A 113,583-nucleotide genomic window follows, 5' to 3' on the forward strand; every position below is an offset into this window, starting at 1 on the left:
TGCTGGCGTTCCAGTTCGGTCAGTAGGGCGTCGGTGAACGCCGATTTGCTGCGGGCGAGGTAGTCGTCCAGCAGGTCGGTCCGCACCTGGGGCAGTTGCTCGAGGCGCTGGCTCAGGGTTGTGAAAAGACCTCCAGGCAAGTCAGGGTCAGATTCTCGGTTGAAGGATGCGCCTGGAAGGCGTGGGAAACGGTTGTGTCGAGCTGTTGGACGCGTTGGAGCAGGTCCATCTGGGCGTCGGACGCTTTTTGATGCAGGCGGCTGTCGAGGCCGTGGTAGGCGTCGCGCATGCCTTCGAGTTTGATGGCGCTGTCGATGGCGGCGCCGCGTTCGCCCAACGTCATGAGGTTGACGCCGACGCGGTGGACGGTGTCGATGGCCTGTTCCCGGGCGATGCGGGTGAAGTCGACGTCCAGGCCCTTGAGGGCTTTGCAGGCCCGCTGCATGGCGTAGGCGGCGAATGGGATCACTTCGCTGGGGCAGGCGCACACGTAGTCGGCCAGCAGGTGGTGCAGGCGCATCGCGGTGCGTTTGTGGGTGCCCCGGCTGCTGGCGTTGTGCAGCAGGATGCGCAGGGAGCTGTGGCCAGTCAGGTCGCGCTGTTCCCAGGCTTTGACGGCTTGCCAGAAGATGGCGTTGAGTTCGGCGTGGTCCATCACAGTTCCTCCGCGTCCATTTGTTCCAGCAGGCGGACGATGTTGACCATGCGGTGACGACCAATCTTGACGGTCGGGATGTAGGCGCGCTTTACCCAGCCTTCGACAGCACCCTGCTCTACGCGGACCCAGTCGGCGAACTCGCGCCACTCCATCATCGGGGGCCAGTTGAGGTCTTTGATGCGCTGGCTCAGCTCGTCGTCTATCATGGGCATAGGTCAAAAACGTCTAAAACCGGTCAAAAGGTACATTTTGGCAGTACAATATTTTAACTTAAGACCGCGATAGCAAACCTTTCGCCTTTGGTAAATAATTTACCCATCGCTCACATGCGTGTTTTTAGATCAATATGGAATCAATCGAAGATCGAGCTAAGCAGTTAATCTCTAAAGCAGGGTTTGACCGTCTTATCAGAGAGAGCGATATCGTCCACGCTAGATGGAAGAGCGTGCGCTACAGGAATATCCGGATAAGCACCAACGAGCTGGAGGTACTGGAAAGGGTGTTCCCTCAGTACGGCTACTGACTCATAAGCGGAAAGGTTGCACCAGAGATCGGGCAAACCAGCCCAGACTATGACGAAGTGAACTCAAAGTTAGACAGTCGCGCCGAGGGATAGCAGTAACCAGGAAAGTTTTGGAAAGGTGGCTCCAGAGAAGGCGGAAAAACTTTGAAGGTAAAAAAAGCTAAGGTGCACAGCACGACTATAAAGACGCAGAGAAAAGAAAGATTTATATAATGTTTGACACCTTTTGCAATGAGCTCCAAAAGAAAAGCTTAAAGAACGTTGCTCAGGAATGGGTTATTGATAGAACCCCTTACATTTTCGAAGAAAAACAAGCGAGCTACGTTCAATGGAAATCAGAATTATCCAACCTGATAAACGTAGACGGGAAAGCCATATCAATTATCGGAAGCTCATGCTTAGGTTTTAGCTTAAATCCATCAAAAGGTTTCCGCGTTTTCAACGAAGACTCAGACATAGATATAGCTATAATTTCACGACATCACTTTGAGCTAGCATGGCATACAATCAGGAACATAGGTACAGAAATGTACAGCCTGAACCAAAAGCAACGCCAATCTCTCGAAGACCATAGAAAGCGCCTAATTTATTGGGGAACATTTGACACGAAGAGTCTTCTAACAAAGCTACCATTCGGTAAACAGTGGTTCGAAGCGTTCTCCAAAATGTCAGAAATATTTCCTACTGAAGGTAGAGAAATTAATGCCCGCATCTATCGAGACTTTGAATCATTGACCGAGTATCAGACAGCAAATCTAGCAAAATTAAGAGATAAGATTTTGGAGGATAAGAATTGAGCAAATCATTCCTCAACACTACGACAAGAAACGTTCATTGGCTAAAAAAAGCACACGACGATGGAGAGCTGCATATGAAGCCTCCATTTCAAAGAAATCCCGTATGGGTTGATAGGCAGAAGAGCTTCCTAATAGATACAATACTATCAGGATTACCAATCCCTGAAGTTTACATGCAAGATACAGTAAATGACTTAGGATTAGCTTCCTATATAGTAGTTGACGGACAACAACGATTAAGAGCAGTCTTAGAATTTCTAGAAGGCAAGTTTACCCTGGATGCAAAAGACAGCCCAGATTGGGCCGACATGGGTTTCGAAGACCTTGCTCCTTCGGACAAAAAGAAAATCTATCAATACGACTTCATTGTTCGGCAACTTCCCGAAATGGACGAAAACCAACTCAGAAAGATATTCCAGAGGCTAAACCGGAACGTAGTGTCTCTTAACAAGCAGGAGTTAAGACAGGCTACATATTGGGGCCCATTCATTGAATTAATGAATTCCATTTCTAACTGGGACGAATGGACATCACTAACCATCTTCTCCCCGAACGATGTAAGAAGAATGCTTGACGTTGAGTTTATCAGCGAGCTCTCCATTGCTTATATCAACGGCCATCAAAACAAGAAGAACAAGCTAGATCATTACTACGAAATCTACGAAGAGTATTTCGAAGATGGAAATCTAATACAGAAAACCTTCCGGAGAGTTCTGGGAGAGATTGAAGAAATACTACCGAACATCTCAAAACTGAGATGGAGCAAGAAAACCGATTTTTACACCCTATTTCTCGTTTTTGCAAACAACATAAAGAAGGTACCTCTAGCCTCGGAAAAACGAGAACGTGCAAATGAGATATTAACTCAATTTGCAGAAAGTATTGACAGATATGTGAAGTCGGAAAAGCAGGATTCGCCTGAATTCTCCGTAAATGTAGTTAACTACGGAGCAGGAATCCGAGCCAGTACGGACCTCGGAAGCAGAAGAAAAAGATTCGAAGCCCTTGAAGCAGAACTATCTGAACTATTTGACGATCAAAGCTGATTACAAAATTCTCTTGAAAGGGACAGCCTCTTTGTCCCTTTAGAATAAATCAGGGAAAAATTCACTTATTCGCGAAAACCACAAAAACAGGAAATACTTTTCAAAAAGCAAAACTCAATTCATTATCATCAACAGCATCAAACGCACGCAGTATTTCCTGAGCAACATAAAGCCCAACAAAATACATAGCATCAATTCCTCCAATTGTAGAAGCAAGAAGAATCGGGACGCCATCGGATAATTCGCCAGTCTCCGGATGCTTCCTTAAGTCTTGAAAGTGTGACGCGTCAATCACCGCATTTGACATTCTTCTTATCAAGAACTCCACACTAAAGTTGCAACGTTCTTCATTTATGTAATAACTCAATATCGAGCTAGACATGAACTGACGAATATCCTTTAGCGGATTTACCGAAAGACGAACAGGACTGACATCACCTTCAACATTACCCAGAAAGTAACCACGAATACTAACAGACCCGTTATGCTTATCGAAACTAACACCTGATATTACAGAGAACTTCTCTTCTGCCCAAAGACTGCGCAAATAGTCGCTAAACCCAACTCTGCCCGATAATACCCGACAAGTCAGGGGTCGAGCCATTTTAATCAGAAGGAATCGCTTATTGCCCCTGGAAATAGCTCGAGAAACTCTTTTAGTAAGCTTGGTGGTTTTAAATTTTTTTATTTTTTTCAAATCCTGATAAGCAGTCTCGTCATTGGCTATTTCACACCACATTCTAAGGCAATGTATAAGGTCCACGAACTCTATCCAATCAATGCGGCTACTTGCTCCAACATACCGTCTCTTCAACCGCCCAAGCTGCAGCTTTACCTTTTCGTTCATCGCGGCCTCGATTGTCATTTAATTTAGAAAAACTTCGACCGTTAACAAAAATGGGACAGATGTATTTATGGCCCGGAGCTGAGAAACAAAATGGGAACAGATTTATTTATCGCCCCCGAAGACAGGTTGACGCATATTCCTGGCTCAGTTCACGTCTGTCAGCCCTCAACCGGTTTCCCTCGCTGACGGTGTAGCCTGACCTCAACCTGTCCTGAATATAGTCCAAACGCTGATTCAATTGCTCGCACCGGCGCTCCAGGGCTTCGGCTTCCCTCTTTTCCCTGGCGGCCTCTGCTCGACGTGCGATGAGAACTTCGCTTTGGTCGTTACGAGTTGTCGACGTAGAAGAGAAATTGATGACTGTCGTGCGTGATCGGCCGCTCAGGCGCTCATATCGACTGCAGGCCTGTTCGCGAAATTTCTTACTCTTGATGGTGCGGTCCGTGGCGTATTCCTTGTTCCAAAACCGGCACATCTGAGCCGAGCTGCGGATGGCTCCCGCATTTTCCTCAGAATCATTGCTTGGTTCCTGAGCCTGTCCGGGCGCTCGTATCTGATCAGCAGGTCGGCTGTATGACGGCTGAGCCGTACGGGTCGCGACATTGCTGCTCAGGTCTTCCGAAACAGTACCGACGGTAATATCGACAGCTGGTAGCTGGATGCCCAGGGCGGTCTCAATAGACCGGACAGCAGGCGTGAGAAAAGCGAGAGCCAGTCCAGTGGCGATAACGACCGTTAAGAGGTTGCCAAGAACAACGGCAAATAGAGTTTTCCAGAAACTCACAGTCAGCTCCTTTGACTGGATGCGGATAAGCGTCTCTGGATAGTAGACAAGGTGCGCCAGGGGCGGCTAGAGGGAAATGTAAAACCGAGTGAAGATTACCACTCCTGGCAACCTGCCTCGACAGTCACAATGAAAAGCAGGCTTCCGAATAGGATTATTCAAAAAGGTGCGCCACTGAACCCAATGGCGCACCAAACAGCTACCCTACTTACTCGTAGAATACATCCAATCGATAGATGTCAGGGTGGCCGTGATAGCAATCGCTAACAGCTATGTTTACTGTCTTTCTCGAAGCAGCCGCCGAAAGTGCTAATGCATACATCTCTCTGTTACTCGATGTGTCATCCTCAAAGTCGATAACCGCTCGCATATTCGAATCCACACAGTCAGCCTGAGAGTGGTTCGAAGCAGGTGTGTAGTAGATCGCTGCGAAGCTATCATAAGAGTTGATTCGCGTTATTGTCTTCTCTTTGAGGGTTTCAGATGCAGCATTCGCAACGGGTGCTGCGGATATCGCAAGGAACAACACGGAAACTAGAAGCCTATTCACGGTTGCAACCTATTTAATCCAAAAGAATGTAGTTGATGATTGGATTCATCGCCTCACCACCAGTGCTGTACTCACTTCTGGGCATGAAGTCAGCATACCCGTCAGCATCAGAGTCAAAATCTGCCGCAGCGGTGTATGAATGCGATGAGTCGCAGAACGATGAGTTATCCCAAACTGAACTCGGATCCGCTTCAACCACATAGCTGAGCGTGGTTCCTGGCTCGCGAATGTCTCCATCGAAGTCGAAATGCGCAGCTCGGCCAACTTCAACATACTTGTTGCCAGAGCCTTCAAGCATGTCTTGGATCTTCTTCACCCAGTCACTGGGCTTCGTAGACCATTCAACTTCACCGCGAATTCGCTGACCGTTGATTTTTGTCATCAGCTGTCGGTTGCCATCGACGACTCTGAAAAGCTTATAAGCGGGCTCGACAGTGTATTCGACCTTCTCATAGAAACCGTCATATGAGCAGTTATCCAGTCCGGTCTGCGGATCGGTGTCGCAGTCCATTTCGACCTTCCACTCATCGCAGTCGAGGTACTCGATTTTACGGTCCCAGGAAACTTCAGTTGTTAGGAATTCCGGCGAATACCGCAGGCTCACATTCAATGAGCCAGATTGACCCGAATCATACTCGGGCATGCTTGAAGCAATTTTATCGGTTACACCTTCGGCCTTTTCACTATCCGATTTGCTGTCGTCGTTAATCACATCTTCGATTTTTTCGACAGCTTTACTGGAAAGCCTATATAGAACCTTTTCCCTTTCATCCGGGTCCGTAATCTTAACGACGAGCTGTTCCCGGATTTGCTCTTCGGCCATCTCCAAAGCACGCTGTAGACCAGCGTCAATCAGAGCATCAAAGTAGTCTTCAACATCATAGTCGGCGTCGTACTTTTCGGACGCACTCACGCTCATTACCGGTAGCAATAGAGCAAATAATATAACAAGATAACGTATTAGATACCTCATAGGAACTTCCTTTGGCATTCAGCATGTAACGGACAAATAGCCAGCGATTATTTAATTCTCGCTGTCTGACCATCCGCATAGCATCTGCCACCTACGCCGTTTACTGTGTTATCAGTTACAACAGCAAACTCCTCTCCAGAGGCCTTTGCAGTCAAAGCCATTGCGAAACTAGCTTTAAACCGGAATTCACCAAGCTTCTCTTTGCTGTACCATACGCGCTGACCTTCACAATCAGCCAAAGAATCGCCTTCCAGCGAAACTAAAAAAATATCCTCAGAATTAACTAAGGTAATTGTGTCTACGTTACCTGAATAACTCTGATTAGCCGCTACTGCTTGGCCTACGATGGCGAGAGAGGAAAGGCATACGAGGAAGAATTTAGAAACAGATGACATTAAAATATTCCCTTGATCTTTTTAATTTATCTGAAAGGAAACAGACGAATACAGTAAAGCCGAGGGAAAAAAAGTGATTCCTGCGACGGATTTCCGTTCCGTTTCGCTGATATCCTTTCAGCTGCGCTAGGCCTGCAACTCAATCGATGCAGGACTGTAGAACTCTAACTTCAACCACGGGATATTCAACTCAGAACCGGGGGATTTAACATTTGTTTATATAGCTACATTTTTCGTAAAGCCACCCGTTGAAATATCGAAAATATGAGGGCTATGTTGGAGTTATCTGCGGAGGTAGCTCGTTGGTGTCCCTGGATACAACGCGGAACTCGTTATCGTAGAGCACGACGTAGACGCCGTTACTGAACAGGCAGCCGACCAGGGCTTCGTTGCGGTCGATCTGTCTCCAGCTGTGGCCAAGGCCCGATCCGGTCCCGCAGGCGCTGGCGCAGATCTTTACGGGTTTGGCGTCCGGGGTGCGCCGCACGATGTCGACGTCTATCCCACCCATCCAGTCGAATAGGCCGACGGAGCCGGAGCGGCGATATACGGGGACAATCCCTCCCGGTCGGTTGGTCCAAAGCGTCAGCGTCTCCCTGCCTACGCGACACATCATCATTCGCATGTACGTTACCCGGTACTGTTCAAACAGACAGTACCAGAGTAACCAATACGCCTCTATATCGGGTCGCCCCCTTGCCTACCGCGTCGTACTTTTTTGCCTGTTTTTGCCCTTTCCTGATTCGCCAAGTGGCCGTTTTGGCTGGATTTGTCGGTTATTGGCCCACGCCACATAGCACTCATAATGCCGGGGTCGGCGGTTCGACCGGAGCACGCGCAGCGTGCGGAGGAACGTCGGAGCGAACGCGACAACGGCCCGAAGGGTGAAGGTCAAAGCCCCGAATACGCCGCCTCATCTCGCCGACTCGAGTCATCCCTGCGCTCGGCCGAAACGAGCTGGAGCGGACCGGCATTATCGCGCCGAACTGCAAGCAGCCCGTCCACGCCTACAGCTCATAAACCACTTCGGCTTGATCCACCCAAGATCCATCCGGACCTGCGCTCTCAAACCCCGTCTCGAGCCGGCATCACGGATAGACCACAGCTACCAGCCCCCTCCCTCAATACAGGTACGGCCTGCACTGATCCATTCTCCGCGAAAATGTAACTGCTTGTAACAAAAACAAAGGATGATAAAGTCATCGGCTGAGAACTTCTAATTCATGGATTCGAATCATCACCCAAGGAGCCGTTGTAATGGGTAAGAAAAAGGCTTTCGTACTGACCGCCTCACTGCTTTGCGCATCTCCGGTATTTGCTGCCCCAGTACTCGATCAGTCGTTCGTCCCTCAGGATGGCCCGCAATACCTGAGCAGTTTTGGATACGATCCCGATTCCGGCGTAACAACAGAACACTTCCAGTCTTTCACTGCAGGTCAAACCGGCACACTTTCCAATATTGACCTCCTCTTTAGCTCATTCGGCCAACCAGGCGGTGACCTGACGCTTTCTATTTATGAAGGCGGTCACATGAACGGCGACTTCCTTGGAAGCACCACTGTCTCCGGAGGCTACACATCGCCCAATGACTTTGTCCGCTTTGATCTCAGCGCATCCAGTATTTTCGTGGAATCTGGTAAGCGGCTGGGATTCGTTATCGGAACGACCCAGGATCTGGCATTCCCCGATACCTACCTTCTTCAGGGTGATGCCAGCAGCGGCAGCTATGACGGCGGCTTCGGGGGTAGCCTTCGCAACGGCGCACTCACCCTGGACTATGAAAAAGACTTCTACTTCAGGTCATACGTTGATGTCGCCACTGTGCCCGAACCGGGCTCAATCACACTGGCCGGCCTGGGTCTCATAGGACTGGCTATCTCGCGAAGAGGACGCGCCAAAGCTTAGCGGCGCCCTCCGTCGGCAATAGATGCCCGCTCCATGCGGGCATCTATTGCCGCTTTCACGCATCAACCACACCGCCCGGTCTCAGTTCCCGGAATCTGGCCGACATTGATGAAACGACTGACCGCGCTATTCACCGCCCTACTTTCCGGCTGCGCCGACCTTTGCAGCAACGAGCCCATCGACGCCATGGCATCCCCGGACAACGCTCTGGAAGCTGTAGTCTTCGAGCGCCACTGCGGAGCCACAACGGGCTACGCTACCCAGGTTTCCATTATCCAGACGGGCGACAAGCTGCCGAACGAAGCCGGCAATGTGCTCTCAGTGGAAGGGCAGCCCTCACTGGAACTGGAATGGATAACGCCGAAACAGCTGCTCATCAGTGGCCTCACCACTACAAAGCCGGTTAACCTGCATAACAAAGTGGATGACGTTACGATCTCAGTCGACCGCTGAGTCGTTTTGCCCGAAAGTATTTAAGGAGCGTTCATTGGAAGAATTGGCGGATGGAGCCGCAAAGAGTGTTCTGCGTCTGGTCAGTTGGGTTGTCCGGTTTGTCATCTGGCTGATCTGGGAGCTGTTTTTCGAGGTGCTGGCCTGGTACGTCGGCTGGGGCGTCATCCGCGTCCTGACCCTGGGCACCTGCCCTCGCGTCTCGATAAACGACCATGATCAGGCCAGTGCCTTGTCGCAATTTCTGGTTTCATCGACAGGCCTGGTGTGCCTGATCGGTTTGGCGACGTTGCTGGCGAGACTGACGGGGTCCGGCTGACCCTTGACGGCTTACCACCGCCAAACTCGAACAGACCTTTCGTCCAGGAACTTCCGCCGTTCCCGGGGCTCGAGCAACGGCGCGCTTCTTTCCATTTGAAGAACCATCGGAAAACGCCATCACAGAAGGACGCCACCCGGTGAGCATTCACGACATCCCCAACGTTATCCCGGTTTCCACAGCACTGACCACCGCCGGCCAACCCTCCGAAGACCAACTGGGCGCCGCCGCCCGCGATGGCTTTGAGGTCGTCATCAACCTCGGCCTGCTCGATCCCCGCTATTGCCTGCCCGACGAAGCCGGGCTGGTCCGTCGGCTCGGCATGCGCTACGTCCATATCCCGGTGGATTTCCAGACGCCGGCAGCGGACGATCTCCAGCGTTTCTTCGACGCCATGGACGACGCCGGTGATCGCAAGGTGCTGGTTCACTGCGCCGCCAATAAGCGTGTGTCGAGCTTTGTCGCGCTCTACGGCGAAGCCCGCCTCGGCTGGTCGCGCCAGCAAGCGGACGATTTTCTGCGCCGTATCTGGGAGCCGAATCCCAACTGGTCGGCGTTTATCGAACGCGCGCGAAACGACCTATACCTATAACAGGCAACAAACCGGGCATTCCAGCCTCCCCCCACCATCCGCATAGCCCGGCAATAGCTATCCGTTGTTTTACAACAGAACGACCTGACCTTGGGCAATGGCCCTGAATATTCATCGTCTACACTGATAATGCCTACCAACCGGCAACCAGGGACGATAACCATGAAAGTGCTTTCAGCTGTACTCGCAATACTCTGTTTACTGTCCGGCACGACAGCCTCGGCCGCCACCGAAAAACCCAACCTGCTGATCATCTGGGGGGACGATGTCGGCATGTGGAACATCAGCGCCTATCACCGCGGAATGATGGGTAACGAAACCCCCAACATCGATCGCATCGCCGACGAAGGCATGCTGTTCATGGATCACTACGCCCAGGCCTCGTGCACCGCCGGGCGTGCGGCGTTCATTACCGGGCAGTACCCGATTCGCACGGGGCTTTCCACCGTTGGCCTGCCTGGCTCGCCCATCGGCCTGCAGAAGGAAGATCCCACGCTGGCCGAGTTCCTCAAGCCTCTGGGCTACGCCACCGGCCAGTTCGGCAAGAACCATCTGGGCGACCTGGATGAGCACTTGCCCACCAACCACGGCTTCGATGAGTTCTACGGTATCCTCTATCACCTCAACGCGGGTGAGTACGTGGAGCAGGACGACTACCCAGAGGACGCCATGGAGAAAGCCGGCTTCGCTCAGCGGGGCATCATTCATTCCAAGGCCACGGCCGACGGCGGGCAGACCATCGAGGATCTGGGCAACTTCGGCCGGGAACGTCAGCGCACGCTGGATCAGGAAGTGCTGGAGGAATCCAAGCGATTCATCCGCGATGCGGTGGCCGCCGACAAGCCGTTCTTCGTCTGGCACAACACCACACGCATGCATTACCGCACCAACCTGAGCGAGGAATACGACGGCGCTACGGGCCAGGGCCTCTACGCGGACGGCATGAAGGAAATGGATGACGACGTCGGCGAACTGCTGGACCTGCTCGACGAACTCGGGGTGGCGGACAACACCATCGTCATGTTCTCCACCGACAACGGCGCCGCCTCCAACAGTTGGCCGGACGGCGGGAATCAGCCCTTCCGCGGCGAGAAAGGCGTAGGCGGTTACGAAGGCGGCTTCAAGGTACCGATGATGGTCAAGTGGCCGGGCCTGATTCCGCAGGACACCACCACCGGCGAGCTGATGACCATGGAAGACTGGCTGCCGACCTTTATGGCGCAGTTGGGGCAGCCGGACCTGAAAGAAAAACTGCTGGACGGTCTCGACGTCGACGGCACGACCTACAACGTGCATCTCGACGGCTACGACCAGACACCGATACTGACGCAATCCGGCCCCAGCAATCGCAAGGAGTTTTTCTTCCTGACCGAGACCACTTTCCACGGCCTGCGCTTCGGCGAGTGGAAGTTCCTGTTTACCGAACAGGACAAGTGGTTCAACGGCGTTCAGAACCGCCTCGTCACACCGCTGATCACGCGCCTCGACATGGACCCGTTCGAACGCTTCCACGATGCCCGGGGTTTTGACGAATGGCAGGAAAATCGCTCCTGGGCTCTCGGTCCGGCCGTTGCGGTCACCCAGACCTTTTTCGATTCCTTCAAGGAGTACCCACCCCGCCAGACCAGTTTCGACCTGGACGTGGACAAGATTATGAGCTCAATGATGGAGGCCAATGCACGCTGAAGAACGCCGTCTTCAGCTTGCGACCGGGCGGGAAACCGATCCCCGCCCGGTCGCCAATTTAGGGCGTCTCCAAACCCTGCGTTTGTCGCTGCGGGAAGACATCGCGGTAAAACTACGCATTCACCTTTTGCCCGCAACCCTCTAAAAAGACACCTACCCAATCCCCTGAGGACGACCTCACCCTTCCCGGGAAGTGTACGCGGGACGACCCGCCTTTTCGGAGACGCATTATGCGAACCACCGGAGATCGTATCCGCCAAGCGATCAGTTTCGAGGCCATTGGGCTGGTGCTGATCATTCCCCTGATTGCCTACGCCTTCCACCTGCCGCTGGACGACACCGGCGTACTGGGCCTGATCGGCGCTACCATGGCGACGCTCTGGAACTATGTCTTCAACCTGGGCTTCGATCACACCCTCAAGCGCCTGACCGGCTCCACCCGCAAATCCCTGAAACTGCGCGTACTGCACGCCATCAGTTTTGAACTGGGACTGCTGCTGGCCTTCCTCCCGGTGGTGATGTGGTGGCTCGGAATCGGTCTGGTCGAGGCGCTGGTGATGGACCTGACTTTCGTCGTCTTCTACGTGGTCTACGCCTTCGTGTTCACCTGGGCCTACGACACGATCTTCCCGGACAGGGACAACGTACCGCCCGCCGCCAACGGGAACTGGCAGGCGGAATCCGGTCGCTGACGGGCCTCTGGCGGCCGGGCACTCCCCCGCTGCGGCCGCTTAACTCCGGTCAATCGGTTGATTTTCAACGCCTGTCACGCTAGTGGTCTAATGTGCCCAGTCACCTCTGGACGTATTTTCCCGACAGCGAAAGGATGGCGTGCCCATGCTCAGACTCTTCCGGATCGATAACGGCCTGATCAAGGAAATGGATGTCTCCCCGGATACCCTGGCGACCGACCTGGACCGGGCCGACTGGATTGACGCCCACGAGCCGGAGGAGGACGAGCGCCCCCTGCTGGAGAAGCTGCTGAGCACCGACGTGCCGGAGCTGGACGAGATGGAGGAAATCGAGGCCTCCGCCCGTTGCTTCGTGGACCAGGCGGGCATTCATGTGCACTCGCTGTTCCTGACCCAGTCCGAGGGCCGCCACGTCACCATTTCCGTGGCCTGCATCCTGCAGCGGGGCCGGCTGATCACCATCCGCGAGGACGACGTGGCGGACTTCCGGCTGATGCGCATGCGCGCCCGGCGCGGCCAGGTGGAAGCCGGTTCACCGTCGGATTTGCTGGTCACCCTGTTCGAACAGAAGATGGAGAATCACGCCGACACCCTGGAGGACCTGCACCGGGAGCTGGAGCAGGTCAGCCACCGGGTTCTGGAAGGCGATGACGGGGACGATCTGTACACCGCCATCGGTGACCTGGCGAATCTGGAGGACAGCAACGGCAAGATGCGCCTGTGCCTGATGGACTCCCAGCGGGACATTTCCTTCCTGCTGCGTCACATGCGCCCGACGCCGGAACAGTCCGACACCCTGCGCGAGATCATGCGGGATATCGAAACCCTGATGTCCCACACCACCTTCCTGTTCGACAAGGTGAACTTCCTGATGGATTCCACCCAGGGGTTCATCAACATCCGCCAGAACCAGATCATCAAGATCTTCTCGATTGCCGCCGTGGTGTTCCTGCCGCCGACACTGGTCGCCAGCATCTACGGCATGAACTTCAAGGTGATGCCGGAAATGGACTGGGCCCTGGGCTACCCCATGGCCATCGGGCTGATGATCATGGCGGGGCTGGCGCCCTATCTGTATTTCAAGAAGAAGGGCTGGCTGTAACAACGGCGCTGTTACTCAGGAAAGACCCGACGCCAGTCCTGCTTCATATCGATCACCACCCAGCCCCGCTCGGGCGCTTCATCCAGCGCCTGGTCGAGCTTGCCAATGGACGACTGGCGATCGTAGGCCCACTCCCGCTCGGCGTCGGTATGATGCAACAGCACGCCCATACGTGGTGTTGTATCCGTGTCGCTGCGGGGAATGGTGGTGTACTGCAGCATTTCCAGGTCGCCGTCAGAGTTGCCCACGGCCATGATCGGGCGACGGCCGATCTGACGATAGATGCCCACCGGCTTGCCCGCCTTATCGTCCACCAGGACGATGTCGCCGGTCTTGATGATCGTGGGAATGCCGTCGCGCATCTCGAATGTGGCGTCGCCGGTGGTGCCCATCACCTGTTCCGGCGGTATACCGTAGACGTCCTCGGCGAAGACACGGATAAAGTCGATCCCCCCACCGGACACGATAAAGGTCTTGAAACCATTGGCGCGCAGGTAGTCCATCAACTCCAGCATGGGCTGATAGATCAGGTCTGTGTAGGCTGTGCCCTTTGTCGGGTGTTTGCTGGTCGCCAGCCACTGCGCCACCGATTCGGTGAACGCCTCGCCCGTCACATCGGAATGGGCGGCGAGCAACACTTTCATGACGCCTTCCATGCCGCTGGCCATCAAGCCTTTCACATCGCCGTCGATCGCGCTCTTGAACGGCTCGGTGTCTTGCCACTCCGGATGCTCCGGCGCCAGGTCACGAACCCGGTCCAGGGCGTAGATGGCCTGGAAATACAGGGGCTGCTCAGCCCAGAGCGTGCCGTCGTTGTCGAAGGTGGCGATGCGCTCGGCGGGGGACACGTAATCGGCAGATTCCTCGTTGGTGACTTTCTGGACAAAGCCAATGATCGCCGATCGGGCCTGACCGTCGTTCCAGGACGGCAACGGGTCATCGCCCGCCGATTGCGCGACGGCCACCGCGCAGAACGGAAACAGGATGAGTGCATGAACGAGCCGGAGGCAAAGCCCCTGCAATGGCCGCCCATGTGCTGATAGGCCTGCTGATCGAGGTGTCATGGAAAGTCTCCCTGGGACGTTAGGCCGCCAACCTGCTGGACATTCGTCAGCGATGACTTCGCGCTATCGCCGCCGTCACTGGCAGCATCGACTTTTCAGTCTAGTCGGAAATCAACAAGGCAGGAGGCGTACCCGGGCAGGAAGGATGATTCGTTAACCCGCCAGCGCCATGCGCCGCCGCGCCCGGTGGGAGGCACCGTTCTGCAAGGCCCAGCGCAAGGTTCCGGCCAACGGTTTCATGCTCCGCTCCACCAGTTTCCTCTGCAGCGTGCTGCGCTGCAGCCCCGCCCGGGCGCGGGCCCAGTCCGGCAGCAGGTCGATTCCCGCCTGCACCATCAATCGGCCCACAGGACGGGTGGTCAGGTTGGGCGCCGGCGCGGTACGCAGCAACTGCAATACCTCGGCCGTGCGCTCGTCGAAAACGAGCTCAGGCGCCATGTTTTCCAGATAAGTTTCCACCGCCTGCCGGGACCGGGGCACATCGTGCGCCCCCAGAGCCTCGGCGATACGCGCCACCTCATCAAAATAGCGATCCTGGTCGGCCCGGCTCAGATCCGGATTGCGGTAACGCAGATAGGCTTCCAGGAAGCTGCGCATTTCCGCCACGTGCACCCAGACCAGCAGTTCAGGATCGCTGGCCGCGTAGGGGCGACCGTCCGGCGCGACGCCGGTGACGCCCGCGTGAATCCGGCGCACCCGCGCGATCAGGCGTTCGGCGTCGGCGGTCGCGGCGAACGTGGTGCCGGCAATGAACTGGCTGGTGCGGCGCAGGCGGCCCAACATGTCCTCACGGAAGTTGGAGTGGTCCCACACGCCGGCCAGGGCGAGCGGGTGCATCATCTGCAGCATCAGGGCGCCGATGCCGCCGCAGAGCATGGATGGGAAGTCCGCGTGCACTTGCCAGCAGACGCTGCCGGGGCCGAATAATCCCGGATCTCCCGGCGGCCGCTCGTAGTCGATGCCGCCCAGAGATAGCCCGGAAAGGGCCATGATCTGCTGTTCGACGCGCTGTCTCAATATGTCCATCGCCTTGTGTCCAGCCACTTCCCATCAACGTCAGGTAGCGGGCCCGATCCGCCCTACGGTTCTGTACGAGCGGCGAGCCGGATCGTCCCAGTGCGCCGGCGCCTTCAGAACAGGCGAACCCCGTTCTCCACCGGCTGATCCGGCGACACCAGCACCACGGCGCCGTCGCGATCCGGAACGCCGGTCACCAGACACTCGGAGCGCATCGGGCCAATCTGTTTGGGCGGGAAGTTGGTCACCGCCAGCACCTGTCGGCCCACCAGTTCCTCGCGGCTGTAGTGATCCGTGATCTGGGCGCTGGATTTACGCACGCCGATTTCCGGCCCGAAGTCCACCTGCAGCTTGTAGGCCGGGCGCCGGGCTTCAGGAAATTCCAGCACCTCGACGATGGTGCCGACGCGCAGTTCGACTCTCTCGAAATCATTCCAGCTGATGGTGTCTGCTTCCTGTTGCGACATGGCTTCACTCCCTAATGGCAAAATTCACAGGCTACCGGGTATCCCGTCAGGTTCATTCGCTGACCGACGGCTTGTCGTTGACGGCTCTGGCCAAGGCGTCACCCCGACTTGCTCTCATGGCGTTCATGGCGTTCATCGGACTCAATAGATCAGTGACTTAACCAGACGGGACACTAGCTTACACGCTGTCCGAGGATTCTGCCTGCGGAGGGCGTCATGATACAGCGCCGGACATCGCATCGATCAACAACGCAAATGCAAATCTTTCTCACTTTTATGTAGAATCACGCACGCGTTCGACATCATGGATGATGGGCGGTTTCCCTTTACCAGGCATCGACTGAAGGCATTGACCAAACCCGGCAGCCCAAGCGGCCCGGATTCCGCCCGCCCTCAAACCCCGGAAGCTTTCAGCACGTGCCGCGACGCGGCACCCATCACTGCATAAGGCTGTACCCATGCCCCCCAATCCGATCCAATTTTCACGCCGGTCGCTGGCCACCGCCATCGCCACCGCGTCTTTCCTTGCCCCCTTTGCCGCACAGGCGCAGGACGACAGCGAAGCCACCGCCCTCGACACCATCGTTGTCAGCGACGAACAGAAAGCCGAGGGCGACACCCCGGCCCCGGCCTTTGCCGGCGGTCAGGTCGCCGCCGGTGCCCGCGCCGGTCTGCTGGGCGAACAGGACGCCGCCGACCTGCCTTTCAACGTGGTGAGCTACACCGAAAAGCTGGTGGAAAACCAGCAGGCCGACACCCTGGCGGACGTGCTGGTAAACGACGCCTCCGTCCAGAGCGGCTTTGGCTACGGTAACTACGCGGAGAAATTCTACATTCGCGGCTTCGAGCTGAACGGCGAGGACATCGCCTACGGCGGCCTGTACGGCGTACTGCCGCGTCAGGTGATCGACATGAGCCTGGCCGGGCGCATTGAGATCTTCAAGGGCGCCAACGCCTTCACCAACGGTATCGCCCCGGGCTCCAGCGGCATCGGCGGCATCGTCAACATCGAGCCCAAGCGCGCCGGCGACGAGCCGCTGACCCGCGTGACCACCGGCTTCGAATCCGACGGTTACGGTGAAGTCGGACTGGACGTCGCCCGCCGCTTCGGCGACCAGAACCAGTGGGGGACCCGCGTCAGCGCCAAGGCCGGTGACGGCGACACGGCCATCGACGACGAATCCCGCAGCGTCAGTGCCGCGGCAGCCGGCCTGGACTATCGTGGCGACCGTTTCCGCGCTTCCCTGGATCTGGGCTACCAGAAACAGGAAATCGAAAGCGGCCGTTCCATCGTCTACATCGACGACAGCCTGACCGAAATTCCGGACGCTCCGGACGCCGATACCAACTACGCCCCCGACTGGGCCGGCAGCACCCTGGAAACCACCTTCGCCATGCTGCGCGGCGAGTACGACCTGAACAGCGCCTGGACGGCCTACGCCGCTGTCGGCGGAAACAACACCCACGAATCCGGTGACTACGCCTCGCCCACCGTCACCGACACCGACGGCAGCGCCACCGTATCCCGCCTGACCGTCCCCTACGACGCCAAGAGCATCGGCAGCCAGGCCGGACTGCGCGGGGAGCTGGCCACCGGGCCGGTCAGCCATCAGATCAACCTGGGGTACTCAGGGGTCTACCGCCGCACCAGTTCCGCCTACACCATGTCGCTGACCCCGGCCGATACCAACATCTACAATCCGGCCGATGTCGCCTACCCAGCCACGGAATGGTCCGACGGTGACATGAACGACCCCAACGTGCGCAGCCGGACCCGCACCAACGGCGTGGCCCTGGCCGACACCCTCGGCTTCATCGACGATCGCGTCCTGCTGACCCTGGGTACGCGCTACCAGGAAGTGGAGGTCAAGAACTACGACTACCAGGGCGCGTTCAGTGACCGCGCCGCCGACTACACCATGACCCCGGCCTACGGCCTGGTCGTGAAGCCGTTCGAAGGCGTGTCCCTGTACGCCAACCACATGGAATCGCTGCTGCCGGGCGAACAGGCGCCCTCAGGCACCTACGTCAACGGCAGCTATGTCGCCATCAGCAACGCCGGTCACGTCCTCGGCGTGGTTGAAGCCAAGCAGACCGAGGTCGGCGCCAAGTTTGACTACGGCACCATCGGTGGCTCGGTCAGCGCCTTCCAGATCGAGAAGCCGGTGGCCGCGGTCAGCAGCGACGACAGCACCTACGAGTACTACGGCGAGCAGCGCAACCGGGGCGTGGAAGTCAACGTCTACGGCCAGCCTCTCGACAACGTTCGCCTGCTGGCCAGCGCGGTCTGGCTGGATCCGGAAATCACCAACTCGGTCGATGAAAACCTGGAAGGCAAAGATGCCATCGGCGTGCCGGAATACCGCTACGTCCTGGGCGGCGAGTGGGATATGCCCTTCCTGCGCCACCTGACGGCACTGGGCAAGGTCGTGCATAACGGGCCGCAGTACGCCGACAGCGAGAACGAGCTGGAAGTCGACGCCTGGACCCGTGTCGATCTGGGCCTGCGCTACGAAATGCCGGTGAACAGCACCAATATTGTCTGGCGCTTCAATGTGGAGAACGTCGCCAACGAGAACTACTGGGCATCCGCATCCTCCAGCGGTTACCTGACCCAGGGCGATCCGCGCACCTACAAGGTCTCGGCGGAATTCAACTTCTAGGCCGGCCTCTGGCACCGCCCGGGCGGGCGGTGCCCTTCCGCTTTTATTGCCCTGCCCCTGACACAGTCCTACCCCATCGCGCCGCCGGCGCCCATTCCGCTTACAGCTTGCGCAAACGCCACAGGAAGAAGCCGCCGCCAATCAGCGCGGACACCAGACCCGCCGGCAGCTCCTCGGGAAACAACACCTGCCGCCCCAGCCAGTCGGCACCAACCATCAGCACCCCGCCCAGCAGAGCCGCACCGATCACCTGCTCGCGGGCGCGGGCAAACCCCAGCAGTCGCGCCAGATGCGGCGCCAACAGGCCGACGAAACTCAGCGGCCCGACGATCAGCGTGGCACAGGCGGTGAGGAAAGCGACGAGACCCAGCAGCGCGAGACGCGCCCGGTCCACGTTCACCCCCAGGGCCCGGGCCGAGGTGGCGCCCAGCGGCAACAACTCCAGCCAGCGCCGCAGGTGCGGCAGGATTAACGCCATCACAATCGCCAGGATCACCACCGGTATCGCCCCGGAGAGGGTGACGTAATAGGTGGAACCGGACATCCAGGCGGTCAGTTGCTGGCCGCGCGGGTCGCCGTTGGCCAGGATCAGGGTGCGCAGGGGTTCGAACAACGCGGTGATGGCGATGCCGGTCAGCAGCATGCGATCCGGCTGGAAGCCGCTGCGCCGGTTCAGGAACAGCAGCACCGCCAGGGTCGCCAGGGCGCTGAGAAAGCCGGCCACCACCAGCGTCGGCATGCCCACGCCGGGGACCGTCATAATCACCACGATCAAACCGATGGCGGTGCCGCCGCTGATGCCCAGGACTTCGGGACTGGCCATGGGATTGGCCGACACCCGCTGTACCAGCGTGCCGGCCAGCGCCAGCAGGGTGCCAGCCCCGGCGGCCGCCAACACCCGCGGCAGGCGCCACTGCTGAATGGCGTCCCACTGGGCCCAGGCCGCAAGCTGCCAGCCGTCCACGCCCCGGTTCAACACCAGCGCCATGATCGTGGCCAGCACCAGCAGGACGCCGACGTGCCACAGCCGAACGCGCCCGCCCAGACCGGCGCCGACGCTCTGTTTTTCCGTGCTCGGTACGCGACCGGTGCCATGGGTCAGACGACGAATCAGCCACAGCAGTATCGGCGCTCCCAGGGCACCGGTCATGGCGCCGGTGGGGATCAAGGTCGGCAGGGTCTCGGCCAGGTTGAGCAACAACAGGTCCGTGGCCAGGAGCAGCAACGCCCCCAGGACCGGCGCCCAGAACAGCCGCTGGCCCAGGGTGCGCGCGCCGAGCAGGCGCACGATGGCCGGCGCCGCCAGACCGACGAAGCCGATAATGCCGACCGTACCCACCACGCAACCGGTGATGAATACCGCCAGCCCCAGCCCGAAGAACCGCAGCTTGCGCAGGGACACACCCAGGCTCTGCGCCTGGGTCGCGCCCACATCCAGCACCGCCAGCGGACGCACCAGCATCGCGGCGAGGAGGCCGGACACCACCAGCTCCGGCAGCAGCCCGATCACGCCGTCCCAGTCATTCTGGGACAGGGAGCCGGCGGCCCACACCATCACCCCCTGCAGGGCATCCGGATGAAACAGGACCAGCGTGGTGGACAGCGCGCCCAGGTACAGGTTGATCACCAGTCCCGCCAGCACCACCACCAGCGGCGCCAGACCGCTGCGCCAGGACAGCGCAAACACCAGCAGCAGCGCCAGACCGCCGCCGGCCATGGCGACCCATTGCGAGCCCAGGGCCATCAGGCCCGGCGCGTAGAGCGTCGCCAGCAGCATCGCCAACTGCGCCCCACTGGCCACGCCGAGGGTGGTGGGCGACGCCAGCGGGTTGCGCAGGGTCTGTTGCATCAGGGTACCGGCCAGCCCCAGGGCCGCTCCGGCCAGCAACGCAATCGACAACCGCGGCAGCCAGCTGTAGTGAATCAGGGTCAGGCGGATGCTGTCGGCACTGTTGGAAAGCAGCGTGGCGGGCCAGGCCATGGGTGAAACTGACGGCAACTGGTGCGCCAGCGAGAAGCAGGCCAGCACCAGGCAGGCCAGCGCCAGCAGCCCACAGGCCCGCCCCGGCGTCCATCGCAACACAGCCGTCGTCATAGGTCTTCCTCCAGCAGGGCGTTCGCCAGCAGGTCGGCGAAACGAGCCGCGGACGACGGCCCGCCGAAACTCCACACCGCCGGCAGGGTCAGCACGCCGTGGGCCTGGACCGCTGGCAGGCGCCGCCAGACCGGGCTATCCGCCAGAGCTTCGGCGGCCCCCTGAGGTACGGGTTCGACCACCACCAGTTGGGCGTCGTTTACCGTCGCCAGGGCTTCGACGCCCACGTTGGCGAAGCCCCAGTGATTGGTCTGGCCGGGCCAGGCGTTGGCGATGCCCAGCCGCTGCAGCACCATGTCGAACAGGCTGTTGTCGCCATAGACCCGCACGTGACGATCGTCGATCAGTTGCACCACCAGCAGCGGCCGCTGTTGGGTTCGATCGAACGCGTTATGCAGTTTATCCAGACGATGATCGAGCCCCGCCAGCAACGTCCGCGCCTGCGTCCCTCGCCCGACGCGCCTGCCAAGCCGAAGGGTGATGTCCTGCATCCGCTGCCACAGGTCGCCGCCCGGGCCGTACATGGTCATGGATTCCACCGGGCCAATCTGCGACACCACCGGCTCCAGCGCGCCGTAGAGCGGCGAGATCAGGATGAAGTCCAGGTCCAGGCCGGCCAGCAGTTCCCGGTTGGGCTGGGAACGCAGACCGATGTCGATCACCTCCGGCGGCAGCGCGGGCGCCTCCACCCAGCGGCGATAGCCGTCGGTCTCAGCCACGCCAACAGGGGTGACGCCCAGAGCCAGCAGGGTTTCGGTGAGGGTCCAGTCCACGGTGGCAATACGCGGCGCATCGCTGGCATGGGCCGTCGCGGACAGCATCAGTACCAGAGCGGCGAAAAGTGGACGCAGGAAACATCGAAACATCGGGAAGCCTTGTCATCAGTGCCGGGACGTCGGCGGGCCGGGGTCGTCAGTCGGGATCGGGAGTCAACTCGCGCGGGCGCCTCACGCCGGCGCTCCAAGATACCGGAATCACCCGGGATTTCAATGATAGTGATTCTCAGTTGCGGACCTGGATCAAGTAGCGACAACCCGCCCGGTGCCGTTTTCAGTCTTTTCCATGTCGCGCCTGTCCATACTGGCTACGACAATACAGCCCACATTAGAGCCATCTGAAACCGCAACAGCTAGGAGGCGGCGATGGCGATCCAGTTCGAACAGGCACTGCAGGACTACCCTCACCAGCGCGCCGGTGCCGCGCGCCAGCCCGACGGTGTCGACCAGTCCGACCGGCGGGTTCCGATCAACCTGCGCCAGTCCGGGCCGACACCGGTGGAAATGCTGATTTCCACCCGGGTGCGCAAGTCCCCCTACTGGCATCTGTCCTACGAGGCCGGCTGCTGGCGTGCGACGGTGTACAACCGCATGTACCACCCGCGCGGCTACGTCCACCCGGAAGACGGCGGCGCCATGGTCGAATACGACTCGCTGGTGCACGACGTCACCCTCTGGAACGTGGCGGTGGAGCGCCAGATCCAGGTCAAGGGGCCGGACGCGGAAGCCTTCGTGAATTACGTGATCACGCGCGACGCCACCAGGATCAAGCCCATGCGCGGCAAGTACGTGATCCTCTGCAACGAGGACGGCGGCATCCTCAACGACCCGGTACTGCTGCGCATCGCCGAGGACGAGTTCTGGTTCTCCCTGTCCGACAGCGACCTGGAACTGTGGCTGCGCGGCGTGAACCTGGGCAAACGTTTCGACGTCAGCATCGCCGAGATCGACGTGGCGCCGGTGCAGATCCAGGGGCCCAAGTCGGAAGCTCTGATGGTGGACCTGTTCGGCGACGAGGTGCGCCAGCTCCCCTACTACGGCCTGATGGCGGGCCAGGTGGCCGGGCATGACGTGATCGTCTCCCAGACTGGCTTCACCGGTGAGAAGGGCTACGAGATCTACTTGCGTGACGCCACGCTCCACGCCGAGGATCTCTGGTACACGGTGCTGCGTGCCGGTGAACCGCACAACCTGCGGGTGATCGCGCCCGCGCATCATCGCCGGATCGCCGCGGGCATCCTCTCCTGGGGGCAGGACATCGACCAGGAAACCCTGCCCTTCCAGTGCAACCTGGCCTACCAAGTACCGCGCAACAAGGAAGCGGACTACATCGGCAAGGCGCATCTGGAAGCGGTACGCGCCCAGATCGAGGCGGGTCAGCCGCCGTTCCGGCAGATCATGGTGGGCCTGGCCTTCGGCGGCACACCGGTGACCGACTACGCCAACGATTTCTGGCTGATCAGCGAGTCACCCGGCGCCGACGCGGTGGGCTACGTGACCTCGCCCTGGTACTCGCCGGAGCTGCAAAGCAACATCGCGCTGGGCTACGTGCCTTACGAGTTGCGCCATCTGGGCACCGCGCTGACGGTGAAGCTGCCGCCGGAATACGCGGCCCCCGATGGCTCGCTGGAGGTGGCGGCGACGGTCGTGGAAGTGCCCTTCCGGCCCTCGGTGAACCCGAATGCCCGTGAGCGTGCCCGGTCCAAGGGCATCGACTTCGCCGACTGATGCGGTGCGACCGCAAGGGGGTGATTGCGTGATGGAACTGGTGCACGAACAGCAACCCGATCCGGCCACCGCCAGCGCCTGCGACCAGGTGCTGGCCAGTCTGGCGCGCGGCGCCTCCATCGAGCTGACGCCGCGCCAGATCCAGGCCACGGATGATCTGCAGGACTGGCTGTCGCCGGGCACGTCGGTCTACGTGCCCTTCCTGCCCAACGCCGACTACGGCGCCAGCATCGAGGCCTGCCAGCGACTGGTGAACCTGGGCCTGGTGCCGGTGCCCCACTTCCCGGCGCGGGCGATCGAAAGCCACCTGCAGGCGCAGGAATGGCTGGACCGCCTGGACCTGGCCGGCGTGCGCCACCTGATGGTGATCGCCGGCGACAGTCCCAGCCCGGCCGGCCCGTTCGCCGACTCGCTGGCGCTGCTGACCGCCGGGGTGCTGCGGGACAAACCCTTCGCCCTGGGCGTGGCCGGTCACCCGGACGGTCACCCGGTGGCGGGGCACCCGGAGCTGATGGAGGCGTTGCGCATCAAGCGGGATTACGCAGCCGCCACCGACACGCCCATGTGGGTGGTCACCCAGTTCACGTTCGAGGCGGACATCTGCATCGACTGGCTGGAGGCGGCGGAACAGTATCTCTCGCCCCTGCCGGTGTACGTTGGCCTGGCCGGGCCCACCAAGCTGCGCACGCTGATGGCCTATGCCGCCCAGTGCGGTGTCGGCGTGTCCGCGCGGGCGTTGCTGCGGCATCCGGAAACCGCCCGGCTGCTGCGCGCCTGGACACCCGACGGACTGGTCCATGCCCTGGCCCGCCACCAGGTGGAACAGCCCATGACACTGTTCCGGGGCATCCACATCTTCCCGTTTGGCGGCCTCAAGCGAGCTTCCGAGTGGCTGACCGGCCTGGAACAGGAAGCGTCACAGCGGCATCAGGCGGCGAACCGCAACAGTCTCTGAGGCGGTTTGCGCAACCGGACCCCTGAGTCCAGCTCAGGCCAGGAGGACACCACCGTGAGCCTTCAATACAACGAACAACCCAGCCTCGCGCCCCTGGCCCGGGAGCTGCCGCCGCCGGGTACACCGGACATAGAGATCGCCCGGGCGGTACAGCCCCAGTCGATCCTGCTGCTGGCCCAGCAGCGCTTTGGCCTGCCGGCGGACAGCCTGGTGCCGTTCGGCCACTACAAGGCCAAGATCAACATGAAGCACGTGGGTCTGCCGGACCCGGCCCACAACGGGAAGCTGGTACTGGTCACCGCCATGACGCCGACCCCGGCCGGCGAGGGCAAGACCACCACCAGCGTGGGTCTGAACGACGGCCTGAACCGCCTCGGCGCGCGCTCGTCGGTGTGTCTGCGTGAACCGTCGCTGGGCCCCTGTTTCGGTATGAAAGGCGGTGCCGCCGGCGGTGGCCGGGCGCAGGTGATCCCCATGGAGGACATCAACCTGCACTTCAACGGTGACTTCCACGCCATCACCGCCGCCCACAACCTGCTGGCCTCGCTGATCGACAACCACATCCACTGGGGGAACGAGGCGGACCTGGACATCCGCACCATCACCTGGCGCCGGGTCATGGACCTGAACGACCGCGCCCTGCGCAACCTGGTGGTGGGTCTGGGGGGCGGCGCGCACGGCGTACCCCGGGAAACCGGCTTCGATATCACGGTGGCCTCGGAGCTGATGGCCATCCTCTGCATGGCGGACAACACCGCCGACCTGCAGGCCCGGCTGGGGCGCATCATCGTCGGACGGCGCCGGGACCAGTCGCCGGTCACCGTGGCGCAACTGGGCGCCGACGGCGCCATGGCGATCCTGCTGCGCGACGCCCTGCAGCCCAACCTGGTGCAGAGCCTGGAGCACAATCCGGTGTTCATCCACGGCGGGCCGTTTGCCAACATCGCCCACGGCTGCAACTCGGTGATGGCCACCCGCTACGCCCTCAACCTGAACGACATCGTCGTGACCGAAGCGGGCTTCGGTGCCGATCTTGGGGCGGAGAAGTTCATCGACATCAAATGCCGCCAGAGCGGTCTGCGGCCGGACGCGGTGGTGCTGGTCAGCACCGTGCGCGCCCTGAAGATGCAGGGCGGCGTGGCCCGCAAACAACTCGACACGCCGGATGTAGCGGCCGTGTACGCCGGCGGCGCCAACCTGACACGGCATATCCGCAACCTGCTGAGTTTCGGGCTGACACCGGTGGTGGCGATCAACCACTTCCCCGGTGACACCGAAGCGGAGGTGGAGGCGGTACGCGACCTGTGCCGCGACTGGCAGGTCCCGGCGGTGGTGGCCAGTCACTGGGCGGAAGGCGGCGACGGCGCCACCGAACTGGCCCAGGCGGTGCTCGACCAGTTGGCCCAGGGCTCACCCGAGGTGCAGTTGCTCTACCCGGACAGCGCCTCCCTGCAAGACAAGATCGAAACCATCGCCACCCGGGTCTATGACGCGGCCGGGATCGACGTGTCCACGGCCGCGGCGCGGCAACTGGCGGATTTCGAACAGATGGGCTTCGGCCACCTGCCGGTGTGCATCGCCAAGACCCAATACAGCTTCTCCGCCGATCCCAACCGGCGCGGCGCACCGACGGGCCACGTGCTGCCTGTGCGCGAGGCGCGGCTGTGCGCCGGTGCGGGCTTCGTGGTGGCCATCTGCGGCGACATCATGACCATGCCGGGGCTGCCCCGGCACCCGGCCGCACTGAACATGGGGCTCAATGCCGATGGCGATATCTACGGCCTGGTTTGAGACCGCTGGCGTGATGCCAAGACGCGACTAGGCGGAATGGCCGCTGTTGTTACCGACGTCGTCGGGGCCCGGGATGTAGGTGAACACGCCGTAAGTGGGCTCCACCCGCGCCCGGTACAGGGACTCGGCGGCGGGCGAGCGCAGCTCGAAGCCATACAGGGGCGCGCTGCTGCCCGACTGCGGCAGCGGGCACAGGGTACCGCGCGCGGATTTGGGCGCCGTGCCCATATACTTGCGGTAACAGCGACTGAAGTGGGTGGCGGAGACGAAGCCGCACATGGAGGCGATCTCGACAATCGAGCAGGACGTCTGCTTGAGCAGGCGCCGCGCCCGGTCCAGCCGCAGCTTGAGATAGTATCGGGATGGCGTGCAGCCCAGGTGCTTGAAGAACAGCCGCTCCAGTTGGCGTCGCGAAATCCCCGCCAGCAGCGCCAGTTCCTGCAACTCGATGGGTTCCTCGATATTGGCCTCCATGAGCTGGGCCACTTCCGCCAGCTTGGGCTGGGCCACGGCAATCTGGTGGCGCAGGGGCAGCGGCTGCTGTTCGCTGTCCTCCCGAACCCGGTCGCAGATGAACATGTCGGACACCGCGTCGGCGAGGGCCTGACCATGGCGCCGCGCCAGCATGCCCAGCATCATGTGCAGCGGCACCTCGCCGCCGGTGCAGGTCATGCGGTCGCGATCGAGGGTGTAGAGCCGGTTGTTGCAATGAACCCGCGGGAACCCCTCCTGCAGCGCCGCCAGGCACTCCCAGTGCGCGCTGCAGTGGTAGCCATCCAGCAATCCCGCGCTGGCCAGCACATAGGCGCCGGTACACAGGGCGCCGAGGGTGGTCTGGCGACGCGCCTGGCGCCGCAGCCAGGTCACCTCGCGGCTGGTAAAGCTGTTGGTGACGTCGATACCGGCGGTGACAATCACCAGGTCGAAGGGGCCGGCATCGGGTAGGGCCGCATCGGGCATGATGGTGATACCGTCGCTGGCGCGGGCGGGGCGTCCGCCATCGGTGACCAGTTGCCAGCTGTAGAGCTCGGATCCGGCCAGCTGGTTGGCCATACGCAGCGGCTCAATGGCGCTGGCCAGAGCCATCAGCGTGTAGTTGTCGATCAGCAGGAAGCCGACCCGGTAGGTGGCCGGCCCCGACCCGGGTGTCGGATTGCGGTTGGGTTGGGTCACGCCATCACCCCCTCGGGACGCACCGGTCCCGGCTGGCTGCCCCGCCCTGCGGGACAGCGGTTCATTCCCTGACAATAATCCCCGACAACCCGGCTCGCAAGCCTTGCGGACAGACGCACGCAACAACGCACGAAGCCGGCGGTGTATCGGCTTCGTTGTCGCGCCCTTCAGGAACGCTGACGGGCGTTGTCCGGATCGTAGAGACCGCGATAGCCGACCGATTCGATGCGGATCGGATAGTGTTCGCTGAAGTATTCCAGCAGCAGCTCCCGGCCCTCCTGGGCGTATTCGTGGGGGATGTAGCCCAGCAGGATGGTCTGCCCCACCGAGGGCCCAAAGGCGACACTGCTGTTGTACGATCGGCGCCCTTCGCTGTCCACCAGCACCTCACCGGAGTCGGGATCGAGAATCGGCCACTGCCCCACCGGGTAGCGCGCCACACCGTTGGCGTCCCGGTTCTCCAGCAGGGTCAGCGTGCACAGGTAGGCCGGCTGGTGGGCTCGCTCGCGCTGCTCCAGATACGCCGCCTTGCCATGGAATTCCGCCTCTTTCACCTTGGGCCGGGCCAGATCCGCCTCGTACAGGTTGTAGTCGGTCTCCAGGTCGACATTCTGCAGGCGCAGACTGTTTTCCAGACGCCGGGTATTGGCGTAGGTCTCGATACCCACCGGCGTGACGCCAGCTTCGTAGAGCAGATCCCACAGGCGCAGGCCGTAGCTGAACGGCACGTACAGTTCCCAGCCCTGCTCGCCGACGTAGGAAATTCGAAACGCCCAGACCGGGATGCCCTGCACCCAGATGTTGCGGGCGGTGGCGAACGGGAAACGCTCATCGGACAGTTCGTCCGGGTCGTCCATGAACGGTTCCAGGGTGGCCCGGGCGTTGGGGCCCCAGAGCCCCAGCGTGGCCAGCGCGTCGGTGCGGTCTTCCACGTCGTAATCGTTAAAGCCCTTCTCTGCGGCCCGGCGCTTGATCCAGACCAGGTCACGATGGCCGGTGTCGCCGCCGCAGATCACCCGGTAGCGATCGCTCTCCAGTCGCACGATGGTGAGATCGGAATGGATGCCGCCGACGCTGTCCAGAAAATGGGTGTAAACGCCCTTGCCCACCGGCGTGGTGCCGCCCACCTTGGCCACCGACAGGTATTCCAGCAGGGCCTCGGCGTCCGGGCCGGCGATGTCGTAGATGGCGAAGTGGGACAGGTTGATCATGCCCACGTTGTCGCTCATCTCCAGCTGCTCGGCGTTGGAAACCTCCCAGAAGTGGCGCGCATCCCACTCGTTTTCCCGCACCGGGATACGATCCCGGTACTTTGTTAACAGGGTCGCCTCGTTGGATTGGTAGCCATGAGCCCGCTCCCAGCCCGCCGCTTCCATGAAGTACCCGCCCAATTCCACCTCGCGCAGGTAGAAGGGGCTGGTGCGCAGGCGACGGCCGCTCTCGTAGGGCTCGCGCGGATGCACCGCCGGGGTGTAGATCTTCTTGGCGGTCTCGTAACAGCGGTCATAGACGTAACCCGGTCGCTTCTGTACCGGGTAGAAGCGGGCGATGTCGACGCTGTGCGGGTCCATCGGCGCGCGGCCGGTGGTCATCCAGTCCGCCAGCACCTTGCCAGCGCCGGGGCCGTCTTTGACCCAGACCGCCTCGCAGAACCACAGATTCCGAACTTCCGGCGTCTCGCCGATCATGGAACCGCCATCGGGCGTGACCGACAGCAGACCGTTGAAGGAACGCTTCTCCTCCCAGCCCAACTCGCCCAGGATGGGGGTCATCTCGATGGCTTTTTCGTAGGCGGACATCACCTGCTCCAGACTGAGATCGCGCATCGATGGGGAGAGCCGCGCATCGCCCGGCTCGGCGATGTCCCAGGGGTTAACCAGGCGGGGATTGTCCGGCTCGTAATAGCCCCACTCCACGTGGCCGCCTTCGGTGGTGGACGGGTCGCCGGTGTCGCGCACGTAGGCGGAGTTGCCCTGATCGCGGAACAGCGGCCAGACCATCTCCTCGCCGGTGCCCTTGAGTGCTTCGTAGGGTCCGAAAAACAGCAGCGGATGTTCCACCGGCATCAACGGCAAGGGCGCAGCGGCGGTGTTGGCCATCAGCGGCCCCCAGATGCCGATGGTCAGCACCACGTAGTTGGCGCGGATGTAGCCGCGGTCGGTTTCCACGCCACACACCCGGCCGTCCTGCACGTCGATGCGCCGGGCCGGGGTGTTGGCAAACGCCTGCAGGTGGCCGCTGGCCACCGCCTCGTCCACCAGGTCGCCGGCCACCTTCTGGGAGCGCGGCACCACCAGGCCCGCGTCCGGGTCCCACAGGGCGCCCTGGATTTTCGTCTCGTCCACCAGCGGGAACAGCTCCTTGGCCTGGGACGGCGTGATCAGGCTGACGTTGCTGCCGAACGCCTTGCCGGAGGCTACTTTGCGGCGCAGCTCGTCCATGCGTTCCGGGTCGTCCACGTGAGCCACTTCCATACCGCCCTTCTGCAGATAGTTGCCGCGCTTGGCGTAGAACGCCTGGCTGTACCGGGTGGTGTAGATGTTGAGCTTGTCGTGGGAGGTGGTGAAACAGAAATCCGAGGCGTGGGACGTGGAGCCGATGTCGGTGGGAATGGCGGATTTCTCCAGGCCCACGATGTTGGTCCAGCCCTGCCCGATCAGGTGGTGGGCCACAGAGGCCCCGACAATACCGCCCTGACCGATGATGACGACGTCTGCACTTTCCGGAAGCTGAGCCATAGGATCACCTGCGACTGGGGCCACCCGCGGCGGCCGCTGATAACAACCGGTGTGACCGCATCCGGCCCACCTGCCTGTTCTCAATCTGAAAGCCTTTGGCCACCGCTGGCTGAACGAATACGACACACAATCAACCAAAAACGGCATGGCGGTTTTCCGGAACCGAAACCTGATGTCTGCAACTTTCCGCCGAACCCACGGTCACTCCCGGAAGCGGCGACGACTCCAATGGTCTGAAAGGAACCGGCGTCGATTTCCGCTATGCTTGATAAAAACCGATAACACACTGATGGGAGGGAGAAACATGTCGATCAGGGACAACGCCGAGCGTTACGGGCAAGTCAGCCGCTGGCTGCACTGGGGGATGGCCCTGCTGATTCTCTGGCAGTTCCTCAGCGCCACCGCCCATGCACTGCTCAGCGACACGCCGGTCGAGGAATTCCTGTGGGCCACCCACAAGCCGCTCGGCTTCCTGCTGCTGATTCTCGTGGTCATCCGCGCGCTCTGGGCGCTGTCGAACCTGTCCAGCCGACCGGCGTCGATCAACGCCCTCGCCAAACTGGGCCACGTCGGGCTCTATGGCCTGTTATTCGTGGTGCCGGCGCTGGCCCTGCTGCGCCAATACGGCTCAGGACGCGCGTTCGATCCCTTCGGGATCCCCCTGTTCGCAGGCTTTGAAGGCGACGAGATCGCCTGGATGGTCGAGCCGGGCAACTGGCTGCACAGCTGGCTGGGCTGGTTGATGCTGGTGACCATCGTTGGCCACATTGCCATGGTGATCCACCACCGGCGCCGGCCGGACCAGATCGATGTCTTGCCACGCATGGTGCGCTGAGCGGAATTTGGTGCGATAAGCGAAAAGAAGAGGCGGGAAAGTCGGAGTGCTCACCGTGGTTCGCGCTCCCTGCGAACCTCGACGATGGCACGAAAGGCAGTTGGCGTTATCCGCCGCCTGTCGCCGGGCGCCTCAGTGGCGGCGGCTACGTCCGTTCTTCAGACGCGAGTAGGTTGCGGTAGCCACGCCCAGCCAGGCTGCCAGTTGATAGTCGGGCACACGCTCGACCAGTTCGGGGTAGTCGCGCACCATGATCTGGTAGCGCTCCTCGGCGCTCAGGGTCTGGCGTTCGAACTCTCGCATGGTGGCGCGTTCAGCCAGTTCTTCCATCAGGGCCAGGGCAAAGTGGTCCCAGGTCCCTTCGCCTTCCTGCTTGATGCAGTCACGGAATGGCAGGAAGTCGGCCTCCCAGACCGTGCAGGGTGTGACGGTGGTCAGGCACAGGGTGTTTCGTTCGGAGCGGGTCCGGGCGAACACCGGCCAGATGGCACTGCCTTCTTCAAAGAAATGATGGATGCTGACGCGGCCTTCGTCGTTCTTGCGATACAGACGGGCAATGCCGTATTCCACCAGATAGATTTTCTTCCAGGTACTGCCGCGATTCTCCAGGTTAACCTCGGCCCCGTAGGTACGGTGCTCGAACAGGGCCGCCATTTCATCCAGCGACTGGCGACGCTGGCGCGACAGCCGGTCCGGCATGCCCCAGCCCAGGACGCGGGCAAGACTGTTGCGCAGGGCGCGGGCCCGACCTTCGCCGGGATCCTTGGTGGACCAGCCGTAGGGTTCGGGAATTTCGTTGGAGAGGACGCTTGATGATGAAGAGGAAGGTTGGTTCAGAATCTGCGAGGCAGATGAAACGAGTACATCATTATGTTTTCCCATTACATAACTCCACCTGACTGACGTGCGAAATCGTTAGCGCGCTATTATTACACTTGCTTTCACTCATAAAAACTGATTTATATTGATCTTATCTAGCAACATTTTTGATTGAACTTTCGGATTCAATTATGGATACAGAACTGGCCCGTACGTTTTTGGTCGTCGCGGAGACCGGAAGTTTCATTAAAGCCGCCGATCGGCTGAGTATTTCCCAGACCACAGTGACCGCCCGCATCCGCTCGCTGGAAAGCCAGCTGGGCCAGTCGCTGTTCGTGCGGGGCCGCCACGGCGCCAGCCTGACGCCCCAGGGAGACCGCTTCATGCCCTCGGCCATGTCGATCCTGCAGGTGTGGGAGCGGGCCCGGCACGACGTCAACGTGTCCACCGAACACGAACACGTGCTGTCGGTCGGCGGTGAGCTGAGTCTGTGGAATCCCCTGTTACTGAACTGGCTGGTGTGGATGCGCAAGAACTGCCCGGAGGTGGCCGTGCGCACCGAGGTGGGGGATTCCGCCAGCCTGATCGGCAAGGTGGAACGGGGCATCCTCGATATCGCCGTGGTCTATTCGCCGCTGTACCACCCCGGACTGGTGGTGGAGATGCTGGAGGAAGAACGGCTGATCATGGTGACCACCGACCCCTCCGGCTTCACCGCCGAGAACGAACACTATGTCTACGTCGACTGGGGGCCGGAGTTCTCGGCCCATCACGACCAGGCCTTCCCCAACCTCAAGCGTTCAGGAATCTTCGTCGGCGTGGGACCGCTGGGTCTGAGTTACATCCTGTCCGCCGGCGGCGCCGGCTACTTCCGCGAGCGTGCCATCCGCGGCCTGCTGGACGAGGGGCGGCTGTTCCGGGTGCCCAACGCGCCGGCCTTCCCCTACCCGTCCTACATGGTGACCACGGAAAGCGAACCGGCGGATGCCATTGGCCGCGGCATGGTGGGCCTGCGCCGGGTGATTCGCGACGGCATGTCGCCCTGGGTGATGCCGGTATAGGCCGGCTCCGCTGGCCGCCTTGACCGAGGCGGCTCATACCGGTGTTCTATATGGGACATAGGGCTTATACTGCTTGTATGCCTGTTGTGCATTCTTTAGCATTTACCCTGATCTTTTCTCCCCCATTTCCTGTAGTGAGCAGCATTTTTCATGACTGATGGCGCCAGCAACCGCATTTCCAGTGGTTCCAAGTACCGCAGCGAACAGGGATTCTCGGCCATCAAGGACGGCATCAAACGCTCTTCCAACGCCGAGACTCCGGTCTCGCGCAAGCCCAGCTGGTTACGGGCGCGAATGCCCGGCGGCGAGCGTTTCGATGCGGTGCAGCGCAACGTCAAGGAACACCGGCTGAGTACGGTGTGCCAGGAATCCCACTGCCCCAACATCGGGGAATGCTGGAACAACGGCACCGCCACCATCATGGTGATGGGCTCGGTCTGTACCCGCGCCTGCAAGTTCTGCGCGGTGGACACGGGTAACCCCAAAGGTTGGCTGGACCAGGACGAACCGGAAAACACCGCCAAGTCCGTAGAGCTGATGGGCCTGCGCTACATCGTGCTGACATCGGTCGACCGGGACGATCTGGAAGACGGTGGCGCCGCTCACTATGCGGCCTGTGTCAGCGCCATCAAGGCGCGCACACCGCAGGTGGCGGTGGAAGCGCTGACGCCGGATTTCGATGCCGTCGACGCCTATGTGGAGAAAGTGGTGGACTCCGGCCTGGACGTGTTCGCCCAGAACGTGGAAACCGTCGAGCGCCTGACCCACTACGTGCGCGATCCGCGCGCCGGCTACCAGAAAACCCTGAAGGTGCTGGAGCACGCCAAGAAACACCGCCCGGACGTGCTCACCAAAACCAGCATCATGGTCGGCCTGGGAGAAACCGAAGAGGAAATCCTGCAAACCATGGACGACCTGCGCGCCGTGGGTGTGGATATCCTGACCATCGGCCAGTACCTGCGCCCCACCCCGAACCATCTGCCGGTGGAGCGCTACGTCACGCCGGAGGAGTTCAACCGCTATCGGGAGATCGGCCTGGAGAAAGGCTTCATGGAAGTGCCGTCCGGCCCCATGGTCCGCTCCAGCTACCGCGCCGACCGGGTGTTCGAGCAGAACAACCTGGGCCTGGCCATGCCCGCAGTACCGGAAACCCGTGAGCCGAAAGACGACAACCTGATTCCGCTCAAGGCCGTTGAATAGGCAACGCCGTCAGCCCCGTCCCCGTACAGGAAAGCCAGCGCTCATGCGCTGGCTTTCTGCGTTTTAAGTCGGAGACGTCGCTCGGCTAGCTGCCAAACCGCTTCAGGACAGCACGGACCGATCCCGCGTAGCCACCACCGAACAGATTGAGGTGGTTAAGCAGGTGATAGAGGTTGTACAGGGGAATCCGCTCTTCCCAGTCCGGCGCCAGTTCCGAGTGCGCCGCGTAGGCTTCGTAAAACGCTGTTGGCTGACGGCCGAACAGCGTGGTCATGGCCAAGTCGGCTTCCGCCCAGCCGTAATGCGCCGCCGGATCGATCAGCACCGGTTCGCCATCGGGTCCGGCGTGGACGTTGCCGCCCCAGAGGTCGCCGTGGATCAGGCTGGCCGGTTGCACCGGGATCCACTCCGGCAGGCGCGCGGCGATCCGTTCCAGCGACGTCATATCAGCGCTCCCGAGCAGCCCCTGATCCCGCGCCAGACGGCCCTGGTGCAGCAGGCGCGCCTCGCCGAAGAAGGCATGACCGTCGGCCATCCGCGGGTTGGGCTGGGGCGTCAGTCCGCAGAAGTTATCGCAGGAAAAGCCGAAAGCCGTGTCGGTCGTCCGGTGCATTCCAGCCAGTTGCGCCCCCAGTTCCTCGGCAAAGCCGGGGCCCGGTGAGCCGGACAGCCACTCCAGCAGCAGCCCTTCCTCGGCGACCGCCAGCACCCGGGGCACTCGCACCGAATCGCTGGCCAGCATGGCCGCCAGACCGGCCGCTTCGGCCTCGAAAAAGCCGGTCGGCGGCGAACGGTGCCGTTTGAGGAACACCGTGGTGTCGTCCACCAGGGGGACGCGAAAGGCATCGTTGATACAGCCGCCACCGAGTCCCTGCAGATTGGCCGCCTCGGGCAGGCCGGCCTGTTGCAGCAAGGTATCGAGAATCGGGTCAATCGACATCGTGTACGCCTCGTTCACTTCGGGTTGGGCGCGGGAGCGCCTGCGCAGCCGGGCGGTATGCCCGGCATTGATTGCGCCCCGCACGCTTGGCCTGGTAGAGCGCCTGGTCCGCCTGCTGCAACGCCTGCTTCAGCGACAGCTGGCCGTTGGCGGAAAATACCGGTGACAGCCCCGCCGTCAGGGTATGCTGGATCGTACAGCCGCCGTGTCCGGTGGGTTGCCCGGCAAAGTCCTGCCGCATGCGCTCGGCGATGTCCTGCGCCACGTCTTCTGACGGCGCCTGCAGCAGGATGACGAACTCCTCCCCGCCATAACGGATGCACACGTCCGCCGGCCGGCTCACCCGGGACATCAAACTCGCCAGCGCCACCAGCACTCGATCCCCGGCCTCATGGCCGTAGGTGTCGTTCACGTTCTTGAAGTAGTCCAGGTCGATCAGGATCAGGTACACCGGAACCCGCGTCTGCGCGTAGCGTTCCCGGAACGCCTCGTAGGCCGGCACCAGACCGCGCCGATTGGTCAGCCCGGTCAGCGGGTCCTGTTGCGCCAGGCGCAGGGCCAGTCGGCGGTCCCGATCCCAGCCGCTGAGCCGCTCGCCCAGCGCCACCAGCAGCAACAGTGCCTCAAGCACCCCCGCCGCCTGGGCGAAAGCCAGGGACTCCATGCCCCAGGGCAGCCAGCGGGTGGACGCACTGATCACGCTGAGCGTCAGCCCCACCCCGTAAATCACCCAGGCCAGGGCGTACCAGCGAGCATAAACCTGCCCCCGACGATAAGCCATGAAACCCAGCGGCGCCAACAGCACCAACGACACAAGGGAGACATAGGACAACACCAGAACCGGCAGGTAGACACCGGCAAAGCGCAGGACCACGCCCGCCAGCATAACGGCCTGTCCGACGCGAATGAGGCGGTCGATCCATGGGAAGCCCTGGCGGGTAAACAGGAAGCTACGGGAAAACTGGAACGCAGCCGCCGCCATAAGCAGGTAGAGGATGTGAAACCCCTCGTTGTGCCAGAACACCGCCTGCGGCCACAGGTACTGGTAGGCCAGCCCATTCAGCAGCGCCCACATCAGGCCGCTGGCCACCAGGAACAACGCGTAGTGGAAATAGACCCACTGGCGCAGCATCCAGGCCGCCGCCAGCGAGACGAAGACCAACACCAGCAGGGCGCCGTAGTAGAGACCGTAGACGGCATAGGTCTGACGGGACTGGGCGGCGAAAACCGAGGCTTCGGCCAGGTGCAGGTTGAGGCTGACGCTGTCGGGCTTGTCGTTGCTCAGGCGCAGGATCAGATCGGTGTATCCGGCGGCGGGCGTGGCGTGTGCGAAGGCCAACGTACGGTAGGCTTCACTCCGGTTGGCAAAAACCGCGCGGTCGGTCAGCGCCCGCACCTGGCGGGGCCCGCCGTTGTCCGACCAGTGAACCGTCAACCGGTCCAGGTAGGTGGTTTCATGGCTGAGCACCCAACGCACCGGTCGATCGCTGCTGTTGCGCAGTCGCAAGCGGATCCAGAAGGCCTGGTCGCTGATGCCCTGGTTGACGTCTTCGTCCGTCAGTGGTTGGTACGCATCGGGGGAAAGCTGCGCGAGGGGCCGGTCCGTCGACGCTCGCTGAAACATCGCGGGGGCACGGACCAGTTGGTCATGGAGCGAACCGATTTCTATCGCCGCCTCGTTCGCCGGCGCCGCCACAGTCGGAGCCAGCAGGCCCAACACGCACAACACGATCCAGGCGCATCTGCCGGACCACAAGCTGACGACATACAACATGCTGGGGCGAAACACCTCGCGCTCAATCATCCGGTGTGCGCCACACAGCGTGAAATCTCACGGAGGTGAAATGTCACGGGTGGACGGTCCCGGGCTCATACCTTCCCGGCCACAGACAGGACATGGCCGGGCTATTGCCAGAATAGTCTAGCCAAACCGGGCGACACCGCCAGCCCGCCGGCACCATGCGCTCGACCAAGGTCACATTCCGTCGGGACCGGCATAGGGCCTAGAATGGTCGATATCCCCTATTACATGCCACGTCAGGATGGAGACTGCAATGAGACGTGTTGTGATCACCGGTATGGGCATCGTGTCCTGCCTGGGCAACAGCATTGAAGACGTGAACGCCAGCCTGAAGTCGGGCCGTTCCGGTATTCGCTTCAACGAAACCTATCGGGACCAGGGCTTCCGCAGCCAGGTTTCCGGGTCGGTCGACGTCGATACGTCGGTGATCGATCGCAAAGTCCGCCGCTTCATGGGCCAGTCGGCCATGTACAGCTACCTGGCCATGCAGGAGGCGATTGCATCCGCCCAGCTCGACGAGAGCCTGATTTCCAGCGACCGCACCGGCCTGATCGCCGGTTCCGGCGGGGCCTCCTGCTCCAGCCAGGTGGAAGCGGTGGACATCATGCGCGAGCGCGGCGTCAAGCGCATCGGACCGTACATGGTCCCGCGCATCATGACCAGCACCGTGTCCGCGTGCCTGGCCACCGCCTACAAGATCCGTGGTGTGAACTACTCCATGTCCTCCGCCTGCGCGACCAGCGCCCACTGCATCGGCCACGCCATGGAACAGATCCAGGCGGGCAAGCAGGACATCGTCTTCGCCGGCGGCGGCGAGGAAGAGGACTGGACCCTGACCATGCTGTTCGACGCCATGGGCGCCCTGTCCACCAAGTACAACGACGCTCCGGAAACCGCCTCGCGGCCGTTCGACAGCGGTCGTGACGGCTTCATCATCGCCGGCGGCGGCGGCATGCTGGTGGTCGAGGAGCTGGAGCACGCCAAAAAGCGTGGCGCCAACATCATTGCCGAACTGGTCGGCTACGGCGCCACCAGCGACGGCTACGACATGGTCGCGCCCTCCGGCGAAGGCGCCCAGCGCTGCATGAACCAGGCGATGGCCACCGTCGACGGCAAGATCGACTACATCAACGCCCACGGCACCAGTACGCCGGTCGGCGATGTGGCGGAGATGAAGGCGGTGCGCAACACCTTCGGTGAGCACATCCCGGCCATCTCCTCCACCAAGTCCCTGTCCGGCCATTCCCTGGGCGCAGCCGGCGTGCATGAGGCGATCTACTCGCTGCTGATGCTGCAGAACGGCTACATCGCCGGCACCGCCAACTACCACTCACCGGATGCGGAAATTGCTCATATGCCGATTGTCGGCCCTGATGCAAAGTCGGCGCATCTGGATCGGGTCATGTCCAACAGCTTTGGATTCGGCGGCACCAACGCCTCGCTGGTTTTCCAGCGCTTCCAGGACTGAACCGGGTAACATGGGGCGGGAGCCACTCCCGCCCTGCCCCCTTGTCCAGGCGCATCCGTAAGGTTGGCAAAGGCTCCCGTCGCGATTAAGGTGGGAACGGTGACAAGGAATCAGGGTAAGGTTATCCATATGGGCGAACGCATCTCCACACTGCGCGCCTCGGCACTCAAATCCGGCTGCCAGCACTGCAGCCTCAGCAACCTTTGCCTCCCGCTGGCGGTGAGCGATACGGAAATCGAACGCCTGGAGGACATCGTCCAGCAAGGCCGCGCCATCGACCGGGGCAAGCATGTGTTCCGCCAGCGCGATCCCTTTCGCTCCTGCTTTGCGGTGCGCAGCGGTGCCGTGAAGACCTACATCATCTCGGGCTCCGGCGAAGAGCAGATCACCGGCTTCTACCTGCCCGGTGAGATCATCGGTCTGGACAGCATGACTGAGGACGGTTATTCCTGCTCGGCCAAGGCGCTGGAACGCAGCAGCCTGTGCGAGATTCCCTTCGATAAGATGGAAGAGCTGGCCGCCCGCATTCCATCGCTGCAGCACCACTTCTTCCAGTTGATGAGCCGGGAGATCAAGAACGGCCAGAACCTGTCGCTGTTGCTGAGCAAGAACTCCGCCGAGGAGCGAATCGCATCGCTGCTGCTGTCGCTGTCTTCGCGCTTCAGCCGGCGCCGGCTGTCCGCCACACAGCTCTCGCTGCCGATGCCGCGGCACGATATCGCCAATTACCTGGGACTGGCCGTGGAAACGGTGAGCCGGGTGATGACGCGCTTTCACCGCCAGGGGCTGATCGAATCCCACGGCCGGGAAGTCAGCCTGCTCGATATTGCAGGCATTCAGGCCATTGCCCACGGCGGCGCTCAGTAAGCCGCCGCGCCGCTCGCTCCTGCCTCGAATCGTTTACGGCAGCGCCGCTTCGGTGCTTCCGGCCAGCAGCGATGCCTCCTCTTTCAGGCGCGTGCGCCAGGGCTGCTGCTTAATGCCAAAGGTATTGCGGATCTTGATGCAACCCAGAGTGGTGTTTTGCGGCTCCAGTCGCGCCCAGTCGGGAATTTTGTCCACCACGTGCACGGACTCCAGTTCCGGCAACGCGTTAACAATCTCCAGCCCCAACTCGTACTGACTGATTTCCTCGGCGCCGGCGTACTGGTACGTGCCCCAGACCTCGGCCCCGCAGTCGATCTGCAGCACCAACGCGCGAATCACGCGTGCCAGGTCCTTGAGCGCGACCGGCTGGCCTCTGTGGCGGCTGGACAGCTCCAGTTGCGTGGCCCCTTCGGCGGAGGCGGTAATCTTGCGGATAAAGCGCTCCAGGCTCCAGCCAGTGCGCAGGATCAGGTGATGCGGCAGCAGCGTACGCAACCCCTGCTCACATTCCCACTGCCAGTTGCCCAGCTGGCTGAACGGCTGGCCCGGATTGGAGGTGATGTAGGCGCTTTGCTTGCGGCCGTCGAAGACGTAGCAGGTGGTGAGTTGCAGCAGGGCCATCCTGTGGGCGCGAGCGTGTTCCGCAAGGGCCATGGGAATGGAAAAGGTCCACTGGCGAATGGTTTCCGGGTCCGATTCGGCGGCTTCCGGATCGTTATGCCAGAGGGTGTTGACGATCAGGTCGGTTTCCGCGGGAATCCAGTCATCCAGTGCCGCGGCATCCACGTCGTCCGGACTGTTGATCAGTAGCGGGCGTATGGACAGATGCGTGCCCCTGAGGGCTTCGAGCACCAGTCGGCCAAGCGGGCCGTAATCGTGTACAACCAGAACATTCACGCGGGTCTGAACTCTCCGTGCAATTCATCAATTCGGGGCGACTGACCAGAGCATGCCACCAACGGGGTCGCGGACTCAATGACCCGATGGCATGAGTGACAGACGACCGCCGGGCTGCAGCCAATGGCGCGTCGCCGGGTCCCGATAGAATAAGCCATCAGCCGCCGTTGCGCATCACCCGTCAGCCGGGATAGCTGCACCTGCGGTATCAAACACGATTGTAAGGAACCCGCGTCATAATCACCGCGCCGGATCCCTCTCAACCACAGGAACGCCCATGCTCAAACAGCAAAGTCACATCGTCGCGCCCATTCCCGATGCCCTGCGTAACAAGGCCCTGCTCACCGTCGAGGAGTTGCGAGCCCGGGGCAAGGCGGACAAGGCCGCTATCGACGAACTCTACAATCTGATTGTCGAGCTGACCGAGGAAGGCCTGGATTTCTTTTTCCTGGAGCCGCTGCGCCGCCTGCGTGCCAGCAGCATGCTGATGGGCATGGCGAAGATGGGCATCGGCAGCATGCTCAAGGGCAGCAAGATGGTGATCCACAAGGTCCTGAAGAAGCTGGACGATCGCAGCCTGGCCTCCATCCTCGACTTCATCGAGGAAATCATCTGCGAGCCGGAAGAGACCGCCTGACGTCCCCAGGGAGCCCTGATCGCGCCTGAACCGTCCTTGCGCGCTCCGGAAGCCCGAGGTGACTCGGGCGTTAATCAGAGGCGTTAACCAGAGACCACCGGGTTCTCGTAGACCCGCGGCACCCGGGCGGTAACGCCGGTCAACAGCTCGTAGCCGATGGTGCCGGCCCGCTGCGCCACTTCGTCCACAGGCACGCGGGCGCCCCACAACTCCACCCGGTCGCCCGGCCGCGCCTGGGGCGCTGCGGACAGGTCCACCGCCAGCATGTCCATGGAAACCCGGCCCAGCGTGCAAACCCGGGCACCCGCCACCCATACCGGCGTTCCGGTAGGCGCATGACGCGGGTAGCCGTCGCCGTAACCAATGGCCACGATGCCCATGGGCGTGGGCCGCTCGGCGCGCCAGCTTGCGCCATAGCCCACCGCCTCGCCCGGCGCCAGGGTGCGCACGGCGGTGAGCCGCGATTCCAGCGTCATCACCGCGCGCAGGCCCAGTTCGGCCGCGCTTTCCTCGATCATCGGTGTGGCGCCATAAAGCATGATGCCGGGACGGGTCCAATGGAAACGTGGGGCTTCCGGCCGGAAATGACCGGCGGAGTTCGCGGCACTGAACGCCAGCTCGGGATAGCGCGCTGCCAGGTCCGTGAAGAGCGCGTTCTGGTGTGCCGTCATCCCGTCGTTGCGGTCATCGGCGCAGGCATAGTGGGTAACCATGCCCCTGAGAGTAACGCCATCCAGCCCGCGCAGGCGACGCACCCGGTCGTCCACGTCGCCCGGCTCGAATCCCAACCGGTTCATGCCGGTGTTGACCTTGAGCCAGACGGTGACGGTCGATCCGCTGTCCGCCAGGGCGTCGATCTGGTGATCGCTGTGAATCACCGGCTCCAGCCCGAGGGCGTGGCATGTAGCCACATCGGCGTCGTCGTGGAAACCCTGCAGCAGCACCACCGGTTGCTGGATGCCGGCCTCACGCAGCCGCTCCGCCTCCTCCAGCGTTGCCACCGCGTAGCGCTTCGCCATGCCCTCAAGGGCCGAGGCGACCTGCTCCAGTCCGTGACCATAGCCATCGGCCTTGACCACCGCCATGGCTTGGGCATCGCCGGCCAAACGACCGGCCAGCGTGTAGTTGTGGCGCAGGGCCGCCAGATCGATACGTGCGCGGGTGTGCCGTCCCATCCAGCCGTCTCCTAGTAATCGCCGCCGTAATCGCCGTGGGCCAGATCTTCAAACTTGGTGTACTTGCCCAGGAACGCCAGCCGCACGGTGCCGATGGGACCGTTCCGCTGCTTACCGATGATGATCTCGGCGATACCCTTGTCCGGGGTGTCCTCGTTGTAGACCTCGTCCCGGTAGATGAACATGATGACGTCGGCGTCCTGCTCGATCGCACCGGATTCCCGCAGATCCGAGTTGACCGGTCGCTTGTTGGGGCGCTGCTCCAGGCTTCGGTTGAGCTGGGACAACGCCACCACCGGACACTGCAGTTCCTTGGCCAGCGCCTTCAGGGAACGCGAGATCTCGGAGATCTCCGCCGTCCGGCCTTCGGTGTTACCCGGCACCCGCATCAACTGGAGGTAGTCGACCATGATCAGACCGATTTCGCCGTTGTTCTCCCGTGCTACCCGACGCGCCCGCGAGCGCATTTCCGTGGGACTCAGGCCCGGCGTGTCGTCGATATAGAGCGGCTTGTCCTTGAGCAGGCTGACCGCCGAGGTCAGCCGGGGCCAGTCGTCTTCCTCCAGCCGGCCACTGCGCATGCGGGTCTGGTCGATGCGGCCCAGGGAGGACAGCATCCGCATCACGATGGCGTCGGCGGGCATCTCCATACTGAATACCAGGGCCGGCTTCTCACTGCCCAGCAACGCGTTCTCCACCACGTTCATGGAAAACGTGGTCTTACCCATGGACGGCCGGCCGGCGATGATGATCAGGTCGGACGGCTGCATCCCCGACGTCCATTCGTCCAGATCGGAAAAGCCCGTGGTGATACCGGTGATCGCGTCACCGGACTCGAACAGCTCCTCGATCCGGCCCAGCGCCTTGGTCAGGATCGGGTTGATCGACTGGGGACCGCTGCCCTCTTTCGAGCGTGACTCGGCGATCTGGAAAACGTTGCGTTCAGCTTCGTCCAGGAGTTCGTCACTGGTGCGGCCCAGGGGATTGAAAGCGGAGTCGGCGATCTCGCCCGACACTTCGATCAGGCGGCGCAGCACCGCCCGCTCACGCACGATGTTGGCGTACGCCTTGATGTTGGAGGCGCCGGGCGTCTTCTCCGCCAGCTCGGCCAGATAGGTCAGGCCACCGGCGTCCTCAATGTCGCCGGCACGCTCCAGGAATTCGCTGAGGGTGACCACGTCGAGGGGTTCGCCCTCGCCGGCCAGCCGTTCGATGGCGCCGAAAATCAGCCGGTGATCCTGACGATAGAAGTCGGCAGCGGCGATCACTTCGGAAACGGCGTCCCACTTGCTGTTGTCCAGCATGAGACCGCCAAGCACCGCCTGCTCGGCTTCCAGGGAATGGGGAGGCACCTTGATACGGGAGGTATCGGCGTCCTGGACAGTCGCTTTTTCGATGGGATTGGCCATGCTTACCGCGTATTGAAAGACAGGATCCAAAATGGGGTCGTGTCGCCGGAACGTCCTAAGATAACCGGGCACCGGTACCTTCACAAGCCACACGAACCAACAAAAAAGGCCCGGCAGACAGGGATGTCCGCCGGGCCCTTGGCACGGCCGTTATTCAGCCATGCCGGCCGCCACCAGGCCCGGAGGACCCGTTGGCTGCCCCGATCACTCAGCTACAACAGCAACTTTCACTTCAACAGTGACGTCGGTGTGCAGCTGCAGTTCGATGTCGAATTCGCCGATCGCACGGATCGGGCCTTCCGGCATACGAACTTCGCTCTTCTCGACTTCGGTACCGCCAGTGCTGACCGCATCGGCGATATCGCGAACACCGATGGAGCCGAACAGCTTGCCTTCGTCACCCGCCTTGGAGGCGATGGTGAAGGACTGGCCTTCCAGCTTCTCGGCGCGAGCCTGGGCAGCTGCCAGACGCTCGTTGGCGGCTTTTTCCAGCTCGGCGCGACGCGCTTCAAATTCCTTGATATTGGTTTCGGTCGCGGGAACTGCCTTGCCGAACGGCAGCAGGAAGTTACGACCGTAACCCGCCTTAACTTTTACCTTGTCTCCCAGGGAGCCCAGGTTTGCGACTTTCTCGAGCAGAATAACTTCCATCTCGTTAACCTCTTCATGCTTTATTCTGCCGGCCCAGAGGGATTGAAGCGCCCCCTGAAATCCAGCCAGCTATCCACAAACGCCAAAATCAGCAACAGTAACATCAGACTCGGGCTCAGCAGCACCAGGGCAATGTAGAACAACACCAGCCACTGGATACTCATTTTCCGCGCGCCAATCATGCCGTGAATCAGGGCCAGGCCCGCAATCATCAGCGGTACCGCGGCGGCCCAGCCCACCAGGACCGAATTCAGCCCCAGCAGCGGTGCGCCGAACATGACCGCTACGCACAACACGGCAACCGGACGGCTCAGACGCAGTCCGTGGAACTCCGCCCGGAAACCGCCCGGGTTGTAGAGTCCCGACTGCCAGCTTCGCGCCAACAGAGCCACAGCGACGGCAATCAGCAGGTAAGTGCCTGCCATGCTGGCGCTCATGACCTGGGCGACGACGCTTTCGAGCCGTCCACCCAATTCGCCGGCGACCTCCGGGTTGTATTGCTGGTAAAACGCAACACCCGTGGCCACCAGGTCATTGAGCAGCTGCGGAAACAGGGCCGGCAGCAACACACCGGTTGCCAGTGCCAGACCGCTTCCGGTCAGCAGCGTCTTTTCCCAGGAGACGCTGAGGCGCAATACAGACACCATCAGCACCACTTGGATCAAGACGAACAGAGCGGTCGGGTCATTGCCCAACCAGCTCCAGCCCAGAGCCGGCAGCAGCGCCCAGAGCCCGACATTGAGTCCCTGGGAAATGCCCAGTCGGAGAATGACCAGGCCAACAACGGCCGCTCCAATCCAGAAAAGAAGGGGAACCGCGGTGGCAACCGCCGCAACCCCACTCGCCTGCAGGGGACCGCGCATCGCAAACTGTGCCAATGCACGCATGGTCCCGAGTCCTGTTACCGCTTATTTGTCGTGGCTATCGGAATACGGCAGCAGGGCCAGGTAGCGCGCACGTTTGATCGCGGTAGCCAGCTGACGCTGATAGCGTGCCTTGGTGCCGGTGATACGGCTGGGCACGATCTTGCCAGTTTCAGTGATGTAGCTTTTCAGGGTGTCCAGATCCTTGTAATCGATCTCCTTGACACCTTCTGCCGTGAAGCGGCAGAACTTACGACGTCTGAAAAAACGAGCCATGATTTAACTCCTCAACAACCGGTGATGGATTAAGCTTCTTCGCTCTTGGCTTCAGTAGCCGGGCGGCGCTCGCCGGATTCGGAACGACGCGGACGGTCGTCGCCACCGGAACGGCGCTCTTCGCGATTTTCGGAGGCCTTCATCGGCGACGGATCGGTATCGGCGTCGTCACGACGGATAACCAGATCGCGGATGATCGCATCGTTGAAACGGAAGTTGTGAGTCAGCTCGTCGAGCACGTCCTGTGAACATTCAACGTTGAACAGAACGTAGTGAGCCTTGTGGATCTTGTTGATCGGGTAAGCCAGGTGACGGCGGCCCCAGTCTTCAAGACGGTGTACAGCACCACCGGCTTCGGTGATGGTGTTGGTATAACGCTCGATCATCGCGGGCACCTGCTCGCTCTGATCCGGGTGTACCATGATGACGATTTCGTAGTGACGCATGAGTTCTCCCTACGGTTTATACAGCCTCTCCCAGGTCAACCTGAAAGAAGCAAGGAGCTGGTATCGAGTACCAATTTTGATCCGGTATCGGGCTTGTCGGGCTGACGCCAGACAAAAGGACACCGCCCCCGGTTTAGGGGGTGGCGTATTCTAGGCAAGCGTTGGTTATATTGCAAGCAGTTACGCCAGCCGCTGGCGCACCGCTTCGTATAGGCAGACGCCCGTGGCGACGGACACGTTGAGGCTGTCTACCTGGCCGTGCATGGGGATGTGGATCAGGCTGTCGCAGTGTTCACGGGTCAGCCGGCGCATGCCCTTGCCCTCGGCGCCCATCACCAGCGCCACCGAACCGCGGAAATCCGCCTGGTAGACCGTCGCCCGCGCTTCTCCCGCGGTGCCGATCAGCCACACGCCCGCATCCTGCAGGGAACGCATGAAGCGCGCCAGGTTGGTGACCCGCACCAGCGGCACGGATTCGGCGGCACCACAGGCCACCTTGCGCACGGTGGGGTTGAGGGACGCCGACTTGTCCTTGGGCACCACCACCGCCTGGACGCCGGCCGCATCGGCGCTGCGCAGGCAGGCCCCCAGATTGTGTGGGTCGGTGACGCCGTCGAGGATCAGCAGGAACGGCGCGTCCCAGCCGGACAGCGCTGCCAGCAGATCGTCCTCCTGCCACTCCTTCGATGCCGCCACCTGCGCGACGATACCCTGGTGCACACCATCCACCCGACTGTCCAGCTCGCGGCGATGCACTTCCTGCCAGCGCACGCCCAGCTCGTCCAACGCCTGGACAATGCCCTGGGCCCGCTTGTCCTGCCGGCCGGTCTGGATCCAGACCTGCTGCAACCTTGCCGGCTCACGCTTGAGCACGGCATCCACGGCGTGCCAACCAAATACGAATTCCTGCGCCACTGATCAAACCCTTTCTGCTGACAACCTGCTTTCAACCGCCGACCGGCCACGGGCTGCCCGCCATGGGCGGCGGCGAGCCCGTTATGTCATTCCGGGCGTTACTGACCGCCGGACTTCTTCTTGCTTCGCGCTTTGGCGGGCTTTTTGGCGGACGGAGATTTCCGGCCACCGGGTTTGGAGGACGTCTTCTCCGCCTCCCGCGCCGCTTCCTGGGCCAGCATTTCCTTGGCGCTCATCGGCTTGCCGGAACCGGACTTCGGCGATTTGCCGCGACGCGAGGATTTACGCCCGCCATCGCGCTTGCCTTTGCCCTTGTCGCGCCCCTTGCCGGCATCGCCGCCCTTGTCCTGGCGACCGCCCCGCTCGGGCAGCGCATCCCGATCCGCCTTGCGGCGTTGCGGTTTGCTCATCAACTCCAGGTCGATCTTGCGATCTTCCAGGCCGACACGCACGACCTGGACCCGCACGGCATCCCCCAGACGGAAGCTGATGGCGGTACGCTCCCCCACCAGCCGGTGTTTGGCCGCATCGTGGTGGAAGTAATCGCCGCTGAGGGTGGAGACATGCACCAGCCCCTCGATAAAGATGCCTTCCAGCTCCACAAAAAAGCCGAACGGCACGACCGAGGCGATCACGCCGTCGAACTCTTCGCCCACGTGCTCCTTGAGGTATTCGCACTTGAGCCATGCCATCACGTCGCGGGTGGCGTCGTCGGCACGGCGCTCGGTCATGGAGCAATGCTCACCAAGCTGGACCATGCGTGCATGGTCGTAGGGGTACACCGCCAGTTCCTGGTCCCGCTCATCCGGCTGGACCACGGTGCCAGTATCAGCCTGGCCGTGGATGATCGATTTGATGGCCCGGTGCACGATCAAATCCGGGTAGCGCCGGATGGGCGAGGTGAAATGGGCGTAGCTGGCAAAACCCAGGCCGAAGTGACCACTCTCATCCGGACTGTAGACCGCCTGACTCAAGCTGCGCAGCATGACCATCTGGATCACGCTGGCATCGGGCCGATCCCGGACCTGTTCCAACAGCGCCTGAAAATCGGCCGAGGTCGGCTTCTCACCGCCGCCCAGTTGCAGCCCCAGCTCCGCCAGGAACAACCGCAGTGCCGACAGGCGCTCTTCCGCCGGCCCGTCGTGCACCCGGTACAGCGCTGGCACCTTGTGACGCTTGAGGAAGCGCGCGGTGGCGACGTTGGCGCACAGCATGCACTCCTCGACGATCTTGTGGGCGTCGTTACGCGTGACCGGCACGATCTCTTCGATCTTGCGGGACGCGTCGAAGATGATGCGGGTCTCGGTGGTCTCGAAATCGATGGCACCGCGCTCGGTCCGGGCCGCGCGCAACACCTTGTAGAGGGCGTACAGATCATCCAGGTTCGGCGCCACGTGCGCGTACTTGGAACGCAGCTTGCGACCAAGGCCCGACTCCGGACGCTCCAGCATGTCGCTGACCGAGGTGTAGGTCAGCCGTGCCTTGGAATGCATGACAGCCTGGTAGAAGGTGTAGCTGCCGATGCGCCCGTTGGCACTGATGGTCATATCCGCCACCAGGCACAACCGGTCGACTTCCGGATTCAGCGAGCACAGGCCGTTGGAGAGCTTCTCCGGCAGCATCGGCACCACATGATCCGGGAAGTACACCGAGTTCCCGCGGGACAGGGCCTCCTCGTCCAGCGGCGTGCCGGGCCGCACGTAATGGGATACGTCGGCAATCGCCACCAGCAGCCGGAACCCGCCGCGCGGACGACGTTCGCAGAAGATGGCGTCGTCGAAGTCGCGGGCGTCCTCGCCGTCGATGGTGACCAGCGGCAGGTCGCGCAGGTCGACCCGGTTCTGCTTGTCCGGCTCGGTGACCACTTCGGGAATCGCCGCCGCCTGCTTGCCCACGTCGGACGGCCAGGCGTGCGGAATATCGTGGGATCGGATCGCCACCGCGATCTCCATGCCCGGCGCCATGTGATCCCCCAGAACCTCGACGACGCGACCGGTCGCCTTGGTGCGCAGAGTCGGCTGTCGCACTACGTCCACCACCACGTACTGGCCGTGGCGGGCACTGCCGCAATCCTCTTCGGCCACCAGCACATCGTGGCTGACCCGCGGATTCTCGGGCACCACAAACGCAATGCCGCTTTCACGGAACAGGCGACCGACAATCTGCTCGGTGCCGTGCTCCAGCACCTCGACCACCCGACCTTCACGACGGCCACGCTCATCGACGTGATCGACCCGCGCGGCGACCCGGTCACCGTGGAACACCTGGCGCATCTGCCGGGCACTGAGGAACAGATCGCTGCTGCCGTCGTCGGGCACTAGGAAACCGAAACCGTCACGATGCCCCTGCACCCGGCCGGAAATCAGGTCCGCTTCTTCAAGCGGCAGGTAGGCGTTGCGCCGGTTGCAGATCAACTGACCGTCGCGGCACATGGCGATCAGCCGGCGGCGGATGGCTTCGATGCCTTCCTCGCTGGTCTGGCCCAGTTCTTCGCACAGGGTGGGATGAGTGGCGGGAGCGCCGCGCTGACGCAGGTGTTCGAGGATGTATTCGCGGCTCTGCACCGGATTATCATACTTTTGTGCCTCACGTTCGGCGTGAGGATCGTTCTTCGTTCTTTTCTTTGAAACCATTAAATGAATGCCTTAATGCCGGCAGCCAGAAAAATCAGAAATAAAAGGGACTGACTGCGGATTGGATGTGGCCGAAGTATAACCCGCGCCAACGGAGAAACCTAAAAAACGGGAGTTAACAGACTTAAACAATGACGGGGAATATTCGATGCCACTTCCTGGGGAAAGAAGTGGTGCCGAGGAGAGGACTTGAACCTCCACGGGGTTGCCCCCACTAGCACCTGAAGCTAGCGCGTCTACCAATTTCGCCACCTCGGCAGATGACTTGCATTCCGCCTTTCAACCTTGGCCTTGCAGGCTCATGATTTACTTGGCTTTCTGCTGTCGGTGTGGGATGTCCCTCACCAGTGGCGCGTACTTTAATAATTCCCCCTTGCCCTGTCAAACCTTTTTTCCAAAAAAATTCGGAAAACCGAAAAATTCTTTCTGAGGCCCCATGTCCCCGACCGGAGAGCTTGCCCCCCGGCCAGGCACAACACCGCCGGACGGAACGCGGCTACTCACGACGGCTAACTTCTCACAGCGACGAACTAGAAGGTACGCCCCACGATCTCCTTCATGATCTCGTTGGTGCCGGCGTAGATGCGCTGCACGCGGGAATCGGCCCAGGCCCGGGCGATCGGGTATTCCCACATATAGCCGTAGCCGCCGTGCAACTGGACGCATTCGTCCATCACGCGGCACTGCAGGTCCGTGGTCCACTGCTTGAGCATCGCGGCGGTGGGCACATCAAGCTTCTTCTCCAGGTGCAGCTCCAGGCAGCGGTCCACGAACACCCGGGCCGCGGTGATGTCCGCCTTCATTTCCGCCAGTTTGAAGCGGGTGTTCTGGAAGCCGATCACCGGTTTACCGAAGGCCTTGCGCTCTTTGACGTAGTCGCGGGTCCAGTCCCAGGCGGCTTCGGCGGCGGCCACCGCGGTCAGAGCCACCTGCAGGCGCTCGGCGGGCAGCTCCTGCATCAGTTGCATGAACCCCTGCCCTTCGCCGCTGCCCAACAGGTTGCCGACCGGCACCTTGACGTCCTGGAAGAACAGCTCCGAGGTGTCCTGGGCCTTGAGCCCCACCTTCTCCAGGTTCTGGCCACGCTCGAAGCCCTCCCAGGCGGTTTCCACGAGCAACAGACTGGTGCCCTTGGCGCCTTCCTTCGGATCGGTCTTGGCCACCACGATCACCAGGTCCGCCATCTGGCCATTGGTAATGAAGGTCTTGGAGCCGTTCAGGACGTAGTGGTCGCCGTCACGGATGGCGCTGGTCTTGACGCCCTGCAGGTCGGAACCGGCGCCGGGTTCGGTCATGGCGATGGCGCCGATCATCTCACCGCTGGCCAGTTTGGGCAGGTAGGTCCGCTTCTGTTCATCGGTGCCGTAATGCAGGATGTAGGGCGAGACGATGTCCGAATGCAGCGCCCAGCCCAGGCCCGATGTGGTGGCCCGCACGATCTCCTCCATGATCACCGCGCTGTAGCGGAAATCGGCGCCGACACCGCCGTACTCTTCCGGCAGGCAGGGGCACAGGAAGCCCAGCTCGCCGGCCTTGCGCCAGATCTCACGGCTGACCTGGCCGTCTTTCTCCCATTGCGCGTGATACGGCACCGCCTCCTGCTGCAGGAATTTGCGGACCGAGTCCCGGAAGCCCTCCAGATCGGAGTCGAATAACGTGCGTGGAATCATGCTTATCCCCTGTGCTGTCTCGTTGTGGTGTCTTGTTGTTGTGACCCTTGCGGATCAGTCTCCGTCGCGCCGGGGCAGCGCTCAATGATGAAAAGCATCATTCCAGATGGCGAAAACAACCGCGGCGCCAGGGAGGCGCCGCGAAAGGGATCAGGATGCCGGGGCCGCCGTTGCGCGGCCACGCCGGAACCCCGTTAACCGAAATAGTCGGAATAGGTGTTGTAGAAGTGCCGGGCCGCCCGCCCGCTGCGGCCGCCCTTGCCCAGGGCGAAGCGGATCGCCAGCCGGTGCAGCTCCTCCCGGTCTTCCACGTGCGGGAACAGCGCGTCCACCAGATGCAGGTACTCGTCCTGGTTGAACGGGTAAAAGGACAGCCACAGACCAAAGCGATCCGACAGGGACACCTGCTCCTCGATCGCCTCGCCGGGATGCAGCTCACCGTCGACCACTTCCGCCTGCTGGTTGTCCTTCATGTATTCCGGCATCAGGTGGCGGCGGTTGGAGGTGGCGTAGACCTTGATGTTGTCCGGCGGGCTCTCGATGGAACCCTCCATCACGCTCTTCAACGCCTTGTAGGTGCCCTCGCCCCGCTCGAACGACAGGTCGTCGGAGAAGATAATGAAGCGGTAGTCCAGGTCGCGCAGGTCGTCGACGATTTCCGGGAGGTACAGCAGGTCGTCGCGATCGACTTCCACAATGCGCAAGCCGCGCTCGAAATAGGTGTTGAGAATCGCCTTGATCAGCGACGACTTGCCCGTCCCCCGGGCACCCCACAGCAGCGCGTTGTTGGCCGGCAGGCCATCGAGGAAGCGCTCGGTATTGGTGACCAGCGACTGCTTCTGGCGGTCGACTTCCAGCAGTTCGTCCAGCCGCACCGGGTCAATCGCCCGAACGGCACGCAAAGCCTGACGGTGCCGGCGCCAGATGGCCGCCGGCGTGGTTTGCCAATCGATACTCATGATGCTTTCGATTCCTGCGTCGACGCCGGTTACGGGCGTCCGTTGTCCGTTTTACCCGCCAGCTTCCGGGTCACCCGATCCTCGCCCCAGCGGGGCATCAGGTCCTGCGGCAGCCCCAGGTGGTCGAGCAGTCGCGCCACGATGAAGTCCACCAGGTCGGCCACCGATTGCGGGCGGTGGTAGAAACCGGGGCTGGCGGGCATGATCACCGCGCCCATGCGGGTCAGCCGCAGCATGTTCTCCAGATGCACTTCCGAGAACGGCGCCTCGCGCGGCACCAGGATCAGCGGACGGCGCTCCTTCAGGGCTACGTCGCCGGCCCGCTCGATCAGGTTGTTGCTGGCACCGGTGGCCAGCGCCGACAGGGTGCCGGTGCTGCAGGGGCAGATCACCAGCGGGTCGCGGCTGCCCGAGCCCGACGCCGGCGGCGCGAACCAGTCTTCACGCCCGAACACCAGCAACTGATCCGGCTCGGCATCGAACGTCCCGGCCAGATACGCCTGCATCGCGTCCGGCGAGCCGGGCAGGCTCAGCTCGGTTTCGGTGGCGATGACCACCTGGGCCGCCTTGCTGATCATCACATGCACCCGGCAGCCGGCGGCCAGCAGACACTGCAGGAGACGCAGCCCGTACTGGGCACCGGAAGCCCCGGTAAACGCCAGATTAACAGTGGGCCGGGAGGTTGGAGAATCCGCTGCCTTGCCTTCAGTCAAAATGCCGCTCCAGTCTGTCGATCAGTCGGCCATGGATGCCGCCAAATCCGCCGTTGCTCATCACCACCACGTGAGCGGGCGCCGGCAGGTTATCGAGCACCGCGTCAATCAGGCCGTCCAGGGTGGTGTCGGTTACGTGCCGGGCGTCGTCCGCCGGCACCAGCTCGCGCAGCCAGTCCATGTCACTGAGGTTAGCCCAGATTACCCGGTCCGCCTGCTCCGCGCTGGGCAGCAGCGTGTCCCGGTGCACGCCCTGCTGCATGGTGTTCGAGCGGGGCTCGATCAGGGCCACGATGGGCTCGTCGCCGACCTTGTTGCGCAGGCCATCCAGGGTGCTGGCGATGGCCGTCGGGTGGTGGGCGAAATCGTCGTAGACGCGCACACCGTGCACGTCGGCCAGCAGCTCCATCCGACGCTTGACGCCGGAGAAGCGGTTCAGCGCGGCAATGGCATGATCCGGGGTGACGCCCACGTGGCGGGCAGCGGCAATGGCGGCCAGGGCGTTGCGTACGTTGTGCAGACCGGTCAGGGCCCACTTCACGGTCCCCACGGGCTGCTCGTGGTGCACCACCACGAATTCGCTGCCGTCGTCCGCCAGCAGCTCGGCGCGCCAGTTGGCCTGATCCGCCTCGCCGTCGATGGCCGTGGTCTGCAGCGAACTCCAGCACCCCATGGCCAGGGCCGCATCGAGGTGGGTATCGCGCGCCGGCCGGATGATCTGGCCGTTGGACGGCACGGTGCGTACCAGGTGATGAAACTGGCGCTCGATCGCCTCGACGCTGTCGAAGATGTCGGCGTGGTCGAACTCCAGGTTATTGAGGATCAGGGTGTTGGGCCGGTAGTGGACGAACTTGGAGCGCTTGTCGAAAAAGGCGCTGTCGTACTCGTCGGCCTCGATCACGAAGAAATCACTGCCGCCCAGTCGGGCGGAGACGGAAAAATCCTGCGGCACGCCACCCACCAGGTACCCCGGATCGAAACCGGCCTGATCGAGGACGTACAGCAGCATCGACGTGGTGGTGGTCTTGCCGTGGGTGCCGGCCACCGCCAGCACCCAGCGCTTGCGCAGCACCTCGCGGGTCAGCCACTCAGGGCCGGACATGTAGTCGATGCCCCGGTTGAGCACCGCTTCCACCTCCGGATTGCCGCGCGACATGGCGTTGCCGATCAGCACCAGGTCCGGGGCCGGTTTGAGGTTGTCCGGCGAGTAGCCTTCCATCAACCGGATGCCCTGGGCCTCCAACTGAGTGCTCATGGGCGGATAGACGCCCTGGTCGGAACCGGTAACCGTGTGCCCGGCTTCCCGGGCGAGGACCGCGAGGCTGCCCATAAAGGTGCCGCAGATACCGAGGATATGAATGTGCATAGGTTTCCTGAAGCTGGTCCGGGGCGTTGCCGTCAGTCCGCTACACTGAGTAGTCAGAGCATTCGTCGTGCGGGCTTTCATGGCCCGAACGTCGATGATCAACAACCTGCGTGCGCGTCTGCCGGCACCCAATCAAAGGTTGAAGCGTCCAGCATCCACCCGCCGCCGTCAAGCCATCCCGTCGGCAGGACGCCCGGGCACGTGGCATGGCCGCCAAACAGGCGGGAAACTCCCTACGAGACCGTCATGAAAACACCCCGGGTTTCACGTATCATTCGCGCGGAGTGAGCAATCCGCCCCAAATGACCCAATCTGCAGGAGGCGCCAGGAACCATGGCCATCAAGAATGCGTTTTACGCCCAGTCTGGCGGTGTCACCGCCGTGATCAACGCCAGTGCCTGTGGTGTGATCCAGACCGCCCGCAAGCACCCGGAAGCGATCGGTACGGTTTACGCCGGACGCAACGGCATCATCGGGGCTCTCAGGGAAGAGCTGATTGACACCAACGAGGAAAGCGACGAATCCATCGCCGCCCTCATGCACACCCCGGGCGGTGCTTTCGGTTCCTGCCGCTACAAGCTGAAGAATTTCAGCGAGAACAAGCGCGAGTACGAGCGCCTGATCGAGGTGTTCCAGGCTCACAACATCGGCTATTTCTTCTACAACGGCGGTGGCGATTCCCAGGATACCGCGTTCAAGGTATCCCAGCTGGCCGAACGCATGGGTTATCCGATTACCTGCATCGGCGTTCCCAAGACCGTCGATAACGACCTGCCGTTCACCGACTGCTGCCCGGGCTTTGGCTCGGTGGCCAAATACATCGCCACCTCCACCCTGGAAGCGAGCCTGGACATCAAGTCCATGTGCGAATCCTCCACCAAGGTGTTCATCCTGGAAGTCATGGGCCGTCACGCCGGCTGGATCGCGGCCGCCGGTGGCCTGGCGGGCCAAAAAGAAGGGGACGCGCCGCACATCATCCTGTTCCCGGAAGTACCGTTCGACCGTGACGCCTTCCTCAAGCGCGTCGAACACTGCGTGGAGAACTACGGCTACTGCGTGGTGGTCGCCTCCGAGGGGGCCCAATATGAAGACGGCCGATTCCTGGCCGACGCCGGCAGCAAGGATGCCTTCGGCCACACCCAGTTGGGCGGCGTGGCGCCGGCACTTGCCAACATGACCAAGCAGGCCCTGGGCTACAAGTACCACTGGGCGGTGGCGGACTACCTGCAGCGCGCCGCGCGTCACATTGCCTCCGCGACCGACGTGGAGCAGGCCTACGCCGTGGGCAAGGCCGCGGTGGAGATGGCGGTCGCCGGCAAGCAGGCGGTGATGCCGACCATCGTGCGGGAGCAATCGTCCCCGTATCGCTGGCACATCGGCGAGGCGCCGCTGAGCGAAGTCGCCAACCAGGAAAAGAAAATGCCGATCCACTTCATCACCGACGACGGCTTCGGCATCACCCAGGACTGCCGCGAATACCTGCAACCGCTGATCCACGGCGAGAGCTTCCCGCCGTTCGACGACGGCCTGCCCCGCGTCGCCCATATCCAGGGCGTGCTGGCGGAGAAAAAACTGCGCACCGAGTTCGACATCTGATCGATACGGCAAAAACACGAAAGCCGCTCCACGGAGCGGCTTTTTTGTGCGCAGACGGTTTGTTTTCGCGCAGAGCGTCGCGCGCGGACGACCGACCCGGAAACAGGATCAGGTCAGGGACGCCGCCTCACGCTCATGCACGTACGTGGCAAATTCGGTGTAACCGCCGACGTGGGTCTCGCCGATAAAAATCTGCGGAACGGTCTGGACGGGTTTGCCAATCGTCTGCTCGATATCGGCCTTGCTGACCCCCTCTTCGATCATGTTGACGAATTTGAAATCGAAGCCCTTGACCTCACAGAGCTGCTTGGCACGAACGCAGAAACCACAGCTGGGGCGGCCGAATATGGTGATACGATCCATGGACGGACCTCCTGAAAATGAAGCGCCTTGCAAACCGGCGTGACCAAAAAACAGGCAAAGATTGCCAGACGGCCGCGCATTTTCCCATTTGGTGCTGTGAATCACCATCATAGGAATCGCGTATGCGCGGCCGTGCTTACGGTCAGGTATGCAGGCGATTGAGCTGATCTTCCAGAGACACCACCTGGTCACCCAGACTTTCGCCGCTGCCACGCACGCGTTCGGCCAGATCGCGCAGGTCACTGGCGGCATCGCCGATGTTGGTCAGGTTGCGGTTGATTTCCTCGCTGACAGAGCTCTGCTCTTCCGCTGCCGTGGCCACCTGGGTCACGTGCTCCACAATCGTGGCGATGCGGCGCACCACTTCCGCCAGGGATTCGTCCGCCTCGCGGGTCCGGCCCACGGCCGAGGTGGCCCGATCGACACCGCCGCGGATAACGGTCACCGTCTGCTGCACCTCGTTCTGCAGCCCTTCGATCATCTCGCTGATCTCATCGGTGGATTCCCGGGTCTTGGACGCCAGGGTGCGAACCTCATCGGCCACCACCGCAAAACCGCGGCCCTGCTCGCCGGCCCGTGCCGCCTCAATGGCGGCGTTCAGCGCCAGCAGGTTGGTCTGCTCGGCAATGCCCCGGATCACTTCGAGAATGCGGTTGATGTCGTCGCTGCGGCTGGCCACCTGGCCGATGGCACCACTGGCCTCTTCCATATCCGCCGCCAGCTCCTGCACGCCGTTAACGGCGGTGGTCAGGGTCGACTGGGTGCTCTCCACGCCCTCGCTGGCCTCCCGCGCATTGCCGGCAGCGTCGCTGGCAAACGTTGCCACTTCACTGGCGGCGGCGGACATTTCGTTCATCGCCGTCACCACGCTGTCGATCTCGCCGTTCTGACGCGAGGTGTTCTGCTCGGTTTCCACGGCGATCCGGCGTACGTCACTGGCCTGCTCACTGACCGTGCCGTTAATCCGCTTGAGGTCGTTGATCATATCGCGCAGTTTGACCAGGAACGCATTGAAGCCGTCCGCCAGGCCAATCAGCTCGGCGTGGGTATCGATTTCCAGTTCCTGGGTCAGGTCGCCCTCGGCGGAAGCCAGATTGCTCATGCGGTCACGGATCTGGTCCAGCGGACGGGTCACCGAGCGCACCAGGAGCACCAGCAGCCCCAGCGCCACAACCAGCACGATGATGCCGGCGGTCAGCTGGCGTGCGGCGGTGCCGTCCACCTCATCCGCCAACAGGTCGGACACGGTCTTGAGATCCGCCAGCGCCACACTGCGGGGCAGCTCGATGATCATCGACCAGCGGGTGTTGGAGGCATCGATATCGATCGGGAACGCCACGGCGATGTCCTCGCCATTGTCGAACACCGGGGTATCCCGCCTGACCAGGTTGCGATAGGTGTCGGCACGCTCCGGCAAAGCTTCCGCCAGCGGGCGCCCCAGCTCGTCGGTATAGGCGCTGGTGCCGGCGATGAGCCCCTTCTCACTGACCAGCGTGACGCGCGCGGCGCCGTCATAGAGCTTCTGGCTGACCTGGTTCAGGGTTTCCTGGATGGAAGACAGATTGATATCCACACCCACGACACCGCCGAAGTCGCCGTCGCTGAAGATCGGCATGGTCAGGCTGGTCATCATCTCCGAGTAGCCGTCGCTGATCTCGTAACTGTAGGGCTCCATGGTGCACGGTTTGAGGGTTTCCATCGCGCACAGGTACCACTCGGCTTCACGGATGCCAAACTCGTCCTGTTGGTCCAGGTATTTGACGGAAGGATCCTCTTCCCGGCTGAACACAACCTTGCCGTCCTGGTCGCGGTAGTAGTAGATCTCCAGGGTGCCTTCGTCGCTGCTGTGCTGTTCCACGCCGCCGGTGAAGTAACGATCCTGGCCGTCGTAGGCGTCCGGCTCGAAGTTGGCATAGATCGCGCTGAGTTCCGGCTGACCTTCCAGAATCGCACCGGTGGTCTCCGTCAGGTCGCGACGACTCATGCGGGCGGAGTCGGAACCTTCCACGTTACGGTGGATCACCTCACGGAAGGTTTCCGGAATCTTGTACGCCTGGTTGAAGATCGCAGCCACCTGTTCGCCATACTGACCGGCGGTGGCGCGCAGCCGCTCGACGACGATATTCTGGACCAGTTCGCTGGCATCGTCGTTGATGCGGGACTCCATGTCGGACAGTGAGACCTGGGCCGTAATGATCATGCTCAGCCCCATCAGGAGCATCAGGACGATCACCAGGGCATAGAGTTTCAGTTTCAGAGACAGCTTTTTCATGGATATCCCGAATCGATGGCAGTGAAAGCAACCTCCGCTGCGGGAGGCGTTCTATCGGTTCCGGCGGCGCACAGGCTCGCCCGGTTCAGCGTCGCAAGACCGGAGGCAGCGTATCCAGGCTGGCCGGGGGACAAACGTTCCGTGTTTGACTCGGGAAGGGCACCAACGCACCCTGACGTTCCCGTTTTCGGACACTGATGGTTATAACTATCGGCACGGCTATCGTTTTCTTGACCATGCGCGGCTAAGGAGTTGATCAGAGGCTCCCTAACTTAGTGGCGTACGAGCCGCCGAACCACTACGGTGTGTAATCGCACCCGACGCATGCTGCCGCGCCGGCCGCCGTGAAACATGCCCGCTTCATTGCAACGGAGTCGATTTGGCCTACCTCTACCTGTTCCTCACCGCCTTCGCGGCGGCCACGCTCCTGCCGGCTTATTCGGAAGTCATGCTGGGCGGGATGGCGACACAGGGCTACTCACTGCTGGGACTGTGGCTGTTCGCCACGGCGGGCAATACGCTGGGATCGGTGGTCAATGGCTGGATCGGGCGGCAGGTGGAGCACTTCCGCCACAAGCGCTGGTTTCCGGTGAGCGAGAAACAGCTGACGCGGGCCCAGGATCGCTTCAACCGCTGGGGGCAATGGTCGCTGCTGATGGCGTGGTTACCGATCGGCGGCGACGCGCTGACGGTGATCGGCGGCATCATGAAAGTGCCCTGGCTCAACTTCATCGTACTGGTGGCCATCGGCAAGGGCGCGCGCTATGCCATGGTGCTTTGGGCGGTAATCGAGGCTACCTGACCGCGCGTTCCGGCGCGGCCAGGCCGGTCAGTCCGCCAGGCTCCTGGCGTCGTCGCTATCGTCGCGATAGAGGTAGTCACGCAGCAGTTCCTCGCCGTTGAACTCCGAACGCAGCACGGCGATGAAGGTGTAGACACCGATCAGTTTGCGGTTGAGGAAAACAAATTCCTTGGGCGGAATCCGGAAGTAGCGGCTGATAGCAGACCGGGCCGCCTGCCGCGCCACACGTGACGGCAGGTCGCTCTGCTTCCAGCGATACTGGCCCCGCTCATTGACCGCGTGCTCCGGCCATTCGCTATTGGCCGGCGCCAGGGGCTCGAGCACCGACATGCAGACTTCGCCGAAGCGCTGCAGTACGTCTTCCGGCCAGTCCTCGCTCATGAAATGCAGTTGGATTCCGCCCTCGATGACCCGTTCCAGGTCCTGCTCGTAGGACGCCTGGATCATCTCCTGCACCGGTTCCAGGAAGTCATCGGGGTAGGATTGCACGGCCCCAAAATCCAGCAGCACGATCTGGTCGGCGCCGGCACCGGAGTCCTCCGCAAGGCGGATGCGGTAGTTGCCGAAGTTGGGGTCGGTCTGCATTTCGCCCCAATCGAACAGTTCCCGGAAGAACAGCTCCAGGGCCGCGCGCCCCAGCTCGCTGCGTCGCTCCAGCGGCAACTGGGCCACCGTCTCCGAGCTCACCGGCCAGCCGGACTCGAAGGTCGCGGCCATCACCCGGGCGGTGGAAAATTCCGGCAGGATGCGTGGCACCACAAATCGGTTGTCGTCCGCCAGCATCTTGCGGAAGTGTTCCGTCGTGCGGGCCTCGAGCGCGTAATCCACCTCCCGGTGCATCATGGCGCGCACTTCCTCAAGCCATTCGTTGAATTCCGGCCCCATGGACACGAAACGCCCGACTTTCAGGATCTGCGCCACGGCGTTAAGGTCACTGTCCACCGCCTCGGCCACGCCGGGGTACTGGATCTTCAAGACGATCTCCAGGCCGTCGCTACGGCGCACGGCGCGGTGCACCTGCCCCAGGGACGCGGCGCCGATGGGCTCGGGATCCACTTCCAACTGGGCCAGGCGATCCGCTCCCAGCTCACTGGCCAGGACTTTTTCCACCGACGGCCAGGCCAGCGAGGTGGTCTGATCCTCCAGTGTGTGCAGCGCTTCGGTGACCTCCGCCGGCAGGAAGTGCTCGCCATAAAGGGCCATGACCTGGCCGATCTTGACCACACTGCCCTTGAGCTTGCCCAGCTCATCCACGAGGAAGCGCGCCTGGCTGGACAACATCTGGCGATGTCGCTCCTCGCGCTTGTCCCGACTGCTGAACAGGTTGGTCGCCATGTGGGTCGCCATTCGGGTGCCGGCAAACAGTCCGGCCCGGGTCAGGCTCAGCCGGCGCTCGAAACTGCCGGTCTTGATACGGGAAACGGAAGAGCGCGATTTCCTGGATGTCATCAGGGGGCCCAAAAGCTGTTGAATGGCGCACTCGGGTGCGACGGTACGTCCGGCCGATGTCCGCGCGTCCGGAACCGGCCCTGACTGATTATACGTGACTGACCGCCCTCACCGGTCACCGACGTGCCACCGCAACGCCGTTGCCGGAGCCAATGGATTCCCGGTGGCTTTGCCGTCTAGTGTCCTATCCGGTTGATTCACTGACCCGCCAAAAGCGACATCAGCACGATAAGACGCCGCTGGCGTCATGTTTACGTTTTAAAACAGAGCGGATCAGGGATTAGCGCTATGCTCGGGTCAGACCAACAATAAATACAACGCTAGCAATGATGCCCCAACCATCCAAGTCTGAGCCACTCCAAACCCGGCCTACAGGGCGCCATGGGCCCAATGGTCCCGGACGCCGACGCATCGAAGGGGAGATCCCGGTCCCCCGTCTGATCAACTGGCTCAGCATCGGCGCACTGCCGGTGCTCGCGTTCTTTGCCTACCGGGCGGCCGATCGCGGTGACACGCTGGTGACGGGCAGCCTGGTCACCGCCGCCAGCCTGCTGCTGCTCAATGCGCTGGCCTATCTTGTGCTGCGGCGACCCACAATGCACCGCCGGACGTTTATCGTGCTGATCGCCCTACTCTTCGTCTACGTCGCCACGGCGGCGCTGGAGGATGGCTCGGCGATCATCTGGCTGTTTGCCTATCCACCGATCATTTTCTACATCAGCACGCCGCGTATCGGCATCCTCAGCTGTGCCCTGGGTCTGACGGCACTGGCCGCCCTGTTCTCGCCCCTGGGCGATACCCTGTTCAACACCCCCTACAGCGACAGCTTCCGCCTGATGATGATCAACGTGCTGGCTTTCGAGATGGTCTCCTGCTACCTGCTCGACCTGAGCCGCCGGCGCAGCAAGGCCAGCCTGCTGACTCTGGCGGCGGAGCATGAATACGCGGCCAAACACGATGTGATGACCGGCCTGACCAACCGCCGCGAGGGCCTGGTCCGGCTGGAGGGAGAGTATCAGCGCTACCTGCGCAACCGGCAGGCGTTTTCGGTCATCCTGATGGACATCGATCTGTTCAAGGGCATCAACGACACGTTCGGCCATCACGCGGGGGATGCGTTGATCGTGATGGTGGCCGACAAACTCAGGGAGGGCTGCCGCCGCATCGATATTGTCTCACGCTGGGGCGGCGAAGAATTCCTGGCGATCCTGCCGGAAACCCGGGTCGACGAGGCGACACACATGGCTGAACGTATTCGTGCGGCGGTGGCGTCGTCATCCATTGAGCTCGATGGTACGCCGGTTGCCGCCTCGATCAGCGCCGGCGTGGCCAGCATCCACGGCGCCGAATCCACCAGTCGGCTGTTGCAGCGGGCGGACGAAGCGCTCTATACGGCCAAGGCCACCGGGCGTAATCAGGTGTGCAGCGGGAACGTTCCGTCTCAGGACAGCGCGTAAAGCGGGTCAGGATGCCGCATGGAGCCGGGGCAGGCCCGCTTCCTGCCGCACGTTGCCCAATTCCAGGCGCCGCACCAGGCTGGCGACCAGGGCCTCGGACACCGACGCCACGGAACTGTCCGGCGCAAAGTCCACTACCTGGGACATGGCCATCCCGGCCAGGCCGCAGGGGTTAATGCGGCGGAAGGGTTCCAGGTCCATGTCGACGTTCAGGGCCAGGCCGTGGAAGGAGCAGCCGCGACGGATACGCAGACCCAGGGACGCGATCTTGGTTCCGCCGGTATACACACCCGGGGCGTCCGGTCGGGCCGCCGCGTCAATCCCCAGATCGCCGAGCACCTCGACGATGCTGTCCTCGATGGCGGACACCAGGTGGCGTACGCCAAAGTGGGCGCGGTGCAGGTCGATCATCAGGTAGATCACCAACTGGCCGGGGCCGTGATAGGTCACCTGGCCGCCCCGGTCCACCTGGACCACCGGGATATCCCCCGGCGCCAGCACGTGCTCCGCCTTGCCGGCCTGGCCCTGGGTGTAGACCCGGGGATGTTCCAGGCACCAGAGCTCGTCCGGCGTCTGCGGGCCGCGCTGGGCGGTGAAGGTTTTCATCGCCTCCCAGGTGTCCAGGTAGGGCTGACTCCCCAACTGGCGAACGATCACGTCGGGCATGGTGGTCACAGGCGTTCTCCGCTTACAGCACCATGTGGACGCGGCCGCTCGCCTTCAGCTCCTCGAACAGGGCCTTGAGCTGGGGCTCCCCGGTGGCAAAGATCTTGATCCGCACCGAGGTGAAACGTCCTTCGCGACTGTCGTTGATGGTGATATCGGCCTCATCGAGGCCCGGCGCGTGCTTTTCCACCACTTCCACGACGAAGTCGCGGAAGTCCGGAGCGGCGTTACCGATCACCTTGATCACGTAATCGCAGGGAAATTCAATTTTCGGGGGTTGCTGTTCGCTCATGACTGACTCCGCTCGTACCTCTCTTTTCGCTTTGCCCGGCTAACCCGTTAGCCGGTTCATCCGCACTTCAGTTAAAGAGCTGTACGAAAAACAACTTGATGGCGTCCCAGATGCGCTTGAAGAAACCGCCCTCAGGTACAGCTTCCAGCGCCACGACGGGCCGCTTCATGATTTCCTGGCCATTAAGGGTCACGCGCACCTGGCCCAGCTCCTGGCCGGCTTCGATGGGCGCCTTGATGACCGAATCGATGTCCATCACCGATTCCAGCGAATCCTTGCTGCCACGGGGGATGGTCACAACCGCGTCGTCGGCCACACCCAGTTTCACGCTGTCCTTCTCGCCACCCCAAACGCGGGTATCGCTCAGCGATTGCCCGGCCGTAAACAGGGACTGGGTCTCGAAATAGCGGAAGCCATAGTTGAGCAGCTTCTGCACTTCCTGGGCGCGGGCATTCTCACTGGACGTGCCCATCACCGTGGCAATCAGTCGCATGTCATTGCGTTTGGCCGAGGCCACCAGACAGAAACCCGCCTCTTCGGTGTGACCGGTCTTCAGACCATCCACCGAGGGATCGCGCCACAGCAGACTGTTGCGATTGGGCTGACGAATGTCGTTGTAGGTGTAGTACTTCTGAGAGTAGATCTCGTAGTTCTCGGGGTAGTCCTGAATGATCGCCCGGGCCAGCAACGCCAGGTCGTGTGCCGAGGAGTAGTGTTCCTCGTGGGGCAGCCCGGTGGCGTTCATGAAGTGGGAATTCTTCATGCCCAGGATCTGCGCCTGCTGGTTCATGATGTCAGCGAAGGCGCCTTCGCTGCCGGCAACAAACTCCGCCAGCGCCACACTGGCGTCGTTACCGGACTGAATGATCACACCGTGGATCAGCTTCTCCACCGGCACCTGTGAACCTTCCTTGACGAACATCCGCGAGCCGCCGGTCTTCCAGGCGTGCACACTGATGGGAACCTGGTCGGCCATGGAGATGCGCCCCTCATCCAGCTCACGCTCGACGATGTAAGCGGTCATCATCTTGGTCAGACTGGCCGGCGGCAAGCGCTCGTCACTGTTCCCCTGAACGATGATGTGGCCACTGTCCGCATCCATCAGCACGTAGGAGCTGGCCGCAATCTGCGGCGGTGACGGAATCAATGCCGGCTGTGATTGGGCGGCGGCCGCCGATACCCAGGCAAATACCAGGGTAAGCGCGCAAAAAAGTGTCTTGAAAACCGTATTCTTAGCCATGGATCCATTCAGTCAGTACATCAATTGACGACACCCATCCGGGCATCTCCTGGTTCGGCAGCTCACCCCGGACCTGCAAATCGCCACCCCCCGACTCGTCGGGTACTGCTGGCATCAGGCGGTCTCGGCTGCCGGGCCCGCAAGCCCTGTCTCAAAGCGGATCGGTCACCACGATGGGGCGACCCAGTCCGTCCTGCTCAATCAGTTTACTGGTCTCTTCGGCCAGTGACCGCTGCTCAAACGGGCCAACCTGCACCCGGTGGTACTGGCCGGCGGCGTATATCCGCACCGGCGTGTCGGTCAACGCCCGCAGTTGCTCGGACAGGCGGCGCGCCGAATCCGCCTGGGTGAACGACGCCACCTGGACGAAAAGGCCCTCTCCGGCGCTGGAGGTGGCGGGAGCCGATTCCTTTGCCGGCGCAGTCCCGGCGACCGACATACTACCATCCGGCGACACCGTAATCGCGGCCACCTCCACGTGCGCCGTACCCTGCTTCTGGTAACCCAGTTTTTTGGCGGCCGCGTACGACAGGTCGATGATGCGGCTACTGTGGAACGGCCCCCGATCGTTGACCCGGACAATCGTACTGCGTCCGTTGTCCAGGTTGGTGACCCGCGCGTAGCTGGGCAGCGGCAGACTGCGGTGCGCCGCCGTCATCTCGTACATGTCGAACACTTCGCCGTTGGACGTCTTGTGCCCGTGGAATTTCTCGCCGTACCAGCTCGCAGTGCCCCGTTCAATGTAGTCGCTGCCGTCCGCCAGTACCGTATACTGCTTGCCCCAGACCGTGTAGGGCGACTTGTTGCCATAGGAGCTGGGCTTCTCATAACGCGGCACCGCGTCTTCCAGCCCGCTGGCATCGAAATCCCCCGACGGCGCCCGATCCTGGCTGATACTGTAGCGCGAGGACGATTGCCCACCGCTGCTGCTCTCCGGTGACGACGCACACCCCGCCAGAAGCAGGGGCAGGACCATACCCAACGCCCAGTATCCAACGGACCGGCTCATGCGTCACCTCCCGTCCCGGCTTGATCGACAACCGATCCGTCGTCGGCCGCCAGGGCCCGGGAAAGTTCCAGTACCGCCATGGCGTAAAGATGACTGTGATTGTAGCGGGTGATGACGTAAAAGTTGGGGTACGTCAGCCAGTCCTGTTGACCTGCCTCAGCTTCGACCCGCAACAACCGCGCGCGAGTGGCCGCGGCCAGCTCCGCCTGGGGCTCTATCCCGGCGGCCCGGTAGTCCGCTATCGTCAGCCGCGGCTTGAGACCGTCCGTGTAGAGCCGGGGGGCGTAATCCGCCGTCGTCACCTGCTCGGCGACCGCCTCCGCGTCGCGCCAGCCGTGACGCGCAAAATAATTGGCAACGCTGCCGATGGCGTCAACCGGGTTCTGGATGATATCGGCCTGGCCGTCGCCGTCGAAATCGATGGCGTAGTGCCGGTAACTGCTGGGAATGAACTGGCCATACCCCATAGCCCCGGCGTACGAGCCCTTTATGACGGCCGGATCCAGTGCCTGTTCCCGAGCCATCAAAAAAAATTCCCCAAGCTGGCCGCGGAAGAACGACGAACGCGGCGGATAATCGAACGCCAGTGTGGCCAGGGCATCCACCACCCGGTAGCGGCCGGCATACTCACCGTACTGGGTTTCAACACCGATAATCGCCGCCACCACGTAGCGGGACACGCCCAGCTCGCGCTCGGCACGGGCAAAGATATCAGCGTACTGGTCGAGAAACGCCCGCCCCTTTTCGATGCGCGACGGTTTGATAAAGATGCGTCGGTACTCAGCCCAGGTCAGCGTCCGTTCAGCGGGGCGGCTGATGGCGTCGAGGATGGCAGGCTGTTGCTGCGCCAGCCCCAGCCAGCGTTCGAGGGTGGAACGATCAAAGGCATAGCGCTGCACCATGTCATCGACGAAGGCGCGACCCTCGGGCGTCTCCACATAACTGGCGGCAGCCGGCATCGCCAATCCCAGCGCCGCTGCAGCCCCGAGATACCGCAGCTTTCGCCCCCAACGGCTTTGTCCCACACTCATCGCAATATCCTGACACATCTTGTTTTTTGACGGCCTGTTCACAACCGTCCTGAAGCCGCGAAAGAGTACCACGGCCCCCGAAAAACCGGCCACTGACGGCCGGTCTTATGAACAAAAGGTAACGCCGGGACCCCGCCCTAGGCCGTGATCATGCGCCGGTGTGTGTGAATCGACATCATGACCCCGAACGCCGCCATCAGCGTGACGATGGAAGTCCCCCCGTAACTGACCATCGGCAGGGGTACACCGACGATGGGCAGGATACCGCTAACCATACCGATATTGACGAAGACATAGATGAAAAAGGTCATGGTCAGGGCGCCGGCCACGAGGCGACCGAAGGAGTCCTGAGCGTTGACGGCGATGTAGAGGCAGCGGGCGATGATCAGGAAGTACAGGGTCATCAGCGCCACCACCCCGATAAAGCCGAACTCTTCGGCCAGCACCGCCACAATAAAGTCGGTGTGGCTTTCGGGCAGAAAATCCAGGTGCGACTGGGTGCCCTGCAGCCAGCCCTTGCCCATGAGCCCGCCCGAACCGATCGCGGTCTTCGACTGGATGATGTTCCAGCCCGCGCCCAGTGGATCGCTTTCCGGGTCCAGCAGGGTCAGGACACGCTGTTTCTGGTATTCGCGCATGACGAAGAACCACATCACCGGCGCCGCCACCCCGGCCATGCCGAAGAAGGCGCCCAGCAGTTTCCAGCTCAGGCCGGCGAAAAACACCACGAACAGGCCCGCAAGGCCCACCAGCAGCGCCGTCCCCAGGTCCGGCTGTTCAACGATGAGAATCATCGGCAGGAAAACGATGGCCAGCGCCACCGCCACCCTTGAGAAACGCGGCGGCAGGTAGTGGCGGGACAGATACCAGGCGGCCATGATCGGCACCGCCAGCTTCATGAACTCGGATGGCTGAAAACGCGGCAGGCCGGGCAGCGCCAGCCAGCGCTGCGCGCCCTTGGCCCCCACCCCGACCAGCAGCACCGCCGCCAGGGCAATCAGGCCCAGCGCGTACAACCAGGGCGCCCAGCGCCGGTAGACCGACGGATCCAGCTGCGCGAACACGAACATGACCACCAGAGCCACACCGATCCGCGCCACCTGGGACTCGACGATGGCCATGCTGCTGTCACCGCCGCTGTACAGCACGAACAGGCCGCCGCCGAGCAGGAGCAGCAACAGCACCAGCAGTATCGGATCCAGGTGGATGCGGTTGAGCAGACCGCGCGGGTTATGCAGGCTCGGCCCCTGCATGTGCCTGACAAAATCACGCTCAGCCATCGCTGCGGGACTCCTCTTCCGACTGACCGGCCACGATTGGCTTGTCTGTATCCGCCGGCTCTTCCCCGGCGTTCATATCCAGCAGCCAGGCATCCATCATCTTGCGGGCCAGCGGCGCGGCGGTGCTGCTGCCGCCACCGCCGTTCTCGACGATCACCGCCACCGCGATCTTGGGATCGTCGGCCGGTGCAAAGGCCACGAACAGGGCGTGGTCGCGCAGGCGCTCCTTGATTTCGTCGGCATCGTATTCCTCGCCCTCGGCCAGACTGAACACCTGGGCGGTGCCGGACTTACCGGCAATGCGGTAGGCCGCATCCGCGCCCGCTTTTCGGCCGGTGCCGTGGGGACCGTGCATGACCGCCTCCATGGACTCCACCACGTGATCCCAGTCCTGTTCGCGCTTGAGGTTCAGGTCCTGGTGCGTCTCCTTGGGCATGACCTCATCCGTGGACTCGGCACCGATGGCGTCCTTGAGCATACGCGGCTGGGCCCACGTGCCGTGATTGGCCACGACCGCGGTGGCCGTAGCCAGTTGCAGTGGCGTGGCCAGCATGAAGCCCTGGCCGATACTCATGTTGACCGAATCCCCCGGGTACCAGGGCGCGTTGCGTACCGCACGCTTCCACTGAGACGACGGCAGCAGGCCCGCCTGGGCGCCACTGATGTCGAGGGAGGTGTCCTTGCCAAAACCGAACTGGTCCAGGTACTCGTGCATGACATCGATGCCCATGCGCTCGCCCAGGTCGTAGAAGTAAGTGTCGCACGACTCGGCAATCGCGCTTTTCAGGTCGACCCAGCCGTGACCGCCCCACTTCCAGTCACGATAGCGGCGACCCTTGCCGTCAATCTGGTAATAGCCCGGATCCCAGATGGTCCGCTCCCAGGTGGTGTGATCGCTGTCCAGTCCGGCCACCGCCATCATCGGCTTGATGGTAGAGCCGGGTGGGTACTGACCGCGCAGGGCCCGGTTAAACAGGGGTTTGTCGGGGGACTCGCTCAGCGCCCGGTACTGCTCCACGCCGATCCCGGTCACGAACAGGTTGGCGTCGAAGCCAGGCACGCTCGCCAGCGCCAGCACGCCGCCGGTCTTGGGTTCAATGGCGACGATGGCGCCACGGCGCCCCTCCAGCAAGTGGAAAGCTTCGCGCTGCAGACGAATGTCCATATGCAGCCGCAGGTCGTCGCCAGGCACGGGGTTTTGCTGCTCCAGCACACGCAGGGTCCGGCCCCGGGCATTGGTTTCCACGTGCTGGTAACCCACCTGGCCGTGCAGAGCATCTTCATAAAAGCGCTCGACCCCGGACTTGCCCACGTAGTTGGTGCCAGCGTAGTCGGTGGGATCGAGCTTGCGTAGCTCATCGCGGTTGATGCGGCCGACATAGCCCAGAGCATGGGAAGTCAGCTCAGCGTATGGGTAGTAGCGCACCAGCTCCGCTTCCACCTCGACACCGGGCAACTCGTAACGGTGGACCGCCATGCGTGCAATGGCGGCTTCATCCAGGTCGTAGCTCAGGGGGACAGCCGAGAACGGCCGACGGTATTCGTCCAGGCGCCGGTTGAAGCGTTCGATGTCCTCGTCGGAGATGTCGAGGATCCGCTGGAGCTGGTCCAGGGTCGCATCCATGTCGGGCACCCGCTCGGGTACGACGGTCACGCTGAACACGGGGCGATTCTCCGCCAGCAGCACATCGTTGCGGTCGTAGATGAGCCCACGCGGCGGCGCCATGGGCTGCACTTGCACCCGGTTTTTTTCCGACAGAGTGGTGAAGTTGTCGTGATTGAGGATCTGTAGGTAATACAGGCGCGTGACCAGGATACCCAGCATCGCAAGCATGACCACGAGTGCCACCAGCACGCGCCGCTGGAACAGGCGACGCTCGGCAGCGGTGTCCTTGAATTCCCCCCAGGGCATGCGTGAATCCTATGCGCGGTGGTATGGATGGTTGCGGGTAATCGACCAGGCGCGATAAAGCTGCTCGGCCAAAAGGATGCGCACCAGCGGATGCGGCAGGGTCAACGGCGACAGCGACCAGAGCTGGTCGGCCCGCGCCCGGCAGCTGGGTGCAAGACCGTCGGGACCGCCCACGAGAAAGGCCACGTCACGACCGTCCATCTGCCAGGTCTCCAGCTGGTCCGCCAGTTTTTCGGTCGACCAGGCCCGACCGCCGACTTCCAGGGCTATCACCCGGTCGCTGCGCCCCAGCGCCGCCAACTGGGCGTCGCCTTCCTTTTGCATCAGTCGGGGGATATCGGGATTCTTGCCCCGCTGGGCCAGCGGGGTCTCCACCAGCTCCAGCGGCAGGTCGGGCGGGAAACGGCGGGCGTATTCCTGATAACCATCGTTCACCCAGCCCGGCATCTTCTGGCCGACGCAGACCAGCTTCAAACGCATGATTACTCGCTACCGGCCGCACCCAGACCCGGCGCATCACGCCAGAGCCGTTCCAGATCGTAGAATTCGCGGGTGGCGGGCATCATCACATGCAGGACCACATCGCCGAGGTCCACCAGCAGCCAGTCGCTGTTCTCTCCACCTTCGACATTGGCGTTGCGTACGCCCTTGGATTTCACCTCGTTCATGACGGACTCCGCCAGGGAGCGGACGTGCCGATTGGACGTGCCCGATGCGATCACCATGTAGTCGGTGACGCTGGTTCTGTCCCGGACATCCATCACACTGATGTCCTGCGCCTTCACTTCCTCCAATGCGTTAACGACCGTATCTCTCAGTTGCTCAGCCTGCATAAGTACCCTGTTTGACGGTGTTTCCACCTGACGTGCCGGTCCCGGCGGAAGCCGGCGATGAATGCCCTGCCCATGGCAGCGGCGACGAATCGGGCATTGTACCATCAAAATTCTCGGACAGGTCACGTTTCGACCAGTTCCGGATGGCCGGGCTCAGTCCCGGTACAGCCCCTCTTCGCGGATCAACCGCCAGACCGGGTCCGGCAGCAGAAAACGCGGCGAACGCCCCTCGCGGATGGCCGCACGCACGGACGTCGCGGAGATGTCCAGCAGCGGCAGGTTCACGGCCCAGACGCGCCCAGCCGGGCAGGCCCGCAGGCTGTCGGCGTCAGTGCCGCGGTTGGCCGCCAGCAACTCGCCCGCCACCGAATCCTCCGGCACGTCGTAGCCCGGGCGCTGGACGACGATGATGTGGGCCAGCTCAAGCAGCTCGCGCCAACGGTCCCAGCGGTCGATGGCGGCGAAACTGTCGGTGCCCACCACCATCGCCAGCGGCTCGCCGGGGCCCACCTCGTCTCTCAGCTCTGCCAGCGTATCGACCGTGTAGGACGGCGCGTCGCGCTTCAGCTCGCGGGCGTCCAGGACCAGTCCGGGCTCACCCGCGACCGCCGCCTCGAGCATCCGCAGACGCTGCTCCGACGTGGCACCCGGCTCGTCCCGGTGCGGTGGCAGGTGACACGGCACCAGCCGCACTTCCGCCACCTGCAAACGTTCCCGCAGCTCCACCGCGGTGCGCAGATGGGCGTGGTGAACGGGATCGAACGTCCCGCCATACATCACCTTCATAGCGCCCTCAGGTCCGGATATGGCCGTCGCCGAACACCACGTATTTCTGCGAGGTGAGGCCCTCCAGCCCCACGGGACCGCGAGCGTGGATCTTGTCGGTGGAGATGCCGATCTCGGCCCCCAGGCCATATTCGAAACCGTCGGCGAAGCGGGTCGAGGCGTTGACCATGACCGAGCTGGAATCCACTTCGGTCAGGAAGCGGCGGGCCCGGGTCACGTTCTCGGTGACGATAGCGTCGGTGTGCTGGGAGCTGTAACGGTTGATGTGGGCAATCGCGTCGTCGAGTCCGTCCACCACACGCACCGCCAGAATCGGCGCCAGGTACTCGGTGGACCAGTCCTCCTCGCTGGCCGCCGCCACATCCGGCAGGATGTCCCGGGTGCGCTCGCAACCACGCAGCTCAACGCCCTTCCCGGCGTAGTCGCGGGCCAGCAGGGGCAGCATATCCGCCGCCACTTCCGCGTCCACCAACAGGGTTTCCATGGTGTTGCAGGTACCGTAGCGCTGGGTTTTGGCGTTCACCGCCACCGCCAGCGCCTTTTCCGGATCGGCATGGCTGTCGATGTAGACGTGGCAGATACCGTCCAGGTGCTTGATGACAGGTACGCGGGCTTCGCGGCTGATGCGCTCGATCAGGCCCTTGCCACCGCGCGGCACGATCACGTCAACGTACTCGGGCATGGTGATCAATTTGCCCACGGCGTCGCGGTCACGGGTCTTGATCACCTGTACCGCCTCCTCCGGCAACCCGGCCTCGCTCAGTCCGCGCGCAATGCAGGCGGCGATGGCCTGGTTCGACTCGAGAGACTCGGAGCCGCCACGCAGGATGGTGGCGTTACCGGATTTCAGGCACAGACTGGCCGCCTCGACGGTGACGTTGGGGCGAGACTCGTAGATAATCCCCACCACGCCGAGCGGCACGCGCATCTTGCCCACCTGGATGCCCGACGGGCGATAACTCAGGCCGGTGATCTCTCCGATGGGATCCGGCAGGGTGGCCACCTGGCGCAAACCCTCGATCATGGTATCGATGCGCGCCGGAGTAAGCTCCAGGCGATCGAGCATCGCCGGCTCCAGGCCAGTGGCACGGCCGGCTTCGAGATCCTTGCGGTTGGCCTCAGCCAGCGCCTCGCGGGAGGCGTCGAGCGCCTCGGCCATGGCCAGCAGGGCCGCATTGCGGTCAGCGGTGCTGGAACGGGCGATGGCGGTCGCGGCGGCGCGCGCCTGTTGACCAACGTCTGCCATGTAAGCCGAAATATCCATCAAGAGGTCCTATCATCTGCTGTTTTGCTTTTGCTAATTTAAGCGTATCGGTCGATATTCCCGGAAAACAGGGCGCCAGGGGGCCTTCTGGTAACGTCGCGGGCGCAGCCGTTTTCACATGGTCTCGTCCCGGTGCTTTCTCCGGATGCCAGTATACGTTGTTGCCGCTATTATACGCGGGCGGCCGATCCGGTTTAAGGAGCCTCTGGAAAACTCCTGCGAAAAACTCTCGGAGCAACAGGGCAAAAGTCAGCGCCGGTAACGCCCGGATGGCTTACCCTTCAAGTAAGGAACACCCAAACATTTCCCCCGCCTGCCGCCGATCCGTCGCCAAGCAAGCCCCGCGGGAAATGTCGTCATGGAGAGCGTGATGCCGAATGTGGCGGAAACATTCCTGTTCAGCCGCTTTGCCCGGTTCGCCGCCACCGCGCTGGTGCTGCTGGCAGCCTTCAGCCTGTGGCAGGCGGCTTTTGCCGCCGCGATCGCCAGCGCCCTGTGCGCCGGAATCGTATGGAGCCGCTACCGGGCGGAAGTCGGCCGCCACCGACACGCCCTGCTGATCACCGCGCGCGTTCTGCACCTGCTGTTCCTGGCGGCGCTGGCGCCGGCGATACTCACCAACGCACCCGGCCTGTCCCAGTGGAGCTACGTGTACCCGCTGGCCACCTTCGGCCTGTGGCCGCTGCGCTGGGCCGCCCTGCTGATGGTGCCTTACCTCGCCCTGGTGGTGGCCGCCGGCCTGGACAGCGACCTGGGGCCGGACCGCCACCAGTTCGTCGCCTGCGGGCTGCTGGCCGTTCTGCTCTCCACCCTGTTCGTATTCCTGCGCGAATACAAGAGCCGGCAGCTCGCTCCCCTACGGCGCACGGATGAGCTGACCCAGGCCGCCAGCCGCGACTACCTGTCCGCCGACCTGCACAAGGAAATCCAGCGCAGCGAACGGGAAGGCATCGAGATGGCGGTGATCCTGATCGGCTTGGACATCCATCGCAGCGGCGCGCTTCCGGAGGCGGACATCCGCGCCATACTGCCCCGCATCGGACGCTACCTGAATTCCCAGTTGCGCGACTTCGACAGCTACTACCGGGTGGCCGACCTGCAGTTCCTGGCGGTACTGCCCGGGGTCAACACGGCAACGGCCACCTCCCGCGCCGAAGTGATCCGCCGCGGCCTGCGTACGCTGCTGGAATCCCACGACCTCGACCTGACGGTCAGCGCCGGGGTGGCCGGCCTGAATATCGGTGACGACGCCGAAACCCTGCAACAGGGTGCCGCGCGGGCCCTGCAGCGAGCCCAGCAGCAGGGCGGCAACCGCACCCAGTCGTTCAGCGCCTGGTCGGGCGCCGGAGCGCCGGACACCGGCCAGGAGGCGCCCAGCGATGACTGAGACGCGCCTGCGAACCCTGACCCACAGCCTGGGCTACAGCCTCACAGCCCTGTTTATGGCGGGCCTGGCGGTACAGAACCTGCGCTACGGGTTCTACGACCTGTTCTACCTGGCGCTGGCACTGGCGGTGGCTTCGGTGACCGGCACCGCTTACACGTTGCTGATGCGCCGGCGCCAACTGTTCGCCCCCGGCCACATCCTGGTACTGAGCGCCATGAACCTGCTGGCCGTGGCCGCCGTGTTCTCCAGCCCTCACCCCGACGTGTCCCACTGGACGCTCGCGCTGATCCTGCTGAACCTGCTGATCCTGCCGCTGCGGGCGGCCCTGACCATCACCCTGTCGCTGGTGGGCTGCGTCGGTTTCTGGCTGTTCCTGGCCACCACGCCGGCCCAGGCGGTGATCACCCTGGGCGGTATTGTCATGCTGACCGGCGCGGCCGGATTCTACAGCTGGCGCTACCGGCACATGGCGCAGTCGGCGGAAGACCTGTCGATCACCGATCATCAGACTGGCGCCCACAACGCGCGCTTCCTCGACGAAACCCTGCAGAAGGAGATTTCCCGCGCCCAGGCCACCGGCAACACCCTGTCGGTCATCCAGGTCCACCTGGATCATCTGGACGAAGCGGTGGAGCTGCATGGCCGCGATCCGGTCGCCGAACTGATGCGGGAAATCACCGAAACCCTGTTCGGCGTCATCCGCGCCGGCGACACGCTCTACTCGCTGAACAACCGGGACTTTTTCCTGGTCTTGCCGTTTACGCCCGAAGAGGGCGTCCGGGTCATTGCCGAACGGGTCCGCCGCACCCTGGGCGAGACCGAATGGCCGATCGTGGGGCGCCTGACGGCGACGCTTGGCTGCACCGCCTGGCATGCCTCGGACGCCACCAGCCACCACCTGCGTGACCGGGCCGAAGCCGCCATGCGGGAAGCCCAGCGTCGCGGTTCGGACCGGGCCTGGTTTATTGCAGGAAGCTCCAACGCAGCATGATGGACTGGTTACAACAGGCACTGGAATGGCTGGGACACAACCCGGCCTGGCTCGCCGCGGCGCTGTTCGGCATTTCGTTCGTGGAATCCCTGGCCATCGCCGGCGTCCTGGTCCCCGGGATCGCCATCCTGCTGGCTGCCTCGACGCTGGCGGGCCAGATCAACATGCCCCTGCTGGAGGCCCTGGGCTGGGCCGCCGCCGGCGCGGTTGCCGGCGACGGTGTCAGCTTCTGGCTGGGGCGCCAGTTCCAGGGCCGCCTGCACACCCTCTGGCCATTCAGCCGCTACCCGCGCATGCTTGATCGCGGCAGCCGCTTCTTCGAGCAGCACGGCGGCAAGAGCGTGGTGATTGGCCGTTTCGTCGGCCCGCTGCGGCCGGTGGTGCCGCTCATCGCCGGCGCGTTCCAGATGCCGGCACGGCGTTTCCTGGCTTTTAACCTGATCTCGGCCCTGGGCTGGGCGCCCATGTTCGTGTTGCCGGGCTACCTGGTGGGCAGCGCCATGGCACTGGACCTGACGCTGCCTCCCCACTTCTACCCGATCATGGCGGCCAGTCTGGGCGTGCTGACGGGCCTCTACCTGGTGTTCTTCCGGCTGCAACTGGGGCTGGGCCACGACGGCGTCCTCTATCGCCGCGTGCAGGTCATGATGCAGCGCCACCCGGTGGCAAACCAGGTCTGGCAGGCCCTGTCCAGCGAGCGGCCGCAAGGCCCGGAATTTCCGCTGGCGTCGATCATGCTTACCCTGGGGAGTCTCGCGCTGTTCGTGCTCTGGTCGCTGCTGTGCCTGGAAACCCGGCTGCTGGAACCTCTGGACCACCAGGCGGCGGCGTTCTTCAGCGCCCTGCGCCACCCGCTGCTGGATCCGCTGGCCGTTACCCTGACACTGCTGGGTGATCCCATTCTGCTGACCCTGCTGAGCGGGATCGTCGTCGTCTTCTTTCTGACGCGCGGCATGCCCGCCGCGGCCCTGCACTGGGTCGGCGCCGGTCTGGCGGCCACACTGGTCACCACCGCCATGAAGAACGGCTTCGCGGTGCCGCGCCCGGAACTGGTCACGCTGCCGCCGGCGTCCTTCGCGTACCCCAGCGGCCACGCCAGCGGTATCACGACCCTGCTGGCCCTGGCGGCCAGCTTTGTCGCCCATGAGTGGCCTCGACAACGGCGCTGGATCGTCTACAGCGTCTTCAGCGCGCCGATCCTGATGATCGCCCTGAGCCGCCTCTACCTGGGCGTACACTGGTTTTCCGACGTGATTGGCGGGCTGCTGCTGGGCCTGAGCCTTTGCGGGCTGGCCCGGGTGAGCTACAGCCGCCATGATCGCCACCGCCTGCGCCAGACACCACTCGCCAACACGGCGCTGGCGGCGATGACGGTGACGGCAGCCCTGTACGTATGGATGGCGCTGCCGGCGGGACTGGCGCGATACGCGCTGGCGGGGTGAGCTCCCGGCTTACTCGAGCGCCTCGAGGATGTCGTGCAGATGGTCCAGGCGCTCCAGCGGATCCTGCAGTTCCATCAGGCGCTGTTTGTCCTGGCGTTCAAGCGGCAGCAGCTCCGTCAGACGCCAGCCCACATCCCGGGCGTTGTCGAAATCAACGGCCATTTCCAGATCCTTGACCACCGGATGGCGCAGCAGCGCCTTGAGCACCACCGCCATTTCGGTCATCCGGTCCGGCAGGGGCAGGTCTTCCTCCATCTGCAGTCCTTCCACGTCGCCCATGTTGAGGCCGTCCGGCGCCTGCCAGCTCTTGAGCACGGCCACTTTGTAAGCGCCCTCCACGGTGATCCCCAACAGGCCGTTCTCCAACTGCTGGAAGTCGACGATGCGGACATAGGTGCCGATGTCGTAGAACGCCGCCAGGGTGTCGGTTTCCAGCCCCTCGCGCAGCAGCACGATGACGAAGCCGCGGTCGTCTTTCAGACAACGGGTCAGCATGTCGATATAGCGGGGCTCGAAAAGCTGAAGCGGAATGCGCCCTTTGGGCAGCACAATGGAGTTCAGCGGAAAAATCGGTACATGCATGACAGAATCGCTACCCTGTTGCCTGTCCAACCTTCGATCCGGTTAATGGACGGCGAAGTGTGTCAGTGGATGGAGAGAAGCCGCTGCACCTCGTCGACCCGTTCCTGCGCCCGGTTGAGAATCTGCAGGCTCCGTGACGCACTCAGCTCCAGTTCACCCAGACGGCTGTACGCGGGCACCGACTCGAAGCGCGGCAGCTGCCGGTTGTTGCGGTCCCGGATCAGCGCGTGCAGTTTGGCCAGGATCACCACATCCACCAGTTGGGGCTCCTCCTGCGACGGCTGATAGGACCAGTCCTGGGCGTGACGGGCGACCGTCACGAAACTCTCGGGAAATTCCCAGCGTTCCAGCAGGGCCGCACCGGTATCGGGCTTGAGTTCGTCGATCACCCGCTCCAGCAGGGTCTTGTCGGCGAACACATTGACGTGGTGCTCGGCCTGCACGATCACCGGCACGGCGCCGATGTCGTGCAGCAACCCCGCCAGCAGCGCCTCCTCGGGATCCAGGTTGGTGACCGCATCCGCCAGCACCCAGCTCAACGCCGCCACTTCCCGCGAGCGCACCCAGAGCAGCTCCATGGCCGTCTGCAGCTCCGGGCGCTGGGTCTTGAAGATTTCCCGCATGGAGAACACCGTCACCAGTTGGCGCGTGGTCTTGGTCCCCAGCCGCACCACGGCATCGCGCACGGTGCGCACGTCGTTGAAGCCGCGATAGAGCGGGCTGTTGCAGGCCCGGACCAGCTTGGCGGAAATCGACGGATCGACGCTGATCACGCGGGCAATGTCATCGGCGGTGGAGTCTTCCCGATCCGTGGCACGACGCACCTTCCAGGCCACGTCGGGCACACTGGGCAGCGCCAGCTTGTTGGAGCGCAGTTCGGCGTAGAACTCCATCAGCAGATCGTGGGCCTCATCACCGCCGTGGTCGGCAACTTCGGCAACGCCCTCTTCCGGCACCGGGGCCGCACGCAGCAACTGGTTCAGCACATCCTGCTCGATGATCAGGAATTCACAGGGCCGTGCCGCGATGACGCTGTACATGCGCGGCTGCAAGCGGGCAATCGGCATCCGCGCCTTGTCACTGCCGGCAACGATGCTGTTGGTGCGGCCGTCCGCCGCTTCCAGCTCCACCTCACCGGCCAGCAGGAAATAGTCCAGACCGTCCTGGCCACCGCGTTCCGCCACCCGCTGCCCGGGCCCGTGACGGCGATGTTCACCGCGGGACGCGAGGAGGATCAGTTGGTCGTCAGTCAGTCGGTCGAGCGGCTGAAACTCTCGCAGCCGTCGGATGGACAGCAGTTCCTCTGCGGGCATCGGCAAAACTCCTGGACGAAAAGAACGCGGCACCCCGGCATTGGCGGCGACCGTCGATTCTTTACATTGTGAACAAAGGTTACGGATTGGGCCAGCCAAGCCTACATCAACTGCGAACCCCGCTTGCCGAAGACTTCTGGTATTCTCTGCAATCCCCGAATTCACCTTGATGAGAGAAGACCATGCCCCAGTACCGCTCCAAGACCTCCACAGCGGGTCGCAATATGGCCGGTGCCCGTGCTCTCTGGCGCGCCACCGGGATGAAGAACGACGACTTCAACAAACCCATTATTGCGGTCGCCAACTCCTTCACCCAGTTTGTGCCCGGCCACGTGCACCTGAAGGATCTTGGGCAACTGGTCTGCCGTGAAATCGAAGCAGCCGGCGGCGTGGCCAAGGAATTCAACACCATCGCCGTGGATGACGGCATCGCCATGGGCCACGACGGCATGCTCTACTCGCTGCCCTCCCGCGAAATCATCGCCGATTCCGTGGAATACATGGTCAACGCCCACTGCGCCGACGCACTGGTGTGTATCTCCAACTGCGACAAGATCACCCCGGGCATGCTGATGGCCGCGATGCGCCTGAACATCCCCACCATTTTTGTTTCCGGCGGCCCCATGGAAGCCGGGAAGACCAAGCTGTCCGAACACAAGCTGGACCTGGTGGACGCCATGGTGATCGCCGCCGATCCCAACGCCACCGACGAGGAAGTCGAGGAATACGAACGCAGCGCCTGCCCCACCTGCGGCTCCTGCTCGGGCATGTTCACCGCCAACTCCATGAACTGCCTGACCGAGGCCATCGGCCTGTCGCTGCCGGGCAACGGCTCCATGCTGGCCACCCACGCCGACCGCGAACAGCTGTTCCTCAAGGCCGGTCGCCAGATCGTCGAGAACGCCCGCCGCTACTATGAGCAGGACGACGCCAGCGTGCTGCCGCTGAGCATCGCTTCCATGGACGCGTTCTACAACGCCATGACCCTGGACATCGCCATGGGCGGCTCCACCAACACCATTCTGCACCTGCTGGCCGCCGCACAGGAGGGCCAGGTGCCGTTCACCCTGGCGGAAATCGACCAGCTCTCGCGTAAAGTGCCGCAGCTGTGCAAGGTGGCGCCCAACTCGCCCCAGTACCATATGGAAGACGTGCACCGCGCCGGCGGCATCATGGGCATCCTGGGTGAGCTGGACCGTGCCGGCCTGCTCAACACCGCCGTGCCGACCGTCCACAGCGCCACGCTGGCCGACGCCCTGGATGAATGGGACATCATGCGCCAGCCGTCCGAAGCAGTGGTTGAATTCTTCAAGGCCGGTCCGGCCGGTATCCCGACCCAGCAGGCGTTCAGCCAGAGCACGCGCTGGCCCACTCTGGACGGCGACCGCGCCAATGGCTGCATCCACTCTCTGGACAACGCCTTCTCGCTGGAAGGCGGTCTGGCAGTCCTTTACGGCAATATCGCCCAGGACGGCTGCGTGGTCAAAACCGCCGGTGTCGACGAGAGCATCTACGTATTCGAAGGCCGGGCCCGCGTCTTCGAGAGTCAGGACACCGCCGTGGCCGGCATCCTCAACGACGAAGTCCAGGCCGGTGACGTGGTGGTGATCCGCTACGAAGGCCCCAAAGGCGGCCCGGGCATGCAGGAAATGCTCTACCCGACCAGCTACCTGAAATCCAAGGGCCTGGGCAAGCAGTGCGCCCTGCTGACCGACGGACGCTTCTCCGGCGGCACCTCCGGTCTGTCGATCGGCCACGTGTCTCCGGAAGCCGGCGCCGGCGGAGCCATCGGCCTGATCGAGGACGGCGATACCATTCTCATCAATATCCCGGAGCGCAGCATCAACGTGCTGGTCGATGACCAGGAGATGGACAAGCGTCGCGCCGCCCGCGACGAGCTGGGCTGGAAACCGGCTGCACCACGTCCTCGCAAGGTCTCCGGGGCCCTCAAGGCCTATGCCCTGCTGGCCACCAGTGCCGACAAGGGCGGCGTCCGGGATCTGGAAAAACTGGACTGACCGGTGGGTTGGCGGATGCCGCTTGCGCTCACTCCACGGCGCGCAGACGGGCGTCCGCCGCCTCCAGTTCGTTCTGGTTGAACACCGCGATGCCGGCGGCTTCGAGCCGCGCGGCCGCGGTCCCCATGCCGGGCATCAACCGGCCGCTGAACGAACCGTCGTAGACTTCCCGATTACCGCAGCTTGGGCTGCGCGCCGCCAAAACCGCCAGCACACAGTGCTGCTGTTCAGCCGTGCGCAGGGCCAGACTGGCGCCTTCCACGAAGGCGTCGGTCACATCCTCACCGTCACGCGCGATAATCCGCGCGCGACCGGCAAGCACATCACGACCGTCCCCACCGCGAGCCTCTGCCGGCGGGCGCGGCGTCGGCAGACCGCCGGCCACTTCCGGACACACCTGAACCACCCGCCCTTCCTCGTGCCAGCGGCGAATCACCGGATGCTCGGTCAGCAGGTTGCCGCCGTCGTAGCGCACGTTCTCCCCCAGCAGGCAGGCGCTGATCAGCACCCGCCGTTGCGGGGAGGTCCGGGCGGGATCAGAAGAACAGCCAGTCGCCATCATCTTCCTCTTCCACCGCACCCTCTTCGGGCTCGCTGGCCGGCTCGGGCGCCACGTCAGCCGGCGCGCTGGCTGCGGGCTCCGCAACGCTGGCCGCCGCTACCTGCACAGGCACCATGCCAAGGGCTTTCTTGGTGGGATCGTCGAGCTTGCCGGACACCTGCAGTTCCGGATGATCTGTCTGGAAAGCTTTCAGCGCGGAAACGGTCGACGGCCCCATCCGGCCATCGGCCTGCTCGATGTCATAGCCGGCGCCGTAGAGCGCATTCTGCAAGGCCAGGACCTCCTGCGCAGCCCACGCCGGAGCTCCGGTCAGGGACATCGCCGCCACCAGGGCACCACTCGCCAGCCATTGTTTTCCCGGGATTATTTTATTCATCTTGTTCTCCTGAGGGTTCGAATCCGGGACCCGGCCCGGTGAACAGGCCGTCATCCCCGATTCATGCTAGCGCATTTGCCCCGGTCGGTCAGCCGTCGTCCGCCGTCTCCCCGGGGTGCCGACGCTGCTCGGCCGGATCGCTGAATTCGCGGATGAATATCCCCCAGAAGGCCACGAACAGGGCGGCCACCAGCGGCCCCATGACGAAGCCGTTGATGCCGAACATGACGATACCGCCCAGGGTGGACAGCAGCACCATGTAGTCCGGCAGCTTGGTGTCACGTCCCACCAGGATCGGACGCAGCAGATTGTCCGCCAGCCCGATGACCAGTACGCCGAACGCCGTCAGGATGATCGCCGAGACATAGTCGCCGACCGCCGCCAGGTAGATGGCCGCCGGCGCCCACACCAGTGCCGCGCCGACCGCGGGGATCAGCGACGCAATGGCCATCACCACACCCCACAGCAGGGCCCCGTTGATGCCCAGGATCCAGAAGATCAGGCCACCGAGGGCCCCCTGCACCACCGCCACCAGCAGGTTGCCCTTGACCGTGGCCCGGGTTACCTCCGCGAACTTGGCAAACAGCAGGCGCTCGCGCTCGTCACCCAGCGGCAGTGCCCGGATCAACAGCTCCACCAGGCGCGAGCCGTCGCGCAGCAGGAAAAAGGCCAGGTAAGCCATCAACGAGAAGGACAGGAAAAACTGGAAGGTGTTCTGGCCAATACCCAGGGCCTGCTTCGCCAGCAGCTTGCTGCCACCAACAAAGGTGGACACGACGCCCTCCCGGAGCCGGTCCAGATCAATATCGAAACGGTCGAGAAACGCCTGGAACGCGGGAAAGGCCTGGTTGACCTGGTCGATGTACTGGCCGGGGTTCAACTCCCCGGACTGCACGCGCTGATACAGACCCACGCCTTCGGCGATCAGGGACGAGATCAACAGCAGCGACGGAATCACCACGATGAACAGACACAGCACCAATGTCAGCAAGGCCACCGTATTGTGGCGGCCGGGCATCCGGAGATAGAGCCAGTTCTGGACCGGATTAAAGATCACGGCGATCGCCACCGCCCAGAAAATCGGCCCGGTGAACGGTTTGATCAGGAACAGGAAGGCCAGTGAGACCACCAGCAACATGGCCAGGAACGACCGCCTTTCGAGAACTTCGTACATAAATCGCAAACCTTTGATCCAATCCTTCGGTTGGCTGCCGCATCGGCCTGTCCGGGCTCCGGGGCCCGTCCCGTAAGCATTCCTGACCATGGCCAGCCGGCATCTGGTGAGGCTATAGTACACTTTGGTCTGTTGCAGCTCGATTTTTATCGCGGCCCGAGAGCAGCATGCGGAATGTCGGGCCAGGGCCGCAAGCCGGTAGCTTCATTCATGCGGCGATGACCGGTGGTGCCTGACAGGAACAAACATTGGGAATAGTGGGAGCCTTGAACAGCATCGAGTTTTCCGTGGAGACGGCCATCGAGGCCGCCGAAGCCCTGCAGGCGACCCTGGCCCGCCGTACCCATCGCAAGAAGGTGATGGGCCAGGAAGTGATTCGCCCCGGTCAGTTGGGCGAGGCATTGCGCCTGCCGACGATTCTCGGCAAGCTGCGCAGCCGCCAGGCGCGCCGGCGCGAAGAAGGCCTGGAGGACTTCCAGAGCCTGTGGCCTACCCTGTCGCCCTCGACCCACGAAAAAGTGCTGAGCGAGATGGACTGGTACGACCCGCGCGCCCTCGACTGGGACGACAAGCGTTCCAACCGCCGCCCGCCGCCCCCCGAGAACGGATAGCCCACGACCATGACCGACCTGAGTGAACTGCGCCGGATCCGGCACGAACTGCATCGTCACCCCGAACTGTCCGGCCAGGAACAGGCCACCGCCCGGCGCATCGCTGAGTTGCTGCGTGCCTGTCAGCCGGACGAGCTGGTTGAAGGCCTTGGCGGCGCCGGCGTGCTGGCGGTGTTCGATGGCCGGCAACACGGCCCCGCGACACTGATCCGCTGCGAACTGGATGCCCTGCCCATCCACGAACGCAGCAGCCAGGCCCATCGTTCCACGGTAGACGGTTGCGCCCATGCCTGCGGCCACGATGGCCATATGAGCATCGTCATCGGTCTGGCCCGGACCCTCGCCGAAAGACGCCCGGTTCGCGGCCGGGTCCTCCTGCTGTTCCAGCCGGCGGAAGAGGACGGCCAGGGCGCGCGCCGGGTCTTCGACGATCCGCGCTTTGTCCCTTACCGGCCGGATTACGCCTTCGCGCTGCACAATGTTCCGGGATTACCGCTGGGCGAGGTATTCACACGCCCCGGCCCTTTCAACTGCGCTTCAAGGGGATTGATCGTCCGCCTCACCGGCAAGACGTCCCATGCCGCGCACCCGGAGGACGGCGTCAGCCCGGCGCCGGCGCTGGCGCACCTGATGCAGTCGCTGCCCGGCCTCCCCGAGGCCTTCACCGAGAAAACCTGGGTGACCCTGGTGCACGCCCGCCTGGGCGAGAAAGCCTTCGGTACCGCGGCAGGCGACGCGGTGCTGATGGCGACCCTGCGCAGCGAGACCAACGACGCCATGACCGCCCTGTCGGAACGGGCCTGCGACCTGGCCCGCAAAGCCGCGGCGCGGGCCGGCCTGGGCGTGGCGTTCGAGTGGGAGGACGACTTCCTCGCCAGCGTCAATGGACAGGAGGGCTTCGAGCAGGTGGCACAAGCCTGCCGGAGCCTCGACGTGCCATTTCACCGCATGCCCGAGGGCTTTCGCTGGTCCGAGGACTTCGGCGTCTTCACGCTCCATGCCGAGGGCGCCATGTTTGGCCTGGGAGCCGGCGACGTCCACCCGCAGTTGCACAACCCCGACTACGACTTCCCCGACGAGCTGATTCCGGTCGGCCTTGGCGTATTCCGCACAATCGTTGAACAGATCAACGATTTACAGGAGTAGCCCGGAACACCGCCGACGGCATTGCGTTATTTACGTACAGGCAGACCGAAATTTTGACTTGGAAATGTCATCTTTCGGCCTTAGGTTAGACAGATGGGCGCTGTTAAGGAGAACTCACCCACGATGAAAACCTGAAAGGAGCCATTATGTGTAACCACGAGCATCATGAGCACTATGTTGCGAAACTGGCCGAAGGCAGCGTGATCCCCACGTTCCTGTGCGGTCACTGCAGTTCCCTGCTGCCCAAGGCGCGCATTTTCTCCAACGAAGGCGAGAATCGCCAGGATATGGCCTGTCACACCATCGGCCTGTGTTCGGCCGACGATTGCGGCGCGGTTAACTGCCTGGACGAGGCGATGCGCCAACTGGAGCAACAGAAAGACGATCAGCAGGCGGCCGGTTAATACCGGGGCCGCTCTGCCGGGGATGTGATCCCCGCCCTCCCGAACGCTGTTTTCTCAGCTATCCTGTATCATCAAGACCACCGCCGAAGCGGCGGCCGTCCCGTTTTCGTTGTAAGGAATTTGGACAGAATGCGTATTCTTCGTACTGAGGAACAGCGCTTCGCGCAGTTGCCCGATTTCCCGTTCGAGCCTCACTATGTCGAAGTCGCCCGAGGCCTACGCATGCACTATGTGGACGAGGGGCCAAGCGAAGCCTCCCCGGTGGTGATGCTGCATGGGGAACCCTCGTGGTCGTACCTTTACCGGCACATGATCCCGCCGATTGCCGACGCGGGTTTCCGTGTCCTGGCGCCGGATCTGATCGGCTTCGGCAAATCCGACAAGCCTGCGGAGCCATCAGACTACACCTACCTGACCCACATGGAATGGCTATTGGCCTGGCTCGACGCCCTCGGCCTCGAACGGATCACCCTGGTGTGCCAGAACTGGGGGTCCCTGCTGGGACTGCGCCTCGCCGCAGAGCATCCCGATCGTTTCGAGCGGATCATCGTGGGCAACGGCATGCTGCCCACGGGTGACCACAAGGCCCCGCTGATGTTCAGCCTCTGGAAAAACTTCGCCGTCTACAGCCCCTGGTTCCCAGTGAGCCGGATCATCCAGCTGGGCACCTCGCGGCCCCTGACCGACGCCGAGCGGGCCGCCTACGACGCCCCCTTCCCGTCCGCCGATTTCAAGGCCGGCGCCCGCGCCTTTCCTCGGCTGGTTCCCGTAGCCCCGGACGATCCCGCCAGCGACGCCAACCGCGCCGCCTGGGAAGCACTGGAGCACTGGCACAAGCCGTTCATCACGTGTTTCAGCGATGGCGACCCGATCACTCGCGGCGGCGACCGCTACATGCAGCGGCGTATCCCCGGCGCCCAGGGCCAGCCGCACACCACACTGCGAGGCGGCCACTTCCTGCAGGAGGATGCGCCCCAGGCGTTCGCCCGGGTGATCATCGACGCCTGCCGTCAGCCGGTCGTGCGCCCCGTCTGAACGGACGCCACTCAGCCGAAGACGGTCACCGTCTGGCGACTCAGTGCCACCAGCTCGCCCTGCCGGTTCCAGATACCGGCATGGGTATGACCGTAGCCTCCACCGGCCTGGTCGATCCAGTTGCGGTACAGCAATGGCTCGTCGGGCGCCATCGACGGGCGCGGGTGCACCAGCTCCAGCGACCAGCTCATCGAGCTGGCCGGAACCGGCTGTTTGACGTGCTGCAACACCGCCGGCGGCCAGGCATCCACCAGGGCGATCACATGGGCGTCGGTCATCTCGTCACCCGGTTCACGAAAACGCATCCAGCCGCCCATTTCCCGCGAAGCCTGACCGGAAAACGGCAGATTACCGAACGCCCAGCGCATCTCGATGTGCTGTGTGAACTCCGGCGTCACACCCGGGATGTAATCCAGTGGCTGACAGTCCTCCGGCGCCGGCGCTTCCGGTGCGGGCTGCGCCGCCACCTGCACGCTCGATTCCCGCTCGCCGCCGAAACTGCCCAGGGCGACCAGCCGCACCTCGCCATCCTGCACGATGCGCGCCTCCACCTGGCTCGCCGCCCGCCCCTCACGCAGAAGGGTCGCCTCGATCGACAGCGGCGCGTCCACCGTGACCGGGCCGACAAAGGCCACCTGCAGGGCTCGCAACGGGCGATCATCCGCCACCACCCCCTGCATGCGCTGGTACGCCAACCCCGCGACCAGTCCACCAAAGGTGGCACGGCCCTGCCCCCAACTGCCCGGAATGGCCAGACGACCGCTGTCGGCGCCGGCGAGTAATGCCTCGAATGTCATGGTGTTGTGTCCTTTTTATCGGTTCTGAAAGCTAAAGAAGCGTGGATGCTGCCCCAGCCACGAGCCTCGCGCAAGCGCGACCCGCGTGTATCTACTTATGACCCTGACGGGATTGCGCATATCGATCTGGCGCGCCAGCGTCTATAATACCCAGTTCACCGCTCCCCTTTTCTCGGACGTTGTCAGTCCCGGAGCGCCGTATTTTTTCCCGACCCCTGAGTTTCCTGAATGCAATCAAAGACTTTTGCCGAGCTCGGCCTTCACCCGGCGGTTCTCGACGCCATTGCCACCGTGGGCTACGAAAACCCGTCACCGATCCAGGCGCAATCCATCCCGATCCTGCTCACCGGACGCAACCTGCTGGGCATGGCACAGACCGGCACCGGCAAGACGGCCGCCTTTGCGCTGCCGCTGCTGAGCCGCATCGACCCGGAACTGGCCGCGCCCCAGATCCTGGTGCTGGCTCCGACCCGCGAGCTGGCAATCCAGGTGGCCGAGGCCTTCACCACCTACGCCGGGGGCTTCAGGAACCTGCAGGTATTGCCGATCTACGGGGGCCAGGACTTCCGCCCCCAGCTCAAGGCCCTGCAGCGCGGTGCCCAGGTCGTGGTCGGCACGCCGGGACGCCTGCTGGACCACCTGCGTCGCGGCACCCTGCAGCTTGATCAGTTGAAGTCGGTGGTTCTCGACGAAGCGGATGAAATGCTGCGCATGGGCTTTATCGACGACATCGAGGCAATCCTGGCGCGCACGCCGGAGAGCTGCCAGCGAGCGCTGTTCTCCGCGACCATGCCGGCGCCCATCCGCAAGGTTGCCCAGACTTACCTGAGCGACGCGGACGAGGTGAAGATCGAGAGCCAGACCCGCACCGTATCGCGGATCTCGCAGTTCGTGCTGCCGGTCTTCGCCGAGCGCAAGCTGGACGCCCTGACCCGAATCCTCGAAGTCGAACCGGTGGACGCCACCATCATCTTCGTGCGCACCAAGGCGGAAACCACCCTGCTGGCGGACAAGCTGTCCGCGCGCGGTCATTCCGTGGCGCCCCTGAACGGCGACATCAACCAGCGCCAGCGTGAACAGGCCGTGGAAGACCTGCGCCGGGGCAAACTGGACATCGTGGTGGCCACCGACGTGGCGGCCCGCGGCCTGGACGTGCCCCGCATTACCCACGTCATCAACTACGACGTGCCCTACGACAGCGAAGCCTACATCCACCGGGTGGGCCGTACCGGTCGTGCCGGGCGCGAAGGTAAGGCGATCCTGCTGGTGACGCCGCGCGAGCGCAGCTGGCTGCGCACCCTGGAGCGGGCTACCAACTCGCCCATGAGCGATTACCAGCTGCCGCCACCGGCCGATTTGCAGAAGCTGCGCGTGCAGCAGTTCGAACGCCAGTTGCTGGATTTTGCCGAGGACGGGCGTCAGGCCAAGGCCATGGCCCTGCTGGATGCCATTGCCGAGCGCAACGATCTGGATATGGCAGGCATTGCGGGCGCCCTCGCCTGCTGGCTGGAATCGGCGCAACCGGGCGCGATGCCGCTCGAAGCCCCGGCCGAGCTGCCGATCCCGCCGGCACGCAGCAAGCGCCCGCCCAACAAGGGCGACCGACGCGGCTTCAAGCCGGGCGGCAAGAAGCCGTTCCGCAAGGGCAATGACCGCAAGCGCCCCGGCGGCAACGGCGGCGCGCCGAAAGGCAAGGCGCCGAAGCGTCAGCCGCCGCGGCGCTGATAGACGACGAAACTGTAGTCGTACGGGTTGTTATCGGACGCGGAGAAATCCTCCCGTCCGATTTCCTGCCACTGCCCCCAGTTCACTTCCGGGAACCAGGCGTCCCCCTCCACATCGTCGTGGACCAGGGTGACGTACATGCGATCCACATCGGCCAGGGCGTCGGCGTAGATCTGTCCGCCACCGATGATCATCACTTCCTCACTACCATCCAGCTCCGCCTGGGCTCCGGCGCGGCGATAGGCCGCTTCCAGCGAATGCTCCACCACCACACCAGCCGGCGCCTGCCAGCTTTCATCGCGGGTGATCACCACGTTGAGGCGCCCCGGTAGCGGCTTGCCGATGGATTCAAAGGTCTTGCGCCCCATCAGGATGGGCTTACCCATGGTGGCCTGCTTGAAATAGCGCAGATCCCCTGGCAGGTACCAGGGCAGCGCGTTGTTGCGGCCGATAACCCGGTTCCGGGCCATGGCGACGATCAGTGCCTTGCGCATGTCCACGCTCCTCAGATGGCGATGGGGGCCTTGATGCCGGGCATCGGGTCGTAGCCCTCGAATTCGAAGTCTTCCAGCTCGTAGTCGAACAGGCTGTCCGGCTTGCGGCGGATGTTCAGCGTGGGCAGGGCCCGCGGTTCACGATTGAGCTGCTCGAACACGATCTCGTCGGTCAGGTGGTTCTGGTACAGGTGACAGTCACCGAAAGTGTGCACGAAATCCCCCACGCCCAGATCGCACTGCTGGGCAATCATGTGCGTCAGCAGGCTGTAGGAAGCGATATTGAAGGGGACGCCCAGGAACAGGTCGGCACTGCGCTGGTAGAGCTGGCAGGACAGCTTGCCGTCGGCCACGTAGAACTGGAACAGGCAGTGGCAGGGAGCCAGCGCCATGCGCCCTTCGCGGGCGTTGTCCTGCGGGCTCCGGGTCTCGTCCGGCAGCTCCGCCGGATTCCAGGCAGAGACGATCAGGCGACGCGAGTTGGGCTTGTTGCGGATCTGCTCCACCACCTCGCTGATCTGGTCCACCACCTCGCCGTTGGGGCACTGCCAGCTGCGCCACTGCTTGCCGTAGATCGGCCCCAGGTCGCCGTCTTCCAGCGCCCACTCGTTCCAGATACTGACCTTGCGCTCGCGCAGCCAGTTGTTGTCGGTGGAGCCTTTGAGGAACCACAGCAGCTCGTAGATCACGCTGCGCAGGTGTACTTTCTTGGTGGTCAACAGCGGAAAGCCCTCGGACAGATCGAACCGCAGCTGGCGCCCAAAAACCGAGCGGGTGCCCACACCGGTGCGATCCCCGCGATCGAGGCCGTTGTCGACCACGTCCTGCATCAAGTCCAGATAGGCTTTCATGCTGCCTTTCTCCTGTATGCCCAAACCATCATGAGTATGCCGGCCAGCACCATCGGCAGCGACAGAACCTGCCCCATGGTGACCCAGTCAAACGCCAGGTAACCCAGTTGCGGGTCCGGCTGGCGGAAGAATTCGGCAATGATACGGAAACAGCCGTAGAGAGTCAGGAACAATCCGGACACGGCCATGCGCGGACGCTGCTTGCTGGAGAACAGCCACAGGGCGGCGAACAGCAGCACGCCCTCCATCGCGAACTGGTACAGCTGCGAGGGGTGCCGCGCCAGGGCATCCGGCGCGGTGGGAAAGACCATGCCCCAGGCCACGTCGGTGGGCTTGCCCCAGAGTTCGCCGTTGATGAAGTTGCCGATACGCCCCGCGCCGAGACCGACCGGCACCAGCGGTGCGACGAAATCCGCCAGCGCGAAGAAGCCGCAGTTGAGCTTGCGACCGTACCACCACATGGCCAGGATCACCCCGATCAGGCCGCCGTGGAACGACATGCCCCCTTCCCAAACCCGGAACAGCCACAGCGGATCGTCCATAAAGGTCGGGAAGTTGTAGAAGACGACGTAGCCGAAACGACCGCCCAGGATCACCCCGAGGGCGATGTAGAACAGCAGATCGCCCATCTGCTGCTCGTTGACCGGCGACCAGGGCTTGCGGGTGCGCAGACGCCCGAGCCACCAGCCGACGGCGAAGCCGATCAGGTACATCAGCCCGTACCAGTGGATTTTCAGCGGGCCGAGCGATATCGCGATCGGGTCAATCTGTGGGTAACGCAGCATGCAATCTCTCTCTATGCGAGTCCGGGCAATCGATTATCCGCGCAGCCTCAAAGCAGGAAGCGGACACCAATCACCAACAGGATCAGGGCAAAAATCCGTTTCAGCAGCGCCGCATCCAGCCGATGGGCCAGCGCCGCTCCGAGGCGTGCGAACAGGACACTGGTCGGCACGATGCCAAGCAAAGCCGGCAGGTAAATGAACCCCAGGCTGTACGATGGCAGCTCCGGCGACTGCCAGCCGGTAGCGACGTTGGTCAGGGCGCCGGCGACCGCTATAGGCAGGCCGCAGGCGGCGGAAGTTCCCACCGCCTGCTGCATACGCACGTTGCACCAGCTCAGGAAGGGAACCGTGAGGGTGCCACCGCCGATGCCAAAAATGGCGGACGCCCAGCCCACACCACCGCCGGCGGCGACCAGACCGGCGCGCGCCGGCACATCACGCCCCGGTTTGGGCCTGACGTCGAGCAGCATCTTCAGCCCCACCAGGATCACGAACACGCCGATCACCAGCTCCAGCACATCACCGGGCAGCAGGGAGGCGGTCCAGGCACCCAGCATGGCACCGATCACGATCCCCAGTGCCATGGGTCGGAACAGCTCCCAACGTACCGCGCGATGCTGATGATGGGAGCGGATCGAGCTGAGCGACGTGAAAATGATGGTCGCCAGCGATGTGCCCACGGCCAGATGGGCCGCCACGTCGCCGCTGACGCCCTGCCGGGCGAAGCCGAAGATCAGTACCGGCACGATAACCAGACCGCCGCCGATGCCGAACAGGCCCGCCAGTACGCCGGCGAGGGCGCCCAGAGCCAGGTAGATCGTCAACAGCAACGCCAGGTCCATCGCCAAACCGCTCCAATAGCCATCGCAAAGGCCCGTATGATACACAGGGCTATGCCATGGATCACTTGCCAGATTCCGAATGGCCCTTGACCCAATCCTTTTCCTCGGAGACGACCGGGAACACCATGTGCCTGATCCTGTTTGCCATTGACCAGCATCCCGACCTGCCTCTGGTGGTGGCCGCCAACCGGGATGAGTTCTACGAACGCCCCACCGAGGCCATGCACTGGTGGTCGGCACCGGAGATCCTGGCCGGCCGCGACAGCCGTTCCGGAGGCACCTGGCTGGCCATCACCCGGGACGGCTCTGTCGCCGCGGTAACCAACGTGCGGGACGGTCGGCCGGAAGCCGGCGAGCGGTCGCGGGGAAGCCTGCCCATCGCGGCGCTGGAACGAAAAACCGGCGATCTTAAACGGGAACTGGATACCAGCCACGCGCAGTTCGCCGGCTACAACCTGGTGCGCGCCAATGGCCAGCGGGGCTGGTACTACAGCAATCGCGACAGCCATCCCGGACGCACGCTCTTCCGCGGGGCCTATGGCCTGAGCAATCACCTGCTGCAGAGCCCCTGGCCCAAACTGGTCCGCTTGCGCCACAGCCTGGTGCAGCATATGCGGGGGACACCGGTGGCGGATCTGCACGACGCCCTTATCGAGGCATTGATGGACACCACGCCGGCGCCCGATGGCTTCCTGCCGGATACCGGGGTGGGACTGGAGCGCGAACGCTTCCTCTCGGCGCCGTTTATCCGCAGCGAGCACTACGGCACCCGGGCGACGACCATTGTCAGCGTGCATCGGAACGGTGAGATCCAGGTCACCGAGCAGAACTGGCGGGCCCGGGGGGAGGCCGGACCGCGCCAGACGTTCCGCTGGATCAGGCCATCATGACTCGGCGGGCGGGTCTTCGGGGCCAGACCGGGCCCGGATGCGTTCGCTCTGCAGGCGCATGATGTGCCCCATCAGTATTTCCCGGTCGGCATCCCCCATACGCGCCACGTCCAGTCGCAGCAACTGCCCGCTGGCGGCCGGCTCGCTGGCCACCACCCGGGCCAACGCCCGCACGGTGCGCCTTTCCGGGTAGAACAGCAGATCGATCAACAGGTTCTCGCCGACGGCGATCCGCTCGTCGGTGGCGAAAGCGAAACCACCCACGCTGAGACTGATGTCGCGAGTGATCAGGCTGGGATCGCTGTTGGCCTGCCGCCCCACGCCCGCCGCTTCCAGGGCGAGTTCGAGCTTGCGGTTGAGCAGATCGGCAACGGTCTGCCCGGCCGGCGACTGTTCGGCAAAACGCCCCATGGCTTCGTCCAGCGCCAGATCCAGGTCCGCCAGTCGGGTACGCAGAGAAAGGTCCTGCATTTCTCCGGACAGGGAGGCCTCGTCGGAGAGGCGCACGTAACGCAGGGCGACCCGGTCGTCCACCCGATAGAAACGTCTGCGATCCCTGCCCTGCCAGCCCGTTGACTCCATGCCACTCATCCTGCGCCACCGTTTTCACCAGCATAGCCGTCGATCCGGCGGCAGCCAACGCAAACAGTGTCCGCTCTGGTATACTCCGCCGGAAACCGATCATCCGCGGAGATTTCCCGTCATGAGCGACGAGACCGCCGGCGTCACCATCGCCGACTTCGAAAAGTCCCTGAACGAGCTGGAAACCCTGGTGCGCGACCTGGAACAGGGCGACCTGCCGCTGGAGAAATCCCTGGCGGCGTTCGAGCGTGGCGTCAAACTGACCCGCGAATGCCAGCAGGCCCTAAAACAGGCCGAACAGCGGGTGGAGCAGCTGGTCAAGGCGGACGGCGATGAATTCGTCACGCAACCGTTCCACGAGGAAGACGAGGGGCAATGAGCGCCACCACCCTTCCCGACCAGACGGCTTGGCGCCAGGCCATCGAAACCACCCTCGACGGCTGGCTCGACGACGCCTCCGCACCGGATCCACGCCTGCAGGAGGCCATGCGCTATGCCGTCCTGGGCGGCGGCAAACGCATCCGCCCAATCCTGGCCATGGCGGCTGCCAGCGCCGCTGGAGGCGCCCCCGAGCACGCCCTGGTGCCGGGCTGCGCCATCGAACTGATTCACGCCTACTCACTGGTCCACGACGACCTGCCGGCCATGGACGACGACGCCCTGCGCCGCGGCAAGCCGACCGTGCACATCGCCTACGACGAAGCGACCGCCATCCTCGCCGGTGACGCCCTGCAGGCCCTGGCGTTCGAGGCTCTCGCCGCCTATGGCGATTTCGCCGACGCCACCCGGGTGCCGATGCTGCGCATCCTGGCCAACGCGGCCGGTCGCAACGGCATGGTCGGCGGTCAGGCGATCGATCTGGGCGCGGTGGGGGAAACCCTGCCCCTGGAAGCCCTGCAGCGCATGCATCGCTGCAAGACCGGAGCATTGATCGAGGCCAGCATCCAGCTGGGCGCCCTGGCTTCCGAACGTGCCGATGACGACCAGCGCCAGGCCCTGGCCACTTACGGCCGGGCCCTGGGCCTGGCCTTCCAGGTGCAGGATGACCTGCTCGACATCGAGGGCGCCACCGACACCATCGGCAAACCCCAGGGCTCGGACGCCGCCCGCAACAAGCCGACCTATCCGGCCTGCCTGGGTATTGACGGCACCCGCGATCATCTTCGATGCTTGCAGGAAGAAGCCAATGCGGCGCTCGCGATGTTTGGTAGCAGCGCCGACCCGCTGCGCCAGCTCGCTGATTTCGTCGTTACTCGCACGTATTGAGACACCGGCGACACCTAACCGAACGGAAATGTGAAACCGCGGAAGGTGATCCCGTATAATTGCCCCATATTGAATCAGAAGATACAGAGCGGATGCAGGATACGACCATTTTCAAGGAGATTCCGTCACGCCAGCCGAACACACCGCTGCTGGACGGAATCGACACCCCGGAGCAACTGCGCGACCTGGCGGAGGAGCAACTGCCCCAACTGGCCCGGGAACTGCGCGCGCACCTGCTTTGGAGCGTGGGCCAGTCCGGCGGTCATTTCGGGGCCGGCCTCGGCGTGCTGGAACTGACCGTCGCCCTGCACTACATCTTCAACACGCCGGAAGACCGCCTGGTGTGGGATGTGGGCCACCAGGCCTATCCCCACAAGATCCTGACCGGACGCCGTGCGCAGATGGGCACCATCCGCAAGAAAGACGGCCTGGCCGGCTTTCCCAAGCGTGGCGAAAGCCCCTACGACACCTTCGGCGTGGGCCACTCCAGCACCTCGATCAGCGCCGCCCTGGGCATGGCCATCGCCGCGAAGATGCAGAATCTGCCGCGCAAGACCATTGCCGTGATCGGCGACGGCGCGATGACCGCCGGCATGGCCTTCGAAGCACTCAACCACGCCGGGCACCTGCGCTCCAACATGCTGGTGATCCTCAACGACAACGACATGTCCATTTCCCACAACGTGGGCGGGCTGTCCAACTATTTTGCCAAGCTGCTGGCCAGCCGCACCTACAACCAGGTGCGCGATGGCGGCAAGAAGGTTCTGCAGGGCGCACCCAATCTGATGGCGCTGGCCCGCAAGACCGAGGAGCATTTCAAGGGACTGATTTCCGGCGGCACCCTGTTCGAGGAACTGGGCTTCAACTACATCGGCCCCATCGACGGTCACGATCTGCCACTCCTGATCGATACCCTGCGCAACATCCGCGAGCTGGATGGGCCGCAGTTCCTGCACATCGTGACCAAGAAAGGCAAGGGCTTTGCACCGGCCGAGGCGGACCCGATCGGCTATCACGCCATCAACAAGATCGAGCCCAAACCGCCGGTCACTGCGGCCGAAACCCAACCGGCTCCGAAGAAACCCAAGTACGCCAACGTCTTCGGCCAGTGGCTGTGCGACTGCGCGGAACAGGACGAGCGTGTGGTCGGCATCACCCCGGCCATGTGCGAAGGCTCCGACCTGGTGCGCTTCGCCGAACGCTTCCCGGACCGCTATTACGACGTCGCCATCGCCGAACAGCATTCGGTCACCCTGGCCGCGGGCCTGGCCTGCGACGGCGCCAAACCGGTGGTGGCGATCTACTCCACTTTCCTGCAGCGGGCCTACGACCAGCTGATCCACGACGTAGCGATCCAGAACCTGGATGTGCTGTTCGCCATCGACCGCGCCGGCCTGGTGGGCGAAGACGGCCCGACCCACGCCGGTTCCTTCGACCTGAGCTACCTGCGCTGCGTCCCCAATATGCTGGTAATGGCACCCTCGGACGAAAACGAAACCCGCCTGCTGCTGCAGACCGGCCTGGCCCACAGCGGCCCGGCTGCGGTGCGCTATCCGCGAGGGACCGGCCCGGGCACGATGATCGACACCGACCTGAAAACCGCCCCCATCGGCAAGGGCCGAATCGTGCGCGAAGGCGAACGCATCGCCATCCTCAACTTCGGCGCCCTGCTCGCGGCGGCCATGCCGGCCGCCGAAGCGTTAGGCGCCACCGTCGCCGACATGCGCTTCGTAAAACCGCTTGACGCCGAGCTGGTGCGCGATCTGGTGGAGCGGCATGACCTGGTGGTAACGCTGGAAGAAAATGCGGTGGCCGGTGGCGCCGGCAGCGCCGTGGCGGAATTCCTGAACGAGGAAGGCATCGACGCCTCGCTGCTGCACATAGGCCTGCCGGACCGATTCGTCGACCACGGCAAGCACGGCGAGCTGCTCAGCGAGTGCGGCCTGGATACCGACGGCATCCAGAGCCGGATCGAGAAGCGCCTGGCACGCATGAACGACCAGAAAGCGCTGCGGGCGGTGAAGTAGCGCCGCCCTTCCTCTTCTTCAACCCAATCGAAACGTCAGCATCCGGGTCCGAGAAGGCCCCCATCCCCTTTTTTTCTGGGCGCGTCCTGCTTCGTTAAATAAACGGACGAAGGGCTTGTCGAGCCGCCATCGACAACTCGATAGGAATCCCCCGCACAGAGGCCATGGGCGGGCGCAGGCGCCCGGCATAGGCCTCCGAAACGATCGTTTCAGCGACATAAGCGAGGGGGGAGAGACTATCTCAGGCTTCGTCGTCCTGGTGGGTTTCCAGCCAATGACCCAGCTTGCTCTGCTTGGTGGCGAGATAATTCTCGTTATGGGGATTACGGCCCACGTGCAACGGCACGCGCTCAACGACGTCGATGCCGAGGCCGGTCAGGGCATTCACCTTGCGCGGGTTGTTGGTCATCAGCTTGAGCCGCTTGATGCCCAGGTGCTCGAGCATGTCCTTACACATGCTGTAGTCCCGCAGATCCGCCGCAAACCCGAGTTGCTCGTTGGCTTCGACGGTATCGGCCCCCTGGTCCTGCAGGTTGTAGGCTCGGATCTTGTTGAGCAGGCCAATGCCGCGGCCCTCTTGGCGCAGGTACATGAGGATGCCGCGGCCTTCGCGGGCAATGCTGCGCAGGGCTTCCTCAAGCTGGTAACCGCAGTCGCAGCGCATGCTGTAGAGCGCGTCACCGGTCAGGCATTCCGAGTGGGTGCGTGCCAACAGCGGCTCGTCCCCTTCCAGGGCGCCCAGGGTCAGGGCGATGTGCTCCTTTCCCGTATCCGGTTCCTCGAAACCATGCATGTCGAAGACACCGAACGGGGTCGGGAGTCGGCAGCTCTGGACATAGCGAACAGCCACGGCGTTACCTCACTCGTGTTAACAGGCGGCGCATTTTATCAGAATGGCCGGGGTCGGCGTACCCTGAGAACGTACGTAGGAAATGCGCTTCTGTATCAACCGCCTGTGGCGTTCATGAACCGCAGGATTTGAGGTTCGGAATCGTGGGAGAAGTAATGGCGCTCGGGCTTGAGCTTCATCGCCTCGTGCAGGGCTCGCTGAACAGCCAGGTCATCGCCGGGGCGGGAACGGATAATCTCGCGGAAATCCATGGAGTGTTCGTTGCCCAGGCACAGCAGCAGCCGGCCTTCGGTGGTCAGGCGAACCCGGTTGCAGTCACCACAGAAGTTGTGACTGTGAGGTGAAATGAAGCCGATGCGGTTGGCCTCGTAGCCCTCTGCCCGCCAGTAGCGGGACGGACCACCGGTATCAACGGACATCGGGCTCAGGTCGAACGCTTCGCCCAGACGTTCGCGGATCTCATCGCTGGAACAGAAAGCTTCGGCCCGGTCGTGCTCGGTGATCACACCCAGCGGCATTTCCTCGATAAAGCTGATATCCAGCCCACGCTCCAGGGCAAAACGCACCAGCGGAACCACTTCGTCGTCGTTGCGCCCCTTGAGCACCACCGCATTAAGCTTGGTGTGCTCGAAACCGGCGTCACGGGCAGCGTCAATACCGGCCAGTACGCGCTCCAGACGACCGGTGCGGGTGAGCTGCCGGAAGCGCTCGGGGTCGAGGGTATCGAGGCTGATGTTCAGGCGATCCAGACCAGCGTCTTTCAGCGGAACCGAGTACTTATCGAGCTGGCCACCGTTCGTGGTCATGCACAGCTCCCGCAGGCCGGACATCGCCTTAAGCCGCTCCACCAGACCAACCACTCCCGGCCTGACCAGTGGCTCGCCACCGGTCAGGCGAATCTTGGTGACCCCGCAGGCCACCAGATTACGGGCAATGGCTTCGATCTCTTCCAGCGACAGGATCTGGGACTTGGGGAGGAAGGTCATGTCTTCCGCCATGCAATAGACACAGCGAAAATCGCATCGGTCCGTGACGGAGATGCGCACGTAGGTGACCTCGCGTCCGAAATTGTCGACCAATGCTGCTGTCATGTTCAGCTCCGCTTCCAGTGTCCGGACCGGCCGCCCTGTTTTTCCAACAGCCGGACCCGGCCGATTTCCATGCCGCGGTCCACCGCCTTGCACATGTCGTAGAGGGTCAGCGCCGCGACATTGACCGCCGTCAAGGCCTCCATCTCTACGCCGGTCTGGCCGGTCAGGCGGCACCGCGCCGTGATCTGCACGCCGCTCTCACCGTCTCCGTCGCCCGTCTTCGGCGCCAGTTCCACCTTAACAGACGTCAGGTTCAATGCGTGACACAGCGGAATCAACTCGTGGGTTTTCTTGGCCGCCATGATGCCGGCGATGCGCGCCGTGGCCAGCACATCCCCCTTGGGATGCTCGCCTTCGATGATCATGGCCACCGTCTCCGGCTGCATGGCGATAAAGCCTTCGGCCCGCGCCTCGCGGCTGGTGGCGGCCTTGTCGGTCACATCCACCATGCGCGCGGCGCCGGTGTCATCCAGGTGTGTCAGCTTGCTCAAGGTATCCTGCTTCCTCTGTCGGATGGTCACCACCAGGCGCTGATGCCGGCAACACCCTGGCCGCCCGCATCACGTGCCCTGGCAATGGCCGTGAAATCGAGCCCACCCAGGGCGTAAACCGGCAGCGTGGCGCCGCCAGCCAGGTTGACGAACGCTGACCAGCCCAGGGACGCCGCCCCCGGATGGCTCCGCGTGGCTTCCACCGGGCCCAGCGTTGCGAAATCGGCGCCGATGGCCGCGGCATGCTGCAACTCCGCCTCATTGTGACAGGATACGCCCAACAGCGCCTCGCTGACCAACGGTCGCGCATCCAGACCGGCCGCTACCCGCCATGGCAGGTGTACGCCGGCTGCCGGCAGGCTATCCAGCCTCTCCGGTGCACCGTGGAGCATCACACCGATCTGCCGCGGGCCGCACCAGTCGATCAGGCGGGCGGCCAGGGACCGATAGTCGTTCTCCTCCAGCCAGGGAGCCCGCAATAGGAACAGCTCGGGCCGCAGATGGTCCAGGCGCGCGCACAGATGCTGGTAGAGCGCATCGCCGCCCAGCCCCTCACCGCCGCTGACGGGATAGGCGCGAGGCAGCCGGAGCGCCCGGATGATCGGGCGGTTGGCCGCTGGGAAGGCGTCGTCGCGCAGGGCGTCCTGATCCAGCCACTGCACCGGCTGGCCTTCCCGACCGTGGGGTTCGCCGTCGAACGACGATGTTTGCCAGACGTCGAGGAAGACCCGCTTGTCCCCGTAGTCGTGACGAATGCCGATCACCGGTTCCAGGGAAGCGCCCGCCACGCGGATACCGACTTCCTCCGCCAACTCACGCACCAGCGCCTGCTGGACCGTCTCTCCCGGCTCTACCTTGCCGCCGGGAAACTCCAGCAGACCGCCCTGATGGGCGTCCTCGGGACGGCGCGCGATCAGCACCCGGTCGCCCCGGCGCACCACGCCGACCGCCACATGCACGTGTTTCATGTCAGGTCCGGTACTCGGCGTTGATGGTCACGTAGTCCTGGGACAGGTCGCAGGTCCACACCGTGTCGTTGACCTCTCCCCGACCCAGGCCGACGCGGATGGTAATGTCAGACTCGTCCATCACCGCCTGGCCGCGGGCTTCGGTGTAATCGGCCGCGCGGCCACCGTTGCGCACCAGGGCGACGTCCCCCAGGTCGATTTCAATAGCGGACAGGTCCAAATCGGGCACGCCCGCGCGCCCCACCGCGGCCAGGATGCGGCCCCAATTGGGATCGGAGGCGAACAGCGCAGTCTTGACCAGCGGCGAATGGGCCAGGGTGTAGGCCACATCCAGCGCTTCCTGCGTGCTGGCCGCCTGCTCCACCCGGATGGTGATGAACTTGGTGGCACCCTCACCGTCCCGCACGATGGCGTGAGCGAGGGTCATGAACACCGCTTTCAGCGCTTCGCGGAAGGCATTGAGGTGCGGGCTGTCGGCGGTCAGCCGGGCCGCTTCGCTGCGTCCCGTGGCGACCAGCATGCAGGCGTCGTTGGTGGAGGTGTCGCCGTCGATGGTGATGCGGTTGAACGACTGCTCACCCAGTTCGGACACCAGGCTCTGTAGCAGGGCCGGCTCGATATCCGCGTCGGTGGCCAGGAAGCCCAGCATGGTCGCCATGTTGGGGCGAATCATGCCGGCACCCTTGCTGATGCCGGAAATATGTACCGGCTTGCCGTCCAGCTCCAGCCGACAGGTGGCGCCCTTGGGCAGGGTATCGGTGGTCATGATGCCTTCGGCCGCCTCGGCCCAATGGTTCTCGGCCAGGTTGTCCAGCGCCTCCGGCAAACCATTGCGGATGACCTCGACGGGCAGGGGTTCGCCGATAACACCCGTGGAAAACGGCAGCGTCTGGTTCGGCGCGGTGCCGGTCAGGTCCGCCAGTGCGGCGCAACAGGTCCGGGCATCGGCCACACCCTGCTCGCCATTACCGGCGTTGGCGTTGCCGGTGTTGATTAGCAGGAACCTTGGCGCAGCCTGGGACAGATGCTCGCGGGTCACCAGGACCGGCGCCGCACAGAACTGGTTGCGGGTAAAAATTCCGGCGACCTGGGCGCCTTCCTCCAGCGCCATGACCACCAGGTCGCGCCGCCCAGGCTTTTTGATGCCAGCCCGGGCCACGCCCAGACGCAGGCCGGTGATCGCGTGAAAGTCCGGCAGGGGACCCAATCCAACCGCCATTGGCTTACTCCTCTCTATCTCTGGGCAAGGCGAAAATCGCCGTAAAACAAAAAACGTCCGCAAGAGCGGATTGCCGGGGCAGATCCGATCCAGCGGACGTTGCTGGTGTCATGCGCATTTCCCGCCCGGAACACCGTCAATCGCGACGCTGCTGGCGCGGGCCCGGAAGTGGCCTCAGGCCACCTTACCGTGACACTGCTTGTACTTCTTGCCGGACCCACAGGGACACGGCTCGTTACGCCCCACCTTGCGCTCATTGCGCACGAAGGTTTCCGGCTGTGGGCGGGGCTGGCCGCCTGGCTCACCGTCGCCGCCCGGGGTGTCACCGCTGGCCTGGGCCGTCGCACTGGCTTCGTCATGCTTGAGGTTGGCGGCCGCCATCTGGCGTTCCAGCTCCTCGCGACGACGACGCTCGATTTCTTCCATTTCCTGCTCACCCTGGACCCGCACATGGCACAGGATGCGCGCCACATCGCGCTTCATCGCATCCAGCATGTTCTCGAACAGGTTGAAGGCCTCGCGCTTGTACTCCTGCTTCGGGTTCTTCTGGGCGTAGCCACGCAGGTGAATACCCCGGCGTAGATGATCCATGTTGGACAGATGCTCTTTCCACAGGGTGTCGAGCACCTGCAGGAAGACCTGCTTCTCGAAGTTGCGCATGGCCTCGGCCCCGGCCACCGCTTCTTTTTCCTGGTAGACCTTGACCACTTCGTCGAGGATGCGCTCGCGCAGACTTTCCTCGTACAGGCGGTCGTCCTCGTCCAGCCACTGCTGGATCGGCAGCTCGATGGCCATCTCGGACTGCAGCTGCGCTTCCAGACCGGCAATGTCCCACTGTTCGGGCATGCTCTGCGGCGGAATGTAGTCGCTGATCAGGTTGTCCACCACGTCGGCGCGGACGGTCTGCACCAGCTCGCTGATGTCCTCGGACGCCATGATCTCGTTGCGCTGCTCGTAGATTACGCTGCGCTGGTCGTTGGCCACATCGTCGTATTCCAGCAGCGTCTTGCGCATGTCGAAGTTGCGACCCTCGACCTTGCGTTGGGACTTCTCGATGGCGTTGGTGACCATGCGGTGCTCGATGGCCTCGCCCTTCTTCATGCCCATCGCCTGCATGATGTTCTTGACGCGATCCGGTGCGAAGATCCGCATCAGGTTATCTTCCAGCGACAGGAAGAAACGGGACGAGCCCGGATCCCCCTGGCGGCCGGCACGGCCCCGCAGCTGGTTGTCGATGCGGCGGGATTCGTGGCGTTCGGTACCAACGATGTGGAGACCGCCGGCCTCCAGCACCTTGTTGTGGGTTTCGGTCCACTCGGCCTTGATCTTGGCGATCTGTTCCTCGGACGGATTGTCCAATTCCGCCACTTCCGTTTCCCAGTTGCCGCCGAGCACGATGTCAGTGCCGCGGCCGGCCATGTTGGTGGCGATGGTCACCGCGCCGGGGCGGCCCGCCTGGGCGATCACGTGGGCCTCGCGCTCGTGCTGCTTGGCGTTGAGGACCTGGTGGTCGATCTTGGCCTTGCGCAGCAGCATCGACAGCAACTCGGATGCCTCGATGGAGCCGGTCCCCACCAGCACCGGGCGACCTTCGCCGGTCACGTCCTTGATTTCGTCGATGATGGCCTGGTACTTCTCTTCCTGGGTCAGATACACCAGATCGTTGTAGTCGATGCGCTGGATCGGCCGGTTGGGCGGAATGACCACAACGTCGAGGCCATAGATCTGACGGAACTCGAAAGCTTCGGTATCGGCGGTGCCGGTCATGCCCGCCAGCTTGTTGTACAGGCGGAAATAGTTCTGGAAGGTGGTGGAGGCCAGGGTCTGGCTCTCGGCCTGGATCTTGACCCCTTCCTTGGCTTCGATGGCCTGGTGCAGCCCCTCGCTCCAGCGACGGCCCGGCATGGTCCGGCCGGTGTGTTCGTCGACGATGACCACCTGGCCACCCTGGACGATGTAGTCGATGTCGCGCTGGAACAGGTGATGCGCCCGCAGGGCGGAATGCACATGGTGCAACAGGCTCAGGTTGGTGGCGGAATAAAGGCTGTCGCCCTCTTCCAGCAGGCCCTTGTCGATCAGCAGCTGTTCGACCTTCTCGTGGCCGGCCTCGGTCAGCTCCACCTGACGGCTCTTCTCGTCGATGGTGAAATCACCGGTGGGCTCACCCTCTTCCACCGGCTCGCCCATGTCCAGGCTCGGCACCAGGGTGTTGACCGCAAGATACAGTTTGGAGCTGTCCTCCGCGGCGCCGGAGATGATCAGCGGCGTCCGCGCTTCGTCGATCAGGATGGAGTCCACTTCATCGACAATGGCGTAGTTCAGCCCGCGCTGGACCTTGTCAGCGGTGCTGAAGGCCATGTTGTCGCGCAGATAGTCGAAACCGAATTCGTTGTTGGTGCCATAGGTGATGTCGGCCGCGTAGGCCTCGCGCTTGGACTGGCCGTCCTGTCCGGCCACGATCACACCCACCTGCAGACCCAGGAAGCGGTACAGCTGGCCCATCCACTCGGCGTCCCGCGAGGCCAGGTAGTCATTCACCGTGACCACGTGCACACCTTCGCCGGGCAGCGCGTTCAGGTAGACGGAAGCGGTCGCCACCAGGGTTTTACCCTCACCGGTCTTCATCTCGGCGATGTGGCCTTCATGCAGGGTGATACCACCAATCAACTGAACATCGAAGTGGCGCATGCCCATGACACGCCGACCGGCCTCACGCACGGTGGCAAAGGCTTCCGGCAGCAGTTGGTCCAGCGTCTCGCCTTCGTCCAGGCGCCGGCGGAATTCCGCGGTCTTGCCTTGCAGTTCGGCATCGGAAAGCGCGGTAAAGGACTCTTCCAGATCGTTGATGCTGGAGACGACCTTGCGCATCCGCTTAATTTCCCTGGCATTCTTGCTGCCGAACATCTTGGTTGCGAGCTTCGTGAACATAGACCACTGCTTCTTTGATTAACGAAATACGCCACCGGGGCGGCGCCTGCCATTCTCAGGATATCCCCACCGGGGAAAGGCATCGTTGAAGACACCGCACCGCGGTACGGTGGGACATGGGGAGCCATCCCGGACATGCCATACAAGAACGGCATTCTAACCTTATTTGTTTTGAAGGCGAAAGGTAGGTCCGGTTTCCCGCGTGACCCGGGCCGTCTGGCCGCTTTGGGTCGGCCAATCAGCCAAAAAAAAGCCACTTGCGGTATCCCGAAGTGGCTTTGTTGTGCAGCCGCTATCGGCTGGCACGTTTGATGTAGTCTTCCGGGTTCTGGCTCTTGCCGTTGCGCCTCACCTCGAAGTGCACATGCGGGCCTGTCGAGCGCCCAGTGCTTCCCATCAGGGCAATCAACTGGCCTTTCTGGACCACGTCGCCGACCTTGACCTTGACGGTCTTGCAGTGACCGTAACGGGTCACCAAGCCATCACCGTGGTCGATCTCCACCAGGTTACCGTAACCATAACGATCCCCGGCCCAGGTGACGACGCCGGCCGCCACGGCAATGATGTCGCTGCCTTCCTTACCGGCCAGGTCAACGCCGTCGTGCCACGTGCGTTTGCCGGTGAAGGGATCTGAACGATAGCCATAACGGGAAGACAGCCAGCCCCAGGTAATGGGCCGACCGGCCACAAAGCGCTCGTCCTCGATGCGCTCCTGGGACAGGAGCTGGTCGAGCAGGCGCAATTGCTGTTCGCGGTCGCCGATACGTTCGTCGAGCTGGTCGATCATGGCGCTCAGTTCCGGGGCACCGTAGCTTTCCCCGTCACCAGGTTCCTCCGGACCACCAACAGCCGGGGCCTGATCAAAATCGAATTCGCCGTTGTCCAGATGCGCGGATTCAACGAGCCGCTGGCCCAAGGCATCCAGGCGCAGCAGGCGACCCTGCATCTGGCCCAGGCGCAGGGTCAGGGCATCGACCTGCTGACCGGTGGTTTCACGCACACGGGTCAGGGCATCGGCCTGCTCATGGATGCGCGCCTCCCAATTCCGGATCAACGACGGCGACGCACCGTAGGCCACGGGCTCGGGCGCAACGGCACCAAGCTGGTAACCCGCCCAGCCAACGCCACCGATGACAGCGCTCGCCAGCACCAGCAGACACGCCACAACCGGCATATTAAGCCGAACCGAACGGGACTTGCCCGGGTTCTTGCCGACGAAAATAATGTTCATAGTTACACGATCACTTATCGGAACCACCCGGCTCACGCCCTGAGCCGCATGGTGATCATCAACAATCCTGCCGGACGTCCATATCCGGATTGCAGAGCATAGCCGCGGTGCTATCATCCACTGGACGGCTTTCGCTCCGTCAATCCACTCGTCGAAGGGTGTTGCAAAAGCGACGGCATGCCCACTGCTCCAGAGCTTGTCATCACTCCGCCGTTTTGCTGCGACACCTTTGGAACACCCTCTTCGGGCAGGATGACAACACTCGTCACCCCCGGGAAAAGCGGGCCATGAAAAGTTATCCCCAAGATTACAGCCAGTTTAATACAGGGCTTCATCCACAAACCGTGCCAAATAGTAACCAATCGTAACGGGCGACGTCGAGTTCCTGTGGCCGTACAATACACAAGCGACCCGCGACCACGGACATCGAGCTCACGACAACCGGCTGGACACTGATGAGACGCAAGACCAACCTTTCCCTGGAACCCAGCGATACCCGGCACCCCCCGAACCTGCGCCGTTTACTCGCCCATGCGGAAGTGCACCGGCGAGCCGAGCAAGTCGTGCTTCACGCGCTGCCGGACAACCTGCGGAACCACTGCCGGTTCCTCAGCTATCACGACGGCGACCTGGTGCTGTCTGCGGAAAGCAGCATGACCGCCAGTCAGCTTCGTCTGCGTCAGCGTGAAATTCTCGAAGTGCTGCGGAAGGAACCGGACTTCCAGCACGCCTGGCGCCTGAAAGTGAAGGTGGCACCGCCCCGCCCCAAGCGGAAGCCGGTGTACCAGAAGGAAGCCTTGAGCAAAGAAAATGCCCGGCTCCTGGATCAGGAGGCCGGGCATACGAAGGACGAAGGTTTACGCGAAGTTCTCGAAAAACTGTCTCGTCACGTCAAGGACTGAGCGTCCTGCTCAGCCCTGTGCCACGAGTACCGGCTTGAGGTAGGAAATCGGAGCCGTGGCTTCGTCGTCGAAGGTCACCACTTCCCACGCATCCTCTTCCGCCAGCAGCTTGCGCAGCAGCCTGTTGTTCAGGTCGTGCCCGGACTTCAGGCCACGGAACTCACCGATCAGACTGTTGCCCAGCTGGTACAGGTCGCCGATAGCGTCCAGAACCTTGTGCTTGACGAACTCATCTTCGTAGCGCAAGCCGTCTTCGTTCAGGATTTTGTAGTCGTCAACGACAATCGCGTTATCGACACTACCACCCAGCGCCAGATTCATGGAGCGCAACTTCTCGATATCGCGCACGAACCCGAAAGTCCGTGCACGACTGACCTCCTTCACGAAGGACGTGCTGGAAAAGTCGACCGTGGCGTACTGGGCGCGGCCCTTGAAGACCGGATGATCGAAGTCGATGCCGAAGCTGACCTTGAAGCCCTCGAACGGCAGGAACGTCGCCTTCTTGTCGCCGTCCTCGACGCTTACTTCCCGCTTGATGCGGATAAAGCGCTTCGCCGCGTCCTGCTCGGCAATGCCCGCCGACTGCAGAAGGAACACGAAAGGACCGGCACTGCCGTCCATGATGGGCACTTCGGCGGCACTCAGCTCGACATAACAGTTGTCGATGCCCAGCCCGGCCATCGCGGACAGCAGATGCTCAACAGTGGCAACCCGGACACCGTCCTTGACCAGCGTCGTGGACAGCATCGTTTCACCGACGTTTTCAGCGTACGCCTTGATCTCGGCAACCGGATCCAGGTCCGTTCTCCGAAATACGATTCCAGTATCAACCGGCGCAGGCTTGAGCGTCAGATAGACTTTCTCACCCGAGTGCAAACCGACCCCGGTCGCACGGATGGTGTTTTTAAGCGTACGTTGTCTAATCATCGTACAAAAATCCGTCACAAAAGTTATCTATCATTCGGGTAAAAACTGCGCGCAGCTTACCAGAAAGACCAACTGAACACCATTTAACCAGCCTTTAATAACACAAGGCTATGGCTATGACCTTTCTAGATTCTCTCTATTCTATCCCGAATCCCTATTGAGACAGTTTATCAGTCAGCCTGGCGACGCAGGAATGCGGGAATATCGAGATAGTCGACACTCTGCTCATCCCCTTCACGCTCCTGGTCAACCGCCACGTTGCCATTGGCAACAGCTCGGCGGCGCAGTACGGCCGGGCGATCCAGCTGGTGATAGTCTGTCTTGCCGTCCAGTGTCCTTGTGTTGTCCACCACTTTGGTCGGTTTCTCGCGATCACCGCCCAAACCGGTGGCGACCACAGTCACCTTCAGCTCATCGGTCATTTCGGGGTCGATCACGGTGCCGACAACCACGGTCGCGGCGTCAGAGGCAAATTCGCGGACAATGTCGCCCACCTCGGAAAATTCGCCCAGGTTGAGGTCCATACCTGCAGTAATGTTAACCAGGATACCCTTGGCGCCCTGCAGGTTGATGTCTTCCAGCAGCGGGCTGCGAACGGCGGCTTCGGCGGCTTCGCGGGCGCGGTTTTCTCCGGTGGCCCGGGCCGTGCCCATCATGGCCATGCCCATTTCCGACATGACGGTTTTCACGTCGGCAAAGTCGACGTTGATCATACCGTTGCGGGTGATCAGGTCGGCAATGCCCTGAACGGCGCCCAGCAACACGTCGTTAGCGGCTGCAAAAGCATCGAGAAGACTAGTCTTCTTGCCCATAACAGCAAGCAGTTTTTCGTTAGGAATCGTAATCAGCGAGTCGACGCTGTCTTCCAGGTCTTTCAGGCCCGCCTCGGCCACGGTCATGCGCTTGCCGCCCTCGAAGGTAAACGGCTTGGTCACGACGGCAACGGTAAGGATACCCAGTTCACGGGCCACTTCCGCCACAATCGGCGCGGCGCCCGTCCCGGTACCGCCACCCATACCGGCGGTAATAAAGACCATATCAGCGCCCTGCAGCGCTTCGGCGATACGGTCGCGGTCTTCCAGAGCCGACTGGCGCCCCACTTCGGGGTTGGCACCGGCACCCAGGCCCTTGGTGATGTTGCCTCCAAGTTGAATGACCTGCTTGGCGCCCATATCGGCGAGCGCCTGGGCGTCGGTATTGGCGCAGATAAAATCCACACCCTCGATGTCGCTGGTCAGCATGTGACGTACGGCGTTGCCGCCACCACCACCGACACCAATGACTTTTATAACAGCGTTTTGCTGAACATTATCGACAAGTTCGAACATTTCCCCTACTCCTTCGTTTTCGTTCCGGCCTTCGCTGACCGGTATTTTTCGAGAGACCTTCGTTTGTGTTGGCCGGCGTTACCGGCCCGGCCACGGGTGACCGGTTCTCAGAAATTCCCTGTGAACCAGTTCTTCATGCGCTCAAACAGCGAGGGGGCATCCTCCTGCTTGAGCACGGGTCCCTTACCCAGGTCCATCTGGCGGAACCCGTGTATCAACAACCCAACCCCCGTGGCATAGATCGGGTTATTGACTACATCGGTCATACCGGACACGGCCTGCGGCGAGGCCAGCCGTACCGGCATGTGAAATATTTCCTCGGCCAGCTCCACCACGCCTTCCATGGTGGACGAGCCGCCGGTGATCACGATGCCGGCGGGGATCATCTCTTCGAAACCGGAGCGGCGCAGTTCGGCCTGAACCAGCGTGAAAAGTTCCTCGTAGCGCGGCTCGACCACTTCGGCCAACGCCTGGCGAGAGAGATCCCGCGGCGCCCGCTCGCCGACGCTGGGAACCTTGATGGTCTCGTCGGCACCGGCCAGTTGCGTCAGCGCGCAGGCATACTTGATCTTGATTTCCTCAGCGTTCTGCGTCGGCGTGCGCAGGGCCATGGCGATGTCATTGGTCACCTGGTCACCGGCGATGGGGATCACGGCGGTGTGACGGATGGCCCCACCGGTGAAGACCGCGATATCGGTCGTCCCGCCACCGATGTCGACCACGCATACGCCCAGTTCCTTCTCGTCCTCGACCAACACGGCATGGCTGGACGCCAGTTGCTCCAGGATCACGTCGTCCACATCCAGACCGCAGCGTCGCACGCACTTCTCGATGTTCTGGGCGGCGTTCACGGCGCAGGTCACCAGGTGAACCTTGGCCTCCAGACGGACACCCGACATACCCAGCGGTTCCTTGATGCCCTCCTGGTTATCGATGACGAACTCCTGGGGCAGAATGTGCAGCACCTTCTGGTCGGCTGGAATCGCCACCGCCTGGGCCGCGTCGATCACCCGGTCGATATCCGCCTGGGTCACTTCCCGGTCGCGGATCGCCACGATGCCGTGGGAGTTGAGGCTGCGGATGTGACTGCCGGCAATACCCGCGTAAACGGAATGGATACGGCATCCAGCCATCAGCTCGGCTTCCTCGACGGCCCGCTGGATGGCGTTGACGGTGGTTTCGATGTTGACCACCACACCCCGCTTGAGACCGCGGGACGGGTGCGAACCGATGCCCACGATTTCGATCGTGCCGTCCAGTTTGCGCTTGCCGACAATGGCCACCACTTTCGAGGTGCCAATATCCAGGCCGACAATCATGTTTTCCGTTTCAACCCCTGACATGTGCTTCACTCACCGGATGAATGGTCTATGAATTTTTCTCAGGCGCTTTCTCAAGCGTCTTCCAGCGCACCGCCACGCCATTGGTGTAGCGCGCGTCGATACGTTCCACCTGGTCAGCCCGGCTGACCAACTTCTTCTCGTATACCGTCAGGAACCGTTCGAACCGGTTCTCGACGTGGTCCCGCCCGAGCGCGACCTCGATGCCGTTGCTCATGTGCAGTGTCCAGGCGCCGCGTTTTTCCAGCGTCAGCCCGGCAAAGCCGATCTTGCGCTCATGCAGCATCTTCGCCATTTGCCGCGCCCGGGCCATGACTTCGTCGATGCGGTCATCCGGCCCGGCCAGATGCGGCAGTGCGCCTGCCACCTCCGGGTTGGCCGGTTCAAAGACGTGCCCCGAATGCCCGATGATCTCGTCATCGTTCCAGTAGGCCAGCGGCTTTTCCTCGCGGATGTCGACGGCCAACTGGTCCGGCCAGACCCGCCGTACGGCGGCCGAATCAACCCAGGGCTCACGCTCCACGGTCCGCTTGACGTCTTCCAGATCCGTGGCAAAAAAGCTGCGTCCGATCAATCCTTTGAGATCAGCCCGCAGGCGGGTCTTGTCCAGACCCTGAAAATCCCCTTCCACCTGAATGTCGACGATCTGCCGGTCCATGGCATTCAGCGCGGCGCCGGTAGCCCAGGGCACCAGCCCCGCCAGCACCAGCACCATCGCACCCAGTGACAACTGAACCCAGGGCAGCACCCGCAGCCATTCCCAGAGCAGCGCCAGCGGATTGAACCGCTCGCGTTCCGGCTCCAGGGATGACGCTCCCCGCCGCCGGGGCGGCTCTGGGGGCTGGCGCATGCGCAGGTTCAGTCGGTCATGCATCGGCGTCCTCCAGCGTGTCCGACAGGATGCGGACCACCAGCTCCTCGAAACTGAAGCCGGCAGCGCGGGCCGCCATCGGCACCAGACTGTGGTCAGTCATTCCGGGCACCGTGTTGACTTCCAGCACCCAGAATTCACCGTCATCGTCCTGCATGACATCGACCCGGCCCCAGGTCTGGCAATCCAGCACCCGGAACGCGTCCAGTGCCAGATGCTGCAGGCGCAGCTCGTCATCCGGCGCCAGGCCGCAAGGCACCCGGTACTGGGTGTCGTTGCTCAGGTACTTGGCGTCGTAGTCATAGAACACGTGATCGGTGCTCAGACCGATCGCCGGCAGCGCCCGTCCCTGCAGGACGCTCACCGTAAACTCCGGGCCCTCGACCCATTCCTCCACCAGCACCAGCGGGTCGTGCTCGCTGGCCACACGGTAGGCCTCGATCAACTCGTCCCGGCTGGTCACCTTGCGAATACCGATGCTGGAGCCTTCACGCGAGGGCTTGACGCTCAACGGCAGGCGCAGCGACCGCAGCAGGTCATCGGCCTCCCGCTCGCCGGCCATGGCGCGGAAGCGGGGCGTCTTCAATCCGCACCCTTCCAGCACGTACTTGGTACGCAGCTTGTCCATCGCCAGCGCCGAGGCCATCACGCCGCTGCCGGTATAGGGAACGCCCGCCTCCGACAGGATGGCCTGGATCGTCCCGTCCTCGCCGCCGCGACCGTGCAGGGCGATGAACACCCGGTCGTAATCCCCCGGGCGCACCACATCGAGCAGGCTGCCCTGGACGTCGACGCCATAGGCATCCACGCCGGCCGCGATCAGCGCATTGAGCACCGCCTCTCCGCTCTTCAGGGATACCGCCCGTTCCGCCGAATCGCCGCCCATCAGCACCGCCACTCGGCCCAGCGCCTTGAGCAGGTCCGGATCGGCCTGGTAGTTGGTGACGGCGTTCATGCGCCACCTCCGCCAACGAAGCCGGATTTGGACAGGCGTGCAGCCAGCCCGCCGATATCACCAGCACCCTGGGTAAACAGGACATCGCCGTCCTTGAGCGTGCGTGACAGTAACCGGTTGATGTCGTCGTCTTTTTCCACGAACACCGGTTCTACATTGCCCCGCTGGCGGATGCTGCGGCACAGGCTGCGGCCATCCGCGCCCGGAATGGCGGGTTCCCCGGCGGCATAGACGTCCATCAGCAGCAGCGCGTCCACGTCGGACAGCACCTTGACGAAATCCTCGTAGAGATCCCGGGTACGGCTATAGCGATGCGGTTGATACAGCATGACCAGCCGCCGGTCCGGCCAGGCCTCGCGAGCGGCACGGATGATCGCGCCGACTTCCGTGGGGTGGTGGCCGTAATCGTCCACCAGCGTCACTGAGCCGTCGGCGATCGGGTAGTCGCCGTACACCTGGAAACGGCGTCCGACACCGGCAAAGCCCGCCAGCCCGGCAGTAATGGCCGAGTCGTCGACTCCTTCGTCACTGGCGACCGCAATCGCTGCCAGCGCGTTCAGCACGTTGTGCCGGCCGGGCATGCGCAGCGACACCTTGAGGTCGGACCGGCCACCCGGGCGCTTGACCAGGAAGTGGGTGCGCAAACCGTCGGACTGGATGTCCACCGCCCGGTAGTCGGCGCTCTCGTCGTCGATCCCGTAAGTGATGATGGCCCGTGAGATGCGCGGGGTAATTTCGCGCACGTAGGCATCGTCACTGCACATCACCGCCACGCCGTAGAACGGCAGGTTGTGGAGGAAGTCGACGAAGGTCTGCTTCAGCTTCTCCAGGTCGTTGCCGTAGGTGTGCATGTGGTCGGCTTCGATGTTGGTGACCACGGAAATCACCGGCGTCAGGTGCAGGAACGAGGCATCGCTCTCGTCCGCTTCCGCCACCAGGTAACGCGACCCGCCCAATTGGGCATTGGTGCCGGCGCTGTTGAGCTTGCCGCCAATAACGAAAGTCGGGTCCAGACCGCCCTCGCCCAGGATCGAGGCGATCAGGCTGGTCGTCGTGGTCTTGCCGTGGGTGCCGGCAACCGCAATGCCGTGGCGATAGCGCATGATTTCCGCCAGCATCTCGGCACGGGGCACGATCGGTACCCGACGCTCCCGCGCCGCGGCCACTTCCGGGTTGTCCGACTGAACGGCGGTGGACACCACCACCACGTCGGCGTCGGCACTGTTCTGCGCCTCGTGGCCGATGAAGATCTGCACCCCGAGGCCTTTCAGGCGCTCGGTGACGGCGCCGGCCTTGAGGTCCGAGCCGGAAACCTCGTAACCCTGGTTATGCAGGACTTCGGCAATGCCGCACATGCCGGCGCCACCGATGCCCACGAAGTGGATCCGGCGGATACGGCGCATCTCAGGCACCTGATAAACCAGCGGCGGATTGGTCGATTCAGCCATGGGCCGCCTCCAGACAATAGTTCACAACTCGCTCCGTAGCGTCGGCACGGGCCAGGGACCGCGCGGCTTCCGCCAATGCCACAACCTGGTTGCGGTCATCGAGCAGGCCGCTCAGCGTTTCGGCCAGCACCTCGTCAGTCAGTTTGTCCTGCGGGATCAGCATCGCGGCTCCCGCCTGTACCATCTGCTGGCCGTTCAGCGTCTGGTGATCGTCAACGGCGTGGGGGAACGGCACCAGGATGGCGCCCAGTCCCACCGCGCAAAGTTCCGCGATGGTCAGAGCTCCGGCGCGGCACAGCACCACGTCTGCCCATCTGTAGGCTTCGGCCATATCCTGGATAAACGGCTCCAGGCTGGCCTCGACACCGGCCTCCCGATAGCAGGCTTCGGTGTCTTCGAGGTTGCGCGTGCCGCACTGGTGACGCACGGTCATCCGATCCGCCCCCAACTGAGCCAGCACGCGCGGCACGGTTTCGTTGATGGCCCGGGCGCCAAGGCTGCCGCCGAGCACCAACAGGCGTAGCGGCCCCTGCCGGCTGTTAAAGCGTGTCCCGGGCGCTTCCATCGTCGCCAGGTCGCCACGCACCGGGTTGCCGGTATAGCGGGTCACCACGTCCTGTCCAAAGCTACCGGGAAAGGCCTCCATGACCGTCTTGGCAAAACGCGCCAGAATACGGTTAGTCATCCCGGCAATGGCGTTCTGCTCGTGCACCAGCAGGGGGGTGCGGGTCAGCCAGGCGGCCATGCCGCCCGGACCGGTGACGAAACCACCCATGCCAATCACGCAATCGGGACGGATCCGGCGAACGATCCCCAAAGCCTGCCCCAGCGCACGCACCAGACGGAACGGCGCCGTTACCAGCGCCAGACGGCCCTTACCTCGCAGGCCGGAGACCGAAATCGTGGCCATGGGGATATCCGTCTCGCTGATCAGGCGCTCTTCCATCCCGCCTTTCGAGCCCAGCCAGAACACTTCATGCCCCTGCTCCTGCAGACGCCGGGCCGTCGCCAGCGCGGGAAACACGTGACCGCCGGTACCGCCGGCCATCACCAGGAAGCGCTTAGTCGTCATAACGGGCGCCCCCCTTTCGCTTCGGTTTGCCGTCGTTCTTCTGTTCGAGGGCATCCAGCCGTTCCATTTCGATCCGTGCCAGCACCCCGATGCACACGCAGGTGGCCAGCAGGCTGCTGCCACCGTAGCTGACCAGCGGCAGGGTCAAACCCTTGGTGGGCAGCAGCCCGGTGTTGACCGCGATATTGATCGCCGCCTGCAGACCGATCAGCAGCGTCAGGCCATAACCGAAACAGGAAGCGAACGGCATTCCCGCCTGCTCCGCCCGCCGGGAAATCTTCAGCCCGACCCAGACCAGCAGACCGAACAGCGCCAGGATGGCCAGCGATCCGGCCAGACCGAATTCCTCGGCGATGATGGCGAAGATAAAATCGGTGTGGGCCTCAGGCAGGTAGAACAGCTTCTGCACCGAATTGCCCAACCCGACGCCAAACCACTCGCCGCGCCCGAAAGCGATCAGCGACTGGGTCAGCTGGTAACCGGTATCGAACTGGTCCTGCCAGGGATCCAGGTAGGACACCACCCGTTTCAGCCGGTACGGCTGAAACACGACCAGCGCCGCGCCCACCGCCACACACACCGCAATCAGCGGCAGGAAACGACTCAGGCGCACGCCGGACAGGAAAATCATGCCCAGTGCCGCCGTCATCAGCACCACCGTGGCGCCGAAATCCGGCTCGGTCACCAGCAGCACCGACGCGATGGCCAGCACGATGACCGGCTTGAGGAACCCCAGCCAGGTGTTGACCAGCTCGTCCCGCCGACGCACCACGTAGCCGGCGAGGTATGCGATCAGACAGATCTTGGCCACTTCCGATACCTGCACGTTGAACAGGCCCAGCGGAATCCAACGGGTCGACCCGTTCACCGTGCGGCCCAGCGGCGTCAGTACCAGCGCCAGGACCAGCAGGCCCACCCCCAGCAACAGCCAGCCGCTGCGCGACCACCAGCTCAGCGGCACATTGGCCACCGCGAGGCACAGCAACGCGCCCATGATCGCGTAGACGAACTGCCGGCCCAGGT

107 protein-coding genes and 1 tRNA gene (2 of these 108 running past the window's edge) are annotated in these 113,583 nt (G+C 62.9%); 36 read left to right on the forward strand and 72 right to left on the reverse strand.

Going from position 1 to position 113,583, the window contains the following annotated elements; genetic code table 11:
* The 3 genes in view from GQB00_RS15725 to GQB00_RS15735 are tightly spaced (each overlapping or abutting the next) and all read right to left on the reverse strand, a layout consistent with a single transcriptional unit that may run on beyond the window.
* Window positions 1-140: the 5' portion of a hypothetical protein gene (locus tag GQB00_RS15725; protein WP_165857008.1), read on the reverse strand. The gene continues 109 nt to the left of window position 1, outside the view; the window shows 140 of its 249 coding nt (coding positions 1-140); the start codon lies at window positions 138-140; its stop codon lies beyond the left edge, outside the window.
* Window positions 113-655 (reverse strand): hypothetical protein, encoded by a 543-nt coding sequence (locus tag GQB00_RS15730; RefSeq protein ID WP_165857009.1) that lies wholly within the window; start codon window positions 653-655, stop codon window positions 113-115. Before GQB00_RS15730 ends, GQB00_RS15725 begins: the two co-directional genes overlap by 28 nt.
* Window positions 655-870, reverse strand: coding sequence for a hypothetical protein (locus GQB00_RS15735; RefSeq protein ID WP_207950809.1), 216 nt, complete (start codon window positions 868-870; stop codon window positions 655-657). Before GQB00_RS15735 ends, GQB00_RS15730 begins: the two co-directional genes overlap by 1 nt.
* Window positions 871-1,393: 523 nt before the next feature.
* On the opposite strand from GQB00_RS15735, the gene GQB00_RS15740 reads away from it, so the two are divergent.
* The gene (locus tag GQB00_RS15740) at window positions 1,394-1,978 is read left to right on the forward strand and encodes a hypothetical protein (protein WP_165857010.1); all 585 of its coding nucleotides are present in this window, start codon (window positions 1,394-1,396) and stop codon (window positions 1,976-1,978) included.
* Window positions 1,975-3,024: a DUF262 domain-containing protein gene (locus GQB00_RS15745; protein ID WP_207950810.1), complete on the forward strand. Its 1,050-nt coding sequence runs from the start codon at window positions 1,975-1,977 to the stop codon at window positions 3,022-3,024. Before GQB00_RS15740 ends, GQB00_RS15745 begins: the two co-directional genes overlap by 4 nt.
* Window positions 3,025-3,124: 100 nt before the next feature.
* Here the strand turns inward: GQB00_RS15745 and GQB00_RS15750 are convergent, their stop codons facing one another.
* The 5 genes from GQB00_RS15750 to GQB00_RS15770 form a co-directional block, all read right to left on the reverse strand.
* Window positions 3,125-3,871: a hypothetical protein gene (locus GQB00_RS15750; protein ID WP_165857011.1), complete on the reverse strand. Its 747-nt coding sequence runs from the start codon at window positions 3,869-3,871 to the stop codon at window positions 3,125-3,127.
* 106 nt (window positions 3,872-3,977) lie between these two features.
* A complete protein-coding gene (locus tag GQB00_RS15755) occupies window positions 3,978-4,655 on the reverse strand; it encodes a hypothetical protein (protein ID WP_165857012.1) in 678 nt (225 codons plus the stop codon).
* 563 nt (window positions 4,656-5,218) lie between these two features.
* Entirely contained in the window at window positions 5,219-6,118 is a 900-nt protein-coding gene (locus tag GQB00_RS15760; RefSeq protein WP_165857013.1) for a hypothetical protein, read from the reverse strand.
* 107 nt (window positions 6,119-6,225) lie between these two features.
* Window positions 6,226-6,573: a hypothetical protein gene (locus GQB00_RS15765; RefSeq protein ID WP_165857014.1), complete on the reverse strand. Its 348-nt coding sequence runs from the start codon at window positions 6,571-6,573 to the stop codon at window positions 6,226-6,228.
* Window positions 6,574-6,844: 271 nt separating this feature from the next.
* Window positions 6,845-7,084, reverse strand: coding sequence for a hypothetical protein (locus tag GQB00_RS15770; protein ID WP_165857015.1), 240 nt, complete (start codon window positions 7,082-7,084; stop codon window positions 6,845-6,847).
* Window positions 7,085-7,830: 746 nt separating this feature from the next.
* Here GQB00_RS15770 and GQB00_RS15775 point away from each other — a divergent pair.
* From GQB00_RS15775 to corA, 7 genes are all read left to right on the forward strand, one after another.
* Window positions 7,831-8,478: a PEP-CTERM sorting domain-containing protein gene (locus GQB00_RS15775; protein WP_165857016.1), complete on the forward strand. Its 648-nt coding sequence runs from the start codon at window positions 7,831-7,833 to the stop codon at window positions 8,476-8,478.
* 108 nt (window positions 8,479-8,586) lie between these two features.
* Window positions 8,587-8,931, forward strand: coding sequence for a hypothetical protein (locus GQB00_RS15780; RefSeq protein ID WP_165857017.1), 345 nt, complete (start codon window positions 8,587-8,589; stop codon window positions 8,929-8,931).
* 34 nt (window positions 8,932-8,965) lie between these two features.
* Window positions 8,966-9,247: a hypothetical protein gene (locus tag GQB00_RS15785; protein WP_165857018.1), complete on the forward strand. Its 282-nt coding sequence runs from the start codon at window positions 8,966-8,968 to the stop codon at window positions 9,245-9,247.
* A 139-nt stretch (window positions 9,248-9,386) separates the two neighbouring features.
* A complete protein-coding gene (locus tag GQB00_RS15790) occupies window positions 9,387-9,839 on the forward strand; it encodes a protein tyrosine phosphatase family protein (protein ID WP_165857019.1) in 453 nt (150 codons plus the stop codon).
* Window positions 9,840-10,001: 162 nt separating this feature from the next.
* Window positions 10,002-11,525, forward strand: a complete 1,524-nt coding sequence (locus GQB00_RS15795; protein WP_165857020.1) for an arylsulfatase — start codon at window positions 10,002-10,004, stop codon at window positions 11,523-11,525.
* A 230-nt stretch (window positions 11,526-11,755) separates the two neighbouring features.
* Entirely contained in the window at window positions 11,756-12,217 is a 462-nt protein-coding gene (locus tag GQB00_RS15800) for a PACE efflux transporter (protein WP_165857021.1), read from the forward strand.
* A 145-nt stretch (window positions 12,218-12,362) separates the two neighbouring features.
* Window positions 12,363-13,319, forward strand: coding sequence for a magnesium/cobalt transporter CorA (gene corA, locus GQB00_RS15805; protein WP_165857022.1), 957 nt, complete (start codon window positions 12,363-12,365; stop codon window positions 13,317-13,319).
* 11 nt (window positions 13,320-13,330) lie between these two features.
* Here corA and GQB00_RS15810 read toward each other — a convergent pair whose 3' ends face one another.
* The 3 genes from GQB00_RS15810 to GQB00_RS15820 form a co-directional block, all read right to left on the reverse strand.
* The gene (locus tag GQB00_RS15810) at window positions 13,331-14,383 is read right to left on the reverse strand and encodes an HAD family hydrolase (protein ID WP_165857023.1); all 1,053 of its coding nucleotides are present in this window, start codon (window positions 14,381-14,383) and stop codon (window positions 13,331-13,333) included.
* A 153-nt stretch (window positions 14,384-14,536) separates the two neighbouring features.
* Window positions 14,537-15,409, reverse strand: a complete 873-nt coding sequence (locus GQB00_RS15815; protein ID WP_165857024.1) for an oxygenase MpaB family protein — start codon at window positions 15,407-15,409, stop codon at window positions 14,537-14,539.
* A gap of 104 nt (window positions 15,410-15,513) precedes the next feature.
* The gene (locus tag GQB00_RS15820; protein WP_165857025.1) at window positions 15,514-15,867 is read right to left on the reverse strand and encodes a tRNA-binding protein; all 354 of its coding nucleotides are present in this window, start codon (window positions 15,865-15,867) and stop codon (window positions 15,514-15,516) included.
* 458 nt (window positions 15,868-16,325) lie between these two features.
* Between GQB00_RS15820 and GQB00_RS15825 the strand changes: the two genes are divergently transcribed.
* On the forward strand, window positions 16,326-18,530 hold the full coding sequence (locus GQB00_RS15825; RefSeq protein ID WP_165857026.1) for a TonB-dependent receptor: 2,205 nt from the start codon (window positions 16,326-16,328) through the stop codon (window positions 18,528-18,530).
* 100 nt (window positions 18,531-18,630) lie between these two features.
* Here GQB00_RS15825 and fhuB read toward each other — a convergent pair whose 3' ends face one another.
* Together fhuB and GQB00_RS15835 are read right to left on the reverse strand one after the other, a co-directional pair.
* Window positions 18,631-20,625 (reverse strand): Fe(3+)-hydroxamate ABC transporter permease FhuB, encoded by a 1,995-nt coding sequence (fhuB, locus tag GQB00_RS15830; RefSeq protein WP_165857027.1) that lies wholly within the window; start codon window positions 20,623-20,625, stop codon window positions 18,631-18,633.
* Complete coding sequence (locus tag GQB00_RS15835; protein WP_165857028.1) at window positions 20,622-21,491, reverse strand: ABC transporter substrate-binding protein; 870 nt, start codon at window positions 21,489-21,491, stop codon at window positions 20,622-20,624. The genes fhuB and GQB00_RS15835 overlap by 4 nt, the downstream gene beginning before the upstream one ends.
* Window positions 21,492-21,767: 276 nt before the next feature.
* Here GQB00_RS15835 and GQB00_RS15840 point away from each other — a divergent pair, with 276 nt between their 5' ends.
* The 3 genes from GQB00_RS15840 to GQB00_RS15850 all read left to right on the forward strand — a co-directional run bounded on the left by GQB00_RS15840 (window position 21,768) and on the right by GQB00_RS15850 (window position 25,875).
* Window positions 21,768-23,129 carry a glycine cleavage T C-terminal barrel domain-containing protein gene (locus GQB00_RS15840; RefSeq protein WP_165857029.1) on the forward strand — a complete coding sequence of 454 codons (1,362 nt, stop codon included), beginning with the start codon at window positions 21,768-21,770 and terminating at the stop codon, window positions 23,127-23,129.
* A 31-nt stretch (window positions 23,130-23,160) separates the two neighbouring features.
* A complete protein-coding gene (locus GQB00_RS15845) occupies window positions 23,161-24,084 on the forward strand; it encodes a methylenetetrahydrofolate reductase (protein WP_165857030.1) in 924 nt (307 codons plus the stop codon).
* A gap of 105 nt (window positions 24,085-24,189) precedes the next feature.
* Window positions 24,190-25,875, forward strand: coding sequence for a formate--tetrahydrofolate ligase (locus tag GQB00_RS15850; RefSeq protein ID WP_416234164.1), 1,686 nt, complete (start codon window positions 24,190-24,192; stop codon window positions 25,873-25,875).
* A gap of 27 nt (window positions 25,876-25,902) precedes the next feature.
* Here the strand turns inward: GQB00_RS15850 and GQB00_RS15855 are convergent, their stop codons facing one another.
* Window positions 25,903-27,048: a GlxA family transcriptional regulator gene (locus tag GQB00_RS15855; protein ID WP_323127296.1), complete on the reverse strand. Its 1,146-nt coding sequence runs from the start codon at window positions 27,046-27,048 to the stop codon at window positions 25,903-25,905.
* Between the two features lie 167 nt (window positions 27,049-27,215).
* Window positions 27,216-29,786, reverse strand: coding sequence for a GcvT family protein (locus GQB00_RS15860; RefSeq protein ID WP_165857032.1), 2,571 nt, complete (start codon window positions 29,784-29,786; stop codon window positions 27,216-27,218).
* Between the two features lie 304 nt (window positions 29,787-30,090).
* On the opposite strand from GQB00_RS15860, the gene GQB00_RS15865 reads away from it, so the two are divergent.
* Window positions 30,091-30,621 carry a cytochrome b gene (locus GQB00_RS15865; RefSeq protein WP_165857033.1) on the forward strand — a complete coding sequence of 177 codons (531 nt, stop codon included), beginning with the start codon at window positions 30,091-30,093 and terminating at the stop codon, window positions 30,619-30,621.
* Between the two features lie 132 nt (window positions 30,622-30,753).
* On the opposite strand, the gene GQB00_RS15870 is transcribed toward GQB00_RS15865, so the two are convergent.
* On the reverse strand, window positions 30,754-31,503 hold the full coding sequence (locus GQB00_RS15870) for a Crp/Fnr family transcriptional regulator (RefSeq protein ID WP_111497382.1): 750 nt from the start codon (window positions 31,501-31,503) through the stop codon (window positions 30,754-30,756).
* A gap of 128 nt (window positions 31,504-31,631) precedes the next feature.
* Between GQB00_RS15870 and GQB00_RS15875 the strand changes: the two genes are divergently transcribed.
* Complete coding sequence (locus GQB00_RS15875) at window positions 31,632-32,501, forward strand: LysR family transcriptional regulator (RefSeq protein ID WP_111497381.1); 870 nt, start codon at window positions 31,632-31,634, stop codon at window positions 32,499-32,501.
* Window positions 32,502-32,651: 150 nt separating this feature from the next.
* Window positions 32,652-33,701, forward strand: a complete 1,050-nt coding sequence (lipA, locus tag GQB00_RS15880) for a lipoyl synthase (protein WP_111497380.1) — start codon at window positions 32,652-32,654, stop codon at window positions 33,699-33,701.
* Between the two features lie 85 nt (window positions 33,702-33,786).
* Here the strand turns inward: lipA and GQB00_RS15885 are convergent, their stop codons facing one another.
* Window positions 33,787-34,641, reverse strand: coding sequence for a fructosamine kinase family protein (locus GQB00_RS15885; protein ID WP_165857034.1), 855 nt, complete (start codon window positions 34,639-34,641; stop codon window positions 33,787-33,789).
* Window positions 34,631-36,265 carry a diguanylate cyclase gene (locus GQB00_RS15890; protein WP_207950813.1) on the reverse strand — a complete coding sequence of 545 codons (1,635 nt, stop codon included), beginning with the start codon at window positions 36,263-36,265 and terminating at the stop codon, window positions 34,631-34,633. The genes GQB00_RS15885 and GQB00_RS15890 overlap by 11 nt, the downstream gene beginning before the upstream one ends.
* A gap of 430 nt (window positions 36,266-36,695) precedes the next feature.
* Here GQB00_RS15890 and fabB point away from each other — a divergent pair, with 430 nt between their 5' ends.
* Both fabB and fnr read left to right on the forward strand, forming a co-directional pair.
* A complete protein-coding gene (gene fabB / locus GQB00_RS15895) occupies window positions 36,696-37,910 on the forward strand; it encodes a beta-ketoacyl-ACP synthase I (RefSeq protein ID WP_111497378.1) in 1,215 nt (404 codons plus the stop codon).
* A gap of 129 nt (window positions 37,911-38,039) precedes the next feature.
* Window positions 38,040-38,777, forward strand: coding sequence for a fumarate/nitrate reduction transcriptional regulator Fnr (gene fnr, locus GQB00_RS15900; protein WP_165857127.1), 738 nt, complete (start codon window positions 38,040-38,042; stop codon window positions 38,775-38,777).
* Between the two features lie 33 nt (window positions 38,778-38,810).
* On the opposite strand, the gene GQB00_RS15905 is transcribed toward fnr, so the two are convergent.
* Window positions 38,811-39,674, reverse strand: coding sequence for a sugar nucleotide-binding protein (locus GQB00_RS15905; RefSeq protein WP_111497376.1), 864 nt, complete (start codon window positions 39,672-39,674; stop codon window positions 38,811-38,813).
* A 277-nt stretch (window positions 39,675-39,951) separates the two neighbouring features.
* Between GQB00_RS15905 and GQB00_RS15910 the strand changes: the two genes are divergently transcribed.
* Window positions 39,952-40,311 (forward strand): hypothetical protein, encoded by a 360-nt coding sequence (locus GQB00_RS15910; protein WP_165857035.1) that lies wholly within the window; start codon window positions 39,952-39,954, stop codon window positions 40,309-40,311.
* A gap of 83 nt (window positions 40,312-40,394) precedes the next feature.
* On the opposite strand, the gene alr is transcribed toward GQB00_RS15910, so the two are convergent.
* From alr to mpl, 13 genes are all read right to left on the reverse strand, one after another.
* On the reverse strand, window positions 40,395-41,486 hold the full coding sequence (gene alr, locus GQB00_RS15915) for an alanine racemase (RefSeq protein WP_165857036.1): 1,092 nt from the start codon (window positions 41,484-41,486) through the stop codon (window positions 40,395-40,397).
* 11 nt (window positions 41,487-41,497) lie between these two features.
* Window positions 41,498-42,895, reverse strand: a complete 1,398-nt coding sequence (dnaB, locus tag GQB00_RS15920) for a replicative DNA helicase (RefSeq protein WP_111497373.1) — start codon at window positions 42,893-42,895, stop codon at window positions 41,498-41,500.
* A gap of 204 nt (window positions 42,896-43,099) precedes the next feature.
* The gene (rplI, locus tag GQB00_RS15925) at window positions 43,100-43,546 is read right to left on the reverse strand and encodes a 50S ribosomal protein L9 (protein WP_111497372.1); all 447 of its coding nucleotides are present in this window, start codon (window positions 43,544-43,546) and stop codon (window positions 43,100-43,102) included.
* A gap of 20 nt (window positions 43,547-43,566) precedes the next feature.
* Window positions 43,567-44,433: a hypothetical protein gene (locus GQB00_RS15930; RefSeq protein WP_165857037.1), complete on the reverse strand. Its 867-nt coding sequence runs from the start codon at window positions 44,431-44,433 to the stop codon at window positions 43,567-43,569.
* Between the two features lie 21 nt (window positions 44,434-44,454).
* On the reverse strand, window positions 44,455-44,685 hold the full coding sequence (gene rpsR / locus GQB00_RS15935) for a 30S ribosomal protein S18 (protein ID WP_111497370.1): 231 nt from the start codon (window positions 44,683-44,685) through the stop codon (window positions 44,455-44,457).
* Window positions 44,686-44,714: 29 nt separating this feature from the next.
* The gene (gene rpsF / locus GQB00_RS15940) at window positions 44,715-45,131 is read right to left on the reverse strand and encodes a 30S ribosomal protein S6 (RefSeq protein ID WP_111497369.1); all 417 of its coding nucleotides are present in this window, start codon (window positions 45,129-45,131) and stop codon (window positions 44,715-44,717) included.
* 180 nt (window positions 45,132-45,311) lie between these two features.
* Window positions 45,312-46,046 carry a 23S rRNA (guanosine(2251)-2'-O)-methyltransferase RlmB gene (rlmB, locus tag GQB00_RS15945; RefSeq protein ID WP_165857038.1) on the reverse strand — a complete coding sequence of 245 codons (735 nt, stop codon included), beginning with the start codon at window positions 46,044-46,046 and terminating at the stop codon, window positions 45,312-45,314.
* A gap of 98 nt (window positions 46,047-46,144) precedes the next feature.
* Window positions 46,145-48,679, reverse strand: coding sequence for a ribonuclease R (rnr, locus tag GQB00_RS15950; protein ID WP_165857039.1), 2,535 nt, complete (start codon window positions 48,677-48,679; stop codon window positions 46,145-46,147).
* A 171-nt stretch (window positions 48,680-48,850) separates the two neighbouring features.
* A tRNA-Leu gene (locus GQB00_RS15955) sits at window positions 48,851-48,937 on the reverse strand.
* A gap of 272 nt (window positions 48,938-49,209) precedes the next feature.
* Window positions 49,210-50,349, reverse strand: coding sequence for an acyl-CoA dehydrogenase family protein (locus GQB00_RS15960; protein WP_165857040.1), 1,140 nt, complete (start codon window positions 50,347-50,349; stop codon window positions 49,210-49,212).
* Between the two features lie 194 nt (window positions 50,350-50,543).
* Window positions 50,544-51,308, reverse strand: coding sequence for an ATP-binding protein (locus GQB00_RS15965; RefSeq protein ID WP_204355846.1), 765 nt, complete (start codon window positions 51,306-51,308; stop codon window positions 50,544-50,546).
* 29 nt (window positions 51,309-51,337) lie between these two features.
* Entirely contained in the window at window positions 51,338-52,021 is a 684-nt protein-coding gene (locus GQB00_RS15970) for a flavin prenyltransferase UbiX (RefSeq protein ID WP_207950814.1), read from the reverse strand.
* Window positions 52,014-53,387 (reverse strand): UDP-N-acetylmuramate:L-alanyl-gamma-D-glutamyl-meso-diaminopimelate ligase, encoded by a 1,374-nt coding sequence (gene mpl, locus GQB00_RS15975; RefSeq protein ID WP_165857041.1) that lies wholly within the window; start codon window positions 53,385-53,387, stop codon window positions 52,014-52,016. Before mpl ends, GQB00_RS15970 begins: the two co-directional genes overlap by 8 nt.
* Before the next feature lie 333 nt (window positions 53,388-53,720).
* Here mpl and GQB00_RS15980 point away from each other — a divergent pair, with 333 nt between their 5' ends.
* Window positions 53,721-54,983: a 6-phosphofructokinase gene (locus GQB00_RS15980; protein ID WP_111497362.1), complete on the forward strand. Its 1,263-nt coding sequence runs from the start codon at window positions 53,721-53,723 to the stop codon at window positions 54,981-54,983.
* A gap of 108 nt (window positions 54,984-55,091) precedes the next feature.
* Here the strand turns inward: GQB00_RS15980 and GQB00_RS15985 are convergent, their stop codons facing one another.
* Both GQB00_RS15985 and GQB00_RS15990 read right to left on the reverse strand, forming a co-directional pair.
* Window positions 55,092-55,346, reverse strand: a complete 255-nt coding sequence (locus GQB00_RS15985; protein ID WP_111497361.1) for a GrxA family glutaredoxin — start codon at window positions 55,344-55,346, stop codon at window positions 55,092-55,094.
* Window positions 55,347-55,488: 142 nt separating this feature from the next.
* Window positions 55,489-57,618: a methyl-accepting chemotaxis protein gene (locus GQB00_RS15990; protein ID WP_165857042.1), complete on the reverse strand. Its 2,130-nt coding sequence runs from the start codon at window positions 57,616-57,618 to the stop codon at window positions 55,489-55,491.
* 379 nt (window positions 57,619-57,997) lie between these two features.
* On the opposite strand from GQB00_RS15990, the gene GQB00_RS15995 reads away from it, so the two are divergent.
* The gene (locus tag GQB00_RS15995; protein WP_111497359.1) at window positions 57,998-58,420 is read left to right on the forward strand and encodes a YqaA family protein; all 423 of its coding nucleotides are present in this window, start codon (window positions 57,998-58,000) and stop codon (window positions 58,418-58,420) included.
* Between the two features lie 27 nt (window positions 58,421-58,447).
* Here the strand turns inward: GQB00_RS15995 and GQB00_RS16000 are convergent, their stop codons facing one another.
* The gene (locus tag GQB00_RS16000) at window positions 58,448-59,869 is read right to left on the reverse strand and encodes an ABC1 kinase family protein (protein WP_111497358.1); all 1,422 of its coding nucleotides are present in this window, start codon (window positions 59,867-59,869) and stop codon (window positions 58,448-58,450) included.
* Between the two features lie 329 nt (window positions 59,870-60,198).
* Between GQB00_RS16000 and GQB00_RS16005 the strand changes: the two genes are divergently transcribed.
* On the forward strand, window positions 60,199-61,326 hold the full coding sequence (locus tag GQB00_RS16005) for a GGDEF domain-containing protein (RefSeq protein ID WP_165857043.1): 1,128 nt from the start codon (window positions 60,199-60,201) through the stop codon (window positions 61,324-61,326).
* Window positions 61,327-61,332: 6 nt separating this feature from the next.
* Here the strand turns inward: GQB00_RS16005 and lipB are convergent, their stop codons facing one another.
* From lipB to GQB00_RS16060, 11 genes are all read right to left on the reverse strand, one after another.
* A complete protein-coding gene (lipB, locus tag GQB00_RS16010) occupies window positions 61,333-61,992 on the reverse strand; it encodes a lipoyl(octanoyl) transferase LipB (protein ID WP_165857129.1) in 660 nt (219 codons plus the stop codon).
* A gap of 22 nt (window positions 61,993-62,014) precedes the next feature.
* Window positions 62,015-62,284, reverse strand: coding sequence for a YbeD family protein (locus GQB00_RS16015; protein WP_165857044.1), 270 nt, complete (start codon window positions 62,282-62,284; stop codon window positions 62,015-62,017).
* A gap of 67 nt (window positions 62,285-62,351) precedes the next feature.
* Window positions 62,352-63,524: a D-alanyl-D-alanine carboxypeptidase family protein gene (locus tag GQB00_RS16020; RefSeq protein ID WP_111497355.1), complete on the reverse strand. Its 1,173-nt coding sequence runs from the start codon at window positions 63,522-63,524 to the stop codon at window positions 62,352-62,354.
* Between the two features lie 151 nt (window positions 63,525-63,675).
* Entirely contained in the window at window positions 63,676-64,533 is an 858-nt protein-coding gene (locus tag GQB00_RS16025) for a septal ring lytic transglycosylase RlpA family protein (protein WP_165857045.1), read from the reverse strand.
* The gene (mltB, locus tag GQB00_RS16030) at window positions 64,530-65,564 is read right to left on the reverse strand and encodes a lytic murein transglycosylase B (RefSeq protein ID WP_111497353.1); all 1,035 of its coding nucleotides are present in this window, start codon (window positions 65,562-65,564) and stop codon (window positions 64,530-64,532) included. Before mltB ends, GQB00_RS16025 begins: the two co-directional genes overlap by 4 nt.
* 137 nt (window positions 65,565-65,701) lie before the next feature.
* Window positions 65,702-66,844 carry a rod shape-determining protein RodA gene (gene rodA, locus GQB00_RS16035; protein ID WP_111497352.1) on the reverse strand — a complete coding sequence of 381 codons (1,143 nt, stop codon included), beginning with the start codon at window positions 66,842-66,844 and terminating at the stop codon, window positions 65,702-65,704.
* The gene (gene mrdA / locus GQB00_RS16040) at window positions 66,837-68,756 is read right to left on the reverse strand and encodes a penicillin-binding protein 2 (protein WP_111497351.1); all 1,920 of its coding nucleotides are present in this window, start codon (window positions 68,754-68,756) and stop codon (window positions 66,837-66,839) included. Before mrdA ends, rodA begins: the two co-directional genes overlap by 8 nt.
* Window positions 68,757-68,765: 9 nt before the next feature.
* Window positions 68,766-69,236: a 23S rRNA (pseudouridine(1915)-N(3))-methyltransferase RlmH gene (rlmH, locus tag GQB00_RS16045; protein ID WP_111497350.1), complete on the reverse strand. Its 471-nt coding sequence runs from the start codon at window positions 69,234-69,236 to the stop codon at window positions 68,766-68,768.
* A gap of 2 nt (window positions 69,237-69,238) precedes the next feature.
* On the reverse strand, window positions 69,239-69,589 hold the full coding sequence (gene rsfS, locus GQB00_RS16050; RefSeq protein WP_111497349.1) for a ribosome silencing factor: 351 nt from the start codon (window positions 69,587-69,589) through the stop codon (window positions 69,239-69,241).
* A gap of 153 nt (window positions 69,590-69,742) precedes the next feature.
* Window positions 69,743-70,375 (reverse strand): nicotinate-nucleotide adenylyltransferase, encoded by a 633-nt coding sequence (gene nadD / locus GQB00_RS16055; protein WP_111497348.1) that lies wholly within the window; start codon window positions 70,373-70,375, stop codon window positions 69,743-69,745.
* 7 nt (window positions 70,376-70,382) lie between these two features.
* Window positions 70,383-71,639, reverse strand: a complete 1,257-nt coding sequence (locus GQB00_RS16060; RefSeq protein ID WP_111497347.1) for a glutamate-5-semialdehyde dehydrogenase — start codon at window positions 71,637-71,639, stop codon at window positions 70,383-70,385.
* Window positions 71,640-71,997: 358 nt separating this feature from the next.
* Between GQB00_RS16060 and GQB00_RS16065 the strand changes: the two genes are divergently transcribed.
* From GQB00_RS16065 to GQB00_RS16075, 3 genes are read left to right on the forward strand one after another with little or no spacing between them, the layout of a single operon-like run.
* A complete protein-coding gene (locus GQB00_RS16065) occupies window positions 71,998-73,026 on the forward strand; it encodes a GGDEF domain-containing protein (RefSeq protein ID WP_228276827.1) in 1,029 nt (342 codons plus the stop codon).
* Window positions 73,019-74,017, forward strand: coding sequence for a GGDEF domain-containing protein (locus tag GQB00_RS16070; protein WP_165857046.1), 999 nt, complete (start codon window positions 73,019-73,021; stop codon window positions 74,015-74,017). Before GQB00_RS16065 ends, GQB00_RS16070 begins: the two co-directional genes overlap by 8 nt.
* Window positions 74,014-75,459, forward strand: coding sequence for a bifunctional DedA family/phosphatase PAP2 family protein (locus tag GQB00_RS16075; RefSeq protein ID WP_111497345.1), 1,446 nt, complete (start codon window positions 74,014-74,016; stop codon window positions 75,457-75,459). The genes GQB00_RS16070 and GQB00_RS16075 overlap by 4 nt, the downstream gene beginning before the upstream one ends.
* A 9-nt stretch (window positions 75,460-75,468) precedes the next feature.
* Here GQB00_RS16075 and GQB00_RS16080 read toward each other — a convergent pair whose 3' ends face one another.
* Window positions 75,469-76,041 carry an LON peptidase substrate-binding domain-containing protein gene (locus tag GQB00_RS16080; protein ID WP_111497344.1) on the reverse strand — a complete coding sequence of 191 codons (573 nt, stop codon included), beginning with the start codon at window positions 76,039-76,041 and terminating at the stop codon, window positions 75,469-75,471.
* A 62-nt stretch (window positions 76,042-76,103) separates the two neighbouring features.
* Window positions 76,104-77,354 (reverse strand): HDOD domain-containing protein, encoded by a 1,251-nt coding sequence (locus GQB00_RS16085; protein WP_165857047.1) that lies wholly within the window; start codon window positions 77,352-77,354, stop codon window positions 76,104-76,106.
* A gap of 182 nt (window positions 77,355-77,536) precedes the next feature.
* On the opposite strand from GQB00_RS16085, the gene ilvD reads away from it, so the two are divergent.
* Window positions 77,537-79,372 carry a dihydroxy-acid dehydratase gene (gene ilvD, locus GQB00_RS16090; protein ID WP_111497342.1) on the forward strand — a complete coding sequence of 612 codons (1,836 nt, stop codon included), beginning with the start codon at window positions 77,537-77,539 and terminating at the stop codon, window positions 79,370-79,372.
* A 28-nt stretch (window positions 79,373-79,400) separates the two neighbouring features.
* Here the strand turns inward: ilvD and GQB00_RS16095 are convergent, their stop codons facing one another.
* From GQB00_RS16095 to GQB00_RS16105, 3 genes are all read right to left on the reverse strand, one after another.
* On the reverse strand, window positions 79,401-79,931 hold the full coding sequence (locus tag GQB00_RS16095; RefSeq protein WP_165857048.1) for a DUF523 domain-containing protein: 531 nt from the start codon (window positions 79,929-79,931) through the stop codon (window positions 79,401-79,403).
* Entirely contained in the window at window positions 79,909-80,310 is a 402-nt protein-coding gene (locus GQB00_RS16100; RefSeq protein WP_165857049.1) for a peptidoglycan-binding domain-containing protein, read from the reverse strand. The genes GQB00_RS16095 and GQB00_RS16100 overlap by 23 nt, the downstream gene beginning before the upstream one ends.
* Before the next feature lie 88 nt (window positions 80,311-80,398).
* On the reverse strand, window positions 80,399-81,484 hold the full coding sequence (locus tag GQB00_RS16105; protein ID WP_111497339.1) for an AI-2E family transporter: 1,086 nt from the start codon (window positions 81,482-81,484) through the stop codon (window positions 80,399-80,401).
* Window positions 81,485-81,750: 266 nt separating this feature from the next.
* On the opposite strand from GQB00_RS16105, the gene GQB00_RS16110 reads away from it, so the two are divergent.
* From GQB00_RS16110 to GQB00_RS16125, 4 genes are all read left to right on the forward strand, one after another.
* Window positions 81,751-82,095 (forward strand): hypothetical protein, encoded by a 345-nt coding sequence (locus GQB00_RS16110; protein WP_111497338.1) that lies wholly within the window; start codon window positions 81,751-81,753, stop codon window positions 82,093-82,095.
* A gap of 9 nt (window positions 82,096-82,104) precedes the next feature.
* Complete coding sequence (locus GQB00_RS16115; RefSeq protein ID WP_165857050.1) at window positions 82,105-83,241, forward strand: amidohydrolase; 1,137 nt, start codon at window positions 82,105-82,107, stop codon at window positions 83,239-83,241.
* A 146-nt stretch (window positions 83,242-83,387) separates the two neighbouring features.
* Window positions 83,388-83,645 (forward strand): hypothetical protein, encoded by a 258-nt coding sequence (locus GQB00_RS16120; RefSeq protein WP_111497336.1) that lies wholly within the window; start codon window positions 83,388-83,390, stop codon window positions 83,643-83,645.
* Between the two features lie 129 nt (window positions 83,646-83,774).
* Entirely contained in the window at window positions 83,775-84,680 is a 906-nt protein-coding gene (locus GQB00_RS16125) for a haloalkane dehalogenase (protein ID WP_165857051.1), read from the forward strand.
* Between the two features lie 11 nt (window positions 84,681-84,691).
* Here GQB00_RS16125 and GQB00_RS16130 read toward each other — a convergent pair whose 3' ends face one another.
* The gene (locus GQB00_RS16130; protein ID WP_165857052.1) at window positions 84,692-85,477 is read right to left on the reverse strand and encodes an acyl-CoA thioesterase; all 786 of its coding nucleotides are present in this window, start codon (window positions 85,475-85,477) and stop codon (window positions 84,692-84,694) included.
* A 228-nt stretch (window positions 85,478-85,705) separates the two neighbouring features.
* On the opposite strand from GQB00_RS16130, the gene GQB00_RS16135 reads away from it, so the two are divergent.
* Window positions 85,706-87,202 carry a DEAD/DEAH box helicase gene (locus GQB00_RS16135; RefSeq protein ID WP_111497333.1) on the forward strand — a complete coding sequence of 499 codons (1,497 nt, stop codon included), beginning with the start codon at window positions 85,706-85,708 and terminating at the stop codon, window positions 87,200-87,202.
* Here GQB00_RS16135 and GQB00_RS16140 read toward each other — a convergent pair.
* From GQB00_RS16140 to GQB00_RS16155, 4 genes are read right to left on the reverse strand one after another with little or no spacing between them, the layout of a single operon-like run.
* A complete protein-coding gene (locus GQB00_RS16140) occupies window positions 87,184-87,696 on the reverse strand; it encodes a dihydrofolate reductase (protein WP_165857053.1) in 513 nt (170 codons plus the stop codon). The genes GQB00_RS16135 and GQB00_RS16140 overlap by 19 nt on opposite strands.
* A gap of 11 nt (window positions 87,697-87,707) precedes the next feature.
* A complete protein-coding gene (locus GQB00_RS16145) occupies window positions 87,708-88,547 on the reverse strand; it encodes a thymidylate synthase (RefSeq protein WP_165857054.1) in 840 nt (279 codons plus the stop codon).
* Window positions 88,544-89,332 (reverse strand): prolipoprotein diacylglyceryl transferase, encoded by a 789-nt coding sequence (gene lgt, locus GQB00_RS16150; RefSeq protein WP_165857055.1) that lies wholly within the window; start codon window positions 89,330-89,332, stop codon window positions 88,544-88,546. Before lgt ends, GQB00_RS16145 begins: the two co-directional genes overlap by 4 nt.
* 47 nt (window positions 89,333-89,379) lie before the next feature.
* Window positions 89,380-90,162 carry a sulfite exporter TauE/SafE family protein gene (locus GQB00_RS16155; protein WP_416234165.1) on the reverse strand — a complete coding sequence of 261 codons (783 nt, stop codon included), beginning with the start codon at window positions 90,160-90,162 and terminating at the stop codon, window positions 89,380-89,382.
* Between the two features lie 68 nt (window positions 90,163-90,230).
* Between GQB00_RS16155 and GQB00_RS16160 the strand changes: the two genes are divergently transcribed.
* On the forward strand, window positions 90,231-91,064 hold the full coding sequence (locus tag GQB00_RS16160) for an NRDE family protein (protein WP_416234161.1): 834 nt from the start codon (window positions 90,231-90,233) through the stop codon (window positions 91,062-91,064).
* On the opposite strand, the gene GQB00_RS16165 is transcribed toward GQB00_RS16160, so the two are convergent.
* Window positions 91,059-91,646, reverse strand: a complete 588-nt coding sequence (locus GQB00_RS16165; protein WP_165857057.1) for a hypothetical protein — start codon at window positions 91,644-91,646, stop codon at window positions 91,059-91,061. The genes GQB00_RS16160 and GQB00_RS16165 overlap by 6 nt on opposite strands.
* A gap of 121 nt (window positions 91,647-91,767) precedes the next feature.
* Here GQB00_RS16165 and GQB00_RS16170 point away from each other — a divergent pair, with 121 nt between their 5' ends.
* The 3 genes from GQB00_RS16170 to dxs all read left to right on the forward strand — a co-directional run bounded on the left by GQB00_RS16170 (window position 91,768) and on the right by dxs (window position 94,939).
* On the forward strand, window positions 91,768-92,025 hold the full coding sequence (locus tag GQB00_RS16170; protein ID WP_111497326.1) for an exodeoxyribonuclease VII small subunit: 258 nt from the start codon (window positions 91,768-91,770) through the stop codon (window positions 92,023-92,025).
* Window positions 92,022-92,912, forward strand: a complete 891-nt coding sequence (locus GQB00_RS16175) for a polyprenyl synthetase family protein (RefSeq protein WP_165857058.1) — start codon at window positions 92,022-92,024, stop codon at window positions 92,910-92,912. Before GQB00_RS16170 ends, GQB00_RS16175 begins: the two co-directional genes overlap by 4 nt.
* 92 nt (window positions 92,913-93,004) lie before the next feature.
* Window positions 93,005-94,939, forward strand: coding sequence for a 1-deoxy-D-xylulose-5-phosphate synthase (gene dxs / locus GQB00_RS16180; RefSeq protein WP_165857059.1), 1,935 nt, complete (start codon window positions 93,005-93,007; stop codon window positions 94,937-94,939).
* A gap of 241 nt (window positions 94,940-95,180) precedes the next feature.
* Here the strand turns inward: dxs and ribA are convergent, their stop codons facing one another.
* The 7 genes from ribA to GQB00_RS16215 form a co-directional block, all read right to left on the reverse strand.
* On the reverse strand, window positions 95,181-95,789 hold the full coding sequence (gene ribA / locus GQB00_RS16185; RefSeq protein WP_111497323.1) for a GTP cyclohydrolase II: 609 nt from the start codon (window positions 95,787-95,789) through the stop codon (window positions 95,181-95,183).
* A 95-nt stretch (window positions 95,790-95,884) separates the two neighbouring features.
* The gene (gene moaA / locus GQB00_RS16190) at window positions 95,885-96,880 is read right to left on the reverse strand and encodes a GTP 3',8-cyclase MoaA (RefSeq protein WP_165857060.1); all 996 of its coding nucleotides are present in this window, start codon (window positions 96,878-96,880) and stop codon (window positions 95,885-95,887) included.
* A 2-nt stretch (window positions 96,881-96,882) separates the two neighbouring features.
* The gene (gene moaC / locus GQB00_RS16195) at window positions 96,883-97,371 is read right to left on the reverse strand and encodes a cyclic pyranopterin monophosphate synthase MoaC (protein ID WP_165857061.1); all 489 of its coding nucleotides are present in this window, start codon (window positions 97,369-97,371) and stop codon (window positions 96,883-96,885) included.
* A 26-nt stretch (window positions 97,372-97,397) separates the two neighbouring features.
* Window positions 97,398-98,339, reverse strand: coding sequence for a Nudix family hydrolase (locus GQB00_RS16200; RefSeq protein WP_165857062.1), 942 nt, complete (start codon window positions 98,337-98,339; stop codon window positions 97,398-97,400).
* 1 nt (window position 98,340) lies between these two features.
* A complete protein-coding gene (gene argJ / locus GQB00_RS16205) occupies window positions 98,341-99,558 on the reverse strand; it encodes a bifunctional glutamate N-acetyltransferase/amino-acid acetyltransferase ArgJ (RefSeq protein WP_165857063.1) in 1,218 nt (405 codons plus the stop codon).
* A 174-nt stretch (window positions 99,559-99,732) separates the two neighbouring features.
* Window positions 99,733-102,486 (reverse strand): preprotein translocase subunit SecA, encoded by a 2,754-nt coding sequence (gene secA / locus GQB00_RS16210; RefSeq protein ID WP_111497318.1) that lies wholly within the window; start codon window positions 102,484-102,486, stop codon window positions 99,733-99,735.
* A gap of 292 nt (window positions 102,487-102,778) precedes the next feature.
* Entirely contained in the window at window positions 102,779-103,717 is a 939-nt protein-coding gene (locus tag GQB00_RS16215) for a M23 family metallopeptidase (protein WP_165857064.1), read from the reverse strand.
* Window positions 103,718-104,172: 455 nt separating this feature from the next.
* On the opposite strand from GQB00_RS16215, the gene GQB00_RS16220 reads away from it, so the two are divergent.
* Window positions 104,173-104,619, forward strand: coding sequence for a DciA family protein (locus GQB00_RS16220; protein WP_165857065.1), 447 nt, complete (start codon window positions 104,173-104,175; stop codon window positions 104,617-104,619).
* Window positions 104,620-104,628: 9 nt separating this feature from the next.
* On the opposite strand, the gene lpxC is transcribed toward GQB00_RS16220, so the two are convergent.
* The 8 genes from lpxC to ftsW form a co-directional block, all read right to left on the reverse strand.
* Window positions 104,629-105,546 carry a UDP-3-O-acyl-N-acetylglucosamine deacetylase gene (gene lpxC, locus GQB00_RS16225; RefSeq protein ID WP_111497315.1) on the reverse strand — a complete coding sequence of 306 codons (918 nt, stop codon included), beginning with the start codon at window positions 105,544-105,546 and terminating at the stop codon, window positions 104,629-104,631.
* Between the two features lie 170 nt (window positions 105,547-105,716).
* Complete coding sequence (gene ftsZ, locus GQB00_RS16230; RefSeq protein WP_111497314.1) at window positions 105,717-106,874, reverse strand: cell division protein FtsZ; 1,158 nt, start codon at window positions 106,872-106,874, stop codon at window positions 105,717-105,719.
* Between the two features lie 107 nt (window positions 106,875-106,981).
* Entirely contained in the window at window positions 106,982-108,217 is a 1,236-nt protein-coding gene (ftsA, locus tag GQB00_RS16235) for a cell division protein FtsA (RefSeq protein ID WP_111497313.1), read from the reverse strand.
* A 25-nt stretch (window positions 108,218-108,242) separates the two neighbouring features.
* A complete protein-coding gene (locus tag GQB00_RS16240) occupies window positions 108,243-109,088 on the reverse strand; it encodes a cell division protein FtsQ/DivIB (protein WP_111497312.1) in 846 nt (281 codons plus the stop codon).
* Window positions 109,081-110,040: a D-alanine--D-alanine ligase gene (locus GQB00_RS16245; RefSeq protein ID WP_111497311.1), complete on the reverse strand. Its 960-nt coding sequence runs from the start codon at window positions 110,038-110,040 to the stop codon at window positions 109,081-109,083. Before GQB00_RS16245 ends, GQB00_RS16240 begins: the two co-directional genes overlap by 8 nt.
* Window positions 110,037-111,488, reverse strand: a complete 1,452-nt coding sequence (murC, locus tag GQB00_RS16250) for a UDP-N-acetylmuramate--L-alanine ligase (protein ID WP_111497310.1) — start codon at window positions 111,486-111,488, stop codon at window positions 110,037-110,039. Before murC ends, GQB00_RS16245 begins: the two co-directional genes overlap by 4 nt.
* A complete protein-coding gene (murG, locus tag GQB00_RS16255; RefSeq protein WP_165857066.1) occupies window positions 111,481-112,560 on the reverse strand; it encodes an undecaprenyldiphospho-muramoylpentapeptide beta-N-acetylglucosaminyltransferase in 1,080 nt (359 codons plus the stop codon). The genes murC and murG overlap by 8 nt, the downstream gene beginning before the upstream one ends.
* A protein-coding gene (ftsW, locus tag GQB00_RS16260) for a putative lipid II flippase FtsW (protein ID WP_165857067.1) crosses the window boundary here: on the reverse strand, window positions 112,550-113,583 show its 3' portion. It continues 157 nt past the right edge of the window; 1,034 of the gene's 1,191 nt are visible here — the last part of the coding sequence; the start codon falls outside the window, past its right edge; it ends in the stop codon at window positions 112,550-112,552. Before ftsW ends, murG begins: the two co-directional genes overlap by 11 nt.

Origin of the sequence: Marinobacter sp. JSM 1782161 (assembly GCF_011421605.1) — a bacterium.
Lineage (GTDB): Bacteria > Pseudomonadota > Gammaproteobacteria > Pseudomonadales > Oleiphilaceae > Marinobacter_A > Marinobacter_A bohaiensis.

What these genes read in the sequence shown, in the direction of transcription:
- secA (WP_111497318.1), bottom strand. Translation starts at nt 102,486, where the DNA reads ATGTTCACGAAGCTCGCAACCAAGATGTTCGGCAGCAAGAATGCCAGG.
- GQB00_RS15750 (WP_165857011.1), bottom strand. Translation starts at nt 3,871, where the DNA reads ATGAACGAAAAGGTAAAGCTGCAGCTTGGGCGGTTGAAGAGACGGTAT.
- argJ (WP_165857063.1), bottom strand. Translation starts at nt 99,558, where the DNA reads ATGGCGGTTGGATTGGGTCCCCTGCCGGACTTTCACGCGATCACCGGC.
- GQB00_RS16020 (WP_111497355.1), bottom strand. Translation starts at nt 63,524, where the DNA reads ATGGCTAAGAATACGGTTTTCAAGACACTTTTTTGCGCGCTTACCCTG.
- GQB00_RS15835 (WP_165857028.1), bottom strand. Translation starts at nt 21,491, where the DNA reads ATGTTTCGATGTTTCCTGCGTCCACTTTTCGCCGCTCTGGTACTGATG.
- GQB00_RS15960 (WP_165857040.1), bottom strand. Translation starts at nt 50,349, where the DNA reads ATGATTCCACGCACGTTATTCGACTCCGATCTGGAGGGCTTCCGGGAC.
- mpl (WP_165857041.1), bottom strand. Translation starts at nt 53,387, where the DNA reads ATGCACATTCATATCCTCGGTATCTGCGGCACCTTTATGGGCAGCCTC.
- GQB00_RS16240 (WP_111497312.1), bottom strand. Translation starts at nt 109,088, where the DNA reads ATGCATGACCGACTGAACCTGCGCATGCGCCAGCCCCCAGAGCCGCCC.
- GQB00_RS15730 (WP_165857009.1), bottom strand. Translation starts at nt 655, where the DNA reads ATGGACCACGCCGAACTCAACGCCATCTTCTGGCAAGCCGTCAAAGCC.
- rsfS (WP_111497349.1), bottom strand. Translation starts at nt 69,589, where the DNA reads ATGCAGGCTGAGCAACTGAGAGATACGGTCGTTAACGCATTGGAGGAA.
- GQB00_RS16140 (WP_165857053.1), bottom strand. Translation starts at nt 87,696, where the DNA reads ATGCGCAAGGCACTGATCGTCGCCATGGCCCGGAACCGGGTTATCGGC.
- GQB00_RS15770 (WP_165857015.1), bottom strand. Translation starts at nt 7,084, where the DNA reads ATGGGTGGGATAGACGTCGACATCGTGCGGCGCACCCCGGACGCCAAA.
- GQB00_RS15865 (WP_165857033.1), top strand. Translation starts at nt 30,091, where the DNA reads ATGTCGATCAGGGACAACGCCGAGCGTTACGGGCAAGTCAGCCGCTGG.
- lipB (WP_165857129.1), bottom strand. Translation starts at nt 61,992, where the DNA reads ATGCCCGACGTGATCGTTCGCCAGTTGGGGAGTCAGCCCTACCTGGAC.
- GQB00_RS16130 (WP_165857052.1), bottom strand. Translation starts at nt 85,477, where the DNA reads ATGACATTCGAGGCATTACTCGCCGGCGCCGACAGCGGTCGTCTGGCC.
- GQB00_RS15990 (WP_165857042.1), bottom strand. Translation starts at nt 57,618, where the DNA reads ATGAAAAAGCTGTCTCTGAAACTGAAACTCTATGCCCTGGTGATCGTC.
- lgt (WP_165857055.1), bottom strand. Translation starts at nt 89,332, where the DNA reads ATGCTGCGTTACCCACAGATTGACCCGATCGCGATATCGCTCGGCCCG.
- GQB00_RS15965 (WP_204355846.1), bottom strand. Translation starts at nt 51,308, where the DNA reads ATGAGTATCGATTGGCAAACCACGCCGGCGGCCATCTGGCGCCGGCAC.
- murG (WP_165857066.1), bottom strand. Translation starts at nt 112,560, where the DNA reads ATGACGACTAAGCGCTTCCTGGTGATGGCCGGCGGTACCGGCGGTCAC.
- GQB00_RS15810 (WP_165857023.1), bottom strand. Translation starts at nt 14,383, where the DNA reads ATGACACCTCGATCAGCAGGCCTATCAGCACATGGGCGGCCATTGCAG.
- GQB00_RS15890 (WP_207950813.1), bottom strand. Translation starts at nt 36,265, where the DNA reads ATGTTTCAGCGAGCGTCGACGGACCGGCCCCTCGCGCAGCTTTCCCCC.
- mltB (WP_111497353.1), bottom strand. Translation starts at nt 65,564, where the DNA reads ATGAGTGTGGGACAAAGCCGTTGGGGGCGAAAGCTGCGGTATCTCGGG.
- GQB00_RS15985 (WP_111497361.1), bottom strand. Translation starts at nt 55,346, where the DNA reads ATGGATCGTATCACCATATTCGGCCGCCCCAGCTGTGGTTTCTGCGTT.
- GQB00_RS15840 (WP_165857029.1), top strand. Translation starts at nt 21,768, where the DNA reads ATGGCGATCCAGTTCGAACAGGCACTGCAGGACTACCCTCACCAGCGC.
- GQB00_RS15875 (WP_111497381.1), top strand. Translation starts at nt 31,632, where the DNA reads ATGGATACAGAACTGGCCCGTACGTTTTTGGTCGTCGCGGAGACCGGA.
- rpsR (WP_111497370.1), bottom strand. Translation starts at nt 44,685, where the DNA reads ATGGCTCGTTTTTTCAGACGTCGTAAGTTCTGCCGCTTCACGGCAGAA.
- alr (WP_165857036.1), bottom strand. Translation starts at nt 41,486, where the DNA reads ATGGGACGGCACACCCGCGCACGTATCGATCTGGCGGCCCTGCGCCAC.
- GQB00_RS16000 (WP_111497358.1), bottom strand. Translation starts at nt 59,869, where the DNA reads ATGACATCCAGGAAATCGCGCTCTTCCGTTTCCCGTATCAAGACCGGC.
- rplI (WP_111497372.1), bottom strand. Translation starts at nt 43,546, where the DNA reads ATGGAAGTTATTCTGCTCGAGAAAGTCGCAAACCTGGGCTCCCTGGGA.
- fnr (WP_165857127.1), top strand. Translation starts at nt 38,040, where the DNA reads ATGGGCGAACGCATCTCCACACTGCGCGCCTCGGCACTCAAATCCGGC.
- GQB00_RS16080 (WP_111497344.1), bottom strand. Translation starts at nt 76,041, where the DNA reads ATGCATGTACCGATTTTTCCGCTGAACTCCATTGTGCTGCCCAAAGGG.
- GQB00_RS15780 (WP_165857017.1), top strand. Translation starts at nt 8,587, where the DNA reads ATGAAACGACTGACCGCGCTATTCACCGCCCTACTTTCCGGCTGCGCC.
- nadD (WP_111497348.1), bottom strand. Translation starts at nt 70,375, where the DNA reads ATGAAGGTGATGTATGGCGGGACGTTCGATCCCGTTCACCACGCCCAT.
- GQB00_RS15870 (WP_111497382.1), bottom strand. Translation starts at nt 31,503, where the DNA reads ATGGGAAAACATAATGATGTACTCGTTTCATCTGCCTCGCAGATTCTG.
- GQB00_RS15980 (WP_111497362.1), top strand. Translation starts at nt 53,721, where the DNA reads ATGGCCATCAAGAATGCGTTTTACGCCCAGTCTGGCGGTGTCACCGCC.
- GQB00_RS16060 (WP_111497347.1), bottom strand. Translation starts at nt 71,639, where the DNA reads ATGGATATTTCGGCTTACATGGCAGACGTTGGTCAACAGGCGCGCGCC.
- GQB00_RS15815 (WP_165857024.1), bottom strand. Translation starts at nt 15,409, where the DNA reads ATGGACATATTGAGACAGCGCGTCGAACAGCAGATCATGGCCCTTTCC.
- GQB00_RS16105 (WP_111497339.1), bottom strand. Translation starts at nt 81,484, where the DNA reads ATGTACGAAGTTCTCGAAAGGCGGTCGTTCCTGGCCATGTTGCTGGTG.
- GQB00_RS16120 (WP_111497336.1), top strand. Translation starts at nt 83,388, where the DNA reads ATGTGTAACCACGAGCATCATGAGCACTATGTTGCGAAACTGGCCGAA.
- GQB00_RS16245 (WP_111497311.1), bottom strand. Translation starts at nt 110,040, where the DNA reads ATGAACGCCGTCACCAACTACCAGGCCGATCCGGACCTGCTCAAGGCG.
- GQB00_RS15735 (WP_207950809.1), bottom strand. Translation starts at nt 870, where the DNA reads ATGCCCATGATAGACGACGAGCTGAGCCAGCGCATCAAAGACCTCAAC.
- corA (WP_165857022.1), top strand. Translation starts at nt 12,363, where the DNA reads ATGCTCAGACTCTTCCGGATCGATAACGGCCTGATCAAGGAAATGGAT.
- GQB00_RS15775 (WP_165857016.1), top strand. Translation starts at nt 7,831, where the DNA reads ATGGGTAAGAAAAAGGCTTTCGTACTGACCGCCTCACTGCTTTGCGCA.
- GQB00_RS16145 (WP_165857054.1), bottom strand. Translation starts at nt 88,547, where the DNA reads ATGAAAGCCTATCTGGACTTGATGCAGGACGTGGTCGACAACGGCCTC.
- GQB00_RS16175 (WP_165857058.1), top strand. Translation starts at nt 92,022, where the DNA reads ATGAGCGCCACCACCCTTCCCGACCAGACGGCTTGGCGCCAGGCCATC.
- ilvD (WP_111497342.1), top strand. Translation starts at nt 77,537, where the DNA reads ATGCCCCAGTACCGCTCCAAGACCTCCACAGCGGGTCGCAATATGGCC.
- GQB00_RS15740 (WP_165857010.1), top strand. Translation starts at nt 1,394, where the DNA reads ATGTTTGACACCTTTTGCAATGAGCTCCAAAAGAAAAGCTTAAAGAAC.
- mrdA (WP_111497351.1), bottom strand. Translation starts at nt 68,756, where the DNA reads ATGCCCTGGGGGGAATTCAAGGACACCGCTGCCGAGCGTCGCCTGTTC.
- rnr (WP_165857039.1), bottom strand. Translation starts at nt 48,679, where the DNA reads ATGGTTTCAAAGAAAAGAACGAAGAACGATCCTCACGCCGAACGTGAG.
- dxs (WP_165857059.1), top strand. Translation starts at nt 93,005, where the DNA reads ATGCAGGATACGACCATTTTCAAGGAGATTCCGTCACGCCAGCCGAAC.
- GQB00_RS15845 (WP_165857030.1), top strand. Translation starts at nt 23,161, where the DNA reads ATGGAACTGGTGCACGAACAGCAACCCGATCCGGCCACCGCCAGCGCC.
- GQB00_RS16215 (WP_165857064.1), bottom strand. Translation starts at nt 103,717, where the DNA reads ATGAACATTATTTTCGTCGGCAAGAACCCGGGCAAGTCCCGTTCGGTT.
- fabB (WP_111497378.1), top strand. Translation starts at nt 36,696, where the DNA reads ATGAGACGTGTTGTGATCACCGGTATGGGCATCGTGTCCTGCCTGGGC.
- dnaB (WP_111497373.1), bottom strand. Translation starts at nt 42,895, where the DNA reads ATGGCCAATCCCATCGAAAAAGCGACTGTCCAGGACGCCGATACCTCC.
- GQB00_RS15825 (WP_165857026.1), top strand. Translation starts at nt 16,326, where the DNA reads ATGCCCCCCAATCCGATCCAATTTTCACGCCGGTCGCTGGCCACCGCC.
- ftsZ (WP_111497314.1), bottom strand. Translation starts at nt 106,874, where the DNA reads ATGTTCGAACTTGTCGATAATGTTCAGCAAAACGCTGTTATAAAAGTC.
- GQB00_RS15885 (WP_165857034.1), bottom strand. Translation starts at nt 34,641, where the DNA reads ATGTCGATTGACCCGATTCTCGATACCTTGCTGCAACAGGCCGGCCTG.
- GQB00_RS15765 (WP_165857014.1), bottom strand. Translation starts at nt 6,573, where the DNA reads ATGTCATCTGTTTCTAAATTCTTCCTCGTATGCCTTTCCTCTCTCGCC.
- GQB00_RS16070 (WP_165857046.1), top strand. Translation starts at nt 73,019, where the DNA reads ATGACTGAGACGCGCCTGCGAACCCTGACCCACAGCCTGGGCTACAGC.
- GQB00_RS15910 (WP_165857035.1), top strand. Translation starts at nt 39,952, where the DNA reads ATGCTCAAACAGCAAAGTCACATCGTCGCGCCCATTCCCGATGCCCTG.
- GQB00_RS15795 (WP_165857020.1), top strand. Translation starts at nt 10,002, where the DNA reads ATGAAAGTGCTTTCAGCTGTACTCGCAATACTCTGTTTACTGTCCGGC.
- GQB00_RS16170 (WP_111497326.1), top strand. Translation starts at nt 91,768, where the DNA reads ATGAGCGACGAGACCGCCGGCGTCACCATCGCCGACTTCGAAAAGTCC.
- lipA (WP_111497380.1), top strand. Translation starts at nt 32,652, where the DNA reads ATGACTGATGGCGCCAGCAACCGCATTTCCAGTGGTTCCAAGTACCGC.
- moaA (WP_165857060.1), bottom strand. Translation starts at nt 96,880, where the DNA reads ATGACAGCAGCATTGGTCGACAATTTCGGACGCGAGGTCACCTACGTG.
- rpsF (WP_111497369.1), bottom strand. Translation starts at nt 45,131, where the DNA reads ATGCGTCACTACGAAATCGTCATCATGGTACACCCGGATCAGAGCGAG.
- GQB00_RS16135 (WP_111497333.1), top strand. Translation starts at nt 85,706, where the DNA reads ATGCAATCAAAGACTTTTGCCGAGCTCGGCCTTCACCCGGCGGTTCTC.
- GQB00_RS15930 (WP_165857037.1), bottom strand. Translation starts at nt 44,433, where the DNA reads ATGCGTGCATTGGCACAGTTTGCGATGCGCGGTCCCCTGCAGGCGAGT.
- GQB00_RS15860 (WP_165857032.1), bottom strand. Translation starts at nt 29,786, where the DNA reads ATGGCTCAGCTTCCGGAAAGTGCAGACGTCGTCATCATCGGTCAGGGC.
- GQB00_RS16005 (WP_165857043.1), top strand. Translation starts at nt 60,199, where the DNA reads ATGCCCCAACCATCCAAGTCTGAGCCACTCCAAACCCGGCCTACAGGG.
- GQB00_RS16085 (WP_165857047.1), bottom strand. Translation starts at nt 77,354, where the DNA reads ATGCCCGCAGAGGAACTGCTGTCCATCCGACGGCTGCGAGAGTTTCAG.
- GQB00_RS16125 (WP_165857051.1), top strand. Translation starts at nt 83,775, where the DNA reads ATGCGTATTCTTCGTACTGAGGAACAGCGCTTCGCGCAGTTGCCCGAT.
- GQB00_RS16095 (WP_165857048.1), bottom strand. Translation starts at nt 79,931, where the DNA reads ATGGCGACTGGCTGTTCTTCTGATCCCGCCCGGACCTCCCCGCAACGG.
- lpxC (WP_111497315.1), bottom strand. Translation starts at nt 105,546, where the DNA reads ATGATTAGACAACGTACGCTTAAAAACACCATCCGTGCGACCGGGGTC.
- GQB00_RS16200 (WP_165857062.1), bottom strand. Translation starts at nt 98,339, where the DNA reads ATGAAACACGTGCATGTGGCGGTCGGCGTGGTGCGCCGGGGCGACCGG.
- GQB00_RS15800 (WP_165857021.1), top strand. Translation starts at nt 11,756, where the DNA reads ATGCGAACCACCGGAGATCGTATCCGCCAAGCGATCAGTTTCGAGGCC.
- rodA (WP_111497352.1), bottom strand. Translation starts at nt 66,844, where the DNA reads ATGGCTGAGCGTGATTTTGTCAGGCACATGCAGGGGCCGAGCCTGCAT.
- GQB00_RS16075 (WP_111497345.1), top strand. Translation starts at nt 74,014, where the DNA reads ATGATGGACTGGTTACAACAGGCACTGGAATGGCTGGGACACAACCCG.
- GQB00_RS16025 (WP_165857045.1), bottom strand. Translation starts at nt 64,533, where the DNA reads ATGAGCCGGTCCGTTGGATACTGGGCGTTGGGTATGGTCCTGCCCCTG.
- GQB00_RS16115 (WP_165857050.1), top strand. Translation starts at nt 82,105, where the DNA reads ATGACCGACCTGAGTGAACTGCGCCGGATCCGGCACGAACTGCATCGT.
- GQB00_RS16220 (WP_165857065.1), top strand. Translation starts at nt 104,173, where the DNA reads ATGAGACGCAAGACCAACCTTTCCCTGGAACCCAGCGATACCCGGCAC.
- GQB00_RS16100 (WP_165857049.1), bottom strand. Translation starts at nt 80,310, where the DNA reads ATGAATAAAATAATCCCGGGAAAACAATGGCTGGCGAGTGGTGCCCTG.
- GQB00_RS15820 (WP_165857025.1), bottom strand. Translation starts at nt 15,867, where the DNA reads ATGTCGCAACAGGAAGCAGACACCATCAGCTGGAATGATTTCGAGAGA.
- GQB00_RS16160 (WP_416234161.1), top strand. Translation starts at nt 90,231, where the DNA reads ATGGATCACTTGCCAGATTCCGAATGGCCCTTGACCCAATCCTTTTCC.
- GQB00_RS16015 (WP_165857044.1), bottom strand. Translation starts at nt 62,284, where the DNA reads ATGAGCGAACAGCAACCCCCGAAAATTGAATTTCCCTGCGATTACGTG.
- GQB00_RS16165 (WP_165857057.1), bottom strand. Translation starts at nt 91,646, where the DNA reads ATGGAGTCAACGGGCTGGCAGGGCAGGGATCGCAGACGTTTCTATCGG.
- GQB00_RS16065 (WP_228276827.1), top strand. Translation starts at nt 71,998, where the DNA reads ATGGAGAGCGTGATGCCGAATGTGGCGGAAACATTCCTGTTCAGCCGC.
- fhuB (WP_165857027.1), bottom strand. Translation starts at nt 20,625, where the DNA reads ATGACGACGGCTGTGTTGCGATGGACGCCGGGGCGGGCCTGTGGGCTG.
- rlmH (WP_111497350.1), bottom strand. Translation starts at nt 69,236, where the DNA reads ATGCGTTTGAAGCTGGTCTGCGTCGGCCAGAAGATGCCGGGCTGGGTG.
- ftsA (WP_111497313.1), bottom strand. Translation starts at nt 108,217, where the DNA reads ATGTCAGGGGTTGAAACGGAAAACATGATTGTCGGCCTGGATATTGGC.
- murC (WP_111497310.1), bottom strand. Translation starts at nt 111,488, where the DNA reads ATGGCTGAATCGACCAATCCGCCGCTGGTTTATCAGGTGCCTGAGATG.